Origin of the sequence: Pseudomonas sp. TWI628, assembly GCF_039673865.1 — a bacterium.
In the GTDB taxonomy this organism is placed as follows: Bacteria; Pseudomonadota; Gammaproteobacteria; order Pseudomonadales; family Pseudomonadaceae; genus Aquipseudomonas.
Genome location: NZ_JBDJMM010000006.1, coordinates 57,672 through 171,064 on the forward strand (window position 1 = coordinate 57,672; position 113,393 = coordinate 171,064).

107 protein-coding genes, 1 other RNA gene and 2 pseudogenes (2 of these 110 cut by a window edge) are annotated in these 113,393 nt (G+C 63.4%); 51 read left to right on the forward strand and 59 right to left on the reverse strand.

What is annotated here, in order from left to right:
- The 6 genes from carB to grpE form a co-directional block, all read right to left on the reverse strand.
- Nucleotides 1-943 carry the start of a carbamoyl-phosphate synthase large subunit gene (carB, locus tag ABE528_RS06255; protein ID WP_152955899.1) on the reverse strand. Its footprint begins 2,279 nt before the window's first position, so only the first 943 of its 3,222 coding nucleotides appear in the window; its start codon is at nt 941-943; its stop codon lies beyond the left edge, outside the window.
- A 106-nt stretch (nt 944-1,049) separates the two neighbouring features.
- Nucleotides 1,050-2,186, reverse strand: a complete 1,137-nt coding sequence (gene carA, locus ABE528_RS06260) for a glutamine-hydrolyzing carbamoyl-phosphate synthase small subunit (protein ID WP_003249935.1) — start codon at nt 2,184-2,186, stop codon at nt 1,050-1,052.
- A 223-nt stretch (nt 2,187-2,409) separates the two neighbouring features.
- Nucleotides 2,410-3,213 carry a 4-hydroxy-tetrahydrodipicolinate reductase gene (gene dapB, locus ABE528_RS06265; RefSeq protein WP_152955900.1) on the reverse strand — a complete coding sequence of 268 codons (804 nt, stop codon included), beginning with the start codon at nt 3,211-3,213 and terminating at the stop codon, nt 2,410-2,412.
- A 14-nt stretch (nt 3,214-3,227) separates the two neighbouring features.
- A complete protein-coding gene (gene dnaJ, locus ABE528_RS06270) occupies nt 3,228-4,346 on the reverse strand; it encodes a molecular chaperone DnaJ (RefSeq protein WP_152955901.1) in 1,119 nt (372 codons plus the stop codon).
- Nucleotides 4,347-4,543: 197 nt separating this feature from the next.
- Nucleotides 4,544-6,472, reverse strand: coding sequence for a molecular chaperone DnaK (dnaK, locus tag ABE528_RS06275; protein ID WP_152955902.1), 1,929 nt, complete (start codon nt 6,470-6,472; stop codon nt 4,544-4,546).
- A 104-nt stretch (nt 6,473-6,576) separates the two neighbouring features.
- Nucleotides 6,577-7,131, reverse strand: a complete 555-nt coding sequence (gene grpE, locus ABE528_RS06280) for a nucleotide exchange factor GrpE (RefSeq protein ID WP_152955903.1) — start codon at nt 7,129-7,131, stop codon at nt 6,577-6,579.
- Nucleotides 7,132-7,322: 191 nt separating this feature from the next.
- Here grpE and recN point away from each other — a divergent pair, with 191 nt between their 5' ends.
- Entirely contained in the window at nt 7,323-8,996 is a 1,674-nt protein-coding gene (gene recN, locus ABE528_RS06285) for a DNA repair protein RecN (RefSeq protein ID WP_346652461.1), read from the forward strand.
- A 66-nt stretch (nt 8,997-9,062) separates the two neighbouring features.
- On the opposite strand, the gene fur is transcribed toward recN, so the two are convergent.
- Nucleotides 9,063-9,467, reverse strand: coding sequence for a ferric iron uptake transcriptional regulator (fur, locus tag ABE528_RS06290; RefSeq protein WP_008096237.1), 405 nt, complete (start codon nt 9,465-9,467; stop codon nt 9,063-9,065).
- Between the two features lie 97 nt (nt 9,468-9,564).
- Between fur and ABE528_RS06295 the strand changes: the two genes are divergently transcribed.
- Nucleotides 9,565-10,098 (forward strand): outer membrane protein assembly factor BamE, encoded by a 534-nt coding sequence (locus tag ABE528_RS06295; protein WP_152955905.1) that lies wholly within the window; start codon nt 9,565-9,567, stop codon nt 10,096-10,098.
- A gap of 61 nt (nt 10,099-10,159) precedes the next feature.
- Here the strand turns inward: ABE528_RS06295 and ABE528_RS06300 are convergent, their stop codons facing one another.
- Nucleotides 10,160-10,450 (reverse strand): RnfH family protein, encoded by a 291-nt coding sequence (locus tag ABE528_RS06300; protein ID WP_152955906.1) that lies wholly within the window; start codon nt 10,448-10,450, stop codon nt 10,160-10,162.
- Nucleotides 10,443-10,877 (reverse strand): type II toxin-antitoxin system RatA family toxin, encoded by a 435-nt coding sequence (locus ABE528_RS06305; protein WP_346652462.1) that lies wholly within the window; start codon nt 10,875-10,877, stop codon nt 10,443-10,445. Before ABE528_RS06305 ends, ABE528_RS06300 begins: the two co-directional genes overlap by 8 nt.
- A 163-nt stretch (nt 10,878-11,040) precedes the next feature.
- On the opposite strand from ABE528_RS06305, the gene smpB reads away from it, so the two are divergent.
- Nucleotides 11,041-11,523 carry an SsrA-binding protein SmpB gene (gene smpB / locus ABE528_RS06310; RefSeq protein WP_152955908.1) on the forward strand — a complete coding sequence of 161 codons (483 nt, stop codon included), beginning with the start codon at nt 11,041-11,043 and terminating at the stop codon, nt 11,521-11,523.
- Between the two features lie 60 nt (nt 11,524-11,583).
- Here smpB and ABE528_RS06315 read toward each other — a convergent pair whose 3' ends face one another.
- Nucleotides 11,584-12,351: an FCD domain-containing protein gene (locus tag ABE528_RS06315; RefSeq protein WP_346652463.1), complete on the reverse strand. Its 768-nt coding sequence runs from the start codon at nt 12,349-12,351 to the stop codon at nt 11,584-11,586.
- A 256-nt stretch (nt 12,352-12,607) separates the two neighbouring features.
- Between ABE528_RS06315 and ABE528_RS06320 the strand changes: the two genes are divergently transcribed.
- The 11 genes and pseudogenes from ABE528_RS06320 (at nt 12,608) to ABE528_RS06370 (ending at nt 24,901) form a co-directional block, all read left to right on the forward strand.
- Complete coding sequence (locus ABE528_RS06320; protein ID WP_152955910.1) at nt 12,608-14,278, forward strand: lactate permease LctP family transporter; 1,671 nt, start codon at nt 12,608-12,610, stop codon at nt 14,276-14,278.
- A 63-nt stretch (nt 14,279-14,341) separates the two neighbouring features.
- Entirely contained in the window at nt 14,342-15,487 is a 1,146-nt protein-coding gene (lldD, locus tag ABE528_RS06325) for an FMN-dependent L-lactate dehydrogenase LldD (protein WP_346652464.1), read from the forward strand.
- Nucleotides 15,488-15,562: 75 nt separating this feature from the next.
- A pseudogene (locus ABE528_RS06330) lies at nt 15,563-18,349 on the forward strand (FAD-binding and (Fe-S)-binding domain-containing protein); the annotation flags it as partial.
- 181 nt (nt 18,350-18,530) lie between these two features.
- On the forward strand, nt 18,531-18,824 hold the full coding sequence (locus tag ABE528_RS06335; RefSeq protein WP_110639677.1) for a hypothetical protein: 294 nt from the start codon (nt 18,531-18,533) through the stop codon (nt 18,822-18,824).
- Nucleotides 18,825-18,926: 102 nt separating this feature from the next.
- Nucleotides 18,927-19,318: a transfer-messenger RNA gene (gene ssrA, locus ABE528_RS06340) on the forward strand.
- A gap of 393 nt (nt 19,319-19,711) precedes the next feature.
- Complete coding sequence (locus tag ABE528_RS06345) at nt 19,712-19,954, forward strand: hypothetical protein (RefSeq protein ID WP_346652465.1); 243 nt, start codon at nt 19,712-19,714, stop codon at nt 19,952-19,954.
- Nucleotides 19,955-20,016: 62 nt separating this feature from the next.
- Nucleotides 20,017-20,286: a DUF3077 domain-containing protein gene (locus ABE528_RS06350; RefSeq protein ID WP_346652466.1), complete on the forward strand. Its 270-nt coding sequence runs from the start codon at nt 20,017-20,019 to the stop codon at nt 20,284-20,286.
- 493 nt (nt 20,287-20,779) lie between these two features.
- Complete coding sequence (locus ABE528_RS06355) at nt 20,780-21,817, forward strand: WYL domain-containing protein (protein WP_346652467.1); 1,038 nt, start codon at nt 20,780-20,782, stop codon at nt 21,815-21,817.
- A gap of 25 nt (nt 21,818-21,842) precedes the next feature.
- Nucleotides 21,843-22,943 (forward strand): hypothetical protein, encoded by a 1,101-nt coding sequence (locus tag ABE528_RS06360; protein WP_346652468.1) that lies wholly within the window; start codon nt 21,843-21,845, stop codon nt 22,941-22,943.
- Between the two features lie 66 nt (nt 22,944-23,009).
- Entirely contained in the window at nt 23,010-24,632 is a 1,623-nt protein-coding gene (locus ABE528_RS06365; RefSeq protein ID WP_346652469.1) for a hypothetical protein, read from the forward strand.
- Complete coding sequence (locus tag ABE528_RS06370; RefSeq protein WP_346652470.1) at nt 24,629-24,901, forward strand: YkgJ family cysteine cluster protein; 273 nt, start codon at nt 24,629-24,631, stop codon at nt 24,899-24,901. The genes ABE528_RS06365 and ABE528_RS06370 overlap by 4 nt, the downstream gene beginning before the upstream one ends.
- 31 nt (nt 24,902-24,932) lie before the next feature.
- On the opposite strand, the gene ABE528_RS06375 is transcribed toward ABE528_RS06370, so the two are convergent.
- A complete protein-coding gene (locus ABE528_RS06375) occupies nt 24,933-26,459 on the reverse strand; it encodes an MFS transporter (RefSeq protein ID WP_346652471.1) in 1,527 nt (508 codons plus the stop codon).
- Nucleotides 26,460-26,702: 243 nt separating this feature from the next.
- Here ABE528_RS06375 and ABE528_RS06380 point away from each other — a divergent pair, with 243 nt between their 5' ends.
- The gene (locus ABE528_RS06380; RefSeq protein ID WP_346652472.1) at nt 26,703-27,572 is read left to right on the forward strand and encodes a LysR family transcriptional regulator; all 870 of its coding nucleotides are present in this window, start codon (nt 26,703-26,705) and stop codon (nt 27,570-27,572) included.
- A 16-nt stretch (nt 27,573-27,588) separates the two neighbouring features.
- Here ABE528_RS06380 and ABE528_RS06385 read toward each other — a convergent pair whose 3' ends face one another.
- The 4 genes from ABE528_RS06385 to ABE528_RS06400 all read right to left on the reverse strand — a co-directional run bounded on the left by ABE528_RS06385 (nt 27,589) and on the right by ABE528_RS06400 (nt 32,975).
- A complete protein-coding gene (locus tag ABE528_RS06385) occupies nt 27,589-28,623 on the reverse strand; it encodes a PDDEXK nuclease domain-containing protein (protein ID WP_346652473.1) in 1,035 nt (344 codons plus the stop codon).
- A 143-nt stretch (nt 28,624-28,766) separates the two neighbouring features.
- Nucleotides 28,767-30,158, reverse strand: a complete 1,392-nt coding sequence (gene gabP / locus ABE528_RS06390; RefSeq protein WP_346652474.1) for a GABA permease — start codon at nt 30,156-30,158, stop codon at nt 28,767-28,769.
- A 366-nt stretch (nt 30,159-30,524) separates the two neighbouring features.
- A complete protein-coding gene (locus ABE528_RS06395) occupies nt 30,525-31,868 on the reverse strand; it encodes an MFS transporter (RefSeq protein ID WP_346652475.1) in 1,344 nt (447 codons plus the stop codon).
- Between the two features lie 156 nt (nt 31,869-32,024).
- Nucleotides 32,025-32,975 carry a 2-hydroxyacid dehydrogenase gene (locus ABE528_RS06400; RefSeq protein ID WP_152956187.1) on the reverse strand — a complete coding sequence of 317 codons (951 nt, stop codon included), beginning with the start codon at nt 32,973-32,975 and terminating at the stop codon, nt 32,025-32,027.
- Between the two features lie 99 nt (nt 32,976-33,074).
- On the opposite strand from ABE528_RS06400, the gene ABE528_RS06405 reads away from it, so the two are divergent.
- The gene (locus ABE528_RS06405) at nt 33,075-33,962 is read left to right on the forward strand and encodes a LysR substrate-binding domain-containing protein (RefSeq protein ID WP_346652476.1); all 888 of its coding nucleotides are present in this window, start codon (nt 33,075-33,077) and stop codon (nt 33,960-33,962) included.
- A gap of 47 nt (nt 33,963-34,009) precedes the next feature.
- On the opposite strand, the gene gudD is transcribed toward ABE528_RS06405, so the two are convergent.
- Together gudD and ABE528_RS06415 are read right to left on the reverse strand one after the other, a co-directional pair.
- Entirely contained in the window at nt 34,010-35,365 is a 1,356-nt protein-coding gene (gene gudD, locus ABE528_RS06410; RefSeq protein ID WP_346652477.1) for a glucarate dehydratase, read from the reverse strand.
- A gap of 19 nt (nt 35,366-35,384) precedes the next feature.
- Entirely contained in the window at nt 35,385-36,737 is a 1,353-nt protein-coding gene (locus ABE528_RS06415) for an MFS transporter (RefSeq protein ID WP_346652478.1), read from the reverse strand.
- A gap of 261 nt (nt 36,738-36,998) precedes the next feature.
- Here ABE528_RS06415 and ABE528_RS06420 point away from each other — a divergent pair, with 261 nt between their 5' ends.
- Entirely contained in the window at nt 36,999-37,697 is a 699-nt protein-coding gene (locus tag ABE528_RS06420) for a FadR/GntR family transcriptional regulator (RefSeq protein ID WP_346652479.1), read from the forward strand.
- Nucleotides 37,698-37,748: 51 nt separating this feature from the next.
- Here ABE528_RS06420 and ABE528_RS06425 read toward each other — a convergent pair whose 3' ends face one another.
- The 7 genes from ABE528_RS06425 to ABE528_RS06455 all read right to left on the reverse strand — a co-directional run bounded on the left by ABE528_RS06425 (nt 37,749) and on the right by ABE528_RS06455 (nt 44,051).
- Complete coding sequence (locus ABE528_RS06425) at nt 37,749-38,510, reverse strand: ABC transporter ATP-binding protein (RefSeq protein WP_346652480.1); 762 nt, start codon at nt 38,508-38,510, stop codon at nt 37,749-37,751.
- Nucleotides 38,507-39,568 (reverse strand): iron ABC transporter permease, encoded by a 1,062-nt coding sequence (locus tag ABE528_RS06430; RefSeq protein ID WP_346652481.1) that lies wholly within the window; start codon nt 39,566-39,568, stop codon nt 38,507-38,509. The genes ABE528_RS06425 and ABE528_RS06430 overlap by 4 nt, the downstream gene beginning before the upstream one ends.
- Nucleotides 39,565-40,680, reverse strand: coding sequence for an ABC transporter substrate-binding protein (locus ABE528_RS06435; protein ID WP_346652482.1), 1,116 nt, complete (start codon nt 40,678-40,680; stop codon nt 39,565-39,567). Before ABE528_RS06435 ends, ABE528_RS06430 begins: the two co-directional genes overlap by 4 nt.
- 113 nt (nt 40,681-40,793) lie before the next feature.
- The gene (locus ABE528_RS06440) at nt 40,794-41,804 is read right to left on the reverse strand and encodes an NAD(P)-dependent alcohol dehydrogenase (protein ID WP_346652483.1); all 1,011 of its coding nucleotides are present in this window, start codon (nt 41,802-41,804) and stop codon (nt 40,794-40,796) included.
- 70 nt (nt 41,805-41,874) lie between these two features.
- Nucleotides 41,875-42,465, reverse strand: a complete 591-nt coding sequence (locus ABE528_RS06445) for an HAD family hydrolase (RefSeq protein WP_152956192.1) — start codon at nt 42,463-42,465, stop codon at nt 41,875-41,877.
- Nucleotides 42,462-43,331 carry an acyl-CoA thioesterase II gene (gene tesB, locus ABE528_RS06450; protein WP_060509448.1) on the reverse strand — a complete coding sequence of 290 codons (870 nt, stop codon included), beginning with the start codon at nt 43,329-43,331 and terminating at the stop codon, nt 42,462-42,464. The genes ABE528_RS06445 and tesB overlap by 4 nt, the downstream gene beginning before the upstream one ends.
- Before the next feature lie 147 nt (nt 43,332-43,478).
- Nucleotides 43,479-44,051 (reverse strand): GNAT family N-acetyltransferase, encoded by a 573-nt coding sequence (locus ABE528_RS06455; RefSeq protein ID WP_152956193.1) that lies wholly within the window; start codon nt 44,049-44,051, stop codon nt 43,479-43,481.
- A 169-nt stretch (nt 44,052-44,220) separates the two neighbouring features.
- On the opposite strand from ABE528_RS06455, the gene ABE528_RS06460 reads away from it, so the two are divergent.
- From ABE528_RS06460 to ABE528_RS06470, 3 genes are all read left to right on the forward strand, one after another.
- Entirely contained in the window at nt 44,221-44,907 is a 687-nt protein-coding gene (locus ABE528_RS06460) for a histidine phosphatase family protein (protein ID WP_152956194.1), read from the forward strand.
- A gap of 38 nt (nt 44,908-44,945) precedes the next feature.
- Complete coding sequence (locus ABE528_RS06465) at nt 44,946-45,860, forward strand: histone deacetylase (protein ID WP_152956195.1); 915 nt, start codon at nt 44,946-44,948, stop codon at nt 45,858-45,860.
- 149 nt (nt 45,861-46,009) lie between these two features.
- Nucleotides 46,010-47,251 carry a TIGR03862 family flavoprotein gene (locus ABE528_RS06470; RefSeq protein WP_346652484.1) on the forward strand — a complete coding sequence of 414 codons (1,242 nt, stop codon included), beginning with the start codon at nt 46,010-46,012 and terminating at the stop codon, nt 47,249-47,251.
- Between the two features lie 69 nt (nt 47,252-47,320).
- Here the strand turns inward: ABE528_RS06470 and ABE528_RS06475 are convergent, their stop codons facing one another.
- The 5 genes from ABE528_RS06475 to ABE528_RS06495 all read right to left on the reverse strand — a co-directional run bounded on the left by ABE528_RS06475 (nt 47,321) and on the right by ABE528_RS06495 (nt 51,661).
- Nucleotides 47,321-48,652: a DEAD/DEAH box helicase gene (locus ABE528_RS06475; protein WP_346652485.1), complete on the reverse strand. Its 1,332-nt coding sequence runs from the start codon at nt 48,650-48,652 to the stop codon at nt 47,321-47,323.
- A gap of 55 nt (nt 48,653-48,707) precedes the next feature.
- A complete protein-coding gene (gene yedA, locus ABE528_RS06480; protein ID WP_346652486.1) occupies nt 48,708-49,622 on the reverse strand; it encodes a drug/metabolite exporter YedA in 915 nt (304 codons plus the stop codon).
- Between the two features lie 109 nt (nt 49,623-49,731).
- Nucleotides 49,732-50,337 (reverse strand): 3'-5' exonuclease, encoded by a 606-nt coding sequence (locus ABE528_RS06485; RefSeq protein ID WP_346652487.1) that lies wholly within the window; start codon nt 50,335-50,337, stop codon nt 49,732-49,734.
- 8 nt (nt 50,338-50,345) lie between these two features.
- Nucleotides 50,346-50,825 (reverse strand): NYN domain-containing protein, encoded by a 480-nt coding sequence (locus ABE528_RS06490; RefSeq protein ID WP_346652488.1) that lies wholly within the window; start codon nt 50,823-50,825, stop codon nt 50,346-50,348.
- A gap of 68 nt (nt 50,826-50,893) precedes the next feature.
- Nucleotides 50,894-51,661, reverse strand: a complete 768-nt coding sequence (locus ABE528_RS06495) for a DUF2076 domain-containing protein (protein WP_346652489.1) — start codon at nt 51,659-51,661, stop codon at nt 50,894-50,896.
- Nucleotides 51,662-51,816: 155 nt separating this feature from the next.
- Here ABE528_RS06495 and ABE528_RS06500 point away from each other — a divergent pair, with 155 nt between their 5' ends.
- Both ABE528_RS06500 and ABE528_RS06505 read left to right on the forward strand, forming a co-directional pair.
- The gene (locus ABE528_RS06500) at nt 51,817-52,473 is read left to right on the forward strand and encodes a YciC family protein (protein WP_346652490.1); all 657 of its coding nucleotides are present in this window, start codon (nt 51,817-51,819) and stop codon (nt 52,471-52,473) included.
- Nucleotides 52,474-52,569: 96 nt separating this feature from the next.
- Nucleotides 52,570-53,064 (forward strand): hypothetical protein, encoded by a 495-nt coding sequence (locus ABE528_RS06505; RefSeq protein ID WP_152956203.1) that lies wholly within the window; start codon nt 52,570-52,572, stop codon nt 53,062-53,064.
- A 10-nt stretch (nt 53,065-53,074) separates the two neighbouring features.
- Here ABE528_RS06505 and hrpB read toward each other — a convergent pair whose 3' ends face one another.
- A complete protein-coding gene (gene hrpB, locus ABE528_RS06510) occupies nt 53,075-55,603 on the reverse strand; it encodes an ATP-dependent helicase HrpB (protein ID WP_346652491.1) in 2,529 nt (842 codons plus the stop codon).
- A gap of 115 nt (nt 55,604-55,718) precedes the next feature.
- Here hrpB and ABE528_RS06515 point away from each other — a divergent pair, with 115 nt between their 5' ends.
- Both ABE528_RS06515 and ABE528_RS06520 read left to right on the forward strand, forming a co-directional pair.
- Entirely contained in the window at nt 55,719-56,138 is a 420-nt protein-coding gene (locus ABE528_RS06515; protein WP_152956205.1) for a polyribonucleotide nucleotidyltransferase, read from the forward strand.
- A 25-nt stretch (nt 56,139-56,163) separates the two neighbouring features.
- A complete protein-coding gene (locus ABE528_RS06520; protein WP_346652492.1) occupies nt 56,164-57,033 on the forward strand; it encodes a cation diffusion facilitator family transporter in 870 nt (289 codons plus the stop codon).
- Nucleotide 57,034: 1 nt separating this feature from the next.
- Here the strand turns inward: ABE528_RS06520 and ABE528_RS06525 are convergent, their stop codons facing one another.
- Nucleotides 57,035-57,853 (reverse strand): DUF6515 family protein, encoded by an 819-nt coding sequence (locus ABE528_RS06525; protein WP_152956207.1) that lies wholly within the window; start codon nt 57,851-57,853, stop codon nt 57,035-57,037.
- 391 nt (nt 57,854-58,244) lie between these two features.
- Between ABE528_RS06525 and ABE528_RS06530 the strand changes: the two genes are divergently transcribed.
- Both ABE528_RS06530 and ABE528_RS06535 read left to right on the forward strand, forming a co-directional pair.
- Entirely contained in the window at nt 58,245-58,721 is a 477-nt protein-coding gene (locus ABE528_RS06530; RefSeq protein WP_003249795.1) for an Lrp/AsnC family transcriptional regulator, read from the forward strand.
- A gap of 52 nt (nt 58,722-58,773) precedes the next feature.
- Complete coding sequence (locus tag ABE528_RS06535; protein WP_027917747.1) at nt 58,774-58,977, forward strand: DUF2788 domain-containing protein; 204 nt, start codon at nt 58,774-58,776, stop codon at nt 58,975-58,977.
- Between the two features lie 4 nt (nt 58,978-58,981).
- On the opposite strand, the gene ABE528_RS06540 is transcribed toward ABE528_RS06535, so the two are convergent.
- From ABE528_RS06540 to ABE528_RS06555, 4 genes are all read right to left on the reverse strand, one after another.
- Entirely contained in the window at nt 58,982-59,617 is a 636-nt protein-coding gene (locus tag ABE528_RS06540) for a pseudouridine synthase (RefSeq protein ID WP_110637725.1), read from the reverse strand.
- 6 nt (nt 59,618-59,623) lie between these two features.
- A complete protein-coding gene (amn, locus tag ABE528_RS06545; protein WP_346652493.1) occupies nt 59,624-61,087 on the reverse strand; it encodes an AMP nucleosidase in 1,464 nt (487 codons plus the stop codon).
- An 84-nt stretch (nt 61,088-61,171) separates the two neighbouring features.
- On the reverse strand, nt 61,172-62,824 hold the full coding sequence (locus tag ABE528_RS06550; RefSeq protein WP_346652494.1) for an acyl-CoA dehydrogenase family protein: 1,653 nt from the start codon (nt 62,822-62,824) through the stop codon (nt 61,172-61,174).
- A 124-nt stretch (nt 62,825-62,948) separates the two neighbouring features.
- Nucleotides 62,949-64,937: a 7TM diverse intracellular signaling domain-containing protein gene (locus ABE528_RS06555; protein ID WP_346652495.1), complete on the reverse strand. Its 1,989-nt coding sequence runs from the start codon at nt 64,935-64,937 to the stop codon at nt 62,949-62,951.
- 265 nt (nt 64,938-65,202) lie between these two features.
- Here ABE528_RS06555 and ABE528_RS06560 point away from each other — a divergent pair, with 265 nt between their 5' ends.
- The 4 genes from ABE528_RS06560 (at nt 65,203) to ABE528_RS06575 (ending at nt 68,683) form a co-directional block, all read left to right on the forward strand.
- Entirely contained in the window at nt 65,203-66,000 is a 798-nt protein-coding gene (locus ABE528_RS06560; protein WP_152956294.1) for a hydroxymethylpyrimidine/phosphomethylpyrimidine kinase, read from the forward strand.
- A 13-nt stretch (nt 66,001-66,013) separates the two neighbouring features.
- A complete protein-coding gene (gene thiE / locus ABE528_RS06565) occupies nt 66,014-66,637 on the forward strand; it encodes a thiamine phosphate synthase (protein WP_346652496.1) in 624 nt (207 codons plus the stop codon).
- A 17-nt stretch (nt 66,638-66,654) separates the two neighbouring features.
- A complete protein-coding gene (gene hemL / locus ABE528_RS06570; protein WP_346652497.1) occupies nt 66,655-67,938 on the forward strand; it encodes a glutamate-1-semialdehyde 2,1-aminomutase in 1,284 nt (427 codons plus the stop codon).
- A gap of 199 nt (nt 67,939-68,137) precedes the next feature.
- The gene (locus ABE528_RS06575; protein WP_152956212.1) at nt 68,138-68,683 is read left to right on the forward strand and encodes a tetratricopeptide repeat protein; all 546 of its coding nucleotides are present in this window, start codon (nt 68,138-68,140) and stop codon (nt 68,681-68,683) included.
- A gap of 3 nt (nt 68,684-68,686) precedes the next feature.
- Here the strand turns inward: ABE528_RS06575 and ABE528_RS06580 are convergent, their stop codons facing one another.
- Complete coding sequence (locus ABE528_RS06580) at nt 68,687-69,013, reverse strand: DUF1820 family protein (protein ID WP_085677149.1); 327 nt, start codon at nt 69,011-69,013, stop codon at nt 68,687-68,689.
- Nucleotides 69,014-69,187: 174 nt separating this feature from the next.
- Between ABE528_RS06580 and ABE528_RS06585 the strand changes: the two genes are divergently transcribed.
- From ABE528_RS06585 to lnt, 4 genes are read left to right on the forward strand one after another with little or no spacing between them, the layout of a single operon-like run.
- On the forward strand, nt 69,188-70,186 hold the full coding sequence (locus tag ABE528_RS06585; RefSeq protein WP_346652498.1) for a PhoH family protein: 999 nt from the start codon (nt 69,188-69,190) through the stop codon (nt 70,184-70,186).
- Nucleotides 70,179-70,652, forward strand: a complete 474-nt coding sequence (gene ybeY / locus ABE528_RS06590) for an rRNA maturation RNase YbeY (protein ID WP_346652499.1) — start codon at nt 70,179-70,181, stop codon at nt 70,650-70,652. Before ABE528_RS06585 ends, ybeY begins: the two co-directional genes overlap by 8 nt.
- A gap of 25 nt (nt 70,653-70,677) precedes the next feature.
- Entirely contained in the window at nt 70,678-71,517 is an 840-nt protein-coding gene (locus tag ABE528_RS06595; protein WP_027917759.1) for an HlyC/CorC family transporter, read from the forward strand.
- 8 nt (nt 71,518-71,525) lie between these two features.
- Nucleotides 71,526-73,043 (forward strand): apolipoprotein N-acyltransferase, encoded by a 1,518-nt coding sequence (lnt, locus tag ABE528_RS06600; protein WP_346652500.1) that lies wholly within the window; start codon nt 71,526-71,528, stop codon nt 73,041-73,043.
- A 67-nt stretch (nt 73,044-73,110) separates the two neighbouring features.
- Here the strand turns inward: lnt and ABE528_RS06605 are convergent.
- Both ABE528_RS06605 and ABE528_RS06610 read right to left on the reverse strand, forming a co-directional pair.
- A pseudogene (locus ABE528_RS06605) lies at nt 73,111-73,869 on the reverse strand (YdcF family protein); the annotation flags it as partial.
- 129 nt (nt 73,870-73,998) lie between these two features.
- A complete protein-coding gene (locus ABE528_RS06610; RefSeq protein ID WP_152956218.1) occupies nt 73,999-74,313 on the reverse strand; it encodes a hypothetical protein in 315 nt (104 codons plus the stop codon).
- Between the two features lie 229 nt (nt 74,314-74,542).
- On the opposite strand from ABE528_RS06610, the gene leuS reads away from it, so the two are divergent.
- From leuS to ABE528_RS06635, 5 genes are all read left to right on the forward strand, one after another.
- Nucleotides 74,543-77,149, forward strand: a complete 2,607-nt coding sequence (gene leuS, locus ABE528_RS06615) for a leucine--tRNA ligase (RefSeq protein ID WP_346652501.1) — start codon at nt 74,543-74,545, stop codon at nt 77,147-77,149.
- Nucleotides 77,150-77,210: 61 nt separating this feature from the next.
- Nucleotides 77,211-77,816, forward strand: coding sequence for an LPS assembly lipoprotein LptE (gene lptE, locus ABE528_RS06620; protein WP_152956220.1), 606 nt, complete (start codon nt 77,211-77,213; stop codon nt 77,814-77,816).
- Nucleotides 77,817-77,853: 37 nt separating this feature from the next.
- Nucleotides 77,854-78,891 carry a DNA polymerase III subunit delta gene (holA, locus tag ABE528_RS06625; RefSeq protein WP_346652502.1) on the forward strand — a complete coding sequence of 346 codons (1,038 nt, stop codon included), beginning with the start codon at nt 77,854-77,856 and terminating at the stop codon, nt 78,889-78,891.
- A 111-nt stretch (nt 78,892-79,002) separates the two neighbouring features.
- Nucleotides 79,003-79,167 carry an alternative ribosome rescue factor ArfA gene (gene arfA / locus ABE528_RS06630; protein WP_009685838.1) on the forward strand — a complete coding sequence of 55 codons (165 nt, stop codon included), beginning with the start codon at nt 79,003-79,005 and terminating at the stop codon, nt 79,165-79,167.
- A 60-nt stretch (nt 79,168-79,227) separates the two neighbouring features.
- Nucleotides 79,228-80,544, forward strand: a complete 1,317-nt coding sequence (locus ABE528_RS06635; protein WP_152956222.1) for a lytic murein transglycosylase — start codon at nt 79,228-79,230, stop codon at nt 80,542-80,544.
- Nucleotides 80,545-80,577: 33 nt separating this feature from the next.
- Here ABE528_RS06635 and ABE528_RS06640 read toward each other — a convergent pair whose 3' ends face one another.
- The 14 genes from ABE528_RS06640 to ABE528_RS06705 all read right to left on the reverse strand — a co-directional run bounded on the left by ABE528_RS06640 (nt 80,578) and on the right by ABE528_RS06705 (nt 94,588).
- Nucleotides 80,578-81,516 carry an LD-carboxypeptidase gene (locus ABE528_RS06640; protein ID WP_346652503.1) on the reverse strand — a complete coding sequence of 313 codons (939 nt, stop codon included), beginning with the start codon at nt 81,514-81,516 and terminating at the stop codon, nt 80,578-80,580.
- Between the two features lie 82 nt (nt 81,517-81,598).
- Complete coding sequence (gene lipA, locus ABE528_RS06645) at nt 81,599-82,615, reverse strand: lipoyl synthase (RefSeq protein ID WP_060479209.1); 1,017 nt, start codon at nt 82,613-82,615, stop codon at nt 81,599-81,601.
- A 2-nt stretch (nt 82,616-82,617) separates the two neighbouring features.
- A complete protein-coding gene (lipB, locus tag ABE528_RS06650; protein ID WP_152956224.1) occupies nt 82,618-83,265 on the reverse strand; it encodes a lipoyl(octanoyl) transferase LipB in 648 nt (215 codons plus the stop codon).
- Nucleotides 83,265-83,540 (reverse strand): DUF493 domain-containing protein, encoded by a 276-nt coding sequence (locus tag ABE528_RS06655; RefSeq protein WP_003249736.1) that lies wholly within the window; start codon nt 83,538-83,540, stop codon nt 83,265-83,267. The genes lipB and ABE528_RS06655 overlap by 1 nt, the downstream gene beginning before the upstream one ends.
- 73 nt (nt 83,541-83,613) lie before the next feature.
- Nucleotides 83,614-84,774: a D-alanyl-D-alanine carboxypeptidase family protein gene (locus tag ABE528_RS06660; RefSeq protein ID WP_152956225.1), complete on the reverse strand. Its 1,161-nt coding sequence runs from the start codon at nt 84,772-84,774 to the stop codon at nt 83,614-83,616.
- Nucleotides 84,775-84,983: 209 nt separating this feature from the next.
- Nucleotides 84,984-85,985 (reverse strand): septal ring lytic transglycosylase RlpA family protein, encoded by a 1,002-nt coding sequence (locus tag ABE528_RS06665; protein ID WP_346652504.1) that lies wholly within the window; start codon nt 85,983-85,985, stop codon nt 84,984-84,986.
- The gene (mltB, locus tag ABE528_RS06670) at nt 85,985-86,995 is read right to left on the reverse strand and encodes a lytic murein transglycosylase B (protein ID WP_346652505.1); all 1,011 of its coding nucleotides are present in this window, start codon (nt 86,993-86,995) and stop codon (nt 85,985-85,987) included. Before mltB ends, ABE528_RS06665 begins: the two co-directional genes overlap by 1 nt.
- Nucleotides 86,996-87,012: 17 nt before the next feature.
- Nucleotides 87,013-88,116: a rod shape-determining protein RodA gene (gene rodA / locus ABE528_RS06675; protein WP_177408561.1), complete on the reverse strand. Its 1,104-nt coding sequence runs from the start codon at nt 88,114-88,116 to the stop codon at nt 87,013-87,015.
- 38 nt (nt 88,117-88,154) lie between these two features.
- Nucleotides 88,155-90,044 (reverse strand): penicillin-binding protein 2, encoded by a 1,890-nt coding sequence (gene mrdA, locus ABE528_RS06680; RefSeq protein WP_346652506.1) that lies wholly within the window; start codon nt 90,042-90,044, stop codon nt 88,155-88,157.
- Nucleotides 90,045-90,060: 16 nt separating this feature from the next.
- Nucleotides 90,061-90,528: a 23S rRNA (pseudouridine(1915)-N(3))-methyltransferase RlmH gene (rlmH, locus tag ABE528_RS06685; RefSeq protein WP_060479215.1), complete on the reverse strand. Its 468-nt coding sequence runs from the start codon at nt 90,526-90,528 to the stop codon at nt 90,061-90,063.
- A gap of 9 nt (nt 90,529-90,537) precedes the next feature.
- Nucleotides 90,538-90,960 carry a ribosome silencing factor gene (gene rsfS, locus ABE528_RS06690; RefSeq protein WP_152956229.1) on the reverse strand — a complete coding sequence of 141 codons (423 nt, stop codon included), beginning with the start codon at nt 90,958-90,960 and terminating at the stop codon, nt 90,538-90,540.
- 44 nt (nt 90,961-91,004) lie between these two features.
- Nucleotides 91,005-91,664 carry a nicotinate-nucleotide adenylyltransferase gene (gene nadD, locus ABE528_RS06695; protein WP_152956230.1) on the reverse strand — a complete coding sequence of 220 codons (660 nt, stop codon included), beginning with the start codon at nt 91,662-91,664 and terminating at the stop codon, nt 91,005-91,007.
- Between the two features lies 1 nt (nt 91,665).
- Complete coding sequence (locus ABE528_RS06700; protein ID WP_346652507.1) at nt 91,666-92,937, reverse strand: glutamate-5-semialdehyde dehydrogenase; 1,272 nt, start codon at nt 92,935-92,937, stop codon at nt 91,666-91,668.
- 175 nt (nt 92,938-93,112) lie between these two features.
- Nucleotides 93,113-94,588: a hypothetical protein gene (locus ABE528_RS06705; RefSeq protein ID WP_346652508.1), complete on the reverse strand. Its 1,476-nt coding sequence runs from the start codon at nt 94,586-94,588 to the stop codon at nt 93,113-93,115.
- A gap of 226 nt (nt 94,589-94,814) precedes the next feature.
- On the opposite strand from ABE528_RS06705, the gene ABE528_RS06710 reads away from it, so the two are divergent.
- Nucleotides 94,815-95,504, forward strand: a complete 690-nt coding sequence (locus ABE528_RS06710; RefSeq protein WP_346652509.1) for a DNA-3-methyladenine glycosylase — start codon at nt 94,815-94,817, stop codon at nt 95,502-95,504.
- Nucleotides 95,505-95,507: 3 nt separating this feature from the next.
- Nucleotides 95,508-96,824, forward strand: a complete 1,317-nt coding sequence (locus tag ABE528_RS06715; RefSeq protein WP_346652510.1) for a bifunctional DedA family/phosphatase PAP2 family protein — start codon at nt 95,508-95,510, stop codon at nt 96,822-96,824.
- Nucleotides 96,825-96,891: 67 nt separating this feature from the next.
- Here ABE528_RS06715 and ABE528_RS06720 read toward each other — a convergent pair whose 3' ends face one another.
- From ABE528_RS06720 to ABE528_RS06730, 3 genes are read right to left on the reverse strand one after another with little or no spacing between them, the layout of a single operon-like run.
- On the reverse strand, nt 96,892-97,482 hold the full coding sequence (locus tag ABE528_RS06720; protein ID WP_152956235.1) for an LON peptidase substrate-binding domain-containing protein: 591 nt from the start codon (nt 97,480-97,482) through the stop codon (nt 96,892-96,894).
- A gap of 9 nt (nt 97,483-97,491) precedes the next feature.
- Nucleotides 97,492-98,202, reverse strand: coding sequence for an LrgB family protein (locus tag ABE528_RS06725; RefSeq protein ID WP_178120070.1), 711 nt, complete (start codon nt 98,200-98,202; stop codon nt 97,492-97,494).
- 2 nt (nt 98,203-98,204) lie between these two features.
- Nucleotides 98,205-98,570 (reverse strand): CidA/LrgA family protein, encoded by a 366-nt coding sequence (locus ABE528_RS06730; protein WP_346652511.1) that lies wholly within the window; start codon nt 98,568-98,570, stop codon nt 98,205-98,207.
- Between the two features lie 142 nt (nt 98,571-98,712).
- Between ABE528_RS06730 and ABE528_RS06735 the strand changes: the two genes are divergently transcribed.
- The 3 genes from ABE528_RS06735 (at nt 98,713) to ABE528_RS06745 (ending at nt 101,694) form a co-directional block, all read left to right on the forward strand.
- Nucleotides 98,713-99,168: a MaoC family dehydratase gene (locus ABE528_RS06735; protein WP_152956237.1), complete on the forward strand. Its 456-nt coding sequence runs from the start codon at nt 98,713-98,715 to the stop codon at nt 99,166-99,168.
- Nucleotides 99,169-99,288: 120 nt separating this feature from the next.
- Complete coding sequence (locus ABE528_RS06740; protein WP_152956238.1) at nt 99,289-101,022, forward strand: C13 family peptidase; 1,734 nt, start codon at nt 99,289-99,291, stop codon at nt 101,020-101,022.
- A gap of 27 nt (nt 101,023-101,049) precedes the next feature.
- Entirely contained in the window at nt 101,050-101,694 is a 645-nt protein-coding gene (locus ABE528_RS06745) for an oxidoreductase (RefSeq protein ID WP_152956239.1), read from the forward strand.
- Nucleotides 101,695-101,697: 3 nt separating this feature from the next.
- Here ABE528_RS06745 and ABE528_RS06750 read toward each other — a convergent pair whose 3' ends face one another.
- The 4 genes from ABE528_RS06750 to ABE528_RS06765 form a co-directional block, all read right to left on the reverse strand.
- Complete coding sequence (locus ABE528_RS06750; RefSeq protein WP_152956240.1) at nt 101,698-101,985, reverse strand: YceK/YidQ family lipoprotein; 288 nt, start codon at nt 101,983-101,985, stop codon at nt 101,698-101,700.
- Complete coding sequence (gene ubiX / locus ABE528_RS06755; protein ID WP_346652512.1) at nt 101,982-102,611, reverse strand: flavin prenyltransferase UbiX; 630 nt, start codon at nt 102,609-102,611, stop codon at nt 101,982-101,984. The genes ABE528_RS06750 and ubiX overlap by 4 nt, the downstream gene beginning before the upstream one ends.
- The gene (mpl, locus tag ABE528_RS06760) at nt 102,608-103,957 is read right to left on the reverse strand and encodes a UDP-N-acetylmuramate:L-alanyl-gamma-D-glutamyl-meso-diaminopimelate ligase (RefSeq protein ID WP_346652513.1); all 1,350 of its coding nucleotides are present in this window, start codon (nt 103,955-103,957) and stop codon (nt 102,608-102,610) included. Before mpl ends, ubiX begins: the two co-directional genes overlap by 4 nt.
- Nucleotides 103,958-104,026: 69 nt before the next feature.
- Nucleotides 104,027-105,922: a sigma-54-dependent Fis family transcriptional regulator gene (locus tag ABE528_RS06765; protein ID WP_346652514.1), complete on the reverse strand. Its 1,896-nt coding sequence runs from the start codon at nt 105,920-105,922 to the stop codon at nt 104,027-104,029.
- 255 nt (nt 105,923-106,177) lie between these two features.
- Between ABE528_RS06765 and ABE528_RS06770 the strand changes: the two genes are divergently transcribed.
- The 7 genes from ABE528_RS06770 to ABE528_RS06800 form a co-directional block, all read left to right on the forward strand.
- Entirely contained in the window at nt 106,178-107,698 is a 1,521-nt protein-coding gene (locus ABE528_RS06770) for an aldehyde dehydrogenase family protein (RefSeq protein WP_346652515.1), read from the forward strand.
- A gap of 117 nt (nt 107,699-107,815) precedes the next feature.
- Complete coding sequence (gene eat / locus ABE528_RS06775) at nt 107,816-109,264, forward strand: ethanolamine permease (protein WP_152956244.1); 1,449 nt, start codon at nt 107,816-107,818, stop codon at nt 109,262-109,264.
- Between the two features lie 46 nt (nt 109,265-109,310).
- Nucleotides 109,311-110,705, forward strand: coding sequence for an ethanolamine ammonia-lyase subunit EutB (locus tag ABE528_RS06780; RefSeq protein ID WP_152956245.1), 1,395 nt, complete (start codon nt 109,311-109,313; stop codon nt 110,703-110,705).
- Between the two features lie 8 nt (nt 110,706-110,713).
- A complete protein-coding gene (gene eutC / locus ABE528_RS06785; protein WP_152956246.1) occupies nt 110,714-111,532 on the forward strand; it encodes an ethanolamine ammonia-lyase subunit EutC in 819 nt (272 codons plus the stop codon).
- A 109-nt stretch (nt 111,533-111,641) separates the two neighbouring features.
- A complete protein-coding gene (locus ABE528_RS06790; RefSeq protein ID WP_152956247.1) occupies nt 111,642-112,100 on the forward strand; it encodes a GNAT family N-acetyltransferase in 459 nt (152 codons plus the stop codon).
- Between the two features lie 222 nt (nt 112,101-112,322).
- On the forward strand, nt 112,323-112,970 hold the full coding sequence (locus tag ABE528_RS06795; RefSeq protein ID WP_152956248.1) for a DedA family protein: 648 nt from the start codon (nt 112,323-112,325) through the stop codon (nt 112,968-112,970).
- Nucleotides 112,971-112,978: 8 nt separating this feature from the next.
- Nucleotides 112,979-113,393, forward strand: the 5' portion of a protein-coding gene (locus tag ABE528_RS06800; RefSeq protein ID WP_152956249.1) for a M90 family metallopeptidase. Its footprint extends 401 nt past the window's final position; only the first 415 of its 816 coding nucleotides appear in the window; the start codon lies at nt 112,979-112,981; the stop codon falls past the right edge of the window.

Sequence of the window (113,393 nt, forward strand, 5' to 3'; positions counted from 1 at the left end):
TGGCCTTGGAAGCCAGGGCGGACGAACGCGAAACGCGCGGGTTCATCTCGATCACGACCATGCGGCCGGTGTTCGGGCAGATGCCGAACTGCACGTTGGAACCGCCGGTTTCGACACCGATTTCACGCAGCACCGCCAGCGAGGCGTTGCGCATGATCTGGTATTCCTTGTCGGTCAGGGTTTGTGCCGGCGCCACGGTGATCGAGTCACCGGTGTGCACGCCCATCGGGTCGAAGTTCTCGATGGAGCAGACGATGATGCAGTTGTCCTTCTTGTCACGGACCACCTCCATCTCGTATTCCTTCCAGCCGATCAGCGATTCGTCGATCAGCAGTTCCTTGGTCGGCGACAGGTCCAGACCACGGGTGCAGATTTCTTCGAATTCTTCACGGTTGTAGGCGATACCGCCGCCAGTGCCGCCCATGGTGAACGACGGACGGATGATGCATGGGAAGCCGAGCTTCTCGAGGACCGCATTGGCCTCTTCCATGCTGTGGGCGATACCGGAGCGCGGGCACTCCAGGCCGATGTCCTTCATGGCCTTGTCGAAGCGCGAACGGTCTTCGGCCTTGTCGATGGTGTCGGCGTTGGCACCGATCATCTCTACGCCGAACTTTTCCAGAACGCCGTGGCGCTCCAGGTCCAGGGCGCAGTTCAGTGCAGTCTGGCCACCCATGGTCGGCAGCACCGCGTCCGGGCGCTCTTTTTCAATGATCTTGGCCACCGACTGCCACTTGATCGGCTCGATGTAGGTGGCGTCGGCCATGGCCGGGTCGGTCATGATGGTGGCCGGGTTGGAGTTCACCAGGATGACGCGGAAACCTTCCTCACGCAGGGCTTTACAGGCCTGGGCGCCGGAGTAGTCGAATTCGCAGGCCTGGCCGATCACGATCGGGCCAGCGCCGAGAATCAGGATGCTTTTGATGTCTGTACGTTTTGGCATGGTTGTCACTCAAATCCGCGGGTCAGTCGGCAAGCCGTCTTGAACAATCTGGGTCAGGCGCGTCCGGGCGCGGCACAAGCCGCCCCGGGGCCTTGATGCAGGATGCTCAGCGGCGCTTGGCCATGGCATCGGTGAAACGATCGAACAGTGGCGCGACGTCGGTCGGGCCTGGGCTCGCTTCAGGGTGACCCTGGAAGCTGAACGCGCTCTTGTCGGTGCGCTCGATACCCTGCAGGGTGCCGTCGAACAGCGACTTGTGGATGGCGCGGACGTTGCCCGGCAGGGTGGCTTCGTCAACGGCGAAACCGTGGTTCTGGCTGGTGATCATGACCACGCCGGTGTCCAGATCCTGGACCGGGTGGTTGGCACCGTGGTGGCCATGACCCATCTTCACGGTCTTGGCGCCGGAGGCCAGGGCCAGCAGCTGGTGGCCGAGGCAGATGCCGAATACCGGGATCTCGGTTTCGAGGATTTCCTTGATCGCCTGGATCGCGTAGTCGCATGGCTCCGGATCACCAGGGCCGTTGGACAGGAACACGCCGTCCGGATTCAGTGCCAGCACTTCGCTGGCCGGGGTCTGGGCAGGCACCACGGTCACGCGGCAGCCGCGGGCAACCAGCATGCGCAGGATGTTCAGCTTGACGCCGTAGTCGAAGGCGACCACGTGGTACGGCAGGTCGGCAGCATCGATGGTTGGGTGGCTGTCGGTTTTCAGCTCCCACACGCTGGAGCGCCACTCGTAGCGCTCCTTGGTGGAGACGACCTTGGCCAGGTCCATGCCCTTCAGGCCTGGGAAGCCGCGGGCGGCAGCGATGGCGGCTTCTTCGCTGATGTTGTCACCGGCCAGGATGCAGCCGTTCTGAGCGCCTTTTTCGCGCAGGATACGGGTCAGGCGACGGGTGTCGATGCCGGCGATGGCGACGACGTTGTTGGCCTTGAGGTACTCAGGCAGCGACTGGGTGTTACGCCAGTTGCTGGCCAGCAGCGGCAGGTCACGGATGACCAGGCCAGCGGACCAGACACGGTTCGACTCGGCGTCTTCCGGCGTGGTGCCGGTGTTGCCGATGTGCGGGTAGGTCAGGGTTACGATTTGCTGCGCATAGGAAGGGTCTGTAAGGATTTCCTGGTAGCCGGTCATAGCGGTGTTGAATACCACCTCACCAACGGTCTGACCGTCGGCACCGATAGCTTCACCGCGGAAAATACTGCCGTCGGCAAGGGCGAGTATGGCTGGCTTTGTCAAGAAGACCTCCCGTAAATCAAGCATGAAAGGGCGATCGCAGGTTGCAAAAAAGCGGAGTGACGTATGGACACGTCACCCCGCTTTCATGTGCTGAATTCAATTCGCTGCGCGCTTTTAGTGGACACACTAAAGCTGTAGCTTACAGAAAAGTGCGTTTTCGGTCTACCGCATATGTGTCTCTAAAACACATGATTGCGACAGAGGGCGCAGCGGCCCGAACTGATCAGCGCAGCTCGAGCACGTCCTGCATGTCGTACAGGCCCGGCTCGCGCCCATCCAGCCACAGCGCCGCACGCACCGCGCCCTTGGCGAAGGTCATGCGGCTGGAGGCCTTGTGGGTGATTTCCAGGCGCTCACCTTCAGCGGCGAACAGCACGGTGTGGTCACCGACCACATCGCCGGCACGCACGGTGGCGAAGCCGATGGTCTTGCGATCACGCGCGCCGGTCTGGCCTTCACGGCCATACACCGCCACTTCCTGCAAGTCGCGCCCCAGCGCATTGGCAACCACTTCACCCATGCGCAGCGCGGTACCCGACGGCGCATCGACCTTGTGCCGGTGGTGCGCCTCGATGATCTCGATGTCGACATCATCACCCAAAACCCGCGCCGCCATGTCCAGCAGCTTGAGGCTGAGATTGACACCGACGCTGAAGTTGGCAGCGAACACGATCGGAATGTCCTTGCCCGCCTCGGCGAGCAATTGCTTCTCCTCAACGGAGAAACCGGTAGTACCGATGATCATCGCCTTGCCGTGCTTGCGGCAGAACGCCAGGTTCTTCAGCGTCACCGAAGGGTGGGTGAAGTCGATCAGCACGTCGAATTCGTCGACAACCTTGGCCAGGTCATCGGACAGCAGTACGCCGATCCGACCAAGCGCTGCCAGTTCACCGGCATCCGCCCCGACCAGCGAGCTGTCCGGACGATCGATCGCCGCTGTCAGCCCCGCACCCGGGGTTTGCTGAACGGCTTCGATGAGGGTCTTGCCCATCCGCCCCGCCGCGCCCATCACTGCAATACGTCGCATAGCCTTGTTCCTTGTCAGAGATCACCGAAGAAGCGCTTCACGCCATCGAACCAGCCACTGGCCTTGGGCGAGTTGTCGCCTTCCAGCGAGCTGCGCAGCTCTTCGAGCAGTTCGCGCTGGCGACGGGTCAGGTTGACCGGGGTCTCTACCGCCACGCGGCACAGCAGGTCACCGGCACCACCACCGCGCACCGGAGCAACACCCTTGCCGCGCAGACGGAACTGCTTGCCAGTCTGGGTGCCTTCCGGAATCTTCAGCTTCACGCGACCATCAAGGGTCGGCACTTCCAGCTCGCCACCGAGGGCGGCGTCGGTGTAGCTGATCGGCACTTCGCAATACAGGTGCTTGCCATCACGCTGGAAGATCTCGTGCTCGCGCACATTGATCACAACGTACAGATCGCCGGTCGGCCCACCATGGGTGCCCGCCTCGCCCTCGCCGGACAGGCGGATGCGGTCGCCGGTATCGACACCAGCCGGTACCTTGACCGACAGGGTCTTGTATTCCTCGACACGGCCTTCACCATGGCACGAGGTGCATGGGTCGGTGATGATCTTGCCTTGGCCATGGCAGCGCGGGCAGGTCTGCTGCACCGAGAAGAAGCCTTGCTGCATGCGCACCTGGCCGATGCCGCCGCAGGTCGGACAGGTCGACGGGGTCGAACCCTTCTTGGCACCGGAACCGTCACACGGCTGGCAGTTGACCAGCGTCGGCACACGGATGCTGACCGTGGTACCACGCACCGCTTCTTCCAGGTTCAGTTCCAGGGTGTAACGCAGGTCGCTACCGCGCTGGGCACCGCCGCGTCCACCGCCGCGACCGCCACCGAAGAAGTCGCTGAAGACGTCGCCGAAGATATCGGAGAAGTTGGCGCCGCCGAAGCCGGCACCGCCGCCACCCATGCTCGGGTCGACGCCAGCGTGGCCGTACTGGTCGAACGCCGCACGCTTGCTGGCATCAGACAGCACTTCATAGGCCTCGTTGGCCTCCTTGAACTTGTCTTCCGACTCTTTATCGCCCGGGTTGCGGTCCGGGTGGTACTTCATCGCCAGGCGGCGATAGGCCTTCTTGAGGTCAGCTTCGCTGGCGCCGCGCTCGACACCCAGGACCTCATAAAAATCACGCTTGGACATAGGTCATTTGCACCTTTTGGGGCGTCAGGCATCTGCGCCGCGCCATCAGCACCTGCCTGCACACCACGAATGGCCCGGACAAATGCTGTAAAAAATCTCGAATTCCAGATACGCCAACGCGGGAGCAAGCCCCCGCGCGGCGACATCCTACCAGTTCACCGGCACAAGCCGGTGAACGGGTCGACAGCATGCAACGATTACTTCTTGTCGTCGCCTTTGACTTCTTCGAACTCGGCGTCAACCACGTCATCGTGCTTGGCTTCCGGCTCGGCGTGCTGCTGAGCGCCACCCTGAGGCTGTTCGGCCTGCTGCTCGGCGTACATCTTCTGAGCAACTGGAGCCGAAACCTTGGACAGCTCTTCGACCTTGGCGTCGATGGCAGCCTTGTCGTCGCCTTTGACAGCGGCTTCCAGGGCAACCACGGCAGCTTCGATCGCGGCCTTCTCTTCAGCTGTGACCTTGTCACCGGCGTCAACGACCATCTTGCGAGTCGAGTGCACCAGCGCATCACCCTGGTTACGGGCAGCGGCCAGCTCTTCGAACTTGCGGTCTTCCTCGGCGTTGGCCTCGGCGTCACGCACCATGCGCTCGATTTCTTCGTCGGACAGGCCGGAGTTGGCCTTGATCACGATCGACTGAGCCTTGCCGGTGGCCTTGTCTTTGGCGCCGACGTGCAGGATGCCGTTGGCGTCGATGTCAAAGGTCACTTCGATCTGCGGTACGCCACGTGGCGCTGGCGGAATGTCAGCCAGGTCGAACTTGCCCAGCGACTTGTTCTGCGCAGCCTGCTTACGCTCGCCCTGCAGCACGTGAATGGTCACGGCGCCCTGGTTGTCGTCGGCAGTCGAGAACACCTGCGACTTCTTGGTCGGGATGGTGGTGTTCTTCTCGATCAGCGGGGTCATCACGCCACCCATGGTTTCGATACCCAGGGTCAGCGGGCTGACGTCCAGCAGCAGTACGTCTTTCACGTCACCGGCCAGCACGGCGCCCTGGATGGCAGCACCCATGGCCACGGCTTCGTCCGGGTTGACGTCCTTGCGCGCTTCTTTACCGAAGAAGTCGGAAACGGCCTTCTGCACCATCGGCATACGGGTCTGGCCACCGACCAGGATCACGTCGTCGATCTTGCTGGCGTCGATGCCGGCATCTTTCAGGGCGATGCGGCAAGGCTCGATGGTACGGTTGACCAGGTCTTCTACCAGCGACTCCAGCTTGGCGCGGGAGATCTTCACGTTCAGGTGCTTCGGACCGGTAGCGTCTGCAGTGATGTACGGCAGGTTGACGTCGGTCGACTGAGCCGAGGACAGCTCGATCTTGGCCTTTTCAGCGGCTTCTTTCAGGCGCTGCAGGGCCAGCGGATCGTTCTTCAGGTCCATGCCGGACTCTTTCTTGAACTCGTCGACGAGGTAGTCGATCAGGCGCATGTCGAAGTCTTCGCCACCCAGGAAGGTGTCGCCGTTGGTGGCCAGTACTTCGAACTGGTGCTCACCGTCGACTTCGGCGATTTCGATGACCGAAACGTCGAAGGTACCACCACCCAGGTCATAAACGATGACGGTGTGGTCGCCCTTGGCCTTGTCCATGCCGTAGGCCAGTGCAGCAGCGGTCGGCTCGTTGATGATACGTTTTACGTCCAGACCGGCGATGCGGCCGGCATCCTTGGTGGCCTGACGCTGGCTGTCGTTGAAGTAGGCCGGAACGGTGATGACCGCTTCGGTCACGGCCTCGCCGAGGTAGTCTTCGGCGGTCTTCTTCATTTTCTTCAGCACTTCGGCGCTGATCTGTGGTGGCGCCATGTCTTTGCCGCTGGCCTGAACCCAGGCGTCACCGTTGCTGCCCTTGACGATCTTGTACGGCACCAGCTTGATGTCTTTCTGTACGACGTCTTCTTCGAAGCGACGACCGATCAGGCGCTTCACGGCGAACAGGGTGTTATGCGGGTTGGTGACAGCCTGGCGCTTGGCCGACTGGCCCACCAGGATTTCGCCATCGTTGGCGTAGGCCACGATCGAAGGGGTAGTACGCGCGCCTTCGGCGTTTTCGATGACCTTGACGTTACCGTTTTCCAGAATGGAGACGCACGAGTTGGTGGTCCCCAGGTCGATACCGATGATTTTGCCCATGTTTACTCTCCTGAAACTTGAATTTGGCGGCAGCGGCTACTGTCGTGGCCAACTGCGGTAATACTTGAACGCTTGACACCTAGATGGGGATGCCCCGGAGGATTTCAAGCCTTCTCATCGATAGAAGGTTGCGCTGCCGCTGGTGCCTTGCTGACCACCACCATGGCGGGGCGCAGCAGGCGACCGTTGAGCAGGTAGCCCTTCTGGAACACGTTGAGCACGCTGTTTGGCTCGACCTCGGCGTTTTCCTGCATGGCCATGGCCTGATGGTGCTCAGGGTTGAACGGCTGGCCGTGCGGGTCGATGGCTTCAAGGTTGTAGCGCTTGAGGGTGTCCTGGAACATCTTCACGGTCAGCTCGACGCCTTCACGCGTGTTCTTGACCTGTTCGTCCTCGGGATTGAGGTGCGACAGGGCCATTTCCAGGCTGTCGATCACCGGCAGCAGGTCGCCAGCGAACTTCTCGAGGGCGAACTTGCGGGCCTTGTCGACCTCCTGCTCGGCGCGGCGAATGCTGTTCTGCGCTTCTGCAGCGACACGCAGGGACTGATCCTTGGCGGCGGCCAGCTGCTCCTCGAGCTCCTGAACGCGGGCGCCGTTATCCACTGCACCAGCCTCTTCGGCGTTAAGGTCTTTTTCATTCAGCTGTTCGTCAGCCATGGGTTCTCTCCTCCGCAATTTCTGTTGTACGAGCAAAGCTCGCCGTGTCTGCCGGCTATATGGGGCCGGAAAAACCAGCTTCAAGGGGCAAGTGGGTTTTGCAGGCCACAACAGAATCCGCCAGAGGGCATTGGCAGGGGCGAAAAAACTACTGTATAAATAACCAGACCTGAACTTCGGGAGCCGCCCCCATGCTGGTGCACCTGTCCATTCACAACTACGCCATCGTCGAGCACCTCGACCTCGAAATCGCCCGCGGCATGTCGGTCATCACCGGCGAGACCGGTGCGGGCAAGTCGATCATGCTCGACGCCCTCGGCCTGGCCCTGGGCGACCGTGCCGACAGTGGCGTGGTGCGCCCCGGCACCGACAAGGCGGACATCCTTGCCACGTTCGACCTGGTGGACATTCCCGAAGCCCATGCCTGGCTGGCCGAACGCGACCTGAACAACGACGGGCTGTGCATCCTGCGCCGCGTCATCACCGCCGAAGGCCGCAGCCGCGGCTACATCAACGGCACGCCCTGCACGCTCGGCGACCTCAAGGCGCTGGGCGAGCTGTTGATCGACATCCACAGCCAGCATGAACACCAGTCGCTGCTCAAGACCGACACCCACCGCCGCCTGGTGGACGAATACGCCGGCGCCATCGACCTGGCCCGCCAGGTGCAGCTTGCTGCCAAGCGCTGGAACCAGACCCGCCTTGAGCTCGAGCGGCTGAGCAATTCCGGCGACGAGCAACGCGCCCGTCATCAACTGCTCAGCTACCAGCTTGAAGAGCTCGACAACCTTGGCCTGGGCGAAAACGAACTGGAGCAACTGGAGCAGGAGCACAAGAACCTGACCAATGCCGAAGCCCTGTTCGGCATCTGCCGCCAGGTCATCGACCAGTGCAGCGAAAGCGATTCGGGCAACGTGCTCAGCGCCCTCACTTCCAGCCTCAACCGCCTCGGCGCCGCAGCGAACGCCCCGCGCGCACTGGGCGAGGCCGCAAACATGATCGCCAGCGCACAGATTCAGGTAGAAGAAGCGATGGGCGAGCTCAACCGCTTTCTCGACAACTTCGATGCCGACCCCATGCGCCTGCAGGCCCTGGAAGAGCGCCTGGACACGATCTACACCCTGGCGCGCAAACACCGCGTGCACCCCACCGAACTGCCGAACTTGCAGCAACAGCTGATGGATGAACTCGAAGGCCTGAACGCCAGCGACGAGTCGATCGAACGCCTGGGCGAAGAGCTTGGCGCCTTTGCCCAGCACTATAAGGAGAAGGCGCTGGAGCTGAGCGCCCTGCGCCAGCAGGCAGCCAAGCAGTTGGCCGTCGCTGTGGAACAGGAGATTCAGCGCCTGGGCATGCCGGGCGGCCGGTTCTGCATTGAGCTCACAGCCAACGAAGGCAACGACCTGTCGCCCCACGGCCTGGAGCAGATCGAACTGCTGGTCAGCGCCAACCCCGGGCAACCGCTCAAGGGCCTGGCCAAGGTGGCGTCCGGGGGCGAGCTGTCACGCATCAGCCTGGCGATCCAGGTGATCACGGCGCAGACCTCGCGCATTCCGACCCTGGTGTTCGACGAAGTGGACGTCGGCATCGGCGGCCCGACGGCCGAAATCGTCGGCCAGTTGCTGCGACGCCTGGGCGAGCGTGGCCAGGTGCTGACCGTGACCCACCTGCCCCAGGTGGCCGCGCAAGGGCACCATCACCTGTTCGTGCACAAGGTGCGCAACAGCGACACCACTCACACCGCAGTGGCCAGCCTGGGCAAGCGCGAGCGGGTCGAGGAAGTGGCTCGGATGCTTGGCGGCATTGACCTGACCAAGGAATCCCTTGCCCATGCGCGCAAGATGGTGGTTTCTGGCAAGGCCTGAGGCCCACTCCAGAAAGCACAAAGGCGACCCGAAGGTCGCCTTTGTCATTCATAACGCGCTAAATCGTTACTTTTTCTTACGCACATAGAGGACCAGATTGTGGTCCACGAGCTCGTAGCCATGCTCCGCCACGATCTCTTTCTGGCGGCGCTCGATTTCAGCATCCATGAACTCGATAACTTCACTGGTCTCCACGTTGACCATATGGTCGTGGTGACCGCCGTCAGCCAGCTCGAACACCGCATGGCCACCATCGAAGTTGTGGCGCACCACCAAACCAGCCGCTTCGAACTGGGTCAGTACGCGATACACGGTTGCCAGACCGACGTCCTCGCCAGCCTCCATCAGCGCCTTGTAGACATCCTCGGCGCTCATGTGACGTTGCTCGGTCGAGTCGAGCATCTGAAGGATCTTGACTCGAGGCAGTGTCACCTTGAGACCGGCTTTGCGCAATTCGCTATTTTCAACCATGGTCAGCTTTCTCGCCGATGCTGCTTCGCAGCTTCTCTTAATACGGGTATGATCGGGGTTTACGTTGTCCAGCCAAGATAGTGGAAGTCGCCCACCGATGCAAAACACCAAGCTCTTGCTAAACAGCCTCGCCCTCGCGGGACTGCTCGCACTCGCCGGTTGCTCGTTTCCCGGGGTTTACAAAATCGACATCCAGCAGGGCAATGTCGTCACGCAAGACATGATAGACCAATTACGCCCCGGAATGACCCGTCGGCAAGTAAGGTTTATCATGGGCAACCCGCTGCTGCAGGACACCTTCAACACCAACCGTTGGGACTACCTGTACAGCCTGCAACCTGGTGGCGGCAAACGTCAGCAGGAGCGCATGAGCATCTTCTTCAACGACAGCGACCAGTTGGTAAGCCTGTCCGGCGACTTCATGCCAGGCGTGAGCCGCGACCAGGAAATCCTCGGTGGCAGCAATACCACCACGGTCAGCCCGGCCACCCAGCCTGAGCAGGCCAAGCCGCAGCAGGAAGAAAAACCCGCCAAGCCAGGCTCGACGGAAGAGTCCATCCAGCGCGAGATCGACACCATCGAGACCACCCCAGTGCCGACGCCGGCACCGCTGGAAACCTCGCCGCAGTAATTCACGGCCAGATGAAAAAGCCCGGACCAAGGTCCGGGCTTTTTATTGCCTGCCAGTTCAGCTAGCGCTTGGCCTTGGCCTGTGCGGCACGCCGCCTGCGCGCATCGATCGGGTCGAGCAGCAGAGGCCGGTAAATTTCCAGGCGATCCCCCTCCTCGACCAGGCGTTCGTGCGCATCCGCGACCACCTTGCCGAAAATGCCCACCGGGCACTGCTCGATATCCAGCCCACTCACTTGCCCGGCAATCCCGGACAGGCGCAACGCTTCACGCACTGTCACCCCATCTGGCACTTCACAGGCCAACAGCCACTGGCGCTCGGCCGTGGCGTAGGCCACTTCGACCTTAACCATTGAGCTGCTTGGCACGCTGGCAGAATGCATCCACCAGGGTATTGGCTGCCTGGTTGAACAGCGGCCCCAGCGTGGCACGCACGATCGCGCCAGCGTAGTCGAAGGTCAGGTCCAGGCTGATCTTGCAGGCTTTTTCACCAAGCGGCTTGAACACCCACAGGCCATGCAACTGGGTGAATGGCCCCTCTTCCAGGTTCATCTCGATGGACTGCCCCGGCACCAGCACATTGCGGGTAACGAACTGCTGGCTCATGCCGCCCTTGGCCACCTCCAGCTTCGCCCGCATGTGCGTGTCGCTGGCCTCGATCACTGTCGACGCCGAGCACCAAGGCAGGAATTCAGGGTAGCTGGCCACGTCGTTGACCAGATCGTAGAGCGCCTGGGCAGGGTACGGCAGCAGGGCGGAACGTTGAATATGGGTAGTCATCCAGGCGTCACTTCCAAGGCTGGTTGGCGGCGCTTCGCAGCGCGCCGAAAACAGGTTCTGTGCATAGAACAGGCCTTGTATTGTCCGGTATTCATTGCAGTGGCTCAAGCACACCGAAATCCCATAGCCGACCGCGTGATGACTTGCCTATAATGCCGCCCCTATGGCTAAACAAAAGAAACATCCGACCGGGACCATCGCGCAAAACAAAAAGGCGCGACACGATTACTTCATCGAACACAAGTTCGAGGCCGGGCTGGTCCTGTCCGGTTGGGAAGTAAAAAGCCTGCGGGCCGGCAAGGCGCACCTGACCGACAGCTACGTGCTGCTCAAGGATGGCGAAGCCTGGCTGTTCGGCAGCCACATCACCCCGCTGACCGCCGCCAGCACCCACGTCATCGCCGACCCCATGCGCACCCGCAAGCTGCTGCTGAACAAGCGCGAGCTCGAGCGCGTGGAAGCCGCCGTGGCGCAGAAAGGTTACACCTGTGTGGCCTTGGCGCTGTACTGGAGCAAGCACCTGATCAAGTGCGAGATCGCGCTTGGCAAGGGCAAGAAGGAGTTCGACAAGCGCGACACCATGCGCGAACGCGACTCCAACCGCGAGCTGCAGCGTGCGGTGCGCAACAAGGGCAAGGAAGAGTAATCACTCTTTAGCCTGTGACGGCCTCTTCGCGGGTTTACCCGCGAAGAGGCCGGCCCCATCTCAACGCCCGCTGCGCCGCTCCGCCCGCGCCACCCGTTGGGCCTCGTCCTGCGCCTCTTCCAGCACCTCCTGCACATACAGAATGTGCCGGCTGGACACCTCCCGCGCATCCTCCGCCCTGCCCTCGACAATCGCCAGGTACAACTCGCGGTGCTGACTGATCAGCATGTCGCGTGTTTCCGTGCGCTGCTGGTACATGCCACCAATGTTGGTCACCACATTGCGCTTGAGCAGGTCGAACAAGCCTCGAATCGTGTGCAGCAACACCGCGTTATGGCTGGCCTCGGCAATCGCCAGGTGGAAGCGCGCATCGGCCGCGCCCTCTTCCGCCCGCGTCACCTCGTCAGCCCGGGCATAGCAATCCTGCAGGGCGTCGAACGCCGCTTTGAGCCGCGCACGATCAGGCTCGGTGGCGCGCTGGGCCGCGTAATAGGCGCATGACGCCTCCAGGGTATGGCGAAACTCGAGCAGGTCGCGCTGTGCTTCAGCGCTGTGTTCAAGCAATTGCAGCAACGGGTCGCTGAAGGTCGAGCCGAGCGATTCGGCCACGTAATTGCCGCCCCCCTGGCGGCTCACCAGCAGCCCCTTGGCCACCAGCTTCTGGATCGCCTCACGCAGTGACGGGCGCGATACACCGAACTGCTCGGCCAGGACGCGCTCGGCCGGCAGCCGCTGCCCCGAGGTCAGCGTGCCTTCCAGAATCATCCCTTCCAACCGATCGACGATGTCGTCGGACAGGCGCCGTTGGCGGACCTGATCAAAAACCATCACATGCTCTCCACAAACCCCGGCCAATTTCACGGGGTTGCCTATTCTCGCCGATCCACGCCGCGCCAGCACGCATCAGGCGACGGTTTTCGCCAGCAAGCAGCTGCCCGTTCATCGACCCGCGACCAAAGTTTTGCACGAGACAAATTGACACACCCACAACAGCGCTTTTAACCTAGCGACCAGCCATTGTAAATTGGTCTTACCAATTATCCAATGCCAGTGCCTGACCAACAACAATTAGGGGCCACCCCATATGCAAACCTGGCAACAACTCTATACCCCGCTTGGTAGTCTCGGCCTGTCCGCACTGGCGGCGGTCATCCCTATCGTGTTCTTCTTCCTGGCCCTGGCCGTGTTCCGCCTCAAAGGGCACGTGGCCGGCAGCATCACCCTTGGCCTGTCGATCCTGGTGGCGATCTTCGCCTTCCAGATGCCTGTCGACATGGCCTTGGCTGCCGCAGGCTATGGCTTCCTCTACGGCCTCTGGCCGATTGCCTGGATCATCGTTGCCGCGGTGTTCCTGTACAAACTCACGGTCAAGAGCGGCCAGTTCGAAGTGATCCGCAGCTCGGTGCTGTCGATCACCGACGACCAGCGCCTGCAGGTACTGCTGATCGGTTTCTGCTTCGGTGCCTTCCTCGAAGGTGCGGCCGGCTTCGGCGCCCCGGTGGCAATCACTGCCGCGCTGCTGGTGGGCCTGGGCTTCAACCCGCTGTACGCCGCTGGCCTGTGCCTGATCGCCAACACCGCACCGGTGGCCTTCGGCGCCCTGGGTATCCCGATCATCGTGGCCGGCCAGGTCACCGGCATCGACGCCTTCCACATCGGCGCCATGACTGGCCGCCAGCTGCCACTGCTGTCGCTGTTCGTACCGTTCTGGCTGGTGTTCATGATGGACGGCCTGCGCGGCGTGAAGGAAACCTGGCCTGCCGCCCTGGTCGCCGGCCTGAGCTTCGCCGTGACCCAGTACTTCACTTCGAACTTCATCGGCCCTGAACTGCCAGACATCACCTCGGCCCTGGCCAGCCTGATCTGCCTGACCTTGTTCCTGAAAGTCTGGCAGCCGAAGCGCGCGTTCGCCGAAGCCAAAGGCAGCGTCGGCGCCGCCGTGGTACAGCCAAGCGGCAGCCAGCCGACCCCGTACAGCTTCGGCGAGATCTTCAAGGCCTGGTCGCCGTTCCTGATCCTCACCGTGCTGGTCACCATCTGGACCCTGAAGCCGTTCAAAGCGGCCTTCGCCCCAGGCGGCGCGATGTACAACTTCGTGTTCAACTTCGCCATCCCGCACCTCGACCAGCTGGTGATCAAGACCGCACCGATCGTTACCGCGCCAACCGCCATGCCAGCGGTGTTCAAGCTCGACCCGATCTCCGCCACCGGCACCGCGATCTTCCTCTCGGCGCTGATCTCCATGGCGGTGCTGAAGATCAACTTCAAAACTGGTCTGACCACTTTTAAAGAGACCTTCTGGGAACTGCGCTGGCCGATCCTGTCGATTGGCATGGTGCTGGCCTTCGCCTTCGTCACCAACTACTCGGGCATGTCCTCGACCATGGCCCTGGTCCTGGCCGGCACCGGCGCCGCGTTCCCGTTCTTCTCGCCGTTCCTCGGCTGGCTGGGCGTGTTCCTGACCGGTTCCGACACCTCGTCCAACGCCCTGTTCAGCTCGCTACAAGCCACCACGGCGCACCAGATCGGGGTCAACGACACCCTGCTGGTCGCGGCCAACACCAGCGGTGGCGTGACCGGCAAGATGATCTCGCCGCAGTCGATCGCCGTGGCCTGCGCCGCCACCGGCCTGGTCGGCAAGGAATCCGACCTGTTCCGTTTCACCGTCAAGCACAGCCTGTTCTTCGCCACCATCGTCGGCCTGATCACCTTGATCCAGGCCTATTGGCTGACCGGCATGCTGGTTCATCACTAAAGTGAAAGGGGCCGGGCGCCATCACGCGCCCGGCATCGCCTTCAACCCACGCTGCGAGAATCCATGATCATTTCCGCCTCCACCGACTATCGCGCCGCGGCCCAACGCAAGCTGCCCCCCTTCCTCTTCCACTACGCCGACGGCGGCGCCTACGCCGAGCACACCCTGCGCCACAACGTCTCGGACCTGGCCAGCATCGCCCTGCGCCAGCGCGTGCTGAAGAACATGTCCGAGCTGAGCCTCGAAACCAAGCTGTTCGACGAGACCCTGAGCATGCCCGTGGCCCTGGCCCCGGTCGGCCTCACCGGCATGTACGCCCGCCGCGGCGAAGTGCAGGCAGCGCGAGCAGCGGCGGCCCACGGTATTCCGTTCACCATGTCGACGGTGTCGGTGTGCCCGATCGAAGAAGTGGCGCCGGCCATCGACCGGCCCATGTGGTTCCAGCTGTACGTGCTCAAGGACCGCGGCTTCATGCGCAACGCCCTGGAGCGGGCCAAGGCTGCCGGCGTGAAAACCCTGGTGTTCACCGTCGACATGCCGGTGCCCGGAGCCCGCTACCGCGATGCCCACTCCGGCATGAGCGGCGCGAACGGCCCGATGCGCCGCGTGCTGCAAGCCATGACCCACCCCGAATGGGCGTGGGACGTTGGCGTGATGGGCCGCCCGCACGACCTGGGCAACATCTCCAAGTACCGTGGCAACCCCACCGGCCTTGCCGACTACATCGGCTGGCTGGGCAGCAACTTCGACCCGTCGATCTCGTGGAAGGACCTGGAGTGGATCCGCGAATTCTGGGACGGCCCGATGATCATCAAGGGCATCCTCGACGCCGACGACGCCCGTGACGCGGTCAAGTTCGGCGCCGACGGCATCGTCGTCTCCAACCATGGCGGCCGCCAGCTCGATGGCGTGCTGTCCAGTGCCCGCGCCCTGCCGGCGATTGCCGATGCGGTCAAAGGCGACCTGAAGATCCTCGCCGACTCCGGCATCCGCAGCGGCCTCGACGTGGTGCGCATGATCGCCCTCGGCGCCGACACCGTGCTGATTGGCCGCGCCTTCCTCTGGGCCCTGGCGGTGCGTGGGCAGGCCGGGGTGAAGAACCTGCTCGAACTGTTCGAGAAGGAAATGCGCGTGGCCATGGTGCTGACCGGCGCCAAGTCGATCAGCGAGATCACCCGCGACTCGCTGGTCCGCGAACTGGGCGCCTGAGCGCCCCTCCACAGTACCGCCTGAATGACCGGGGTACGCCGCGCGCCAGACGCCGCGGCCCCGCGAGGAGATTGCATGAGCCTGCCCGCTGCGTTCCTGCGTGATGCCGAGCGCCTGATCCCTGCCGAACGCCGTTTCGACGACCCGACCTCTACCCTGGCCTTCGGCACCGACGCCAGCTTCTACCGGCTGATCCCCAAGCTGGTGGTGCGCGTCGAGTCCGAGGACGAAGTGGTCGGGCTGCTTCAACTGGCCCAGCGCGATCGCGTGCCGGTGACCTTCCGCGCCGCCGGCACCAGCCTGTCCGGCCAGACCATCAGCGACTCGGTGCTGATCGTGCTCGGAGATAACTGGAATGGCCGTGAAATCCGCGGCCAGGGCGAGCAAATTCGCCTGCAACCCGGCGTCATCGGCGCCCAGGCCAACGCCTGGCTGGCCCCTTATGGGCGCAAGATCGGCCCCGACCCGGCCTCGATCAACGCCTGCAAGATCGGCGGCATCGTCGCCAACAACGCCAGCGGCATGTGCTGCGGTACCGCGCAGAACACCTATCACACCCTCGCCGGCCTGCGCCTGGTGCTGGCCGACGGCACCCGCCTGGACAGCGAAGACCCAGCCAGTGTCGCGGCCTTTGAAAACAGCCACGCCGAACTGCTCGAAGCGCTGGCACGCCTGGGCCGCGAAACCCGCGCCAACACCGCACTGGCCGACCGCATCCGGCACAAGTACCGGCTGAAGAACACCACCGGCCTGTCACTCAACGCGCTGGTGGACTACGACCAGCCGCTGGATATCCTGCAGCACCTGCTGGTCGGGTCCGAAGGCACTTTGGGCTTCATCAGCGCCGTCACCTACGACACCGTGCCCGACCACCCGCACAAGGCCAGCGCCCTGCTGGTGTTCCCCAGCGTGGAAAGCTGCTGCCGCGCCGTCACCGTGCTCAAGCGCCAGCCGGTGTCGGCCGTCGAACTGCTCGACCGCCGCAGCCTGCGCTCGGTGCAGAACATGCCGGGCATGCCGCTGTGGGTCAAAGGCCTGTCGGACAACGCCTGCGCCCTGCTGATCGAGTCCCGCGCCGCCAGCCAGAGCCTGCTGCACGAACAACTGCACTTGGTGATGGCCTCGATCGCCGACTACCCGCTGGAGCAGAAGGTCGACTTCAGCGAAGACCCTGCCGTGTACAACCAGCTGTGGAAGATCCGCAAGGACACCTTCCCCGCCGTCGGCGCGGTGCGCCAGACCGGCACCACGGTGATCATCGAAGACGTCACCTTCCCCGTCGAGCAACTGGCCGAAGGCGTCAACCGCCTGATCCAGCTGTTCGACAAGCACCACTACGACGAGGCGATCATCTTCGGCCACGCGCTGGAAGGTAACCTGCACTTCGTCTTTACCCAAGGTTTCAACAGTGCCGAAGAAGTCGCGCGCTACCAGGCCTTCATGGACGACGTCGCGCAACTGGTCGCCGTTGAATTCGGCGGCTCGCTCAAGGCCGAGCACGGCACCGGCCGCAACATGGCGCCATTTGTGGAGCTGGAATGGGGCGCTGATGCCTACCAGCTGATGTGGAAGCTCAAGCGCCTGCTCGACCCCAACGGCATCCTCAACCCCGACGTCGTGCTGAGCGAAGACCCAGACATCCACCTGAAAAACCTCAAGCCACTGCCCGCCGCTGACGAGATCGTCGACAAGTGCATCGAGTGTGGCTTCTGCGAACCGGTCTGCCCCTCCAAGGGCCTTACCCTCAGCCCACGCCAGCGTATCGTCATGTGGCGCGACATCCAGGCGAAGCAACGCGCCGGCGTCGACACCCGCGAACTGCTGCAGACCTACCAGTACCAAGGCATCGACACCTGCGCCGCCACCGGCCTGTGCGCCCAGCGCTGCCCGGTCGGCATCAACACCGGCGAGCTGGTGAAGAAACTGCGCAGCCAGGCCGCCGACCACGCCAAGACTGCCGACTGGCTGGCCGACCATTTCCCCACCGCCCTGGCCGGCGCCCGCTTCACCCTGACCGCCGCCAACACCGCCCGCAAGCTGCTCGGCGCCCCACGCCTCGGTCGCCTCAGCGCATCACTGAGCAAGGCCAGCAAGGGCCGCCTGCCACAGTGGACCCCGGCCATGCCACAGCCGCTGCGCACGATGGACTTCGGCCCGGCGAGCAATGATGCCCGGCCGCGCGTGGTCTACCTCGCCGCCTGTGTTTCAAGGGTGATGGGCCCCGCCTACGCCGACCGCGAGCAAAGCTCGCTGCTCGACAAGACCCGCGCCCTGCTGGAAAAGGCCGGTTACCAGGTGGTGTTCCCGGACAATAACGACAGCCTCTGCTGCGGCCAGCCGTTCGCCTCCAAGGGCTACCCTGAGCAGGCCGAACACAAGCGCCAGGAACTGATCAACGCCCTGCTTCACGCCAGCCGCGGCGGCCTCGACCCGATCTACTGTGACACCAGCCCCTGCACCCTGCGCCTGGTGCAAGACCTGGGCGAAACCCGGCTGGACCTGTACGACCCGGTGCGTTTCATCCGCACTCACCTGGTCGACAAACTGGAGTTCACCCCGCAGGACGAGCCGGTGGCCGTGCATGTGACCTGCAGCACCCAGCATCTGGGTGAAAGCCAGGCGCTGATCGACCTGGCGCGCCGTTGCAGCAAGCAGGTGGTGATTCCGGAAGGCATCCACTGCTGCGGCTTTGCAGGCGACAAGGGCTTCACCACACCCGAGCTCAACGCCCACTCGCTGCGTAGCCTGAAGGATGCGGTGCAGTATTGCAGCGAGGGGATCTCCACTAGCCGCACCTGTGAGATTGGGCTGTCCAGCCATAGCGGGATCGACTATCACGGGTTGGTGTATCTGGTGGACCGGTTTAGCGGGCCCCGCTTTGTGGCGTTTTTTTTTGGGCGCCGGGGAGATCGCGCGCGGGGCTACCGGGGTTGTTTCTCCCCGGCGCCAAAACCCTCAAGCATCACCCCGATTGAACCCTCGCCAAATCACAGCAGTCCACCCTTACAAGGCCCACCTACAGCGGCCATAAAAGGAGACACCCATGAAAGGTACCGCGCTTTCGGCCCTCTTCGCGGCCGCTACCCTCCTGGCATCCCCGGCCTTCGCTGCCGAAGACCTGTGCACCGCCAACCTGCAGAAGATCGACGACAGCATGGCCACCGCCGGTGCTACCTCAGAGGGCCTGGACAAAGCCCTGACCGAGCAAGTCGACAAAGCCAAGGCCGCCCAGGCTTCGGGCGACACCAAAGGCTGCATCGCCATCACCAGCAAAGTGCTGGAGCGCCTGGAGAAGACCGAGAAAGGCAGCGGTTCGGCTGGCGGCAGCGGCGCTTGAGCCCTCGCAGCGCGGGCGACAGGACCGGCTGTCGACGTCGCCCGCGCAATGGCGTATACTCCGTCTCACGTGCCGTAAGGTGCGTTAGCCAAGAGCTAGTGTGGGGCCGATCAGGATTCGACGCCGGTAGCGAAACTCTAGGTGCATGCCGAGTTGGTAACAGAACTCGTAAATCCACTGTTGCAACTTTCTATAGTTGCCAATGACGAAAACTACGAGGGTTACGCTCTCGCTGCGTAAGCAGCTGAGCCCGCTCTCCTGGTAGCTTCGGCTCCAGCAATCATCAGGGGATGCCTGTAAACCCGAAATGATTGTCATACAGAACAGGATCGTCGTGTAGCACGTTGGGGGCAAAGCGACTAAAACTTACCCAACTCATCCAAAGCACCCTGCCCGTCGGGCGGCTGCGGATTAAATCAGTAGACACGGCTAAGCATGTAGTACCGACAGCGGAGTACTGGCGGACGGGGGTTCAAATCCCCCCGGCTCCACCAAATCCAAAAAAGAAGACGCCCTTGGGCGTCTTTTTTTGTGCCTGGAACAATCTGATCCACCTGCTTAGGCGTAACAGATTGTTTCGAAATGCAGCGAAAAAATCAGATTTAACCCCTTTCTTGTAGGGCATTTCCCAAAGATACTCTCCGCCCCTGTTTTCCGTTGCGGTCGCTTTTTCAGGGTTTTAGTCTCGGTGGGTCGTTGCACATCAACGGCATGACTTTGACAGGTCGCGACGGTAAACAACAAAACGGTTCGTCGTTATGGCGGCTGTACGTGCGGGCACGCTTGCGTGCGCCGGAACTTGTTGTTTCCGCCGGTCTGTCAACCCGCGTACAGCTGCCACCCTTTGTTTGACAGCAGATGGTGACGGCCCTGAAATGGAAGCAATCATGTTGAAGATAGTCCCCGATCCACCCCACCTCCTCCACTCCCTGGAAGACACCCTGATTATGGCCGCCGACTACGCGCTATGCGCCGAAGCCGTCGCCCAGCAGGCGATGCTGATGCAGCCCAAGTCACCCGTGTCGCTACTGATCATGACGTCAATGCACGAGCTCGACAGCTTGCGCAGATTGCTCGAAACGGCGCTGGCCCAGATCCAGAAGCCCGCCGATCCGCAAACGCTGCACTGATCCACATCATGATTCGCCTGGCCGGCCAGGCCAGGCATCTACGACTTCAGGGAGATCAAACAATGGCTACCGAAGAAACCAGATTCACCGTAGGCAAAACCACCTTCTTTCAAGGTGAAAACGAGACCCACCCATTGTTCCGAATCGAACCCGGCATCCCTTGCCAGGCTGCCCGCGAACAGGCCTCGGAGCTGATGGGATACGTTCGCGACCTGTCCATCGACGGCCTGATGGAAGATAAACCGCAACTGCTCTGGGCCTCGCACTACCTTTGCGCCATGGCCAAGGCCCTGTTGGATGACGCCGAGTTGGGCATGACAAAAACGCTCTGATATCCCCGCAGCCCCTCTTTTTTGAGAGCGGCCTTGCTGGGGCGCCGGACCAGTCGGAAAGGGCCGCAATGCGGCCCCAGCAATTCCGAAGCATCTCAGCAAGCACGACATAGACTGTCGCCCTCCACTGCCATCTTGTCTGCACTTGGTAATTACTAGGTGCAGCCATCCCATCTGCCCCTCTTCCGTCAGTAAAGGTCATCAAAGACGACCTCCTCCCTCACACCATCAAAAGGCCTGACAATGAAAAACCTGCTCGCCACCATCGGACTCTTCGTGGTGCTGACCAAAGGCTACGAGTTCTACCGCGAATACAACGAAATGAAGCGCGAACGCGAAGCGCAGCGGTCTGCAGCGGACTGAAACCAAGGGCATTCTTGATCACACATCCTCTAAACAATTGATGGCACAAAGCCACTCCATTGAGTAGGATTCACGCCAACTTGACGCCAGTCCGCTGGCGCTCGGTAAAGACATAGAACAGGTAGTTACCATGTCCCAAGCGAAGGATACGCTGCTCAGGCTGTTCGCCTTACTACGCCTGATCCCTACCGAACCTCAGCGTATCGCAACCCCGACGCTGCTCGAAAAGCTCCGTGACAGAGGCTTTTCGGTCACCCTGCGCTCGATCCAGCGTGATTTGAACCGCTTGTCGATCCCGTTCTCCCTGCAGTGTAACGACAGCGAGATACCCTTCCGCTGGAGCTTCACCCGCGAAGCACCACTCAAGCTTGAAGACATGGACGCGCCCACCGCGCTGGCACTGTTCCTCTCGGAAAGCCACTTGAACCCTATCCTGCCGCAAAGCGTTCTGGACCAGTTGGGCCCGCAATTCCGCCGGGCCCGTAATTTCCTCAATGGCCTGGGTGGCAACGGCCTGGCCGATTGGGCAAAGCGGGTTCGCTCATTACCCAACGGCAAGACCCTGCTTCCGGCGCAAGTCAGCGCACACACGTGGGCCCGAGTTTCGGCCGGCCTACTGGAGCGCAAACAACTGGAAGTGGCCTACCGCAGCCGCAGCAAGGGAGAGCTCAAGCGTTTTCGCCTGCACCCGGCTGGCTTGGTGTCCCGCCATGCGGTGAGCTACCTGCTGGCCTCTGTGGATGGCTACAGCGACCTGCGCCAATTCGCCCTGCACCGGATTACCGAAGTGGTCTTGCTCGAAGAAGCGGGCCAAGAACATGAGAGCTTCGACGTGGATGCCTACATCGCCAGCGGCGTTTTCAGCTATCGAGAGGCCGAGGCCCAAGTCGAGTTGATCGCCGATGTGCGCCCGCAGATCGCAGCCCTGCTCAACGAAACACCACTGAGCCAGCAGCAGACCTTGAGCAATGTCTGCGAACAGGGCTGGCACCGCCTGCATGCCACCGTTCCGCTAGACCGCGAAACGCTCTGGTGGATCTTTGCACTGAACGAAAACATTCGCCTTCATGCGCCCCAAGTTTGGGTGGATGAAGTGCGCGAACGACTGAATTCGATGTTGTCGCTGTACCAGAACACTCACACAACCCAGCAACTGCAAACTGCCTGAACTTCACAATCAAAAGGACATTGCCATGCCACTTCCCCTGATCCTCGGCGCTGCTGCGCTGGTAAGCGCAGCCTACGGTGCCAAGAAAGGCTATGACGGCTACCAGAAGCACTCCGAAGCCGATGACATCGTCAACGCTGCCAAAGCGCGTTATGCCGACAAAAAGGAAGCGTTCGACGTACAGGAAAAAGCCACCAACGCGGCACTTGAGATGCTGGGCCGGGAAGAACTGGAGATCGGCAAGAAGTTCGACGAATTCAAGACCCTCGCCAACGATCTGCTGGACAAGCTCAACGCAGACCGCCAGGACAAGCTAAAGATCAATATTCCAAAGCATAAACTGCAAAGCATCGAGAGCTACAGCTACACCGCTGTTGGCGTGCTGGGCGCCACCGCAGGAGCAGGCATTGCCGGCGCTGCAGCCGGGTTTGCCGTATATGGCGGCGTCATGGCGTTGGGCGCGGCCTCCACCGGCACCGCCATCTCCTCGCTGGCCGGAGTGGCCGCGACTAACGCTACGCTCGCTGCAATCGGCGGTGGCTCGCTCGCCACGGGCGGCCTGGGCATGGCTGGCGGTACCGCAATCCTGGGCGCTGCCGTGGCTGGCCCGGTACTGGCTATCGCAGGCTGGGCTTACGACAGCCATGGCGATGAAGCGCTGAAGAACGCCCACAAGGCTGACCGCGAAGTGGACAATGCGATCACCAAGCTGCACAAAGCCAAGCAGCAGCTGAGCAAGGCTGAAGACTACGCGTTCGATATCAATGACGTCTTGAAGTCGGTTTATGGGCAGTTCGACAAGTACTTCGAACACCTCAAGTACGTAGCCCGCCGTATCGAAGACCTCCGCTCCCGCAAGATTGACCCGCAAGCTGAAATGGCCAGCATGAGTGAAACCATCCTGCGCGCGATCAACAACGGCTATGCCTTGGCCGCCATCCTGGTCGACCTGATCACTACCCCGCTGTTCAAGGTCAAGGAAGTGAACGGAAATGTGGTCAAGGACAAGAACGACGTTCCGGTCATGGCGACCGATGCCGATGGTTCGATGATCCTCAACAGCGACAAACTGGACGAGCAGATCAACCAGACCAAGGGCAAGGCGCAAGGCGTCGAACCAGCCTGACGCCCCATGCGGGGCCAAAAGGCCCCGCCTGCGCTTCACCTTCACTCATTCGTCATGGATGCCCTTATGCACGCTGCAGCGCAAGACTTCCCCTGGGCTGAAGAGCTCGAGAAAACCGTAATTACCAGCCTGACCACCAGCTTCGGCCTGGACTTCCTGCTGTTCAAGGACAAGCTCGGCGGCGAAGTGGATACCATCCACAACGTGCGCAACGGCGTATGGGCGACCGAGGCAGAAAAGCAGCGTCACGAGCAGCGTGGCGAGTACGATTCCACGCCTTACCATCAACATGCGAATTACATCGCCACCGGCCAGAAAGACAAGGCAAGCCAGGCGGCAGGCACGCTGAAGGACCCTTACCGCAACACGGTGATGGCAGCCCATGAACAGCGCAACCTGGACCACGTGATCAGCGCCAAGGAGATCCACGATGATGCCGGTCGCGTGCTGGCCGGGCTCAGTGGTGTGGCGCTGGCCAACCAGAGCAGCAACCTGCAGACCACCCACGAGACGGTCAACAAGTCGAAGAAGCAGACACCGATCAATGAGTATCTGGACAAGCTGCCAGGCCTGATCTCCAACCATGAGAAGTCGCTGGCAGGCGACCGCGCACGCCTGACGAAAATGCCGCGCGAAACGCCACAGCAGCAACATGAAGCCCGCGCGCTGGAAGACAAGATCCGTAAAACCGAAAGCAAGATCAATGAGCTGAAGGCCGTGGACCCTGAAGGCATGCGCAAGCGCGATGCCGAGGCTCGTGCGCCTTACGATCAGCAGATCAACAAGGCTTATTACACCAGCAGCAAATTCCTCCACCAGACAGCCCATGCCGCCGGCTCCGCAGGCCTGGCCATGGGTACTCGGCAGATGCTTGGGCTGGTGATGGCAGAGGTGTGGTTCGAACTGCGCGAACAACTGCCGGTCCTGCTGGAAAAACTCAAACACAAGTTCACCCTGGACGCCTTCGTCGACAGCATCAGCGCGTCGCTCAAGGGCATCTGGGCACGGGTGCAGAAGCGTTTCAACGACTTCCTGATAGCGTTCAAGGATGGCGTGTTTGCCGGTGTGCTCGGGAGCCTGACCACCACCGTATTCAACATCCTTGCAACCACCCAGGCGATGGCGATCAAGATCATCCGGGAGCTGTGGGGCCAGTTGGTCAAAGCCATCAAGCTGATGGTGTTCAACCCTGACCAACTAAGCTTCGTGGAACAGTGCCAGGCGGTAACCTCGTTGCTGTCGGTGAGCGTTGCCACAGTGGTGGGCACCATGGCCTACACCCAGCTGGTGCCATTCCTCAGCTTCCCGTTCGGCACCGAACTCGCCGCGTTTGCAGGCGCGCTGGTTACGGGCCTGGTAACCCTGGGCCTGAACTACTTCCTGCTGCACAGCGCGATGGCGCACAAACTTTGGGCCTTCATCGAATCGCTGACGCCTCACGCCGGCACGGTGCGTGAGTTCCAGGCAATCAACGCGGAGTTGGACCGTTATCTGCTGGAGCTGAGCCGCCTGGAGTTCAACCTGGACGTGGAAGAGTTGCAGGCCTTTACCCAGGAGCTTGAGGCGTGCAATGACGAGATCCGGCGCAGCGCGATACTGCAGCAGGCTGTGGTGGCTCGCGGGATCGAGTTGCCGTTCGAAATGGGTAATACCGCCAGCACGCGCAACTGGCTGGCTTCGCTGGTATGACACTACCAGCGTTTCCCTGCACGCAGTGCGGGTTGTGTTGCCGCAATGTGCATCTGGCGGAACAGACGCAGTATCTGGATCGAGGGGATGGGGCTTGCCGGCATTACAGTGATGCCGACAAGCACTGCCTGATCTACGAGACCCGGCCAGATATCTGCCGGGTCGACCGGCAATACCAGATGCATTATGCGCAGCACCTCGGCTGGGAGGCGTTTGTAGAGGCGAATGTGGAGGTTTGCAAGCTGCTGCAGCTTCAGGCGCTGGAGTGAGCAATGCCGGCCTCCCCATCATCCAGTTCCCCTAGCGCGCAGATTGCAGCACCAATGCAGGCATCGGGCGGCTGAGCAGCAGCCCGACCAGCACCGCAAATACCAATGCCGCACCGCCTGCGCAGACCAGCATCGCCTGGAACCCGCCCATGAACGCCTGCAACGCCAAGGGTGCCACAGCATCGCGCAAGTTCGGCTCGACCATCGCCAGCGCCGCCGGCACGTCACCAGCAGCCACGCGTGTCGCCATGGCTCCAACGTTAGCCAACTGCTCAGGCGCCACCTGCTGCAGCGACTGACGCAACAACTGCTCACCCCGTGTAGCCAACACCCCGCCAAAGGCGCCAATCGCCAACACAATCGCCCCAAACCGCGTAGTCGTACTCAACCCCGAAGCCATCCCCGTCCGCTCCCGCGGCACACACGCCATGATGTTCTTCTGCGTATCCCCATTAAGCAGCCCAGCCCCCGCCCCCAACACCAGGCTCGCCAAGGCAAACGCCACATACCCCCCAACCCCGACCGCCCAGGCACACAGCAGATTCCCCACCCCCACCAACACCAGCCCCAATGCAAACACCTGCGCCGGGCTCAAACGCCCGGCCAACCGCATCCCCCACCTGGGCATCAGCAACATCGCCAGCGCAAACGGCAACATCCCCGCCCCCGCCGCCAGCGCCGACAGCTGCAGTCCGTTCTGCAGATACAACGGCAACAACGTCATCATCACTTGCGCACAGGCGGCATACGCGAACATCCCCAGCAAGGCCCCGATGAAGCGCCCGCTGCGCATCAGTTGCAGGTCGATCATCGGCCGTTCCTGGCTGCGTTCAACCATGATGAACAGCCCTAACAGAAACGCACTGATCACCAGCCGCCCGAGCGTATCGACACTGGTCCAACCCACCTGATTGGCCTCGATCATCGCCCAGATCAGGCAGCCCAAACTGCCCGCGAAGGTCAGGCTGCCCATCGGGTCGAGCCGTGCGGCATCGCTGTCGCGAGACTCTTCGATACTGCGCAGCACCATCAGCGCCAGCACCGCCACCAATGGCAGGTTGATGTAGAAGATCCAGCGCCAGCCGAGGGTGCTGGCGATCACGCCGCCGAGCAGTGGCGCGAAGGTGATGGTCGCGCCCATGCAAGCGCCCCAGAAGGCCCAGGCGCGCATACGTTCCTGCGGTTCATGGAAGCGGTGGCCGATGGCGGCCAGGGCCGAGGTCAGCAGCATTGCCGCGCCTACACCCTTGGCTGCACGGGCCAGGTCGAGGAACAGCAGGCTGGGGGCGGCGCCGCAGGCGAGCGAGGCGATGCCGAACACGGCCAGGCCGATCAGCAGCATGCGTTGGCGGCCGAAGCGGTCGGCCAGGCTGCCGGCGGGCAGCAGGCAGGCGGCGAAGGCCAGGAGGTAGGCACTGACTACCCATTCGATATCGGCGAACGAGCCGGACAAGTCGCGGGCGATGCTGGGCAGGCTGACGGCGACGATGTTGGTGTCGAGGATGATCAGGGCGCAGACCAGTGAGGCGGTGAGCAGGGTGAAGCGTGCTGAGGGCATGGATGGGCTCCGGGGAGTGGCTGGCCTGTGAGAGCGCCGGGGCTGCTTTGCAGCCCATCGCCGGCAAGCCAGCTCCCACAGGTACAGTGCAAGGCTCAATGGCGGCGTTGTACCTGTGGGAGCCGCGCTTGCCGGCAATGGACCGCATAGCGGTCCCCTGCAGGTTGGACTCACCTTAATGCCTTAGGCCCCGAAGCTTGTTAGCCTCAAGGGACCGCGTCATTAGCCTGCAGGTAACACCGCATGGAAATCCGTCACTTTCGCTACTTCCTCTGCGTCGCCCGCCACGGTCACTTCACCCGTGCCGCCGAGCAGCTGGGTATCGCCCCGCCCACCCTCAGCCGGCAGATCCAGGACATGGAGCGCGAGCTGGGCGTGCGGCTGTTCGAGCGCAATCAGCGCGAAGTGAACCTCACCGCCGCGGGCCAGGCGCTGCTGATCGAAGCCGAGCAGGCGGTGCGCCAGTTCGATGCCGCGCAGGTGGGCGCGCAGCGTGCCGGGCGGGGTGACAGCGGGCGTATCGAGTTGGGCTATGTGGCGTCGGCGGCGTATTCGGGCATGCTGCAGCGGCAGGTGATCAGCTTCAGTGATGCCCACCCCGGCGTGCGCCTGAACATCCGTGAACTGCCCATGGCCGAGCTGCCGGGCATGGTGCGTGATGGCTTGCTCGACCTGGCTTATGTGCGCTCGCCGATGGAGCTGCCGGAAGAACTCGAAGCCATCGCCCTGCATCAGGAAGGCTTCGTGCTCGCCCTGCCCGCCAGTTCGCGGATCAACGAACTGGCGCAGATTCCGGCTGCGCGCCTGGCCAACGAGACCTTCATCCTGCCCGAACAGATTTCCGGCACGCTGGAGGCGGCAGCGCAGGGTGGCTTCGTCCCACGGCTGGGGCCGCAACCGGGCAGCCTGGTGGCGGTGATTACCTTGGTGTCGCTGGGGCAAGGGATCGCCGTGGTGCCGGAGTCGGTGGTGCAGCGCATCAGCTTGCCGCAGGTGAATTACCGGCGGATTGCCGATTACCAGGCCAGCTCGTGGTTGAGCCTGGTCCACCGGCGCTTCGAGAAGGCGCCGGCGGTTGTGCGTTACATCGATGGCGTGAAACCTGACATTTGACCTGAATTCAAGCGCCCTATTCAGGCGTACCCCCCAAGGCGTAAAACTCGTGCAACTTGGCCTGCAGTAGTGCCTTGTCTGGCAGGCGTGTCTGGTATTCCGCAATCAAAGCAGGAGACAAGCTGCGGTTGAGCGCGTATTCGACCACTTCATCGTCCTTGCTGGCACACAGCAACACACCGATGGCCGGGTTTTCATGAGGCTTGCGCTCATTTCGATCCAGGGCTTCCAGATAGAAATCGAGCTTGCCCAGGTATTCCGGCTCAAAGCGACCGACCTTTAGCTCGATCGCCACCAGGCAATTGAGACCACGGTGGAAGAACAGCAAGTCCAGTGCGAAGTCGCGGCCGCCGACCTGTAACGGGTATTGGGAGCCAACGAAGCAGAAGTCCCGGCCCAGCTCGATGAGGAACTCTTTCAGACGATCCATCAATGCACAATGTAGATCAGCTTCGGCATGGCCTCCGGGCAGACCAAGGAATTCAACCATGTAAGCATCCCGGAATATTTCTATGGCTGCAGGGCAATGCTGTCGCAGAGCCGCCGACGCCTTGGTCGGAGTCGCAATACTGCGCTCAAAGAGCGAGGCTTTGACTTGCCGCTCCAATTCTCGACTTGACCACTTTTCCTGGATTGCCATGCGCAGGTAGAACTCACGCTCCTGTGGCAGCTTGCTCTGGCTGAGGATCGTCAGGTTATGGGTCCACGGTAATTGTCTCAGCAGTGCTGAGACTTTCTCGTCGTGACGATAAGCCTCATAGAATTGGCGCATACGGAACAGATTGGGTCGTGTAAAACCCCGTAGCCCGGGCTGCGTTCGAGCAAGATGTGCGGCCAGCTGACTGACCACCGAATCGCCCCACTCCGCTTGCTCCAGCTTGCGACTGATATAGCCCCCCACCTGCCAGTACAAATCGATCAACTGACTGTTAACCGCCTGCACCGCCCGCTGCCGGGCCCCGTGAATCAACGCCAGCACTTCCTCGAAACGGTCATCCTTTACCGACGGAGAAGCCACTGGCGCATTGGCGTCTTGTTGTTTCGCGCTCATGCCTCGACTCCCTGTATGAATTGCGCAGGAAGTCTACCCCCACCAGCCCACCCTCCAGCGGCCAGCAGCACCGATCAAGTGTTTCAAAAAGCAAAGGGCACCCATCCACTGGTGCCCTTTGCCTTACCACAAGGTGAACCCAATCACCCCATCGACCGCGCCCCCACCGTTTGCGCATGGCCCCGCGAGGTGACGATCCCCAGGAAGGAAATCACGATCGCCAGGCCCAAGGTCGAACTCACTTCCGCCCGGTGCTCAGGCGTGTACATCATCACCGCCAGCGCACCGGCGATGAAGATGATCACCGCCCAGGTCAGGTACGGGAACAGCCACATGCGGAACTTCAACTCGGTATTTTCGCGCTCCAGGCGGCGGCGCATGCGCAGCTGGGAGATGGCGATGACCATGTACACCAGCAGTGCGATGGCGCCGGAGCTGGCCAGCAGGAACTCGAACACGCCCTTCGGTGCAAAGTAGTTGAGGACGGCGATGGCTGCGCCAATCAGGGTGCTGCCGAATACCGCGGCACGTGGTACGCCAACCTTGGAGGTCTTGTTGAGGAACGCCGGGGCGTCGCCGCGCTTGGCCAACGAGTACATCATCCGCGAGGCGATGTAGATCGACGAGTTCATGCAGCTGGTCACAGCCACCAGCACCACCAGGTCGACCATGAAGGCGGCATTGGGGATGTTCATGATTTCCAGCGCACGCTGGTACGAACCCACCACTGCCAGCTGTGGATCGTTCCACGGCACCACCGAAATGATCACGAAGATCGACAGGATGTAGAAGGTGCTGATCCGCCAGATCACCGAGCGGGTGGCCTTGGCAATGTTGCGCGACGGGTCGCTGGATTCGGACGCGGCGATGGTCACGGCCTCGGTGCCAATGAAGCTGAACATCACAGTGATGAACGCGCCGATCACCGCCGACCAGCCTTTGGGCACGAAGCCGCCATGTTCGGCCATCAGCCCGCTCAGGCCGCTGACTTCACGGTTGGGCAGCCAGCCCAACAGCGCGGCGAAGCCAAGGCCAATGAAGCCGAGAATCGCGGTGACCTTGAGGATGGCGAACCAGAACTCGAACTCGCCGTACTTGGCCACGCTGAACAGGTTGGTGCCTGCCAGCAGCAGCACCGAGGCGAGGGCGAAGATCCAGCTGGGGATATCGGGGAACCAGGCGTTGAGCACATGCCCTGCCGCCAATGCTTCGATCGGGATCACCAGCACCCAGAACCACCAGTACAACCAGCCGATGGTATAGCCGGCCCAGCGGCCGATGGCCTGGTCAGCGTAGGTGGAGAACGATCCGGTGTCCGGGTGTGCCACGGCCATTTCGCCGAGCATGCGCATGACCAGTACCACCAGGGTTCCGGCCACGAAATACGAAAGAATGGTGGCTGGCCCGGCCGCCGCGATGGCGTGCCCGGAGCCGACGAAAAGTCCGGCACCGATAATGCCCGCAATGGACAGCATCGTTACATGACGTGGCTTGAAACCTTGTGCAAGGTTGCCATCAGATCCCACGGTGTTCATTGATCTTGTTCTCTTTTTGCTGACACAAGGAAGGACGGGGCAGGTGTAGGCGAAAATATCTCCTTTCAAATCAGGAAGTCGACACGTTGCTGGTGCTCTGTTGTTGATCTTTGGCACGCGTCACAGAGCAAGATGCCGGTGTGGTTCGGGCTTCATTTAAGCCCCGTGAGGCTGTGGGAAATTACACGAGAACGCCTCGGAACTGTTCGATCACGACAGGGCATTTCCCTAAACGCCAGATGTCGCGAATGGCATGTCCGATCACGCCAGCGGGCCGTCTGACGCTTTCGTTTTTCATTTGGATGTGTTTTGACCGCACACAAAAAAGCCCCGGTCTCCCGGGGCCTCTGTTGCTCAGGCGTCTGCCTACGCCTGCCCAGTGCGCTCGAAGCGCTTGGCCAGCAACAGGTAAGCGAAGATCCCCAGCACGCCATGGGCGGCCACGAACCAGAGTGCGTTGTGGAACGAGCCGGTGCTGGCGACCACGTAACCGATCACCAGCGGGGTGATGATGCCGGCGATGTTGCCGATGCCGTTGAACACGCCACCACACAGGCCGACCATCTTCTTCGGCGCCACATCCGACAGCACCGCCCAGCCCACCGCCGCCAGGCCCTTGCCAAAGAACGCCAGGGTCATCAGGGCGATCACCGCCGCGTTGCCCTCCACATAGTTGGCCAGCACCAGGCTGGTGGACAGCGCCATGCCGATCACGAACGGGGTCTTGCGCGCCTTGGACGGGTGCACGCCGCGGCGGATCAGGCAGTCCGAAACGAAGCCGCCGAGGATGCCGCCGGTGAAGCCGCAGATGGCTGGCAGCGCAGCGACCCACCCGGCTTCCATGATGGTCATGCCACGGCCCTTGATCAGGTAGATCGGGAACCAGGTGATGAAGAAGTAGGTGAGCGAGGTAATGCAGTACTGCCCCAGGTACACCGCCCACAGGTTGCGGCTGGTGAACAACTGCGCGATCTCGGCGCGGGTCGGTTTGCTTTTGGCCGTCTTGCGTTCCTTTTCCAGGTCGACCAGGGCGCCGCCTTCACGCATGTAGTCCAGTTCTTCGCGGCTCAGCCCCGGCGCGCTGTGCGGTTCGTGATAAAGGCGGAACCACACCACGCTCAGTACCAGCCCCAGCACGCCCATCCAGATGAACACCTGCTCCCAGCTCAGGCTGTGGGTCATCCATGCCATCAGCGGGGCGAACACCACCACGGCCATGTACTGCGCCGAGTTGAACAAGGCAGAGGCCGTGCCGCGTTCACGGGTGGGGAACCAGCAGCTGACGATGCGCGAGTTGGCCGGGAACGCTGGCGACTCCACCAGGCCGAGCATGAAGCGCATGGAGAACAGCGCCACCGCCGCCGACACCCCGGCCAGGCCCAGCCAGCCGACGGTGCCTTGCAGCAGGGTGAACAGTGACCAGAGGATCAGGCTGACGCCATACACCCGGCGCGCGCCGAAGCGGTCGAGCAGCCAGCCACCGGGGACCTGGCCCAGGGCATAGGCCCAGGCGAAGGCCGAGAAGATCATGCCCAGCATTACCGGGTCCAGGCCCAGGTCTTTCAGGACTTCGGTGCCGGTGATCGACAAGGTGGCGCGGTCGGCGTAGTTGATGACGGTGATGACGAAGATCAGCGCCAGGACCAGGAAGCGATGGCGGCCGACCCCGGCCACGGCCTGCGGTGCGGCGACGGCGGATTTGCTGTTCATGTGGACCCTCTTGCTTCTCGGTGGAAGCGATTGTTTTTGTACAGAGAAGGTGTGGCCCTTGGGCCTTGTGTTGCCTGTGCCGGCCCTTCGCGGCTAAAGCCGCTCCTACACAGACGGCGGTGTACTTGTAGGAGCGGCTTTAGCCGCGAAAGGGCCCTAAAGGTCGATCACCCGATTCGGCGGCACCTCGCCCCTGAAACAGGCTTCAAGGTTGTTCAACACCATGCGCCCCATCTCCAACCGGGTCTGCAGCGTGGCGCTACCTCGATGCGGCTGCAGGCTGACCTGGTTCAGGTCACGCAACGCCGGCGGCACATACGGCTCGTCGACAAACACATCCAGCCCGGCCCCGGCGATGCGCTGTTCCCGCAACGCCTCGACCAGCGCGTCCTCGTCAACCAACTTGCCGCGCGCCACATTGACCAGGTACCCCTCCGGCCCCAGAGCATCGAGCACCTCGGCCGTCACCAGCACCTGGCCGCCATCGGCAGAAGCCGCCACCACCAGTACATCCACCGAGCGCGCCAGCTCGACCAGGTCGGCCTCGTAGCGATAACCCGTTTCTGGCTGCTCGCGCCGCCCGTTGTAGGCAATGCGCATGTCGAATGCAGCGGCGCGCCGGGCGATGGCCTTGCCCACCTCGCCGAGCCCGACGATGCCCAGTTCGATGCCGCTGACCTTACGTGCCAATGGCAGGTTGACCGTGCCCCACAAACCGTCGCGCACCAGCCGCTCACCCTCGCCCAGGCGGCGCAGGGTACTGATGATCAGGCCCATCGCCAGGTCGGCCACATCCGCGGTGAGCACGCCCGGTGTGGTGGTGACATGGATACCGCGGCTGGCCGCGTGGCGCAGGTCCACGGCGTCGGTGCCGATACCGCTGATGGCGATGATCTCAAGGCTGGGCAACTGGTCCATCAGCGCGTTCGACAAGCCCTTGGCACCGCCGGTGACTACAGCGCGAATGCGCGGGCCAACCTCGGCGAGCAGCTGTTGCGGGTGGTCATGCTGATACAGCCGATGCACCTGGTAGGCACTGACCAGCTGGGCATCGATGGCCTCGGGGACAGGCTGGGTCAGCAGCACGTCGATGGCGTTGTTGTTCATCCTGGGCATCCGGCAGTTCGAAGACATGACTCGATGCTAGGCCCGCATTTGATACAGGTCTAATATAGATACTGGATCGAATAATTCAGGAATTGAATCATGGAGCTGCACCAGCTGCGCTGCTTCGTCGCCGTCGCCGAAGAGCTGCATTTCGGCCGCGCCGCTACCCGCTTGCACATGACCCAGCCGCCGCTGAGCCGGCAGATCCAGCTGCTGGAACATGCCCTCGGGGTGCTGTTGCTGGAGCGCAACAACCGCCAGGCGCGCCTGACCCTGGCCGGGCAAAGCTTTCTTGAAGATGCCCGGCGTATCCTGCAAGTCGCCGAATCGGCCAGCCAGTCGGCGCGGCGTATCGCCCATGGCGAAGCCGGCCGCCTGACCCTGGGCTTCACCGCCGTGGGTGCCTACAGCATGATCCCGCGCTTGCTGGTGCACGCCGGGCAGAGCTTGCCGGATATCGAGCTGGTGCTCAGTGAACGGGTCTCGTCCACCCAGGTGCACGACCTGGAAGCCGGCCTGATCGATGTCGGCCTGGTGCGCCAGGTGCTGCCCAGCGCGCGCGTGGAATACCTGCCGATCCACCGCGAACCTTTCGTCGCCGCCCTCCCCGCCGGGCATGCGCTGGCGGCACGCGAGCGGCTCAAGCCGAGCGATTTCGATGGGCAGCCGTTCGTGATGTACAGCGCCAATGAAGGGCGCTATTTCCATGACCGCATCGCCAACCTGTTCGCCCGGCATGAGGTGCAGCCGCGCTACCTGCATCAGCTGGGGCAGACCCATTCGATCCTGGGCCTGGTCAATGTGGGATTAGGCTGTGCGGTGGTGCCGGCTTCGGCGCAGGCGTTGCGCCTGGAGCAGGTGGTGTTCAAGCCGTTGGTGGGGATGGAACAGCAGGCGGAGATATTCCTGGCGTTCTGCCGGGATAACCCGAACCCGGTGCTGGGGAGCTTTGTGGCGATGGCGCGGGCATTCTTTGAAGCAGGATAAATGGTGTTGGCCTCTTCGCGGGCGTGCCCGCGAAGAGGCCCGATGCCTTAACGCACCAGGCAAGGCCGCTTGTTGTCGAAGCTCCAACCGGGAATCAGGAACTGCATCGCCACGCTGTCATCCCGCGCCCCCAGCCCCATGTTGCGGTAGCACTCATGGGCCTTGGCCAGCTGGTCTTCATCCAGCTCCACACCCAGCCCCGGACGCTCCGGCACCCGCACATGGCCGTCGACGATACGCAGCGGCTCACGGGTCAGGCGCTGGCCGTCCTGCCAGATCCAGTGGGTATCGATGGCGGTGATTTCACCCGGCGCCGCCGCCGCCACCTGGGTGAACATCGCCAGCGAAATGTCGAAGTGGTTGTTCGAGTGCGAGCCCCAGGTCAGGCCCCAGTCGTGGCACATCTGCGCCACCCGCACCGACCCCTGCAAGGTCCAGAAATGCGGGTCGGCCAAGGGGATGTCCACCGACTGCAACTGGATCGCATGGCCCATCTGCCGCCAATCGGTGGCGATCATGTTGGTGGCGGTCGGCAGGCCGGTGGCACGGCGGAACTCAGCCATCACTTCACGGCCCGAGTAGCCGTTCTCGGCACCGCACGGGTCTTCGGCGTAGGCCAGCACATTGTGCTTGTCGCGGCACAGGGCGATGGCCTCTTTCAACGACCAGGCGCCATTCGGGTCAAGGGTGATGCGCGCTTGCGGGAAGCGTTCGGCCAGCGCCGTCACCGCGTCCATTTCCTCTTCCCCCCGCAGCACGCCGCCCTTGAGCTTGAAGTCGCTGAAGCCATAACGCTGCTTGGCCGCTTCGGCCAGGCGCACTACCGCTTCCGGGGTCAGGGCCTTTTCGTGGCGCAGGCGGAACCAGTCGTCATCGGCATCGGCTTCGTTGCGGTAGGCCAGGTCGGTCTGCTGGCGGTCGCCGATGTAGAACAGGTAGCCGAGCATTTTCACCGCTTCACGCTGCTGGCCCTCACCCAGCAGTGCCGCCATCGGCACGTTGAGGTGCTGGCCGAGCAGGTCGAGCAGCGCCGCCTCGATGGCCGTCACCGCGTGCACGGTGATGCGCAGGTCGAAGGTCTGCAGGCCACGGCCGGCGGAATCACGGTTGGCAAAGGTCTGGCGCATGGCGTTGAGCACGCGCTGGTAGTGGCCGATCGGCTGGCCGACCACCAGGCTGCGGGCGTCTTCCAGGGTCTGGCGGATCTTCTCGCCACCAGGCACTTCGCCCAGGCCGGTGTTGCCGGCACTGTCGCGCAGCACCACGACGTTGCGGGTGAAGTACGGGCCATGGGCACCACTGAGGTTGAGCAGCATGCTGTCGTGGCCAGCCACGGGGATCACGCGCAGGTCAGTGACAACCGGGGTGCTGGAGTGAACGGCGGGATTGGTCTGCATGTTCATGGTTGTTGTCTCGCAGTCATCAGTGGGTCTGGCCCAAGGCCGAAGGCGCCTTGTGGTCGTCAGAGGGAACGCCCTTGGGGCGAATGCGTACGAAGAAGATGGCGATGGCCGCCAGCACCGAGGTCACCGCCAGGCCATACAGCCCGCCCTGGATCGACCCGGTCTGCTGTTCGAGCAGGCCGAAGGTGGTGGGGGCGACGAAGCCGCCGAGGTTGCCGACCGAGTTGATCAGCGCGATCACAGCCGCGGCGATACGGGCGTCCAGGTAGCCTTGCGGAATCGGCCAGAACAGCGAAGAGGCCGACTTGAAACCGATGGCGGCAAAACACACGGCGACAAAGGCGAACACCGGGCCGCCGGTGGTGGACATGAACATGCCGATGGCGGCGACTATCAAGGCACCGGCAACCCAGGCCTGCTGGAACTTCCAGCGCGTTGAGCCGGCAGCGAAGGCGTACATGGCGATGATCGAGATCAGCCACGGGATCGAGTTGAAGAAGCCGACCTGCAGGTCGCTGAGGTCGCCCATGCGCTTGATGATGCTCGGCAGCCAGAAGGTGGCGGCGTAGATGGTCAGCTGGATGCAGAAGTAGATCAGGCAGAACAGCACGATCTGGCGGTCCTTGAGCAGACTCCAGGCCGAAGGCTTCACCGCGCCGACCGCTTCACGCTCACGCTGCTCGCGGTCGATGGTCGCCACCAGCGCGTCCTGTTCAGCCTGGCTCAGCCACTTGGCATCGTGCGGCTTGGAGTCGAGCCAGAAGAACACGAAGAAGCACAGGGTCACCGAGGCCATGCCTTCGATGAACAGCATCCACTGCCAGCCATGCAGGCCCAGGCCCTGGATCTGCATCAGCGCACCGGCCAGCGGCCCGGAAATCAGCGACGCCAAGGCCGAACCGCTGAGGAAGATGGCAATCGCCTTGCCGCGCTCGGCAGCCGGCAGCCAACGGGTGAAGTAGTAGATCACGCCGGGGAAGAAGCCCGCCTCGGCAACGCCCAACAGGAAGCGCAGCACGTAGAACTGGGTTTCGCTCTGGACGAAGGCCATGGCGGTGGCCACCAGGCCCCAGGTGAACATGATGCGGGTCAGCCACAGCCGCGCACCGATCTTTTGCAGCAGCATGTTCGAGGGCACTTCGAACAGCGCGTAGCCGATAAAGAACAGCCCGGCACCGAAACCGAAGGCCGCGGCACTGATGCCCAGGTCGCTTTCCAGGTGCGGGCGGACGAAGCCGATGTTGACGCGGTCGAGGTAGTTGACGATGAACATGATGACGAACAGCGGCAGGACGTGGCGCTTGACCTTGGCCACGGCACTGGCCAAAGCGTCGCCTTCATTCCGGGCAGACGGAGCGAGGGTGTCGTTCACGGGTTGGATCTCCCACTAATTGTTTTTGTGCGGGTCGAAGTTGTCTGGCATGACAGTGGGATGGAGCATATGCGCAGCGAGGTTGTACGACAAGATGTCGAATGTCGCCTAAATAGCAAAATACAAGCTGATAAATAGGAATTTTGCGCCGAACATGCTGATAAATCGATTAACAGCTCTGTACCATGCAGAGAAAAACCAGGCAAAAAATTTTTTGATTGGTTAACTTGTCGTACAAGTTACCCTTATTCGGAACCCGCTATGGATACTTCCCCGGCCAAACGCAGCCACAGCCGCGCCCATGACCTGGTGTCGAGCCTGACCCAGCAGATCCTGTTGGGCACCTTCAAGCCGGGGGACAAGCTGCCATCGGAGAACACCCTGGTGCGCGAACATGGCGTCAGCCGCACCGTGGTCCGCGAAGCGTTGTCGAAATTGCAGGCCTCAGGCCTGGTGGAGCCACGCCACGGCATCGGCACCTTCGTGATGGAGCGCCAGGGCCAGGCGGGTTTGCGCGTGGGGGCGGAGAATGCTGCGAGCGTGCGCGACCTGCTGGAGCTGCGCATCGGCCTGGAGGGCCAGGCAGCCGCCCTGGCTGCCGTGCGCCGCAGTGACGAGCAGGTAGCACGCATGCGCAAGGCGCTGGACGACTATCAGGACCTGGCGGCAGCCGGGGACAGCTGCATTGAGGCGGACCGGCGCTTTCACCTGTTGATCGCCGAGGCCACCGGCAACCTGTACTTCAGCGAGATGATGGCGCAGCTGGGCAACGGGCTGATCCCGCGTAACCGCATGGCCCTGGCCGAACGCAGCGGAGCCAAGCTGGCGCGGCATGCGTATTTGGCCAATCTTGAGCATGAGGCGATCCTCAATGCCATTCGCCGGCAGGACCCGGATGCGGCGCGGGCAGCGATCTGCCTGCACCTGTCCAACAGCCGCGATCGCCTGCTGCCGGACTAGGGGCTGTGGTGCTTGGCACGACCACTGTGGGAGCCGCGCCAACCTTGAAAATTAAGCCAGCGCCCGATCCACCAACACCTGCAGGCGCCCTTGCGAACACCGCTCGACCCGCGCCTCGACGCCATACACCTCAGCCAGCAATTCAGGCTGCAGAACCTCCCCCGGCGCCCCACACGCCACCACCCTGCCCTCGCGCAACACCACCAGCCAATCGGCATGGCTGGCCGCCAGGTTGATGTCGTGCAACACCGCCACCGCCAGCAACCGATGCGTCACCACCCGCTCGCGCACCGCGCCCATCACCCGCAACTGGTAATGCAGGTCCAGCGCACTGGTCGGCTCATCGAGCAACAGCACCTGCGGATTGCGCGCCATCAACTGAGCCAGCGCCACCAGTTGCCGCTGACCACCGGAAAGGCTGTCGAGCGAGCGCTCGGCCAGCGCTTCGATACCCAACTGGCGCAACGCCTCATAGGCGCTGCCAAGCAGGTCATCCGCACCGCTCACGCGCAACGCCGCGACAATGCTTTCCAACACGCCGAGGGCAATCCCCGGCGGCAGTTGCTGGGGCATGTAGGCCAGCCGCCGCGAGCGCTCGGCAAAGCTCAACCGGGTCACGTCCTGGCCATCCAGGCTCAAGCCGCCCTTCATCCGTTCCAGCCCCGCCAGCGCCCGCAGCAAGGTCGACTTGCCCGCGCCATTGGGCCCGACCAACGCTACCAGGCTGCCGGCCGGCACCTCGGGCAAACTCACCCCATGCAGGATCTGCCGCGCGCCATAGGCGACCGCTACATCATCGATCAACAGGCTCACAGTTTTCTCCCCCGGCGGAACACCAGCAGCACGAACACCGGCACCCCGACCAACGCCGTGACGATGCCCACCGGCACGATCACCCCAGGCAGGATCAGCTTGCTGGCAAGCGACGACAACGACAGCATCAATGCCCCCACCAGCGCACTGGCCGGCAGCAGAAAGCGCTGGTCCTCGCCGACCAGCAAGCGGGCGATATGCGGCCCGACCAGGCCGACGAAACCGATGGTGCCGACAAATGCAACGGCCGTCGCCGACAACAGGCTGATGCGCAGCAGCGAGGCAAAGCGCAGGCGCCGGGTGTCCACGCCAAAACTGCGTGCGCGGTCCTCGCCCATGCGCAACAGGGTCATGGCCGGCGCGGCGCGCAGCGAGAACGGCAACAGCAGCGCCAGCACCGCGGCGAGGATCCCGAGCTTCTGCCAGTCGGCCCGGGCCAGGCTACCCAGGGTCCAGAACACCAGTTGCTGCAACACGTCCTCGGTGGCCAGCAACTGCAGCAGCGAAACCAGCGCATTGCAGCTGAACACCAGGGCGATACCGAACAGCACCAGGCTCTGCACCCCCGCGCCACGCAAACGTGACATGGCCTGCAGCAGCACCACCGACAGGCAGGCGAAGACGAAGGCCATCACTGTCACCTGTGCGCTCGGCGCCAGCCAGGCGACACCCAGTGGATAGGCAATCGCCAGCGATGCACCGAGCGCCGCCGATGACGACACGCCGAGGGTGAACGGGCTGGCCAACGGGTTGTCGAGGATCGCCTGCATCTCGGCCCCCGCCAGCGCCAGCGCCGCGCCCACCAGCACCGCCATCAGCGAGTACGGCAGGCGCACGTTCCAGATGATCACCCGCTCGGTGGCGCTAAGCGTCGTCGGGTCGAAGAGGCCATGCAGCAGTTGCCCCAGGCCCATGCCCGAGGCACCGCAGGCCAAGTCACCGAGTACCGACAGCAGCAACAACAGCGCCAGCGCCAATACCAGCAAGGCTCGCCGCCAGAGCAGGCGGCGGTAATGCCAGGCTGCGAGCGCCGCGCCTTGGTGGGCCAGCGCGGTCACTTGGCGTCGACCCAGTACTGGCCGTCCAGGCCTACCTTCAGCATCCGGTTGATTTCAGCCATGGTCGCCTGCGGGTCGACATCCTGGAAGCGCTCGGGATGTACCCAACGGGCCATGGCCTCGACCGCGAGGATGTTGAACGGCGAGTTGTAGAAGTCATGCCACAGGCCGTGGGCCTGCCCGGCCTGGATCGGCCGCAGCGGTGCGAACTCAGGGCGGGCGGTGATCTTCGCCAGGCTCTGGCGGGCAGTCTCGGTGGATACACCCGCGCCCAGCAGCACGCCCGGTGCACGGTTGCCGGTGGCGATGTACACGTCCGGGTCGGCCTGCAGCACGTATTCGACGCTGACGTCGCCCAGCGCGCCCGGCACCACGTCGGCACCGATGTTGTGCCCGCCGACCGCCTCGACCAGGCTGCCCAGGCCGCTCTTGCCGGTGGTGTGCCCCGGTGCCTGCCACACGCCCGCCAGCAGTTCGAGAAACACTCTCGGCCGCTCACTGGCCTTGAGCGTGGCCACGCTGTCGGTGATGTGCTTGAGGTGGCGGTCGTACAGACTCAGGTATTCCTGGGCCTGCTGTTCACGCCTGAGCAGAGTGCCCAGCGCCTGCATGCTGACATGAGTGTTGCGAATCGGGTGCACGCGGAAGTCGACGAACAGCACCGGCACCCCGGCCTTTTCCAGCAGGTCGGCCACCGGGCTGTGCTGGGTCGGGCCTTCGCCGGCGATGCTGAAGATCGCCAGGTCCGGCTTGAGCGCGAGGATCTGCTCGGCACTGACGCTCTGCTCGGAGGCCTGGCCGATCAAGGGCAGCTTGGCGACCTGCGGGTACAGCTTGGCGTACACCTCAAAGGTGTGCGGATCGAGCAGGCGCATGTCGTTCTGCCAGCCGACTACGCGCTGGAACGGGTTGTCGCGGTCGAGCAGCGCCAGGGCAAAGAACAGCCGCCCTTCACCAAGCACGATGCGCTGTGGCGGGTGATCGACTTCCACCTTGCGCCCGAGCACGTCGGTCACTTGCAGGGCGCTGGCGGTTTGCGCAAAGCCAGCTGTGGTCGCCAAGACAACGAGGGCAAGCAGCAGGCGCTGCCGAATACAACGAAGAAAGCACATCGGGGAATCCTCTTGAAGAGAATCAGTCGCATCTGAAGCGGGGCATTCTAGCCAGCCGCCTTCCCCTGCCGATGTGCGCAAATGTATTGGCTTGTCGTGCGTTCGTTACAGTTTCACCAGGTCAGGCAGATCTTGCCGAAATGCCGGTTGCTCTCCTGATAGCGGAACGCCTCGACGATCTGCTCCAGCTCGAAATGCTTGTCCACCACCGGCCGCAAGCCATTGGCATCGATCGCCCGCACCATCGCCTGCTGCTGCGCGCGGCTGCCCACCAGCACACCTTGCAGGCGGATCTGCCGCACCAGTGCCTGCACCAGCGGCAACTGCCCGGCCACGCCAGTGAGAATGCCGATCAGCGACACATGCCCACCAATGCGTGCGGCAATCATCGACTGCTCCAGGGTCGCCGGCCCACCCACTTCGATCACATGGTCGACGCCGCGATTGCCCGTGAGCTCACGGGCCTTCTCACCCCAGGCCGGGGTGCTCTTGTAGTTGATCAGGTGGTCGGCGCCCAGGGCTTTCAGGCGTTCGAGCTTGGCGTCGCTGGATGACGTGGCGATGACCGTGGCCCCCGCCAGCTTGGCGAACTGCAAGGCGAAGATCGACACCCCGCCGGTGCCCTGCACCAGCACCGTGTCGCCGGGCTTGAGGTGATCATCGCTCATCAAGCTGCGCCAGGCAGTGAGGCCTGCCGTGGTCAGGGTTGCAGCCTCGGCGTGGCTGAAGCCTTGGGGAGCCAGGGTGAAGGCGGTAACGGGAGCGGTCACCTGTTCGCGCGCGTAGCCGTCGATGCCGTCGCCGGGCACCCGGCCAAAGCCTTCGACGTTGGCCTGGCCGTCAAGCCAATCCGGGAAGAAGGTGCTGACGACGTTGTCGCCGACCTTGAATTCACTTACGCCCGCACCGACCGCGACCACTTCGCCGGCGCCGTCGGCCATGGGAATGCGCCGCTCGCTCGGGCCCCACATGCCGCTGACCACGGCGAAGTCGTGATAGTTGAGGGAGCTGGCATGCAGCTGCACGGTGATCTCGCCGGCCTTGGGCGCTGGGGCCTCGCTGGTGCCGACTTCGACCTTGTCGTAGCCGCCGCCGGGTTGCACATAGATGGCCTTGCTGGTCATGACTGGGGCTCCATTCAGAGAAAGACTGCGGTTCAGCATAGCCATTTCCGGCCTCTTCGCGGCGCAAGGGTCAGCCCAACAACCCCCGCAGTGCCCGGCAATCCGCCGCATGCCAGTCCACCAGTTCTGGCCATGGATTATCCGGCAAATTCACCAGCACCGTGCGCGCACCCGCAGCCCGCCCACAGTCCAGGTCAAAGCGATAATCCCCGACCATCACCAGCTCACTGGGCGCCACACCCCAGACGCTGGCAATCTTCAACAGCCCATCCGGGCTCGGCTTGGGCTCTGCCTCATCGCGCCCGAGAATGTGCTCGACCGGGAAGCAATCCGCCAGGCCGATCGCTTCCAGCGTCACATGCGCCAGCTCCCGGGCATTGCGGGTGAGGATGCCCAGGCGGCAACCACGCTGAGCCAGCTCACGCACCAGCTCCACGGCCCCGGTGGCCGCTGTCGAGGCAATCGCCAGGTCGCGTTCATGCTCCAGCAGCCAGGCATGCTTGGCCGCCGCTTCCGCTGCCGGCAGCGCCGCCAGGTGGGTGAGAATGTCGTGCTCGGCCGGGATGTCCAGGGCGACGCGGATAGCGGCGAAATCGTGCACCGCCACCGTCAGGGTGCCGTCCATGTCGAACACCCAGTTGCGGATTTCGGCCAGGCTCATGCCCAGTCCTTGCGGTGGCGAATCAGGCCTTCCTGGGTCGACGATGCCACCAGCTGGCCAGCGCGGTTGAAGATGCTGCCGCGGCAGAAACCACGGGCATTGCCGGCCCACGGGCTGTCGGTGGCGTACAGCAGCCACTCATCGGCGCGCAGGTTACGGTGGAACCACAGCGAATGGTCGAGGCTGGCGATCTGCATGTCGCGCTGCCACACCGACTTGCCATGAGGCAGCAGCGAAGTGGTCAGCAGGCCGAAGTCGGAGGCGTAGGCCAGCAGGTACTTGTGCAGTGCAGGTACGTCAGGGAGTGTGCCGTCGGCGCGGAACCAGGCGTACTTCACCGGGTCGCCGGGTTGCGGGTTGAACGGGTCGCGCTCGGTCACCGGGCGGATCTCGATCGGCTTGGCGCACAGCACCTTGTCGCGGATGCGTTCGGGCAGCTTGTCGGCGTGGGCGCTGGCCAGCTCGACTTCGGTCGCCAGGTTTTCCGGGCCGACCACGTCAGGCATCTGCACCTGGTGCTCGAAGCCTTCCTCGTCGTACTGGAACGACGCGCTGCAGGTGAAGATCGGCTGGCCCTTCTGAATCGCCGTCACCCGCCGGGTGCTGAAGCTGCCGCCGTCACGCACACGGTCGACCGAATACACCACTGGCAAGCTGGCATCGCCCGGGCGCAGGAAGTAACCGTGCAGCGAATGCACGTGGCGCGCATCCTCGACCGTCTGGCTGGCAGCCGACAGCGACTGGCCCAGCACCTGGCCACCGTACAGCTGACGGAAGCCCAGGTCCTGGCTGCGGCCACGGAACAGGTTCTCCTCGATCGACTCGAGGCTCAACAGGTCGACCAGGTCGTCCAACACATGACTCATCGGGGGTTCTCCTTGTAGGAGCGAGCTTGCTCGCGATGCGCCGCGTCAACGGCGCTCGGTTTCACAGGCGCTGAACATCTTTCGGCGAGCACCTTGCAGGGGTAAGGAAATGATACAGGGTTTGTCATTGACGCCGTGCATGGCGGCTCATTCAGTGCGCAGGGTCTGCTCCCAATGTGCGCGGTCAATGCGATATAGCACGTGAGGGCGCAGCGGGTGGCCGATGGGCAGGCGGGGGTGATCGAAGCTGCCATTGGCGTCCTGGAGCATGCCGATGGCCTGCATGACTTTCTGCGACGGCAAATTGCTCTCGCTAGTGAACGACACCACCTCTTCCACGCGCAATTGGGCGAAAGCACAACGCAGGCAGGTCCATGCCGCCTCGCTGGCAAAACCCAGGCCCCAATGGCGCCGGGCCAGGCGCCAGCCGATCTCCACTGCCGGGGCGAACGGCGCGTCGAAATTGACATTGAGCAAGCCCGTCATGCCGATGAACGCCCCGCTATCCTTGCGCTCCAGCGCCCACAGGCCGAAGCCGTACTCGTTGAAGTGGCCGCGGATCCTGCCGATCAGCGCCGCCGCTTCCAGCCGCGTCATCGGCGCCGGGAAATAACGCATCACCTGCGGGTCGGCACACATTGCGGCGAACTCGCGCAGGTCGTCATCGTGCCATTGGCGCAGCACCAGGCGTGCGCTTTCCAGGTGGAGGATGGGGGTCATGGGAGGTGCTCCGGTTTTACGTTGTGGCATTTAACAGCGTAGGCGCGGCCAGGTTTTTCACGCAACCGGCGGCGCCCAGAATGCAATTTTCACAACCCCTTCACCCGTCCCCGACAGACGGCTGAGCACAATGCCCCCCCAAACCACCGCCGCGCCATTGGAGTGACGCATGCAGCCAAGCAACACCTTGGGCCACCCCGCCAACCACGCCCGTCGCAAGCGACGCATGTCACGCAAAGCCCTTGGTGCCGCTCTCGGCCTGTGCCTGGTCATCGCGGCGGTGACCACCTGGCTGGCGACGAGGACCCATATCGTGGACCTTGGCAACGAGCGACAGTTGAACGAAAGCGGCCTGCTGAAGGACTGGGCCGACGGTGCGGTGATCGTGATGATCCGCCATGCCGAACGTTGCGACAGCGCGCCCGGCCCGTGCCTGAACGACCCCACCGGCATTACCGTGGCCGGCAGCGAGGCCGCCACGCGTGTAGGCCAAGGCTTGAAGCAACTGGGCCTGAGCAATGCCGATGTGCTCGCCAGCCCCAAGGTGCGCACCCAGCAGACTGCGCACTTCATCCTTGGCCAGGCCGTAGCGAGCGAAGCCTGGCTGGAAAGCTGCGACAACCAGTTCGCCAGTGAAGCGCTGGCGCGCAAGCGTGCGGGGCACAACCTGGTACTGGTGACCCACAATGGCTGCATCGACCATTTCGCCCGCCAGCAGCATGTGGCCGGTGGTGAGCGCGAGAGCAACTACGCCAGCGCGCTGTTCGTCTCGGTCAATGCCAACGGCAAGGCGCGAATCCTTGGGCGCTTGAACGAGCCAGACTGGCAACGCGTATTGGCCAGCGTAGGGAAATAACTGGCAAGATCAGCGCTGGCCCCGATTGCGAACTTCCCATGCCGTTGCCGCTGATCTACCACGAAGACTACAGCCCGGAATTCCCCGCCGAGCACCGCTTTCCCATGGACAAGTTCCGCCTGCTGCGCGACCACCTGGTGGCCAGCGGGCTGACCACCGACCAGGCCCTGCTGCGCCCGGACATCTGCCCCAACGATATCCTCGCCCTGGCCCATGACCGCAGCTACATCGAGCGCTACATGAATGGCGAACTGTCCCGCGAGGACCAGCGTCGCCTCGGCCTGCCCTGGAGCGAAGCCCTGGCCCGGCGTACCGTGCGCGCGGTGGGTGGCTCGCTGCTGACCGCCGAAATGGCGCTGCAGCACGGCATCGCCTGCCACCTGGCCGGCGGCACCCACCACGCCCACTACGACCACCCGGCCGGCTTCTGTATCTTCAATGACCTCGCCGTGATCAGCCGCTACTTGCTCGCAGCCGGCCGCGTGCACCGGGTGCTGATCTTCGACTGCGATGTGCACCAGGGCGACGGCACCGCACGCATCCTCCACGACACCCCGGACGCCATCACCGTGTCCCTGCACTGCGAGCAGAACTTCCCCGCACGCAAGGCTCACAGCGACTGGGACATTCCCCTGCCACGCGGCATGGGCGACACGGCTTACCTGAAGGTGGTGGAAGATGCGCTGAACTACCTGCTGCCGCTGTATCAACCCGACCTGGTGCTGTACGACGCTGGCGTCGATGTGCACAAGGACGATGCCCTGGGCTACCTGCAACTCACCGACCAGGGCCTGGCCGCGCGTGACGAGCTGGTGATGCGCCACTGCCTGGGCCGTGACATCCCGGTGGTCGGGGTGATCGGTGGCGGCTACAGCAAGGACCGCGAAGCCTTGGCCAGGCGCCACGGCATTCTTCACCACAGCGCGGCACGCGTCCTGGGTTGTTCACAATGACTGTGGAACCGCTTGTGGATAACCTGCGGGAAAGACGCTGCAGCCCTTTACCAGCCTGGCCTGTAGAACACTGATCATTTTTTGTTCAGTGCTTAGCTTGGCCAGGCTGCGCTAGAATGTGCCGTCTTTTCCACAGCCTGCTGCCTACCATGTCAGATAAATCCCCCGCTTCCTCTCCCCTGGCCGTCGTGATTGGCGGCGGCCCTGCCGGCCTGATGGCCGCAGAAGCCATGGCCCAGGCGGGCCTGGCGGTGGAAGTGTTCGACGCCATGCCATCGGTGGGCCGCAAGTTCCTGCTGGCCGGCGTCGGCGGCATGAACATCACTCATTCGGAAGCTTATCCACAGTTCGTTTCGCGCTACGCCGAGCGACAGAGCGAGATTGACGGGTTGTTGCGCGACTTCGATGCCGATGCGCTGCGCCAGTGGATTCACGGGCTGGGTATTGAAACCTTCGTCGGCACGTCGGGCCGGGTTTTCCCGACCGACATGAAGGCTGCCCCGCTGCTGCGCGCCTGGCTGAAGCGCCTGCGTGACAACAATGTAGTTATCCACACCCGCCATCGCTGGCTGGGCTGGAATGCCGACGGGAGCTTGCGCCTCGCTTATCCACAGGGTGAATTGCAGGTCAAGGCCGACGCCGTGGTACTCGCCCTCGGTGGCGCCAGCTGGGCAAGGCTGGGCTCCGACGGTGCCTGGCAGCCACTGCTGGCCGAACGCACTGTGGATATCTCGCCGCTGCGGCCGAGCAACTGCGGTTTCGAGGTCGAAGCCTGGAGCTCAGTGCTTGTGGACAAGTTTGCGGGGGCGCCGCTGAAGAACATTGCCCTGAGTGTGCCAGGCATGGCGCCGCGCAAAGGCGAGTTCATCCTCACCGCACAGGGCGTCGAGGGCAGCCTGGTGTACGCATGGTCGGCGCAGCTGCGCCAGGCCATCGAGCATGAGGGGCAAGCCAGGCTATTGCTTGATCTGCTGCCGGACAGGCCTGTGGACAAGATTGCCCAGGCGCTGGCCAAGCCACGCGGGTCGCGGTCGATGGCCAAGCACCTGCATAGCCAGTTGGGGATCGACGGGGCCAAGGCGGGGTTGCTGCGGGAGCTGACGGATCAGGCGACGTTTGCTGATCCTCAGGCGTTGGCGCGGGCGATCAAGGCTTTGCCGATCACGCTGGTACGGACGCGCCCGCTGGATGAAGCGATCAGCAGCGCCGGTGGCGTGCGTTTCGAAGGGCTGGATGAAGGGTTGATGGTTCGCCGGATGCCGGGGGTGTTCTGTGCTGGCGAGATGCTGGACTGGGAGGCGCCGACCGGGGGGTATCTGCTGACGGCGTGCTTTGCCAGTGGGCTTCGTGCGGGGCGAGCTGCTGCAGACTGGCTCAAATCTCAAGGGTGACCCCGCTCCCACAGAGGTCCCACCAGCCTTTCGAGAATCGAGCAAGCCAGTGGGACCCACAGGGCCAGCTTACGGTTTGCGCTTGCGCGGCCCGCCGTTGAAGCTCGGCACCTTGCGCACGGCCTTCACCGATGGCTCGGAGGCTCCCGCCTCGGCACTGTCCATCCAGCGCCCTAAACCACGCTTGGCGCTGTTCTCTTTCGGCTTCTTGGGCTTCTTCGGCTTCTTGATCACCTGGCCACTGGCATCGGTCATCGGTACCCGGTGCTCGGGGATGAAGTCCGGTTCCTCATGACGCGGCAGGGTCTGCCGGGTCAGCACTTCAATCGCCGACAGCATCTGCACTTCATCAGCACACACCAGCGAAATCGCCTCGCCCTTGTTGCCGGCCCGGCCGGTGCGGCCAATGCGGTGCACGTAATCTTCGGCCACGATCGGCAGGTCGAGGTTGACCACCAGCGGCAGGTCGTCGATATCAAGGCCACGGGCCGCAACATCCGTCGCCACCAGCACCTGAATCTCCCGCGCCTTGAAACTGTCCAGCGCGCGTTGACGGGTGGCCTGCGGGCGATCACCGTGAATGCCATCGGCATTTACACCGTCAGCCAGCAGGCGCTCGACCAGCTGATCGACGCCATTGCGGGTCTTGGCGAACACCAGCACCTGCTTCCAGCGCTGCTTGCGCAGCAGGTGCATGAACAACTCGGTCTTGCGCTTCTTGTCCACAGGCACCAGCCACTGCTTGACCGTGGTCGCCGCAGCGTTGCGCGGGCTGACTTCAATGCTCAACGGATCATTCAGCGCCAGGCCGGCGAGCATGCGGATCTGCTCGGAGAAGGTGGCGGAGAACAACAGCGTCTGGCGCTTGCGCGGCAAGGCGGCATACACCGACTGCAGCTCTTCGGCAAAGCCCAGGTCAAGCATGCGGTCGGCTTCATCGAGCACCAGGGTCTGTACCTGGTTGAACTTCACCGCGTTCTGACGGAACAGGTCGAGCAAGCGGCCGGGCGTAGCCACCAGCAGGTCGACGCCACGGCGCAGGCGCATCATCTGCGGGTTGATGCTGACCCCGCCGTACACCGCGTAGGTGCTCAGCGGCAGGTTCTCGGCATACTCGCGCACGTTGTTGTGCACCTGCTCGGCCAGCTCGCGGGTCGGCACCAGCACCAGCGCACGGATCGAGTTGCTGGCAACCTTCTCACCTTCCAGGGCCAGGCGCTGCAGCACCGGCAGGGTGAAACCGGCAGTCTTGCCGGTGCCGGTCTGGGCTGCGGCCATCAGGTCGCGGCCGGCCAGCACGGCAGGGATGGCCTTGGCCTGGACCGGGGTCGGGGTGGTGTAGTCCAGCTGCTGCAAGGTGCGCAGCAGCGGTTCGATCAGGCCGAGTTGGGCGAAATTCATGGCAATACCGTCAGGGGGTTCAGCGAAGGCGGCAAGTTTACCGCATCGCCCCTGGCTACTTGCAGATTTCGCCCTTCAACGGCTGTTCGGGCGCCTTGCGCCACTGCGGCAGGCCGATCAGCACCACGGCACCGATGATCACCGCCATGGCCAGGCATTCCTCCGCGCCAATCTCTTCGCCGGCGAAGACGATGCCCAGCAGCACCGCCACCGCCGGGTTGACGTAGGCATAGCTGGTGGCCGCGGCCGGGCGCACGTTCTTGAGCAGGTACATGTAGGCACTGAAGGCGAGGATCGAACCGAACAGCACCAGGTAGGCCAGCGCGCCCCAGCCTGCTGCGGTCGGCATCTGCGTCATGCGCTCACCGGACAGCACACTGCCCAGCAGCAACACCGCACCGCCGACCAGCATCTCGGCGGCACTGGCCATCGGCCCCTGGGGCAGCGGCAGGCTTTTGCTCCACACCGAACCGAATGCCCACGAAGCCGCCGCGAACAGGATCAACGCCGCGCCGATGGGGCTGGCCTGCAAGTTCGAGCCGAGGTTGAGCAAACCGATGCCGAGCAGGCCGAGGAAGATCCCGGCCCATTCCAGGCGCGAGTTGCGGTGGCCGAACAGCAAACCAAAGACCAGGGTGAACAGCGGCACCGTGGCCACCGCCAACGCCGCCACACCCGATGCCACACCGGCATGCTCGGCCACGGTCACACCACCGTTGCCGCAACTGAGCAGCAGAAAGCCGATGGCACCTGCCGCACGCCATTGCGGCCAGGTCGGTGCCGGCACCCCGCGCCAGCGCAGGAAGCCGTACAGCAGTCCGCCCGCAATCAGGAAGCGCACCCCCGCCATCAGCATCGGCGGCCATGACTCGACGCCGATGCGAATGAACAGGTAAGTGGAACCCCAGACCAGGTACAAGGCCAGGAAGGCGCCGACGAGCAACAGCGGAAAGCGACGGGAGGCAGGCATGGCAGACAACTCAGAAATCCGTTTTCGGGTGACCGAGTTTAGGGCTGTGTGCAAGTAAAGATAAGTTACAAAACAGCACGAAATGAGCGGCACACTTTTGGTGCGCTCATCAGGCGAACTTGGCCAAGGTTTCGCGAACTTTCGCGGCAGGCGTTTTCTGCAGGCGGCAAAGCAGCTCATGGGAGAGTTGCTGGATGCCGTGGCTCTGGCGTAGCACACCGGCCAAATGTTGCAGCAGGTTGGCGGCCATCTCCGCATCGGCCATCGCCCGGTGCGCGGTACCGGTATCCGGCAGCCCGGCCCAACGGGTCAAGGTACCCAGCTTGTGGTTCGGTGCCGCCGGCAGCAGGCGCCGTGACAGCAGCAGGGAACAGGCGAAGGCCTGGCGACGGCTGCGGCCGATGCGGCTCAATTCGTAATCCCAGAACTTCTGGTCGAAGGCGGCGTTGTGCGCCAGTAACGGGGTATCACCGACGAACTCGGCCACTTCGTTCATCACCCTGTCCACCGGCGGCGCAGTGCGCACCATGGCGGTGGTAATGCCGGTCAGCCCGGCGACGAAGGCAGGCACCGGCACACCGGCATTCATCAGGCTCTGATAGCGCTCGACGATACGCCCGCGTTCCAGCAACACCACCGCAACCTCGGTGGCGCGGCAGCCGGTACCGGGGGAAATACCGGTGGTTTCAAAGTCGATGACAGCAATACGTTCCATGAAAAACCTTAGTGCTTGAGCAACAGCGTGCCCTCGATGGGCACATAACGGGTGGCAGCACGAATCAGCGACAACGCGGTCAGGCCGGGGACGCCATAAACCACCGCCTCGGTGCCGTGGCGTTGGATGACCCGTTCCAGCAGCAGGTCGAAGTCACCATCACCAGAAGCCAGCACCACTTGGTCGACCCGGCTGGCCGCATCGATCACATCGAGGGTGATGCCCACATCCCAGTCGCCCTTGGCCGAACCGTCGCTGCGCTGGATGAACGGTTTCAGGCGCACGTCGAAACCGAGGTTGCGCAAGATCTGCTGGAATTGCTGCTGCTTGCTGTCGCCACGGTCGATGGCATAGGCCACGGCCTCGACGATCTCGCCTTCACGGCTGACGTCCTTCCACAGTGCGGTGTAGTTGAAGTGGCAGCCGTGGGCCTGGCGCACGGTGTAGTAGAGGTTCTGCACATCGGCGAACAGCGCGATCTTTTTCACCACATACCCTCGACATGAAAAGGGGCGCAAAGCGCCCCTTCGGAAATGCCAGCAGTATGCCAGACCGGTCAGACGAACGTATCGTCATCCGAGAAGAAGCCACCACCATCGTTACCGTAATCGGTATCGGCCCAGCCACCCTGGTCATTGCCCCAGCCGCCGTTGTCGGCGACCTGCTGCTGTGCGCCCTGGTCATTCCAGCCGCCGTTGTCACTGGCCGGTGCCGGCTCTTCCTTGATCACCTCGACCACCTCTTCAGGCTGCGAGTGGTGGTTGAACAGGCTGCTGATGCCTTGCGCCAGCAACACACCACCGGCCACACCCGCAGCGGTCTGCATCGCGCCACCGAGGAAGCTGCTGGCACCGCTGCGCGCCGGCGCGGCGCCAAACCCGGCCTGTTGCGGTTGCGCTTGTGCCTGCATTTGCGGCTGCGGCTGGGAGAAGCCCGGCGCACTCGGCTCGCGCCAACCGCCACCCGATGCCACCGGCGCACTTGGGCGCTGCGGCTGAACCGGCTGCGGATTGCGCGCACCGGCACCGAAAATGCTGGAGAGGAAGCCACCGCCGCCATTGCTGCTGCTGGCACGGGTTGCCTCAAGCTGGGCCCGGGCTTGCTTCAGCTCGGCCTCCAGCTGCTTGTTCTGCTCGTCCAGGCGCTTGATCGCGGCTTCCTGAACCAGGATCGCCTGGGCCATGTAGTACGGCGCCGCCGGCTGCTGGCGGACATGCTCCTCGATCCGTGCCTGCGCCTGCGCATCACGCGGCTGGCTCGGGTCTTCGGCTTGCTTGATGCGGCCGAACAGGCCGTCGATCAGGGTTTGTTCATCAGTGTTCATGGGGCTACCTCATGGGCTAGCAGGACATCGGACATGGCAAAGATGGGGCGCTCGGGCGAAGGATTCAATCACCGCACGGGTGAAACTTTTTTCAGCAAGTGACAGCTCTGGGCTAAAGTTAGGCCCCTGTTTTTACTGTCTTGCGATGTTGACTGATGAATCCGCTGAGCGTTCTGCGCGACTCCCTGTACTTCTTCCGCCGCCACCTGGCCAGCATCATCCCGCTGTGCCTGCCGCTGGTGGTGCTCGAAGCCCTCACCACCCAGCTGCTGTACCGGCAGCTGGGCGACCAGGCCTCGCCGGCCTACGGCATGCTGGTCAGCCTGTTGTTCTACCCGCTGTACAGCGCGGCGCTGATCCTCTACCTGGACACCCGCAGCAACGGCCAGGAGATCCGCAAACGCGACCTGTTCGCCCGCGCCGTGCAGCTGTGGCCGCAACTGGCCCTGCTGATCACGATCAGCTCGCTGCTGATCATGGCCGGCCTGGCGCTGCTGGTGTTCCCGGGCGTGTGGATCATGATCAACCTGGTGTTCGCTGAGTACCTGCTGGTGCTGCGTGGCCTGCCAGTGGTGCAATCGATGCGCGAAAGTGCGCGGATGACCACCGGGCACTTCATGCGCATCATGATCTGCGTGCTCGGCGTGCTGGCACCGATCTGGCTGATCGACGGCCTGCTGCTGATGGCCTTCCCCGAGCCCGCGCCGGGCGTTGAACTGGCCCTGGACAGCCTGAGTGGCTTCCTGCAGCTGTTCAGCACCGTAGTGCTGTATCGCCTGTTCATGCTGCTGGAAGGTGAAGCTGGCGCCTGACGCTGTATATCCACGAGGCGCTGAAGGAAGCCATTCAGCCTCCCATGTGGCATGCCCGATCCATACGGTGGAGTCCCAATCACCTGGAGACTTCCCATGGATTCGCAAATACAAGACGCTTACGCCCGCTCGTTCAGCGGCCAACTGTATGCAATCGCCACCAACAGGTATGTGCCTCTGCGGCTAAGCAGCAGCCGCGACAAATGGAGTTGGGGTATCACGCCTCAGAACGACTGGCTCATGGCAGGCGGCAAGCAGAACTCCATACGCCTGGATTTTGCCTTCGACTCCCAGACACACGACCGACTGCATTACCACATCAGCCTCTCCGGCAGCGCGCATCCCCCCAAGAAACTGGGGCTCAGCCTGAACGGTTACCTGGGTTTCTACCAGCGATTGGAAGTGACCGATTACTGGAAGATCGAACCGCTGGAGCTGACAGAGCACGGCCTGATCTGTCACCTGCGTGATCATCAGGGCCACCGTGCGGGCGCCATCATGGACACCCCGCATTACAACGGTCAAACACAGTACCTGCTGAATACGAAAGAAGGCGAAACACTCACCTTCCTGCTTCGGCAAGACAGCTGAACACCGCCCCTCAAGTGCCGCGCGGCTTGGCCCGCGCGGTAGCTTCAGCGACCAAGGGATCATCTGGCCAATAGTGCTTGGGGTACCTGCCCTTCAGGTCCTTCTTCACCTCGGCATAGGTCGTGCGCCAGAAGTTGGCCAGGTCCTGGGTCACCTGCACCGGACGCCGCGCCGGCGACAACAGATGCAGTTTCACCTGCTGGCGGCCCTGGGCAATGCGCGGGGTATCGGCCAGGCCGAACAACTCTTGCAGGCGCACGGCGAGAATGGGCGGGCTCTCACTGTAGTCCAGGCGGATGTTCGAGCCGGACGGTACCGCCAGATGAGCCGGCGCCCATTCGTCCAGACGCTGCGGCAATGGCCAGGGCAGCAGGTTGCGCATGATCGAGGACAGGTCCAGGGCGGCGAAGTGGCTCAGGCGCGAGACCTTGCCCAGGTAAGGCTGCAGCCAGTCTTCCATATTCGCCAGCAAAGCCTCGTCACTCAGGTCGGGCCATTCGCTCTGCCCCTCCTTGTCTAGATCCAGCTGACGCAACAGCGCGACCCGCGCTTGCCATTGGCGCAGCTCCGGGGTCCAGTTCAGCAGGTTCAGGCCTTTGCGCCGCACCAGGCCAAGCAACGCCTTGGCGCGGGCTTCGTCATCCAGGCCAGGCAACGGTTCGCGGCCCAACACCAGTTCGCCGACCTTGGTCTGGCGTTCGGCGCGCAGCACCTGCTCGCGCTCGTCCCAATCGAGGATATCGACGCGCTCGACCTGTTCGGCCAGCACATCATCGAGCAGCGCCGGGTCGAACTCGGCCGCCAGGTAGATGCGCTCTTCCCGCTGACCCTGACGGCTGCCCAGATCGGCGATTACCAGCCACGGGCATTTCATCAACGCGTCGACCTCGGCGAACAAGGCGGCACGGCCATTGGCCAGACGATACTCGGCGCCCCCCTCGCGCCGCTGCTGGGCGACCCGATCGGGATAGGCCAGCGCCAGCAATGCGCCAAGCCAACGCGGATGGTCGGGGTCGGCAACCGCCGCCACGGCCTTGCCGCGCAACAGGCCACGGTATTGCCGAGCGAGCTGTCGGGCGCGCTGCACACCGCCCTGGCCACCCCGGCTGGCCTTGCTCTCACCGCTGACCAGCGCCAGGCGGCTGTGCAGGTCGGCACCACCCCCGCGCTGGATATCGCGCTCGCCAAGCAAGGCGGCGACATCGCAGGCCATCGTCGCCAGGCCGAGATCCTGGCCGCGCAGCAGCAGGTGGGCGATGCGTGGATGAGCCGGCAGTTCGGCCATGGCCTGACCGTGGTCGCTGAGGTTGTCGCGGCTGCCCGGCTTGAACGCGCCCAGCCGCGCCAGCAGGTCCTGGGCCTGGGAGAAGGCCGCGGCTGGCGGCTGGTCGAGCCAGCACAGCTGATCGGGGGTAACCCCCCAGCGCGCAAGCTGCAGGGCCAGGCCGGCGAGGTCGGCCTGGAGGATCTCGGCGCTGCCGTAGGCAGCCAGCTGGTCATGCTGGGCCTCGGACCACAGGCGGTAGCACACGCCAGGTTCCAGGCGCCCTGCCCGGCCGGCGCGCTGGGTGGCGCTGGCGCGGGAAATGCGCTGGGTGTCCAGGCGGGTCATGCCGCTGCCCGGATCGAAGCGCGGCACGCGCGCCAGGCCAGCATCGATGACAACGCGCACGCCGTCGATGGTCAGGCTGGTTTCGGCGATGTTGGTCGCCAGTACCACCTTGCGCAGGCCTTTGGCCGGCGGGTCGATGGCGGCGCGCTGGGCATTGAGGTCCAGTTCGCCGTGCAGCGGACACAGCAGCACATCTGGCCGCTCACCCAGGGCCTCCTGCAGGCTTTGATGCACGCGACGGATCTCGGCCTGGCCGGGCAGGAACACCAGCACGCTGCCGGGCTGCTCGGCCAGTGCCAGCAACACGTTGTCCACAACCCGCGGCTCGATGAACTCGCCCGGCTGGAACGGCCGGCCCCAGCGGATATCCACCGGGTGCATGCGGCCTTCGCTGCTCACCACTGGCGCGTCGCCCAGCAACCGCGACAGGCGCTCGCCTTCCAGGGTCGCGGACATCAGCAGGATTTTCAGCGCAGGGTCGTCACGCAGCAGTTCGCGGCCATTGAGGCTCAGCGCCAGAGCCAGGTCGGCATCCAGGCTGCGCTCATGAAATTCATCGAAGATCAGCAGGCCCACGCCATCGAGTGCCGGGTCGGCATGCAAACGGCGGGTGAGGATGCCTTCGGTGACCACCTCGATGCGCGTGTTCGGCCCGACCTTGCTGTCCAGGCGGATGCGGTAGCCCACGGTTTCGCCGACCTTTTCGCCCAGTTCACTGGCCAGACGCTCGGCCGCCGCCCGCGCAGCCAGGCGGCGCGGCTCGAGCATGAGGATGGTCTGCCCGGCCAGCCACGGCTCATTGAGCAGCGCCAGCGGCACGCGGGTGGTCTTGCCCGCACCGGGGGGCGCTTCGAGCACGGCTTCGTCGCGGTTTTCCAAGGCTTCGCGCAGGGCGGGCAAGACGGCATCGATCGGTAAAGAAATCATGGTGGTCCTCGAACAGTCTGGCGAGTATAACGGCGAACCCAGCCTGCTCTATCATGGTCTTAGCTTCAGGTGCTGGCGCTTCGCTTGCCCTGCTGAATACTTTTCGGAGATTTACATGCGCATCCCATCCCGCGTCATTGGTGGCGCCCTGATCGTCACCCTGCTGACCCAGCTGACGGCCTGCGGCACCATCTTGTATCCCGAGCGCCGTGGCCAGATCGGCGGCAAGATCGACCCCGTAGTAGCCGCAATGGACGCCATCGGCATCCTGTTCTACGTGATCCCGGGCCTGATCGCCTTTGGTATCGACTTCGCCACGGGTGCCATCTACTACAAGGGCGGGCGCACGGCCCAGGTCGATCCGGCAAAACTGCGTGACGCCGTCAGCCCGGATGGCAAGGTCGACAACCTCAAGCTGCAGGCCATTCTCGAAAGCGAACTGGGCCAGCGCCTGCCACTGGATGACCCACGGCTGATCCAGCACCGCGGCAGCGTCGAGCAACTGGCGACCCTGGGTCTGATTCCTGCAGCCTGACACTGACAAGGACAATGCCCTGAGCATGATCACCCCAGCCGAACACCAACGCCTGCTGCGCCTGGCCACCCGCGCATCACTGGCAGTGGCCAGCATTCTGGTCGTCAGCAAGGCCGTGGCCTGGTGGCTCAGTGGCTCGGTCAGCCTGCTGGCCGGGCTGACCGACTCGGCACTGGATGCCGTCGCCTCGTTCCTCAACCTGCTTGCCGTGCACTACGCCCTGCGCCCGGCCGATGACGATCATCGCTTCGGCCACGGCAAGGCCGAGGCCCTGGCTGGCATGGCCCAGGCGCTGTTCATCGGGGTCAGCGCGGTGCTGATCGGGATACAGGCCTATGAACGCCTGCAAGACCCGCAACCGCTGGGTGACACGGCCATCGGCATCGGCGTGATGCTGTTGTCGCTGGCGCTGACCGTCGCCTTGCTGGCGTTGCAGCGCAAGGTGATTCGCCTGACCGGCTCGACCGCAGTGCGCGCCGACTCGCTGCACTACCGTTCCGACCTGCTGCTCAATGGCAGCATCCTGCTCGCCCTGCTGCTGGCACGCCTGGGCTGGGCGCAGATGGATGCGCTGTTCGGCTTGGGCATCGCGCTGTACATCCTCTGGAGTGCATTGCAGATCGCCCGCGAGAGCACGGCGATCCTCATGGACAAGGAGCTGCCGGGTGACATTGGCGAGGGGATGGTCGAACTGGTGCTGGGCATTCCCGGCGTCGAAGGCGTGCATGACCTGCGCACGCGGGTGTCGGGCAACCAGTGGTTCGTGCAACTGCACCTGGAGTTACCCGGGCAGCTGCCGCTGAACGCGGCACACGACTTGTGCGTGCAGGCATCGGAAGTCATCCGCCAGCGTTATCCACAGGCGGATGTGATGGTGCATGCCGACCCGGTGTGAATCAGTTGACGCTGTAGCCTCGGCCACTGAAGCAGGCACTCAGCGCCCGTCGGTAGTTGCTCGCCACCTCGACGGGTGGCGCATAAGGTGCCGTTGCCGGGTCGAAGCCTGACTGGCTCACTGCCCAGCGGTGGCACTGGTAGCGGTCCTGGTCCTGCTGCTCCTGCCCTTGGCCATACATCGGGTAGGCAATCACGTCGTAGCTGTTGCCGGCCGGGGCTGCCGCCGGCATCGGTGCCGGGGCCATGGCGGGCGGGTTGACCACGACATACTCCTGGCTGTCGGCCAGGTACTGGTAGTAGGTGTCGGCCACCAGGAAGAACAGCGCGCCGCCCAGCCAGACTTCCCGTGCATAGGACGGCAGGTAGTTGACCCGCACGCCGTAGGGCGGGGTCACCACCACGTAGCTGCCACCATGCGGGCGGTACCAGTAACCACCGGAGTAGTAGTAGTCATTGCCGCGGTACGGCACCTTGGCATAGCGGTCCGGGAAATGATCGACGGTGTGCCCTGGGCGATACTGCGGCCCGGGGCCCCAGCCATTGCCGTGGCCGTCCGGGCGCCCCTGCCAGTCGCCGCCGGGCCGTTGGCCTGGGCCGCCGGCTTGCCAGTGGCGGTTGTCGCCGTTGTGCCGGGGGATATCCTGATAGTAGCCCTGCCGCGCGGGCTGGGTCTGCTGTACTTCGTCACGCGAGTTGAGTGGGCGGCCGGGGCTACCTTCGTTGCCATGCCCCTCGCCCGGCCCTTCGGCCATAACCCCAAGACTGATACTCAAACCCAGCAAACCAACACCTGCCAACTGCCAGATGCGCGACTTCATGTTGTTCCTCACGGTCAATAAAACGGCATGCAACCAGTCTACCGTGCTGGCACCACGGGCAGATGAAATCGCGGCCATGAAAAAAGGGAGGCCATTGGCCTCCCTTTGAGAATTGTCGTCCGTGCTCGGCACTTGTGGCGCCGGCTCACCTCACAGCGTCTTCTGGAAGCTGTGTAGCCCGGGGGCCTGCAGATCCTGTTGGATGGCTGGCCGCGACCGCCCGCCTAGGGCGCGTCGCCGTGGACTGATGTCCGGGCAGTGATTCTGGAGTTAACGATACGGGAGAGGCTGCGGCACAGGATTGCGAAGATTGCTCAGATAAATAGCACTTGCGCAATTTTTAACCCTGGATCGATAATTCACCGCAATCCGAACAGAAAAGGCCTTTTCCATGAGCAAACTTGACCGCTACGACCTGAGCATCCTCGCCGAATTGCAGCGCGACGCGCGCATCTCCAACCAGGAGCTGGCCGAACGCATCGGCCTGTCGCCATCGCCGTGCTCGCGTCGGGTCAAGCAACTGGAAGACGACGGCTATATCTCGCGCCAGGTCGCCCTGCTCGACCGCAAGAAGCTCGGCCTGAGCCTGACCGCCTACGTGCTGATCGGCATGGACCGGCACACCCCGGAGCGCTTCGAGACGTTTGAAGCCGCCATCCGCAACCTGCCGCAAGTGCTCGAATGCAGCCTGGTCACCGGGATGGATGCCGACTACCAGCTCAAGGTGGTGGTACCCGACATGGACCACTACCAGAAGCTGCTGCTAGGCAGCCTGACCCGGATCGAAGGCGTGACCAGCGTGCGTTCGAGCTTCGTGCTCAACCAGGTACTGGCAAGCACCGAGCTGCCATTGACCCATTTGCGCTAAACGCCCGCTCGCCCGCGTATAATCGCAAGCTCAGCCTGCCTGGAGAACACCGATGGATCCCGCCGTATTCGAAGAGTGGATGATGATCGTACTGGTCACCGTACTGATCGGTTTCATGGGCTTCATCGTCTGGGACCTGGCGAAAAAGTCCAAGGCCGGGCGCTTTGGCACGATGATCCTGTTCTTCGTGCTCGGGCTGGGGGTGTTGGCCTTCATCATCAAGAGCGTGGTGGTGGCGTTTCTCGAAGGGGTCTAGGCCCTCAACGCGTGAGTTTCGGGGCAACCTCACGCCAGCAACCCTGCTCCAGCCCATCCAGCGCCCAGTCGCCGATCCGCACCCGCACCAGGCGCAAGGTCGGCAAGCCGACTGCGGCAGTCATCCGCCGCACCTGGCGATTGCGCCCCTCGCGAATCACCAGCTCCAGCCAGCTGGTCGGCACGCTCTTGCGAAACCGCACTGGCGGATTGCGTGGCCATAGCTCGGGCTCGTCTAGGCGCCGGGCTTCGGCGGGCAGGGTTGGCCCATCATTGAGCTCCACGCCATCGCGCAAACGCTGGATCTGCTCGTCGCTCGGCTCGCCTTCCACCTGCACCCAGTAGGTCTTGGGCAACTTGTGCTTCGGGTCGGCAATACGCGCCTGCAGCCCGCCATCGTTGGTCAGCAGCAACAAGCCTTCGCTGTCACGGTCGAGCCGCCCAGCCGGGTATATGCCTGGGATGTCGATGAAATCCTTGAGGGTCGCGCGCCCCTCACCGTCACTGAACTGGGTCAGCACGTCGAATGGCTTGTTGAACAGGATCAAGCGTGGCTCGGCCGGTGGCGCCTTGGCCTGGCGACGGGGGCCGGCAGGCCGCGCCTGGGGGCGGCGCGGCTTGGAACGGGGTGGCAGTGGCATGGATCCTCAGCGGAACGGCGGCTCATCGAAGCTGCGCAGTTTACGCGAGTGCAACGAATTGAGCTCGGTGCGCAGCAGGTCGAGGGCAGCGATGCCGATCTTCAGGTGCTGGCTGACCGCACGGTTGTAGAAGGCGTTGGCCGAACCCGGCAGCTTGATTTCGCTGTGCAATGGTTTGTCGGACACGCACAGCAAGGTGCCATACGGTACCCGCAGGCGATAGCCCTGGGCTGCGATGGTGCCGCTTTCCATGTCCACTGCCACGGCACGCGACAGGTTGATCAACGGTCGCTCCTGGGCCCAGCGCAGCTCCCAGTTGCGGTCGTCGTAGGTCAGCACGGTGCCGGTGCGCAGGCGTTTCTTCAGCTCTTCGCCACGCTCGCCGGTCACCTGTGCCGCGGCTTCCTGCAGCGCCAGCTGCACCTCGGCCAGGGCCGGAATCGGAATGTTCGGCGGCACCACACGGTCAAGAATGCCGTCGCGGCGCATGTAGGCGTGGGCCAAGACATAGTCGCCGATGGTCTGCGACTGACGCAGGCCGCCGCAATGGCCGATCATCAGCCAGCAGTGCGGGCGCAGCACCGCCAGGTGGTCGGTGATGTTCTTGGCGTTGGATGGGCCGACACCGATGTTGACCAGGGTCACGCCATCACCGTCGCCAGCGATCAGGTGGTAGGCCGGCATCTGATAGCGGTGCCACACCACGCTGGCTACCAGGGCCTGGGCCTCGCCGTGGTCCATGCCCTTTTCGATCACCACGTTGCCCGGCAGCACCATGCGCACGAAGCGCGGGTCTTCACGCAGTTGTTCGAGGCCATGGCTGATGAACTGGTCGACATACCGGTGGTAGTTGGTCAGCAGGATCCACGGCTGCACATGACGCCAGTCGCTGCCGGTGTAGTGCACCAGACGGCGCAGCGAGAAATCCACGCGGGCGGCATCGAACAGCGCCAGCGGCAGGGTCTCGGCAGTGCCCCAGTCGCACAGGCCATCGGCAATGTTGTCGGTGGCTGCCGACAGGTCGGTGCTGGGGAACACCCGCGCCAGTTCGGCAGCTGTGATGCCGCTGCCGGCCAGTTCATCGCCCTGGTCGACCACATAGGGGTACGGGATGTTCTGTTCACTGACGCCGACTTCCACGGTCACCGTGTAGTCATGCATCAGCGGGCGCAGCTGCTCCAGCAGGTAACCACGGAATGCCGAGGGCTGGGTGACGGTGACGCTGTAGGTGCCCGCTACCTGGACCTTGGCGTAGGCGCGAGTGGTGGCAGCCACCTCGCCGTGGCTGTAGTAGGTCAGGCGCAGTGCCGGGTAGCGGTACAAGGCGCGCTCGTCGGCGCCCGGCTCGGTACGGTCCTTCAGGTAACGCTTGAGGGCCTGGCTCAGGGCCCCGGTGGCCTGTTCATGCAGGGCCGCCAGACGGTCGACGGCCTGTTCGGGGGTATCAACGACTACAAAAGCTTGGCTCACACTGGGCTTCCTGTCTGGACATGCATGTCAGCCATCTTGCCTGCCTTTGTTACTAAATACATCCCCAGTGGTGAGCCGCCGTCTTCAACTTGGCCAGGCCGGTGTCGCCCGCGCCACCAGCGCCGCGACATCGATGCCTCGCGGCAATGCGCCATACACGCGCCCGCCAGCGCTCAGCCGGCTATCGATAAAGGCATCGCTGACCAGCGCATTGCCCGCCTCCAGCAGCAGCTTGGCCTGCAATGCCAAGGCAATGTCCTCGGTCAACTGCCGTGCCCGGTACTGGATATCGCTGGTATCGGCGAACGCCCCCTTGAGGTTGCCGATGTGCGCGGCCAGGCGCGGGTCGCCATGCCCGTCGCCCAGCTCGGCGAACAGGGCATCGAGCACCCCTGGCTCCTTGGACAAGGCCCGCAACACGTCCAGGCATTGCACGTTGCCAGAACCTTCCCAGGTCGAGTTGACTGGCGCTTCGCGATACAGCCGCGGCAAGATGCTGTCTTCGACATAGCCTGCACCGCCCAGGCACTCGGCGGCCTCGTTGATCATGGCCGGCGCCCGTTTGCAGATCCAGTACTTGCCCACCGCCGTGACCAAACGCGCGAAATGCGCCTGCTGCGGGTCGTCGAGCTGCTCCAGGGCTTGCCCCATGCGCAGGCTCAAGGCCAGCGCGGCCTCGCTTTCCAGCGCCAGGTCGGCGAGCACGTTCTGCATCAGGGGTTGTTCGTTGAGCACCCGGCCGCCGACCTTGCGATGGGCGCAGTGGTGCGCCGCCTGAGTCAGCGCCTGACGCATCAGCGCGCTGGAGCCGACCATGCAGTCGAAGCGGGTCATGGCCACCATCTCGATGATGGTCGGCACGCCGCGCCCCTCCTCGCCCACCATCCACGCCAGGGCACCGCGAAACTCGACTTCGCTGGAGGCATTGGAGCTGTTGCCCAGCTTGTTCTTCAGGCGCTGGATGTAGAACTGGTTACGGCTGTCGTCGGGCCGGTGGCGCGGTAGCAGGAAGCAACTCAGGCCCTTGTCGGTCTGCGCCAGGGTCAGGAAGGCATCGCACATCGGTGCCGAGCAGAACCACTTGTGCCCCACCAGCTCGTAGGGCTGACCAGGGCCGGGGCTGCCAACCGGGTAAGCGCGGGTGGTGTTGGCGCGTACGTCGGTGCCACCCTGCTTCTCGGTCATGGCCATGCCAAGGGTGACGCCGGCCTTGTGGCGGTCACCGACATTGCGCGGGTCGTATTCGCGGGCAAGGATCTTCGGTAGCCAGTATTCGGCGAGCTCGGGTTGCAGTCGCAACGCAGGTACGGCGGCGAAGGTCATGGTCAGCGGGCAGCCAGTACCGGCTTCGGCCTGGCTGTGCAGGTAGGTCATCGAAGCCCGCGCCACGTGGGCACCGGGCCTGGGTTCGGCCCAGGGCAACGATGGCAGGCCATGTTCGACGGCAGTGCGCATCAACTCGTGGTAGGCGGGGTGGAACTCGACCAGGTCGATGCGGTGGCCATAGCGGTCATGGCTGCTGAATTCCGGCTTGTGCGCATTGGCCAGGAAGCCCGCGGCCATCAGCGGGCCGCCGGCCAAGGCACCATAAGCGTCGATCCGCGCTTCGGCCCAACCGGCCCCGAAACGCCGCGACCACTCCTGCAGCGGCAGGTCCAGGCGGTACAGGTTGGCCCCGTCGAGTGATGGTGGCTGGTTGGTGACTTCGTGGGTTTCAGCGTACTGGTGCAGGTTCATCGGGAGCTCCTGGATCCGGGCATGCCTGAAAGGCCCAGTGAAGCACTCCCTGCGAGTCAGTCAAAGTGACAATAATGACTAAACATGTGGCCCAGGGCTCGCCATAACAGTATCAGCGCCCCCCTCAAAGCGAACGCCGCGTCTGCAGGGTCGTCGGGGTCATCTGTACCTGCGAAACAGCCATGTTCACACTCAACTCAAAGCGGCTCCCCAACCCCCGCGTCGACTCATGGGACAGCTTGCCGCCAAGCAACTCGGCCAACTGCCGGCAGATCGACAAGCCAATACCCAACCCGCCATAACGCCGGGTCATCGAGCCATCGACCTGGAAGAAACGCTGATAGAGGATCGCCTGGTCCAAATCATCGAAACCGATGCCGCTGTCGCTGATGGTGAAGGTCAACGCCAGGTTGTCGGGGCCTAGGCGGCGACCGCGGACCTGCACCATCACCCCACCCTGATGGGTGAACTTCAAGCCGTTGTCCACCAGGCAGCCCAGGCAGCGGGTCAGTTTCTGCGCATCGCCCAGCAACTCGTCCGGCAGTTCGGCGGGGATGTCCAGGCTCAGGTACAAACCCTTGCCCAGGGCCGTTCCGGCATAGCCGGCACGCAAGTCCTGCAACGTGCGCCGCAGGCTGAATGGCAGCGCCTGCAGGCGCATGCGGCCGGCCTGCAATTCGGTCAAGGCGAGAATATCGTCCACCATGTCCATCATGTCCTGGGCCGAGCCGACCGCCGTGCGGTGGTACTGGGCCATCTCGGCACTCATGGGCAGTGTGTGCATCAGTTCCATCGAGCCGATCACGCCATTCATCGGCGTGCGCAGTTCGTGGGTAACGGTGGCGAGGAACTCGTCCTTCAGGTGATTGCTCCTGGCCAGTTGCTGGTTCATCTGCTCCAACGCCTCGCCGGTATCACGCAAGGTCTGCGCCTGCTGTTCGCGCATGCTGTTGATGCGGTCGGCCAGGGCCAGCGACAGCAACGCCACTTCCAGCGCCGACCCCAGCTGGCTGGAATACATGGTGATGAACAGGTTGGGCAGGTAACCCAGCACCATCAGGGTATTGATCAGCCCACCGACCAGGAACGCCGTCCAGGCGATGATGAACCAACGCGCCACGCGCAGGCCACGCACCCAGGCATACAACCCGGCGGCAAAGATGCTCACGGTAAACAGCAGGGCCAGCACCGTGGCCATGCGCAAGGCGATGCCGTAGCGCATGCTCACCGACAACACCATCACCAGCACGCCACCGAGCATCAATAGCTGCAAAAGCCGGTCAAAACTGCGGCTGATCCTGTCCAACTGCAGGAAGTGACGCGCGAACTGGCAACCGAACAGGCCCGCAGCGCCAATGAACAGCGGCGTCGCAGCGTTGGCCCACCAGGGGCTGTCCGGCCAGAAGTAAGCAACCCCGGCCCCGTTCACCGACACCTGATACAAGCCGAACGAGGCAATGTAGAGGATGTAGTAGAGGTAACTGACGTCTCGCACGCTGAGATAGATGAACAAGTTGTACACCGCCATCACCAGCAGCACGCCGTAGATCATGCCCAGCACATAGAGGCGGGTCGGCTGGTCTTCCAGATAGGCTTCGGCGGACCATAACGCCAGCGGCGCCTGCACCGACCCCTGACTGTGCAGGCGCAGGTAGGCGGTGGTCGACTGCCCGGGCCGCAGCGGCAGTTCAAACAGGTAATTGTTCTGGCGGATCTGCCGGCTGTCGTAGGGCAAGGCGTCGCCGGTGCGTTGGGCCAGGCGGAACCCGCCATCGCTGCCCGGCAGGTACAGTTCGATATGGTCCATGGGGGGATATGCCAGCTCCAGCAACCACTGGCGCGGCTGCGCATCGGCAGAGGCCACATAGTGCAGGTCGACCTTGAGCCAGAACACCGAAGTCGAGTAACCCGCGTTCAGCACATCCTGGTGGTGCGTGCGGAAACGGCTGGCAAAGATAGGCGCGCTGACCTGGGCAATGCTCGCGCTGCCATCACGGTCCTCGTAGACCTGCATGATCTTGCCCAACGGAAGGTGGCGGGTCGCTTCGTCGATTTCGACGGCTCCGGCCAGCACGGGCAACAAGCCCAGAAGCACAATCAGCAAATAGCGCATACAGCCCCAGCATGGCCTGTCCGGTCGCGTCGCGATGGCCTCCGATCCTTTTGAGACGACGAAATCCGGCAGAGCCCGTTTGTCGAGTTATCCGAGCACTCTAGCATAGCTTTCAACGCTGGCCACGGGCCACTCCAATTTTCGATTAAAAGGCTCTAAAACAATGCTTTCAGAGCAATCACCCAGGCAAACCTGACCGCTCGATCAACAAATCTCGTTTGTAGGACGATCCGCGCAAATGGGTTTGGTGGTAAGCTCGCCGACCATGAATACCTACAGCTCCCGCCCCGTTGTCCTCTGTCTCTCCGGCCACGACCCAAGTGGCGGCGCCGGCTTGCAGGCAGATATCGAAGCCCTGATCGCCCAAGGCTGTCACGCCGCACCGACCGTGACCGCCCTGACCGTGCAGGATACCGTCAACGTTTCCGACTTCCGCGTGCTCGACCGCGAGTGGGTCCTGGCCCAGGCCAATGCCGTGCTGGCCGACTCCACGGTCGCCGCCGTCAAGCTGGGCATGCTCGGCTCGATCGGCATGGTCGACACCGTCGCCGAACTGCTCAGTGCCCACCCGCACCTGCCGCTGGTCTGCGACCCGGTGCTGCGTGCCGGTGGCGGTGGCCGCCTGGGCAAGGACGAAGTCGGCTATGCCCTGCGCGAACGCCTGCTGCCGCTGGCAACCATCGCCACGCCAAACCTGCCAGAGGCGCGCATCCTGGCCGAACTCCCTGAAGGCACTGCCGACGAGTGTGCCGAAAAACTGTTGCCGTTCTGTAAAAACCTGCTGATTACCGGGGGGCACGGTGACGAGGACGAAATCCACAATCGCCTGTACAGCCGCGATGGCCTGAGCCACACCTGGACCTGCCAGCGTCTGCCGGGCAGCTACCACGGTTCCGGCTGCACCCTGGCCAGCGCCCTGGCCGGTCGCCTGGCCCTTGGCGAGCAACTGCAAAGCGCGGTGAAAAGTGCCCTGGATTACACCTGGCGCACCCTGCGCGACGCCGAACAGCTGGGCAAGGGCCAGTACGTCCCGCGCCGCCTGCCCCTGGATTACTGCTCCTGATACGAGGCTTTCAATGAAGCTACGCGGTCTGTACGCAATCACCGACAGCCAGCTGCTCGCCGGCCGTTTCCTGTCCCACGTCGAAGCCGCGCTGGAAGGCGGTGTGTGCCTGCTGCAGTACCGCGACAAGGGCGATGACGCTGCCCGCCGCCTGCGTGAGGCCGAGGCGCTGATGAAGCTTTGCGAGCGCTACGGCACCCAGCTGATCATCAACGACGACGCCGAACTGGCCGCACGCCTGGGCGTCGGCGTGCACCTGGGCCAGACCGACGGCCCGCTGACACCGGCGCGCGCCCTGCTCGGCCGCCAGGCGATCATCGGCTCCACCTGCCACGCCAGCCTCGAACTGGCCGCCCAGGCGGCCAGCGAAGGTGCCAGCTACGTGGCCTTTGGTCGCTTCTTCAATTCCGTCACCAAGCCCGGTGCGCCGGCTGCCAACGTCGAGCTGCTGGAGCAGGCCCGTGCCCAGGTGAAACTGCCGATCGCGGTGATCGGTGGCATCACCCTCGACAACGCTGCCCCGCTGATCGCCCATGGTGCCGACCTGCTGGCGGTGATCCACGGCCTGTTCGGTGCCGACAGCGCGCAGGAAGTCACCCGCCGCGCCCGCGCCTTCAATGCCCTGTTCGCTTCCTGATTTCGAGAGAAGATCCCATGTCCCGTTCCGAAGCCCTGTTCGCCCAAGCCCAGAAGCACATCCCTGGCGGCGTCAACTCGCCGGTCCGCGCTTTCAAGAGCGTCGGCGGCACCCCGCTGTTCTTCAAGCATGCCGAAGGCGCCTACGTCGTCGACGAAGATGACAAGCGCTACGTCGACTATGTCGGCTCGTGGGGCCCGATGATCCTCGGCCACGGCCACCCTGACGTGCTCGATGCGGTACGCCGCCAGCTGGAACACGGCCTGTCCTACGGCGCACCGACTGCGATGGAAACCGAGATGGCCGACCTGGTCTGCTCGCTGGTGCCGTCGATGGAAATGGTACGCATGGTCAGCTCCGGCACCGAAGCGACCATGAGCGCCATCCGCCTGGCCCGTGGCTACACCGGCCGCGACGCCATCATCAAGTTCGAAGGCTGCTACCACGGCCACTCCGACAGCCTGCTGGTCAAGGCCGGTTCCGGCCTGCTGACCCAAGGCGTGCCGAGTTCGGCAGGCGTACCGGCGGACTTCGCCAAGCACACCCTGACCCTGCCGTTCAACGACATCGCTGCGGTCGAGAAGACCCTCGCCGAAGTCGGCCAGACCGTGGCCTGCATCATCGTCGAGCCGGTGGCCGGCAACATGAACTGCGTACCGCCGGCGCCAGGCTTCCTCGAAGGCCTGCGCGAGCAGTGCGACAAGCACGGTGTGGTACTGATTTTCGACGAAGTGATGACCGGTTTCCGCGTCTCGCTCGGCGGCGCCCAGGGTTACTACGGCATCAAGCCAGACCTGTCGACCTTCGGCAAGATCGTCGGCGGCGGCATGCCGGTTGGCTGCTTCGGTGGCAAACGCGAAATCATGGGCTGCATCGCCCCGCTGGGCCCGGTCTACCAGGCCGGTACCCTGTCCGGTAACCCGCTGGCCATGGCTGCCGGGCTGACCACCCTGAAGCTGATCAGCCGCCCAGGCTTCCATGACGAACTGACCGCCTTCACCAGCCGCATGCTCGATGGCCTGCAGCAACGTGCCGATGCTGCGGGCGTGCCGTTCGTCACCACCCAGGCGGGTGCCATGTTCGGCCTGTACTTCAGCGGTGCCGACGACATCGTCACCTTCGAAGACGTGATGGCCAGCGATGCCGAACGCTTCAAGCGCTTCTTCCACCTGATGCTCGACGGTGGCGTGTACCTGGCGCCGAGTGCGTTCGAGGCCGGCTTCACTTCCATCGCCCACGGTGAAAAAGAGCTGCAGATCACCCTGGATGCGGCTGAGCGGGCGTTCGCTGCACTGAAGTAATGTGGCAACTGTGCCGGCCTCTTCGCGGCTTAAGCCGCTTCCACAGAGGCCGGCACAGGCAATAAAAGCCCCTGCACAATCAGTTATCTTCCCCACCCAGACAGTTTTTCGCGTAAAACTTTGTAAGGTTGGCGCTGCTTATCCCATAATGTGCCACCAGAGACATTGGCCGCAGCTTTGCAGAGGTAAGTCGATCCCCATGAACCGCACCGGCCGCGCCCTGACCTTGGGCTGCCTGTTGCTTCTTCAGCCCCTGCTGGCCCTGGCGGAGGGCGGTAACTCGTTGCTGATTCCGGCAACGGGGCGCTGCACGCTCAATGTTCAGCCAGAAGACCTGCAGAACGCGCTGAAAGCCTGCGAGGAAACGGCGGCGACCGGGGACGCCCAGGCACAATTCGAGCTGGGTGAGTACTACTACACGCTGACGCCAAAAAACCTGAAAAAGGCCCTGGACTGGTTCGAGAAGGCCTCGCTGCAAGGCCACGCCGAAGCCCAGTACCGCCTTGGCGCCATGTTCTTCCATGGCGAAGGGGTCAAGGCCAATAACGTGCAGGCCTACATCCTGCTGAAGATGGCCGCGGTCAACGGCGCTGAAGATGCGCTGGACATGGCCGACGAAGTGACCGAACAGATGCCTCGCGACGAGCTGGAGCACGCCACCCAGGTGCTCGGCCAGATCTTCCGCAAGTATCTGCTGGAACTGCAGAACGCCGAAGGGCGCACGCCGTTCTCACCACTCCCCTGACCCTTACTTCTCCGGCATCGGCATGGGGAACGGCATCACGTTGCCGCTGGCCCTGGCCTCGCTGATCTTGGCCGTGCCCAGGCGCTCCACCTCATCGATGCGCACGATCGAATGCATCGGCACGAAGCTGCGGATCACCCCTTCGAACTGATTCTTGAGCTTCTCCTCGCTCGGGTCGACCACCACCTGCGTGCGCTCGCCGAAAACGAACTCCTCGATTTCCAGAAACCCCCACAGGTCGCTCTGGTAGATCTGCTTGGCATACATCTCGAAGACCTGCCCCTGGTTGAGGAAGATCACTTTATAGATGGCGGGTTCGCGTTTGCTCATGTTCGGCGGGATAACACATGCGTAAGAAAAGGCGCGCATCATAGCAGAGCGGGCCCTGGCCCGCGCAGGTACACAGCTTGTACCAACCCTTGATCGTTTCAGTGCTTTCGCCACTGCCCTTCAAGGGTTATTCTTGAGTTCACATTCATTGCCGTCGAGCGGCTAAAAACGACCTTGAACGCACCCATACAACCCCATCGTTTCATCCTCGAACCTTTCGAGGCCCACCGTTTCGCCAACTTGTGCGGCCAGTTCGACGAGCACCTGCGCCTGATCGAACAACGCCTGGCCATCGAAATCCGCAACCGCGGCAACCAATTCGAGCTGATCGGCGAACCCAAGACCACTTCCGCTGCCGAGCAACTGCTGCGCCGCCTCTACCGCGAGGCCAAGGCCACAGACCTGTCGCCGGAAACCGTGCATCTGTACCTGCAGGAGTCGACGGTGGAGAACATCGACAACCCGGCGGTCAATGAGGTCAGCGTCTCGTTGCGCACGCGCAAGGGCAATATCCGCCCGCGCGGCGTCAATCAGCAGCGCTACGTCAAGGAAATCCTGGCCAACGACATCAACTTCGGCATCGGCCCGGCCGGTACCGGCAAGACCTACCTTGCCGTCGCCTGCGCCGTCGACGCCCTGGAGCGCGAGCAGGTGCGCCGCATCCTGCTGGTGCGCCCGGCAGTCGAGGCGGGCGAAAAGCTCGGCTTCCTGCCTGGCGACCTGGCCCAGAAGATCGACCCGTACCTGCGCCCGCTGTACGACGCGTTGTACGAAATGCTCGGTTTCGAGCATGTGGCCAAGCTGATCGAGCGCCAGGTGATCGAGATCGCCCCGCTGGCCTACATGCGCGGCCGTACCCTGAACAACAGCTTCATCATCCTCGACGAGAGCCAGAACACCACGCTCGAACAGATGAAGATGTTCCTCACCCGTATCGGCTTCGGCTCGACTGCGGTGATCACCGGTGACATCACCCAGGTCGACCTGCCACGCGGCACCAAGTCGGGCCTGACGCATGTGATCGACGTGCTCAAGGACGTACCGGGGATCAGTTTTACCCATTTCCAACCCAAAGATGTGGTTCGTCACCCACTGGTGCAGCGTATCGTCGAGGCCTACGACCGCTTCGAAGCGCGCCAGGCCAAGCCCGAGGTCCCCGGCAAAGATGCTTGAACTTGACCTGCAACGGGCCACGGTTGCTGCCGCCCCGGATGACGCTGCCTTCCGCCGCTGGTGCGAGCTGGCCCTGCGCCAGCGCACAGCCGATTCGGAAATGACCATTCGTCTGGTCGACGAAGCCGAAGGCCGCGAACTCAACCACACCTACCGGCACAAGGACTACGCGACCAATGTGCTGTCGTTCCCGGCCGACGTGCCCGATGACCTGCTCGACATCCCGCTGCTGGGCGACCTGGTGATCTGCGTGCCGGTGGTCGAGCGCGAGGCCGCCGAACAAGGCAAATCGCTGGAAGCGCACTGGGCGCACCTGGTCATCCACGGCTGCCTTCACTTGCTCGGCTACGACCACATCGAAGACGATGAGGCCGAGGAAATGGAAGCGCTGGAACGGGAATTGCTGGCAGAACTGGGTCACCCTGACCCGTACGCCGACGATGAAAACGAACCTCTCACACACTGATACACGAAGGATCACGAGAACCGCCATGAGCGAAGATCGATCGAGCAACGGGCAGAAGTCCTGGCTGGGTAAACTGACCCAGGCTTTTGCCCATGAGCCGAAAAACCGCCAGGAGCTCCTTGAGCTGCTGCGCGAAGCCCATCAGAACAAGCTGCTCGACAGCGAAGCGCTGACCATCGTCGAAGGCGCCATCCAGGTCGCCGACCTGCAGGTACGCGACATCATGGTCCCGCGTTCGCAGATGATCAGCATCAAGGCGACCCAATCGCCGCGCGAGTTCCTCCCGGCCGTCATCGACGCCGCCCACTCGCGCTACCCGGTGATCGGCGAAAGCCATGACGATGTGCTCGGGATCCTGCTGGCCAAGGACCTGCTGCCGCTGATCCTCAAGGAGAACGGCGACAGCTTCAACATCAAGGACCTGCTGCGCCCGGCCACCTTCGTGCCGGAGTCCAAGCGCCTGAACGTGCTGCTGCGCGAGTTCCGCGCCAACCACAACCACATGGCCATCGTCATCGACGAGTACGGCGGCGTGGCGGGCCTGGTGACCATCGAGGATGTGCTGGAACAGATCGTCGGTGACATCGAGGACGAGCACGACGTCGAAGAAGACAGCTACATCAAGCCGCTGCCCAGCGGCGACTTCCTGGTCAAGGCGCTGACCCCGATCGACAACTTCAACGAGTTCTTCGACAGCGAATTCTCGGATGATGAGTTCGACACCGTCGGCGGCCTGGTGATGAGTGCCTTCGGCCACCTGCCCAAGCGCAACGAGACCACCGAGATCGGCGCCTACAAGTTCCGCATTCTCAATGCCGACAGCCGGCGGATACACCTGCTGCGCCTGACCCCGATCACCCGCTAAGGACAAACATGCGTTGGATCACCCGCCCCGGCTGGCCCGGTAACCTGCTGGCCCTGGCGGCCGGCGCATCGACCCTCCTGGCCCTGGCGCCGTTCGACATCTGGCCGCTGGCGCTGCTGTCCATCGCCTTGCTCTACCTTGGCCTGCGTGAGCTCAGCCCGCGTCAGGCCATGTGGCGTGGCTGGTGGTTCGGCTTTGGCCTGTACGGCGCAGGCACCTGGTGGATCTACGTCAGCATGAATACCTACGGCGGCGCCTCGCCGTTGCTGGCGATCGTGTTGCTGCTGGCGTTCTTCGCCGCTCTCGCCTGGTTCTTTGCCCTCCCCACCTGGCTATGGGCACGCTGGTTCCGGCGCAATGAGGCGCCCCTGGCCGACGCCCTGTGCTTCGCCGCCCTGTGGCTGCTGCAGGAAGCTTTCCGTGGCTGGTTCCTCACTGGTTTCCCCTGGCTGTACGCCGGTTACAGCCAACTCGATGGCCCGCTGGCGGGCCTTGCGCCGTTGGGTGGCGTGTGGCTGATTTCCTTCGTCCTGGCACTGAGCGCCGCGCTGCTGTGCAACCTGCACCGCCTGCGCGAACGCCGCTCGTTCCTGGCCATCGGCGTGGTACTGCTGCTGGCGCCATGGGTGACAGGCATGGCCCTCAAGGACCACGCTTGGACCACGCCCGCCGGCGACCCGCTCAAGGTTGCAGCCTTGCAAGGCAACGTCGAGCAAGACCTGAAATGGGACCCGGCCCACATCGACGCGCAGCTGGCGCTGTACCGCGACATGAGCTTCAGCTCCAGGCCGGTTGACCTGCTGGTGTGGCCGGAAACCGCCGTGCCGGTGCTCAAGGACCAGGCTCAAGGCTATATCGATGTGATGGGCCGCTTTGCTGCCGATCGGCATTCGGCGCTGATCACCGGCGTACCCGTACGTGAAGTGGTGCATCATCAGCGCCGCTACTACAACGGCGTCACCGTGACCGGCGAAGGCGACGGTACCTACCTCAAGCAGAAACTGGTGCCGTTTGGCGAGTATGTGCCCTTGCAGGACATGCTTCGCGGCGCGATCGAGTTCTTCAACCTGCCGATGTCGGACTTTGCCCGCGGCCCCGCGGACCAGCCACTGCTGCAGGCCAAGGGCTACCAGATTGCGCCGTTCATCTGCTACGAAGTGGTCTACCCCGAGTTCGCTGCAGGCCTGGCGGCACGCAGCGACCTGCTGCTGACCATCAGCAACGATACCTGGTTCGGTACCTCGATCGGCCCGCTGCAACACCTGCAGATGGCCCAGATGCGTGCGCTGGAGGCCGGCCGCTGGATGATCCGCGCCACCAACAACGGCGTGACCGCGCTGATCGACCCGTTTGGCCGGATCACCGCAGAAGTGCCGCAGTTCCAGCGGGCGGTGCTGTATGGCGAAGTGGTGCCGATGCAGCAGCTGACGCCTTACCTGCAGTGGCGGTCCTGGCCGCTGGCGATTCTGTGTGTGCTGTTGCTGGGCTGGGCGTTGCTGGCGGGGCGTATTGCCAAGACTGTTTAAGTCTTCCTGCGCCGGGCGCTTCGCGGGCCGCCGCGCGAAGAGGCCGGCACTGGCGACGCCAGGGTACGTAGAACAACCGATACCCCACCAACCCCACCGCTTCATTGAGCAACTGCCCGCTCTGCCACATGGCCCGGTTCTCCGGCAGCAAGCCAGCGAACGGCCGTGCATGATCGCGCCCCAGGAACCCTACCGGCGCCGGTACCACCTCGAACCCGGCCCGTTCGAAACTCCAGCGTGAACGCTGCATATGCCACGCCTGAGTCACCACCACCACCCGGTGAATTCCCAGCGGCTGCAACACCTTGGCGCTCAGCTGGGCGTTCTCCCAGGTGGTCCGACTGGTCTCTTCCTTCCATTTCACCTCGACGGCGAAATCCTCACGCAGGCGGTCCGCCATCAACTGCGCTTCGCTCGGTGGTGTCCCGTAATGCAAGCCGCCGCTGGTCAGCACCGGCAACCCGGAGGCTTTCGCCAGCCGAGCAGCAAAACGCATGCGCTCAAGCGCCGTTGCCGTAGGCTGGTCATCACCGCCCCAGGCCGGGTCACCGCGCTCGCGCCCGGCGCCAAGCACGACGATGGCGTCAGCCCTGCTCGCCAGACCGGCCCAATCACCTGGTGCCAGCGGCGGCTCGGTCTCCAGCAGGCTTGCGGACTCCTGCACCACCAACGGCAAGCTCATCAACCACAGGCCTCCCAGCCCCACCGCAAAACACAGCGTCGCCAGCCGCGGTCGCCGCCTGCGCAACCACCAGGCCGCGAGCAGCAGCAGGAACAGGACGCCAGGCGGCATCAGCCATTGCTTGATGAAAAAACGAATCGGCATCGACACACCTCCATGGAAGGCGTGCAGCCTATAGAGGATCGACGCCGGTCAACAAGTCCAGGCCGGCGTCGATCTTGGGAAGTGTATTGTAGAACCGGCGCGCAAGCCCGCGCCTGGCGTCCTGAACGGCTAGCGATGCGGCAGCGTCCTGGATCTCGCCGAGTTGGCGGGGCGTTTCTTGTCCTTGAGCCAGATAATCTTGGCCGTTGCCGGTTCCGCTTGCGGGAATGTACCGGCGCAGGCATTGCGGCGTTCCGGGAGGGAATCCAGGTAAGCCTTGATCACTTCGAACTCTGCATGGCTCAAGCCACGCAACTCCAGCTCGGCTGGCATCTCGTCGCGTAATCTTACCGAGGTTCTGGCGACTTCCAGTGCCAGGCCAAGACGGTCGATCAGGCGTTCGTAAAGCTCCGGTTTGATTGCGGGTAGCTGCGTCTCTCCCATCCGTTCACCTCATTGAAGATAAAGAATATCTCCCCCCACACCTGAGCTTAGCGGCGCTGCAAAAAGCAGCCGGATGCCGCGACCAGCGGGCATTCGCAATCAAGGTTTCCCACGATGCGCGGCGCTGCTGTATGCTACGGCGTTCACTCTAAAACGACACCGGAGTGCCGGACGCAGCGAGGTTCCGCTGCCTGGAACAAGGTCTCTTCTCTCTCAGCAAAAAGTAGCCATGCACGAACAATACACGCCCCGTGATATCGAAGCCGCCGCCCAGAACTTCTGGGACGAGCAACAATCGTTCGCTGTTACCGAACAGCCAGGCAAGGATACGTACTACTGCCTGTCGATGTTCCCGTACCCGAGCGGCAAGCTACACATGGGCCACGTGCGCAACTACACCATCGGTGACGTGATTGCCCGCTACCAGCGCATGCTGGGCAAGAACGTCCTGCAGCCAATGGGCTGGGACGCTTTCGGCATGCCCGCGGAAAACGCGGCGATGAAAAACAACGTCGCCCCGGCCAAGTGGACGTACGAAAACATCGACTACATGAAGACCCAGCTCAAGAGCCTGGGCCTGGCCATCGACTGGGCGCGTGAAGTCACCACCTGCAAGCCGGACTACTACCGCTGGGAACAGTGGCTGTTCACCCGCCTGTTCGAGAAAGGCATCATCTACCGCAAGAACGGGACCGTGAACTGGGACCCGGCCGACCAGACCGTACTGGCCAACGAGCAGGTCATCGACGGCCGCGGCTGGCGTTCGGGCGCGCTGATCGAGAAGCGCGAAATCCCGATGTACTACTTCCGCATCACCGACTACGCCGACGAGCTGCTGGAAAGCCTCGACGAGCTGCCGGGCTGGCCTGAGCAGGTCAAGACCATGCAGCGCAACTGGATCGGCAAGTCGCGCGGCATGGAAGTGCAGTTCCCGTTCGACCAGGCCAGCATTGGCCATGAAGGCACGCTGAAAGTCTTCACCACCCGTCCGGACACCCTGATGGGTGCCACTTATGTTGCCGTTGCCGCCGAGCACCCGCTGGCCACCCAGGCCGCCCAGGGCAACCCGGCGCTGCAGGCATTCATCGACGAATGCAAGAGCGGCAGCGTCGCCGAGGCCGACATGGCCACCCAGGAGAAGAAGGGCATGCCCACTTCCCTGTTCGTCGAGCACCCGCTGACCGGCGAGAAGCTGCCGGTGTGGGTCGCCAACTACGTGCTGATGCACTACGGCGATGGCGCCGTAATGGCAGTGCCGGCCCACGACGAGCGCGACTTCGAGTTCGCCCACAAGTACAACCTGCCGGTCAAGGCCGTGGTGCGCACCAGCGCGGGCGATGACGTCGGCAGCGAATGGCTGGCTGCCTATGGCGAGCATGGCCAGCTGATCAACTCCGCCGAGTTCGACGGCCTGGACTTCGCTGGCGCCTTCGACGCCATCGAAGCGGCCCTGATCCGCAAGGAACTGGGCAAATCGCGCACCCAGTTCCGCCTGCGCGACTGGGGCATCAGCCGCCAGCGTTACTGGGGCTGCCCGATCCCGATCATCCACTGCCCGTCGTGCGGCGACGTGCCAGTGCCAGAAGACCAGCTGCCGGTTACCCTGCCGGAAAACGTGGTGCCGGACGGCGCCGGTTCGCCGCTGGCACGCATGCCTGAGTTCTATGAGTGCAGCTGCCCGAAATGCGGTGCCGCGGCCAAGCGCGAAACCGACACCATGGACACCTTCGTCGAGTCGTCCTGGTACTTCGCCCGCTACGCTTCGCCGAACTACGAAGGTGGCATGGTCGACCCGAAAGCGGCCAACCACTGGCTGCCGGTCGACCAGTACATCGGCGGTATCGAGCACGCGATCCTGCACCTGCTGTACGCGCGCTTCTTCCACAAGCTGATGCGTGACGAAGGCCTGGTCACCTCCAACGAGCCATTCAAGAACCTGCTGACCCAGGGCATGGTGGTCGCCGAGACCTACTACCGCGTGGCCAGCAACGGCGGCAAGGACTGGTTCAACCCGGCCGACGTCGAGATCGAGCGCGATGCCAAGGCCAAGATCATCGGTGCCCGCCTGAAGACCGACGGCCTGCCGGTGGAAATTGGCGGCACCGAGAAGATGTCGAAGTCGAAGAACAACGGCGTCGACCCGCAATCGATGATCGACCAGTACGGCGCCGACACCTGCCGCCTGTTCATGATGTTCGCCTCGCCGCCTGACGCGAGCTTGGAGTGGTCCGACTCCGGCGTCGAAGGTGCCAGCCGCTTCCTGCGCCGTGTCTGGCGCCTGGCCCAGGCCCATGTCGCACAAGGCCTGCCGGGCAAGCTGGATGTCGCCGCCCTGGACGACGCGCAGAAGGTCATCCGCCGCGCCATCCACGCCGCGATCAAGCAGGCCAGCACCGACGTCGGCCAGTACCACAAATTCAATACCGCCATCGCCCAGGTGATGACCGTGATGAACGTGCTGGAAAAGGCCCCGCAGGCCAGCGAACAGGACCGTGCCCTGCTGCAGGAAGGCCTGGAGGCCGTGACCCTGCTGCTGGCGCCGATCACCCCGCACATCTCCCACGAGCTGTGGAAGCAGCTGGGCCACGACCAGGCTGTCATCGACGCTGGCTGGCCGGCGGTCGACGAGAGCGCCCTGGTGCAGGACAGCATCACCCTGGTGGTGCAGGTCAACGGCAAGCTGCGCGGCCAGGTGGAAATGCCCGCCGCCGCCAGCCGCGAGGAAGTCGAAGCCGCTGCCCGCAGCAACGAAAACGTCCTGCGCTTCATCGATGGCCTGACCATCCGCAAGGTCATCGTGGTACCGGGCAAACTGGTCAACATCGTCGCCAACTGATGGCAACGCCCACCTGCACCCGGTGCGGGTGGGCGGTATCGGCCCACAAGGGAGCAACAACATGATCAAACGCAATCTGCTGGTAATGGGCCTGGCTGTCCTGCTCAGCGCCTGCGGTTTCCAGCTGCGCGGCACCGGCACCAATGCCCTGAGCGTCAAGGAGATGGACGTCAGCGCGCGCAACGCCTACGGCCAGACCGTGGTGCAATTGCGCCAGGTACTTGAGCGCAGTGGCGTCAATGTGCACGCCGGCGCACCTTATCGCCTGGTACTGACCAACGAGCAGGAAAACTCGCGCTCGGCCAGCTATACCGGTGGTAACCGCACTGCCGAGTATGAACTCACCACCACGCTCAACTACAGCATCCTGGGCCTGAACAACCTCGAACTGCTGAGCGACAAGGTAGAAGTACGCAAGGTCTACGTGCGTGACGGCTCCAACATCAACGGCTCCGATCAGGAAGCCCAGCGCTCGCGCGAAGAGATGCGTCGCGACCTGGTGCAGTCGATGGTCGCGCGCCTGCAACTGCTGAGCCCTGCGCAGCTTGATGAGCTGCAACGCAAGGCAGACGCACGTGCCAAGGCCGAAGCCGATGCACTGGAGGCAGCGCGCCGCCAGCAGGCGGAAACGCCGCAGCAGTCGCCTCTGGAAGTCCCGGGCAACTAAGCCCGAGCGGGGCACTTCGGTGCCCCGCCTGCTCCCCATGAAGCTCGCCCCCGCCCAACTCAACAAGCACCTGCAAGGCAGCCTGGCCCCGGTCTACGTGGTCAGCGGCGACGACCCACTGCTGTGCCAGGAAGCCGCCGACGCCATTCGCAATGCGGCGCGCCAGCAGGGTTTTGACGAACGCCAGGTGTTCAGCGCCGACGCCAACTTCGACTGGGGCACCTTGCTGCAAGCGGGCGCCAGCTTGTCGCTGTTCGCCCAGCGGCGCCTGCTGGAGCTGCGCTTGCCTTCGGGCAAGCCCGGTGACAAGGGCGCTGCGGCGCTCATGGAGTACTGCGCCAGGCCCGCCGAAGACACCCTGCTGCTGATCAGCTTGCCCAAGCTCGATGGCAGCGCGCAGAAGACCAAGTGGGGCAAGGCCCTGATCGAAGGTGCCCACTGCCAGTTCATCCAGATCTGGCCGGTCGATGCCCAGCAATTGCCCCAGTGGATCAACCAGCGCCTGTCCCAGGCCGGGCTGTCGGCCCAACGCGATGCCGTCGACCTGATCGCCGCGCGGGTCGAAGGCAACTTGCTGGCTGCTGCCCAAGAGATCGAAAAGCTCAAGCTGCTGGCAGACGGCAACCAGATCACCGTCGAAACGGTGCAGGCGGCAGTTGCCGACAGTGCGCGCTTCGATGTCTTCGGGCTGGTGGATGCCATCCTCAATGGCGAAGCCGCGCATGCCCTGCGCATGCTCGAAGGCCTGCGCGCAGAAGGTGTGGAGCCGCCGGTGATTCTTTGGGCGCTGGCCCGTGAACTGCGCCTGCTGGCCGGGCTTGCGCAACAGTTCAGCCAAGGTGTGCCGCTGGACAAGGCTTTCAGCCAGGCGCGCCCACCAGTGTGGGACAAACGCCGACCACTGGTCAGCAAGGCCCTGCAGCGCCTCTCGGCGCAGCGTTGGGCGCAACTGCTGCAGGATGCCCAGCGTATCGATGCGCAGATCAAGGGGCAGGCCGAAGGCTCGCCCTGGACCGGCTTGTCGCGATTGGCGCTGTTGATGGCCGGCCAGCGATTGGTACTTCCTTCGCAATAGCTGGGGCCGCTTGGCGCCCCAGGACCTCAGCCATATATACAATCAATTGGCCCCACCCTGCCTCAAGCCCTAAAGTCCGCCCCGAAAGCCATCCAAGCAGGGAACCCCGCCATGAGCAAAAAGCCGAAAAAACACGGCCCCAACAAGGCCAAGTCGATCATCGCCCAACCACTGTTCCGCTGCCGCCAGGAACAACCAGAGAAGGGCAAAGGCAGCTACCGCCGCGAAGCCTTCCAATCGAGAGATTGGGAGGCTTCTTACTTTTTAGCCGCATGAAAGCATCGCAAGCGCAGGCATGGTATGGTCGGCACCTGACCTGCAATTCTGGATCTGTGCATGCTCTTGAGTCTTCTCCCCCGTTGGAATTCCCGCCAGGTACTCGCGGCCTCCAGCTTCATCCTGCTCGTCGCCTGCGCGGAAAAACCTACCGCCGCCGACGCCCTGCCGCTGGCCCCTGCCCAGCCCGCCCCGGTCGTTACCCTGCCTGGCGCCACGCCCGACGTCAGCACTGAAATCCAGCCCCTGCAAACCTTCGCCCAATGGCAAGCCGGTTTCCGCCAGCAGGCACTGCAGGCCGGCATCGCGTCGAACACCTTCGACCGTGCGTTTCTCGGCGTCACGCCAGACATGGACGTGATCAAGGCCGACCGCAGTCAGCCCGAATTCACCCGCCCGGTGTGGGAATACCTTGATGGCGCGCTGTCGCCCCTGCGCGTGCGCAACGGCAAAAAGTTGCTGGAACAGAACACCGAACTGCTGGCCCGCATCGAGCAGCGCTATGGCGTCGACCGCCAGGCGCTGGTCGCGGTGTGGGGCATGGAAAGCAACTTCGGCCAGTTCCAGGGCAGCAAGTCAGTGATCCGCTCGCTGGCTACCCTGGCCTATGAAGGGCGCCGTCCACAGTTCGCCCAGGACCAGCTGATCGCCGCCCTGCAGATCATCCAGCATGGCGATATCCAGCCTGAGTCCATGCGTGGTTCGTGGGCCGGCGCCATGGGCCAGACCCAGTTCATCCCGACCACCTACAACACTTATGCGGTGGACTTCGACGGTGACGGCCGCCGTGATATCTGGAACAGCACACCCGATGCCCTGGCCTCGACAGCCAACTACCTGCAAAGCTCGGGCTGGAAGCATGGCCAGCCGTGGGGCTTCGAAGTGCAGGTGCCAGCAGGCTTCGACTATTGGCAGGCCGATGGCGCGCTGCGCAAGCCGGTCTACGAATGGTTGCAGATGGGCGTGAAACTGCCGGCAGGTACCCAGCTGCCAGCGGGCAGCAATGAGCTGTCGGCGGCCCTGCTGTTGCCGGCTGGCGCCCGTGGGCCGGCGTTCCTGGTGCTGGACAACTTCCGCGCGATCCTCAAGTACAACAACTCGTCGTCCTATGCCTTGGCAGTGAGCCTGCTGGGTGATCGCTTCTCGGGCTGGGGCTTCATCAGCGGCAGCTGGCCGAAGGAAGACCTGCCATTGAGCCGCAGCGAGCGGATGGAGTTGCAGAACTTGTTGAATGCCAAGGGGCATGAGGCGGGCAACCCGGATGGCATCATCGGGGCCAATACCCGCAAGGCCATCCGTAATGCCCAGCAGGGGCTGGGATGGCCGGCGGATGGCTATCCGACCCACAAGCTGCTCGATAGCCTGCGTCAGCGCTGAGGTCATTGGGGCCGCTTGGCGGCCCCGGCGGTCTCAAAGCTTGAACAGGTCCTGGCCCAACACCAGTGTCTGCCGCTCACTGTCCAGCCTCACCCAGGCCCCCAGCGGCAAGCACACATTCGGGTCACAATGCCCGCTGCGCCACCCGGCCAGCACCGGCACGCACAGCGGCCCAAAAGTCTCTTCCAGCAGCGGCGCCAACGCTGCTACGGTAATCCCGGCAAAATCCCCCACCAGCACGCCCTTGATGCCCTCCAGCTTGCCTGCCAGGCGCAAGTGGGTCAGCAACCGGTCCACCCGATAAAGCGGCTCGTTGACGTCTTCGATGAACAGGATGCAGCCCTGCGTATCAATCTCCGCTACCGTCCCAAGGGTCGCGCTCAGCATCGACAGATTGCCACCGAGCAGGCGCCCGCTGGCAGCCCCAGGCACAACGCAGTTCAAGGCGAAATCAGCCGGATGGACAATTTCATCCCCCTCCCCCAACAGCCCGCCCAGTTGCGCCAGCAGCGATGACTCGGTCGGCTGCAACTTGGCGCCCAACAGGTCGGCATTGAGCATCGCGCCGTGGAAAGTGAGCAGCCCGGTACGCTGGTATATCGCCGTGTGCAGCGCGGTGATGTCGCTGTAGCCGATCAGCGGCTTGGGGTTGCGGCGGATCAGCTCGAAATCGAGCCGATCGAGCAGGCGCATGCTGCCATAACCACCGCGCATGCACAGGATCGCGTCGACCTCGGGATCGGCAAATGCCGCATGCAGGTCGTGCAGGCGCTGCTCATCGCTACCGGCCAGGTATCCCTTAGCCTCATGAACGCCCGGGTAGATCCGGCAGCGGTAGCCACGCTCGGCGAACCACTGGCCAGCCTTCTGCGCATCCAGTCGTGCCGGCCCGGCCGGAGCGACGATGGCGAAGCAGGCATTCTCCGCCAGTGCCCTGGGCAAACGGGATTCCGTGGTTTCAGCGCAATTCATCGCAGCTCCTGTCTAGACAGCAAAAACAAAAATGCCGATGCCGCCTCTCAGCGTGCATCGGCATGTTCAACTCAAGCTCGGATCAGAGCTTGATCTTGGCTTCGTGAGCCTGCTGGTCGGCATGGTACGACGAACGTACCAACGGGCCGGAAGCGACGTTCTTGAAGCCCATCTTGTAGCCTTCCTCGGCGAACCAGGCGAAGGTGTCCGGGTGGACAAAACGCTGTACCGGCAGGTGGCTGCGCGACGGCTGCAGGTACTGGCCGAGGGTCAGCATGTCGATGTCGTGCTCGCGCATGCGGTGCATCACCTCGATCACTTCCTCGTCGGTCTCGCCCAGGCCGAGCATCAGGCCCGACTTGGTCGGTACATGCGGAACCATCTGCTTGAACTTCTGCAGCAGGTCCAGCGACCAGTCGTAGTCCGAACCGGGACGCGCGGCCTTGTACAGGCGCGGTACGGTTTCCAGGTTGTGGTTGAACACATCTGGCGGCGTCTGTGCGGTGATTTCCAGGGCGACGTCCATGCGGCCGCGGTAGTCGGGGACCAGCGTCTCCAGCTGCACGCCAGGCGACAATGCACGGATTTCGCGAATGCAGTCGGCGAAGTGCTGGGCACCGCCGTCACGCAGGTCATCGCGGTCAACCGAGGTGATCACCACGTACTTCAGGCGCAGGTCGGCGATGGCCACGGCCAGGTTCTTCGGCTCGTCCAGGTCCAGCGGCTTCGGCCGACCGTGGCCGACGTCGCAGAACGGGCAGCGACGGGTGCAGATGTCGCCCATGATCATGAAGGTCGCGGTGCCACCGGAGAAGCACTCGCCCAGGTTCGGGCAGGACGCCTCTTCGCACACGCTGTGCAGCTTGTGCTTGCGCAGCAGCTGCTTGATGCGGTCGACTTCCGGGGATACCGGGATGCGCACGCGGATCCAGTCAGGCTTTTTCGGCAGTTCGTCGGTGGGGATGATCTTCACCGGGATACGCGCAACCTTTTCGGCGCCACGCAGTTTTACCCCGGCTTCCACTTTCTTCGGCGCTGGGCGCGCGGTGGCATCCTGGGTAGGTGTCAGGTTCGGCACGGCTTCTTGCACAGTTGTCATATTCAGTCGATTCCGCCCGTAAGGGTCGTCTGCTCAGCATAGTCGAGGTGCCTGACCAGCTGTCCGCGCAGCCTTGTCCTGACCTCGTCGAGTTCGATCGGACCTGCCAGGTCGCGCAACTGGGTCATGGCCAGCCCCGCATACCCACAGGGGTTGATTCGGCGGAATGGAGCCAGGTCCATGTCCACGTTCAGAGCAAGGCCGTGGAAGGAACGGCCGTTGCGGATTCGCAGGCCGAGGGAGGCGATTTTCGCTCCGTCGACATAGACACCCGGCGCATCGGGCTTGGCCACGGCGTTGACACCGTAGCTGGCGAGCAAGTCGATCAGGGTCTGCTCGATACGGCTGACCAGCTCGCGCACGCCAAAGCCCAGGCGGCGCACGTCCAGCAGCAGGTAGGCCACCAGCTGCCCGGGGCCATGGTAGGTCACCTGGCCGCCGCGGTCGGTCTGCACCACCGGAATATCGCCTGGCACCAGCAGGTGCTCGGCCTTGCCGGCCTGGCCCTGGGTGAAGACCGCGGGGTGCTCGACCAGCCAGATTTCGTCCTGGCTGTCCGGGCTTCGCTGCTCGGTGAAGCGCCGCATGGCCTCCAGCACCGGTTCATAGGGCTGCAGGCCAAGCTCGCGAATACCGAGGCAACGCGACATCAGAGCACCATTTTCACGATGCCGGTGGCACGCAGGGCACTGTTGATGTCGTGCAGCTGGTTCTCGCTTTCAGCGACGATGTGCAATTGCACGGTGGTGTATTTGCCTTCCTTGCTCTGGCGCTCGGCCAGGGTGGAAAGGTCGACCTTCGCGTGCTTGCTCAGGATCTCGATTACCGTGTCCTTGAAGCCGACAACGGTGTCGCCGATTACCTTGATCGGGTAATCGTCGCAGGGGAATTCGATTTTGTGCGACTTGACGTCAGGTTCGCTCATGGCGGAAACGGCCTCGTAAGCCGTGGCAACAACAACGCCCCCGCAGGATGCGCGGGGGCTTGCAGGTCACGTATCAGTTGAACAACCCGTAGAAGAATAGACGGATGCTATCCCACATACGGCGGAAGAAACCACCTTCCTCGACGCCATCGAGGGCGATCAGGTCGGCGCTGTGAACCACGTTCTCGTCCAGTTTGACTTCCACTTTGCCGATCACGTCACCTTTGGCGATCGGTGCGGTGAGCTGCGGGTTCATGGTCATCGAAGCCTGCAGGCGCTTCAATTGGCCTTTAGGCATAGTCATGGTCAGGTCGTTGGCCAGGCCAGCCTTGACTTGACTGGTAGCGCCCTTCCAGACCGGAGCCTGGGTCAGCTCGGTGCCCTTCTGGTAGAAGGTCTGGGTTTCGAAGAAGCGGAAACCGTAGGTCAGCAGCTTCTGGGTCTCGGCAGCACGGGCTTGCTCGCTGTTGGTGCCGAACACCACGGCGATCAGGCGCTGGCCATCACGAACGGCCGAAGCCACCATGCAGTAGCCGGCTTCTTCGGTGTGGCCGGTTTTCAGACCGTCGACGGTCTTGTCACGCCACAGCAGCAGGTTGCGGTTCGGCTGCTTGATGTTGTTCCAGAAGAACTCTTTCTGCGAGTAGATGGCGTAGTGGGCCGGGTCGATGGTGATGATCGCGCGGGCCAGCAGGGCCATGTCGTGAGCCGAGGAGTAGTGCTCCGGGTTCGGCAGGCCGGTCGGGTTCATGAAGTGGCTGTTGGACATGCCCAGTTCGGCAGCGGTCTTGTTCATCATGTCGGCGAAGGCGTCTTCGCTGCCGGCGATGTGCTCGGACAGGGCGACCGAGGCATCGTTGCCCGACTGGATGATGATGCCATGCAGCAGGTCGCTGACGGTGACCTGGCTACCGACCTTGATGAACATGCGCGAACCGCCGGTACGCCAGGCGTTTTCGCTGACGGTGACCGGGTCGTTCTCGCCGATCTGGCCACGACGGATGTCGACGGTGGCGATGTAGGCGGTCATCAGCTTGGTCAGGCTGGCTGGTGGCAGGCGCTCGTCACCGTTGTTCTCGACCAGCACGTTGCCGCTGGACGCGTCCATGAGTACGTAGGACTTGGCTGCCAGTTGCGGTGGCGCCGGCATCATCTGCTCTGCTGCGAAGGCAGCAGGCGTGAGCATCAGCAGTACGGGCAGGCAAAGTCGTTTGGCAAGGTTGGTGATGTTCATCCGTCTCTCGAAAATCGCTAATGGTCTGATGTTCCCTGGGCCACATCGTGTGCCCAGCGCCAGTCAGTCTAGTTTTTGTGGCCGTCGGCCTGGCCCACGAACTGCGGCTTTATGTCGCTGCGGGCAAAAGCCGACATTGTACATGGCCGGGGCCGGCAATTCATGACAAAACCGACAGTTTGTGGGGGGCAAGGCCCCCACAAGAACTGTCAGTCAGCTGTGACCAGCTTGGCCTGGCCAAGGTTCGCCAGGCGAATGCTGTCCTGTGCCTGCTGGATCTCGCCCTGGCTGCTGAACGGCCCCAGGCGCACACGATGCAGGGTTTGCTGGTTACGCACGATGGAGCTGATGAACACCGGCGCGCTGACCATGGTACTGAGCTTGGAACGCAGCAGTTCGGCGGCATCCGGGTTGGCGAAGGCGCCCACCTGGAGAACGTTGCCAGCACCGCCGGCCGCTACGTTGTTGCCAGCCACCTGCACCGGCACCACCGGCGCCGCGTGTTGCTGCGGTGGCGGGGTCCATTGCTCGACGCGACCAGTACTGGCCGGGATCGCCTGGGTCTGGGCAACCTGCGGCTCCTTGAGCATCAACGGCGGCTGCTGGCCTTTCTGCGCCCACCATTGCTGCGGGTCGATGCCTTCAACGCGCACGTGAGCGGTACCGATCTCGGCGTAACCGAGCTTCTTCGCCGCCGCGTAGGACAGGTCGATGATGCGGTCGGAGTAGAACGGGCCACGGTCGTTGACGCGCAGGATCACGCTGCGGCCGTTGGCCAGGTTGGTCACCCGCACGTAGGCCGGCAGTGGCAGGGTCTTGTGCGCCGCGCTCATGCCGTACAGGTCATAGAGCTCGCCGTTGGCGGTGTTCTGCCCGTGGAACTTGGTGCCATACCACGATGCGGTGCCCTCGGCGCGGTAGTTGCGCGCGTCCTGCATCGGGTAGTAGGTCTTGCCCAGCACGGTATAGGGGTTGGCCTTGTAGGCACCGGTGTGCACGGTTGGCGTGGCGTCAGGGATCTTGTTGACGTCCACGTCCCACCACGGCGCGCCGTCCTTGTGTGCCCGGTTGATATCCAGGCCAGGCTGCGAGCGGACTACGTTGCCGCCGCCCTGGGGGGTCGGGCGGCTGGAGGAACAGCTGACCAGCAGCACGCCAACGGTCATGCAGGTCAGCAGTTTGAAGGTGTTGGCAGAGAAGATTGCACGCATTACTTGACACCCCGTACCTGGACCAGCTGCTCGGCAAGCTGATGCACCGCCATGGCATACATCACGCTGCGGTTGTAGCGAGTGATCGCGTAGAAATTCTTCAGGCCCATCCAGTACTCGGGGCCGTTGTCGCCTTCCAGGCGGAAAGCAGTCACCGGCAGATCATCGCGCAGCGCATCATGGCTCGACCAGCCCAGCGCCCGCAACTCCCCGACTGTCTTGACCGGCTCGATTCCAGTGGTGACGCCCTCGTCAACCCGCGTCCCACTGACCTGGGCGCGGCTGACCACGCCCTCGCCGGCCACCCAGCCATGGCGCTTGAAGTAGCTGGCCACGCTGCCGATGGCATCGTCGGGGTTGTTCCAGATATTGATGTGGCCGTCACCGTCGAAGTCCACCGCGTAGTTGCGGAAGCTGCTCGGCATGAACTGCGGCAGGCCCATGGCGCCGGCGTAGGAACCCTTGAGGTTGAGCGGGTCGATCTGCTCGTCACGGGCCAGCAGGAGGAATTCGCGCAGCTCCTTGCGGAAGAATTCGGCACGCGGCGGGTAATCGAAGGCCAGGGTCGACAAGGCATCGATCACCCGGTAGTTGCCGGTGTTGCGACCGAAGAAGGTCTCCACGCCGATGATCGCGACGATGTACTGCGCCGGCACGCCATATTCTTGCTCGGCTCGGGCCAGCACCGCCTCGTGCTGGCGCCAGAAATCCACACCACGGGCAATGCGCGCGTCAGTGATGAACATCGGCCGGTATTCCTTCCACGGCTTGACCCGTTCGGCCGGGCGCGAGATGGCGTCGAGGATCGACTGCTTGCGCTGCACCTCACGGAATACACCGTTCAATTGCTCGGGGGCAAAGCCGTAGTCGCGGCTCATCTGGAGAACGAACTCGGTCACCTGCGGCGAGCCGTCGTAGTCGCCGGCCTGGGCCAGCTGTACAGCGCCGAACAGGCCCACCGCGCCGATCCACGGCGCACAACGGGCAGCCCAGTTACGCACTGCTTGCATGAAATTCTTCACCTTATTCAAACCTGCGCGATCCATTTGCGGTGCGTGTGGATCGACATCAGAACGCCAAACGCTGACAGCAGCGTCACCAACGAAGTTCCGCCATAGCTAATGAAGGGCAGCGGCACACCCACCACAGGCAACAGGCCGCTGACCATACCAATATTGACGAACACATAAACAAAGAAGGTCATGGTCAGGCTGCCCGCCAGCAGCTTGCCGAACAGGGTCTGCGCCTGCGCGGTGATCATCAGGCCGCGGCCGATCAGCAGCAGGTAGACGATCAGCAGCAGGCAGATGCCGACCAGGCCGAACTCCTCGCCAAGCACCGCAATGATGAAGTCGGTGTGGCTCTCGGGCAGGAAGTCCAGGTGCGACTGGGTACCCAGCAGCCAGCCCTTGCCGAACACGCCACCGGAGCCGATGGCGGCCTTCGACTGGATGATGTTCCAGCCGGTACCCAGCGGGTCGCTTTCCGGGTCGAGGAAGGTCAGTACCCGCTGCTTCTGGTAGTCGTGCATCACGAAAAACCACATCGCCACCGCTACCGGCACGGCCGCCGCCAGCACGCTGAGGATCCAGCGCCAGCGCAGGCCACCCATGAACAGCACGAATGCACCGGAGGCAAGAATCAGCAGCGCCGTGCCCAGGTCAGGCTGACGGACGATAAGAATGAACGGCACGCCGATCAACACCAGGCTTATTGCCACGTGTTTCAGGTGCGGCGGCAAGGTGCGCTTGGACAGGTACCAGGCGATGGTCGCCGGCATGATGATCTTGAGGAATTCCGAGGGCTGGAAGCGGATCACCCCGGGGATGTTGATCCAGCGTGTGGCGCCCATCGCGTTGTGGCCCATGACGTCCACCACCACCAGCAGGAACACCCCGACCAGATACGCCAGCGGCACCCAGCGGGCCATGAAGCGCGGCTCCAGCTGGGCGATGACGAACATCGAGACCAGGCCGATGCCGAACGAGGTGGCCTGCTTGAGCAGCAGGTCCCAGTTCTTGCCACTGGCCGAATAGAGGACGAACAGGCTGCCGGCCGCGAGGGTCAGCAGGATGATCAGCAAGGGGCCGTCGATGTGGATGCGCTGCAGGAAGCTGGCGCGTCGACGCATCACGTCCTCGCTGGAGAGCATGCGATCGAAATTGTTCTTCACTGGGCCGTTTCCTGGGCGACGGTGGCGGGCGCGAATTCGCTTTTCAGCCGGCCGCTCTCGTCGAGCAGCCAGGCATCCATGATCTGCCGCACCACTGGCGCAGCGACGCCAGAGCCGGACTCACCGTTCTCGACCATCACCGAGACCACGATCTTCGGATCGTCGGCCGGGGCAAAGGCCACGAACAGCGCGTGGTCGCGGTGGCGCTCCTGGAGTTTGTTGCGGTCGTACTTCTCGCCTTGCTTGATCGCCACCACCTGGGCGGTACCGCTCTTGCCGGCGATGCGGTACTGGGCACCGGTTGCCGCCTTGCGCGCGGTGCCGCGGGCGTTGTGCATCACCTGCTCCATGCCGTGGGTAACCTTGGCCCAGTCGGACTTGTCGCGCAGGACGATGTCCTCCATGGGGTTGGGGTCCACCGGCGGCTGGCCCTCGATGGTCTTGGCCAGGTGCGGACGGTTCCACACGCCCTTGTTGGCGATCAGTGCAGTGGCCTGGGCCAGCTGCAGCGGCGTGGCCTGCATGTAGCCCTGGCCGATGCCGAGAATCAGCGTTTCACCCGGGAACCAGGCCTGGCGACGGGTGGCGCGCTTCCACTCGCGCGACGGCATCAGCCCGGGCGACTCCTCGAACATGTCGAGGGCAACCTTCTGGCCGATGCCGAACTTGTTCATGTAACTGGACAGCCGATCAATACCCATCTTGTGGGCAAGGTCGTAGAAGTAGGTGTCGTTGGAGCGCATGATCGCGGTGTCCAGGTCGACCCAGCCGTCACCGGTGCGGTTCCAGTTACGGTATTTGTGGTCGTAGTTGGGCAACTGGTAGTAGCCCGGGTCAAATACCCGGCTGCTGGCGCTGACCACCCCGCTGTCGAGGCCGGCAATGGCCACCGCCGGCTTGATGGTCGAACCCGGCGGGTACAGGCCGCGCAGCACGCGGTTGAACAGTGGCCGGTCGATCGAGTCGCGCAGCTCGGCATAGGCCTTGAAGCTGATGCCGGTGACGAACAGGTTGGGGTCGAAGCTCGGCTGGCTGACCATTGCCAGCACCTCACCGGTACGCGGGTCGAGCGCCACCACCGCGCCGCGCCGGCCACCCAGGGCGGCCTCGGCGGCTTCCTGCAGCTTGATGTCGAGGCTCAGCACGATGTCCTTGCCCGGCTTCGGGTCGGTGCGCTTGAGCACCCGCAGCACACGGCCCCGGGCGTTGGTCTCGACTTCCTCGTAACCGACCTGACCGTGCAACTCGGGCTCGTAGAAGCGTTCGATGCCGGTCTTGCCAATATGGTGGGTGCCGCTGTAGTTCACCGGATCGAGGGTTTTCAGCTCTTTTTCGTTGATCCGCCCAACATAACCGACCGAATGAGCGAAGTGCGCACCCTGTGGGTAGTGGCGCACCAACTGGGCGACCACTTCAACCCCCGGCAGGCGGAACTGGTTGACCGCCACGCGGGCGATCTGCTCTTCGTTCAGCTCGAACAGGATCGGCACCGGCTCGAACGGCCGACGCCCCTGCTTCATGCGCTTTTCGAACAGTGCCCGGTCATCGGGCGTGAGCTCCAGCACTTCGACGATGGTATCCAGCACTTCCTGCCAGTTACCCGCACGTTCGCGGGTCATTGACAGACTGAAGCTAGGCCGGTTGTCGGCGACGATCACCCCGTTGCGGTCGAAGATCAGCCCGCGAGTCGGCGGAATCGGCTGCACATGCACCCGGTTGTTCTCCGACAGCGTCGAGTGATAGTCGTACTGGATGATCTGCAGGTAGTACAGCCGCGCGACCAGCACGCAGATGAGCAGCATGACCGCCACCGCGCCGACCACGACGCGGTTACGCACCAGGCGGGCGTCTTTCTCGTGGTCCTTGAGACGGATCGGCTGCGACATCGGACTGCTTACAGGCTCATTTGTGGTAAGGGTGCCCGGACAATACCGTCCAGGCGCGGTAGATCTGCTCGCCGATGAGTATCCTTACCAACGGGTGCGGCAGGGTCAGCGGCGACAGCGACCAGCGTTGCTCGGCGCGCGCGCAGACCTCAGGCGCCAGCCCCTCCGGGCCGCCCACCATCAAATTCACCGTGCGCGAGTCCAGGCGCCAGCGGTCCAGCTCGCTCGCCAGCTGCTCGGTACTCCAAGGCTTGCCATGGACCTCGAGGGTGACGATGCGTTCCCCAGGCTGAACCTTGCTCAGCATGGCCTCGCCCTCCTGACGGATCAGGCGGGCGACGTCGGCATTCTTGCCACGGGTGTTCAGCGGGATTTCCACCAGCTCGAGCGACAGCTCCTGGGGCAGGCGCTTGGCATATTCATGCCAGCCTTCCTCGACCCACTTGGGCATGCGCGAGCCGACCGCGATCAGGCGCAGACGCACGACGCTTCCTTACTCTCGGTCTTTGAGTTTGTCGGTGAAGTAGTCGCTGGCGTTTTCCGGGCTGTGGTGCTTGGCATCGGCCGCACGGCTCTGTTCGGCGCCCAGCCACAGGCGCTCCAGGTCGTAGAACTGACGGGCAGCAGCGGTCATCATGTGCACGATGACGTCGTTCAGGTCCAGCAGCACCCAGTCGCTGTCGCCCTTGCCTTCTTCACCCAGAGGCTGCGCGCCCTCTTTCTTGACCGTTTCACGGACCTTTTCCAGCATCGCGTTGATCTGGCGGTTGGAGGTACCGGTGGCAATGATCATGTAGTCGGTCAGGCTGTGCTTCTCGCGCACGTCGATGACCTGGATGTCCTGGGCCTTGACGTCTTCCAGGGCGCTGATGGTCAATTTGACCAGTGCTTCGCCATTGATTTTCTGCTTGCTCATATAAAACTCTTCAACTCGTTTGGATGAGGCGCCCTGGGGCACCGTCAGTTAGGGGCACGATACAGTTCGTGCGCCTCGATGTAGGCCAGTACGGCGTCCGGCACCAGGAACCTCACCGATTTGCCGCTGGCCAGCAGCTGTCGGATCTGTGTAGCCGACACCGCGAGCGGCGTCTGCCAGACGAACGAAATATTCCCCGCCGGGCCGGACATGGCGGTGGGATCGCTCTCCGAGCGCGCAGCCAGGAGGTTGCGCAACTCGTCAGGGGGTTCAACGTCGGCATCCGGGCGTTGCAGCACCAGGATGTGACAGTGTTGCAGCAGTTCTTCCCAGCGGTGCCAGGTGGGCAGGCCGCAAAAGGCATCCCAACCCAGTACCAGGAACAGCTGGTCGTCGGCACCCAACTCGGCGCGAATCGACTCCAGCGTGTCGATGGTGTACGACGGTTTGTCGCGTTCAAGCTCGCGGGCATCGACGCTCAGGCAATCGACACCCTGCACCGCTTCACGGACCATGGCCAGGCGGTCATGCGCCGCCACCTGCGGGGTATCGCGGTGTGGCGGGCGGGCGTTGGGCAACAGGCGCAGCTCATCGAGCGCCATGAACTCGGCCACTTCCAGCGCGCTGCGCAGGTGACCGATGTGCACGGGGTCGAAGGTACCGCCAAGAATGCCGATGCGCCGGACTGCCTGGGCCTTGCTCAACTCAGCAGGACTCCTGGCCACGCAGCTGGCCGTCACCGATCACCACGTACTTCTCGCAGGTCAGGCCTTCCAGGCCGACCGGGCCGCGGGCGTGCAGCTTGTCGGTGGAAATGCCGATCTCCGCGCCCAGGCCATATTCGAAGCCATCGGCGAAGCAGGTCGGGGTGTTGAGCATCACCGATGCCGAATCGACCTCGGCCATGAACTGGCGGGCCTGACCCTGGTGCTCGGTGATGATCGAGTCGGTGTGGTGCGAGCCGTACTGGTTGATGTGCTCGATGGCCTGGTCCAGGCCTTCAACGACGCGAATCGACAGGATCGCGTCGAGGTACTCGGTGTGCCAGTCGTCTTCAGTGGCCGGCTTGGCCTCGATCAGCGCACGGGTACGCTCGCAGCCACGCAGTTCGACGCCCTTCTCCTGGAAGCGGCGGGCCATTTCCGGCAGGAAGCCTTCGGCCACACGCTGGTCGACCAGCAGGGTTTCCATCGCGCCGCAGATGCCGTAGCGGTAGGTCTTGGCGTTGAATGCCACGCGCCAGGCCTTGTCCAGATCGGCGTGCTCGGCCACATAGACGTGGCAGATGCCGTCCAGGTGCTTGATGACCGGCACGCGGGCATCGCGGCTGATGCGCTCGATCAGGCCACGGCCGCCGCGCGGCACGATGACATCGACGAACTCGGGCATGCTGATCAGCGCGCCAACGGCCTCGCGGTCAGTGGTCTCGACCACCTGCACCACGGCAGCCGGCAGGCCGGCTTCGGCCAGGCCACGCTGGATGCAGATGGCGATGGCGCGATTGGAGTGGATGGCCTCGGAGCCGCCGCGAAGAATAGTGGCGTTGCCCGACTTCAGGCACAAGCTCGCGGCATCGATAGTCACGTTCGGGCGCGACTCATAGATGATCCCGATCACCCCCAGTGGCACGCGCATCTTGCCGACCTGGATGCCCGACGGGCGGTAGCTCATGTCGCGGATGGCACCGACCGGGTCAGGCAGGCTTGCAACCTGACGCAGCCCGGTGATCATGCCGTCGATGCGCGCCGGGGTCAGCGCCAGGCGATCGAGCAGCGCTGGCTCCAGGCCATTGGCACGGCCGGTGGCCAGGTCCAGTTCGTTGGCTGCGGCAAGCTCGGCGCGCGCAGCATCCAGCGCATCGGCAGCGGCCTGCAGGGCGCGGTTCTTCTGCGCGGTGCTGGCACGTGCGATGACGCGGGAAGCCTGGCGCGCGGCGTGACCCAGGCGGGTCATGTAGTCAAGAACGGACTCAGTCATGGGTTCGGTGTCTTGGCGAAGGGGAAATCGGCTGATTATAACTGCCGCGCAGCTATACGCCCAGCAGTGGGGGAGGGATGGTATAGGAAGATTGAGAAAAGGTATTACGAGTTAACGCCAAACGCTTGCTGCAGACCACCTCCAATTTAAGCGCGGGCGGTCTGCCGTATTCGTTTCAGGCCGAAAACATGTCGAGCAGCTGATCGACCGAAACCATCGGCAAAGGAATCGTGATGCAGGCCCAATACCAGCGCCTGTCGTCATGCTCGATAGCCAGGAGGGTCGTGAATGCGGAAGGTGCCAACAGGGCGGGAACGAATGTCCCATTCTGTGAGACGTGACCATTACCGCTGACAACGCGCCATTCGATATCAGCATCCGGAACGAGAACTTCTTTCGAGTGTTGGTCCTTGTAATACAGCGCAAGCTTCAGGCGGCCAGCTTCCTTCGACATTCGAAAGTAGTGAGTCTGCTTTATGTTGTGGACGAGGAAGGCAGCATCAGCACCTTCACCGCCCGACAACGAGGCAGTGACAGTATCAACGACAAGGGGATCGCTGACCGCACTCTTCCTCACGCTCAGCCCTTCCAACTTCTCATCCTCTTCGTAAGCGATCGCAGCGTCCAGGTCCTTGGGCGGTACGTACCAATGCCTGCCGCCTGCAGAGTCGAGCTCACCCAGTGCCCCCTCGTTCATATGCCATTGCACGGACGTGCCACCGGTCGCCTCGAAAAGCTCTATTTTCGCGTCCCCCCTCGAAATGACATGGAGCACTGGATTCAAGCCTGGCACTGTGCTGTCCGGCACTTCAGGGGTATTGGCTTCGTTCACTGACGCCAGCGTGGCTACTTCAGCCCAGATATCGATCCCCGCGACAGCGGATCTCAATTTCTCCACGCGTGAACGCGGCGCCAATAGCGCCAGCACGCCGGCCATATCGCCTCGTGGCGGCAACGGTAGCAGCAAGTCGATGCTGTAGTAGGCCAGCAGAAACTCATTCCAACCAACATAAGGCGGGCTGAACATGCCGCCTGTTGCATCAGCACCAGCGTTCAGCGATAGCTTGCCAGCCGGCTTCCCCTCTCGATGAAGGAACAGGGTGACATTGACGGCATCCACACGGCGGAAATACCCAGTCAGGGTTTCAGCCAACCCCGATTTTTCACGTGCCAGGCTCAACGTGCGCCAGCCTTTGCCATCCCCTTTGAGATAGGGTAGAAACATCTCCGCCTCACGCGGATATCGGGTCGCATCGCCCGACCTCACTACATAATGGGTCGGCTGGGTATTGGACAAGCGATAATAACCGCCCGAAAAGCCTATTCGTGCCCCTTCCAGCGGAAACGCCTGGCACAGCGTGCGCTGAACTGTCGAACTGGACTCGATGGTAAGTATTTCCCTGAAAGCACCTTGCCGCTCATTCACACTCAGCGTGATATTTGTTTCATTGCTGATATCCCGACCCACCACCAGCTCGAATCTGCCATCCTCGTAAAATGAATACCAAGGGGACGATATTTCTCCGACAAACCACCTCCACGTTTTCCCTGGCGTCACCACCGACTCCAGCGCCACCACGTCCGCCGCATGCTGTGGCGCCCTGCGTTGAGCCGCCCACAATCTGTTGAGCAGCTTGAAATCGATGTCCATACGCGCCTGCCAGCCTTTGAGATCTGGGAGTGCGGTTACTGGCGAAGACTTACCCCTATCTGCAGGTCCACTCATTGCTTGGTGCTTCCGGTCCGTTGCGAGTGATGCCCAGCGTCCCAGTCTTCGCGCCCGCGTGAAACTGGCAAAAATATCAGGTTACCCGACGGGACTCGCCCCGCTTGCCCGCCGATTGTTATGATCGGGCGAAACTGATTTCGAAGCCCCCATGTCGACCACGACCCGCTCGTCTGGCGCTCTGAGCGCTGCTTTCTTCAACCGCGATGCCCAGCAATTGGCCAGGGATCTGCTGGGCAAGATCATTCGCCACCGTCATGGCAATCTTTGGCTCGCCGCACGCATCATCGAGACCGAGGCCTATTACCTGACCGACAAAGGTAGCCACGCCTCACTCGGCTACACGGAGAAGCGCAAGGCACTGTTCCTCGATGGCGGCCATATCTACATGTATTACGCCCGCGGTGGCGACTCGCTCAACTTCAGCGCCCAGGGCCCGGGTAACGCGGTACTGATCAAGTCGGCCTACCCGTGGGTCGATGCCATCTCTGATGCCAACAGCCTGGCGCAGATGCAACTGAACAACCCCGATGCCAGCGGCAACCTGCGCCCGCCCGAGCGCCTGTGCGCCGGGCAGACCTTGCTGTGCAAGGCCATGGGCCTGAAAGTGCCGCACTGGGACGCACAACGCTTCGACCCCGAACGCCTGTACGTCGAAGACTGCGGCATTGCCGTGCCACGGGTGATCCAGGCGGCACGCCTGGGCATCCCCCACGGGCGCGACGAGCACCTGCCGTACCGCTTCGTCGATGCCGAATTCGCCCGCTTCTGCACCCGGAACCCGCTGCGACGGGGCCAAGTCGAAGGGCAAGACTTTTTCATCCTCGAACAAGGAAGCTGAAACATGGGCCAATGGCTCGACAGCCTGACCGGCTGGCTCAGCGCCAACCCCCAGTGGCTTGGCCTGGCGATTTTCCTGGTGGCTTGCGTGGAATGCCTGGCCATCGCCGGCATTATCGTGCCAGGCACGGTGCTGCTGTTCGCGGTTGCCGTGCTGGCTGGTAGTGGTGCATTTACCTTGGGAGAAACCCTGCTGCTGGGGTTCCTCGGTGGCCTGCTCGGTGACGCGTTGTCGTACACCATCGGCAAGTATTTCCACCAGAACATCCGCCGCTTGCCGCTGCTGCGCCACCACCCGGAATGGATCGGCAGCGCCGAGGCCTACTTCCAGCGCTACGGCATCGCCAGCCTGCTGGTCGGCCGCTTCATCGGCCCGCTGCGGCCGATGCTGCCGATGGTCGCCGGGATGTTCGACATGCCGCTGCCGCGCTTCATCGCCGTCAGCCTGGTGGCCGGTGCTGGCTGGTCAGTGGCTTACCTGCTGCCAGGCTGGGCCACCGGTGCGGCCATGCGCCTGCCCTTGCCGGAAGGTTTCTGGCTGGATGCCGGGATCATTGTCGGCACCCTGGCGGTGCTGATTGGCCTGAGCCTGAACAGCAGTATCCGTGACCAGCGTCACGGCACCCGGCTGATCGCCGGCCTGAGTTTCATCGCCCTGACAGGCCTGTTTCTCGGCTGGCCCTACCTGCACGAGTTTGACCAAGGGATCATGACACTGGTCCAGGAACACCGCAGCCAGGCCATTGATGGCACCGTGGTGCTGGTGACACGGCTTGGCGACTTCAAGACGCAGTTCTTCCTCGGCGGCTTGCTGACCGGTTTGCTACTGCTGGCCCGTCAGTGGCGCCATGCCGTGTTTGCCGGCGGTGCATTGATGGGCACCGCGCTGGCCAACGGCTCACTGAAATGGTTGTTCGCCCGGGCAAGGCCAGAAGTGCTGACCGACCCACTGACCAGCTACAGCATGCCCAGCGGGCATAGCTCGGCATCGTTTGCATTCTTCCTGACCTTGGCGGTACTGGCAGGTCGCGGCATGCCGCCGCGCATGCGCCTGACCTGGGTGATGCTGGGCTGCATTCCGGCACTGGCGATCGCCTTGTCGCGGGTGTATCTGGGCGCGCATTGGCCGACCGACATCATGGCCGGGGCCTTGCTGGCCTGTTGCGTGTGTGCGCTGAGCCTGACGCTGGTGCAGCATCGACAGCCGCTGACGGCACTGCCGCAGAAAGTTTGGTGGCTGGTGTTGCCGGCGTGTATCGCGTTGCTGGCGTTCTTTGCCATGCATGCATTGCCCGACGCGCTGCTTCGCTACCAGTATTGATTTAGCCTGCACCGGCCTCTTCGCGGCGGTTCGGCGCGAAGAGGCCAGTGCAGGCCATTGAGTTCAATCAGGCAAACAACTCACCCTGAATCCGCTCCAGCAGCTTCTGGATCTCTTCCAGCCGCTGCGCCGGCGAGTCGATTGCCAGCAAGTCCAGCTTGTCCTCTTCCATGAACGGCAGCAGATAGGCCAGCTGGTTGGCCAGAGCCTGGCGCCCGTCGACCTCCCGCGGCATGTCCAGTGCCTCGACCATCGGGTGCTCGCCCAGGGCCACCAGCAGCGCCAGGAGGTCATCGTCATGCTCGGTGAGCGGGCTGTCCGGCTGCTCCGCCAGCCAATGCACCTCGCCCACCAGTAACTGGTCCTTCTGCACCTCGGTCTGGCTCAGCTCGAAGCGACGGACACCTTCCACACGAATGCCCAGCAAACCGTTGTCTTGCTGAACGAAGTCACGGATCACCGCCTCGCAGCCAATCGAGGCCACCACCGGCGGCGCCTTGCCGACCTGCTCGCCTTCGACGATGCACACCACGCCAAAGCCAGTGCCCTGCTTCATGCAGCGGCCAATCATGTCCAGGTAGCGCGCCTCGAAGATCTGCAGATCCAGCAGGCAACCGGGAAACAACACGGTATTGAGGGGAAACAGCGGTAGCGTCATCACAACTCCTCAAGCCACCAGGCTGACCGCCAACGGCAGGAACACCGCCGTGGCCACCCCCATCAGGCTCATCGCCAGCGCGGCAAAAGCGCCGCACTCGTCACTTTCCTGCAAGGCCACCGAAGTGCCCACGGCGTGAGCCGTCACACCCAGCGACATACCCCGCGCCTCCGGGCTGTGCACACCCAAGCGGGTCAGCAGCGCCGGGCCAAAGATCGCCCCGATCACGCCAGTAATCAATACGAATACGGCCGCCAACGCCGCCACGCCACCAATCTGTTCAGCCACCAGCATGGCGATCGGCGAAGTGACCGATTTCGGCGCCATGGTCATCAGGATCATGTGTTCGGCACCGAACCACCAGCCCAGCAGCAGGCAGCAGACCGTTGCGAACAGGCCTCCGATTACCAGCGTAGTAAATGTCGGCCAGAACAGTTGCCGGATACGCCGCAGGTTGAGGTAGAGCGGCACTGCCAGGGCCACGGTGGCGGGGCCGAGGAGGATGTTCATGATCTCGGTGCTCTTGCGGTATTCGGCGTAGCTGATGCCGCAGGTCAGCAGCACGCCAATCACCAGCAGCATCGATACCAATACCGGCTGCAGGAAGATCCAGCGGGTCTTTTCATAGGCTGCCAGCACGATCTGGTAAGCGCCCAGGGTGATACCGATGCCGAACAACGGGTGGTGGATGACGGCGTCGAGCGCTCCTTGCCAGTCCAGGATCATGGCTGCTCCTCGCGCTTGCCATGTTGACGGTCGATGAGCTTCTGCATCAGCAGGCCGACGAACACCAGGGTCACCAGGCAGGAAATCAGCAACGCACCGGCAATCGCCCAGAAGTCTGCGGCAATGTCCTTGGCATAGACCATCACCCCCACCGCCGGAGGCACCAGCAGCAGTGGCAAGTAGCGCAGCAGGCTACCGGCGGCCTCACTCAGCGGCTTGCCGACTTCGCCACGGGCCATGAGGAAAAACAGCAGCAGCAACAGGCCGATGATCGGCCCCGGCAGAATCGGCACGTACAAGTGATTGAGCGCCGTACCCAGCAGTTGAAACAGCACCAGCCAGGTCAAACCACGCAACAGCATAAGGATCTCCTTCAGGTGGCGGCCATTATAAGCACGCGCTGCCCATAAGCCGATATTCGCCTAAAAGCGGGCATCTTGACTGAAACGGTTCGCCGTGCTGATCTTGCACTCTCGTACCAAATGACAACCTTGGAGAGTCGCCATGCCCTATGTACCGGTTAACGAGCTGTCGCAGTACGTTGGAAAGGAGCTGGGACGTTCCGACTGGCTGAAGATCGACCAGCAGCGCATCAACCTGTTCGCCGAAGCCACCGGCGATTTCCAGTTCATCCATGTCGACCCGGAAAAGGCGGCGAAAACCCCGTTCGGCACCACCATCGCCCATGGTTTCCTGACCTTGTCGCTGATCCCCATGCTGATGCTGGATATCCTGGTGCTGCCTGAGGGTGTGAAGATGGTGGTCAATTACGGGCTGGACAGCGTGCGCTTCATTCAGCCGGTGAAAGTCGACAGCCAGGTGCGCCTGAAGGTCGACCTGACTGAGGTAATCGAGAAGAAGCCGGGGCAATGGCTGCTCAAGGCCACCGCTACTCTGGAGATCGAAGGCGAAGAGAAGCCGGCCTACATCGCCGAACCCCTCTCGCTCTGCTTCGTCTGATGACCAGGCCTCTTCGCCGGCAAGCCTGCGAAGAGGCACACACCGATTTCGATTGGATCACAGATACCTCCGCCCCCTATTCTGCGGCATACTCGGGAGACTTTTTGCCCGGATTCCGCCATGCGTGCACTGCTCCCCCTCGCACTGACCCTGATGCTCGCTGCCTGTGGCGATGGCGAGTCGTTGTCCCCGCCCGACGCGCGCCTGCCCGACGGTGGCCGCTACCGGGGCCAGGTGGTCGATGGGTTGCTGCAGGGCGAGGGACGCATCGACTACCCCAACGGCAGTTGGTACGCCGGCAGCTTCAAGGACGGCCAGTGGCACGGCCAGGGCGAGTGGCACGGCAGCAATGGCGAGATCTACCGTGGCCAGTTCGACAAAGGGCTGTTTCACGGCCTGGGCGACCTGACCACCCCGGGCAGCCACTATGCCGGCACGTTCAGCCACGGTCGGCGGGACGGTGAAGGTAGCCTCAAGCAGGCCGACCAGACCTACCGCGGCCAGTTCAAGGACGACCAGTACGAAGGTGCAGGCGAGCTGGAAATGGCCGACGGCAGCCGCTACCAAGGCTTGTTCGCCAAAGGCAAACCCAATGGCGCCGGCGTGCGCAGCGATGCCAGCGGCAACCAGTTCAGCGGCCGTTTCGTCGATGGCCAGCTGCAAGGCAGCGGCACCTACGACAGCGTCGATGGCGAGCAATACATCGGCGAGTTCAAGGACAACCGCCTGGAAGGCCGCGGCCGCTACGAAAATGCCGACGGCGACGTGTGGATCGGCAACTTCAAGGACGGTTCGCTGATCGGCGAAGGTGAAATGCTCGGCAGCGATGGCAGCCACTACAAAGGCACCTTCCTCGACTGGCACCTGTCCGGCCAAGGCAGCCTGCAGCTGCCTGACGGCAGCAGGTACGTCGGCGGTTTCGACAACGATGCCTACCACGGCCATGGCACGCTGACCCTGGCCAATGGCAAGGTCGAAAGCGGCACCTGGGCCAATGGCGTGCGCGTACGTGACCAGAAGGGCAAACTGCTGCCCGACCCGCTGGACCTGGCCCTGCTCAACCAGGGCCGCCTGCTCGATGACGCACTGGCCCGGATACCGCGCTCGGCGTCGCCCATCCAGTTGTACAGCCTGGTACTGGCCGGCGATGGCCAGCAAAGCGTGTTCCTGCGCGAAGCCGATTATGTCAGCAACATGCTCAAGGTACGTTTCGGTGCCCGCGGCCAGGTCACCCTGGTCAACCACCGCGACCAGATGGCCACCCGCCCCATGGCCACCCGCGAGAACCTCACGCGCGCCGCCCGCACCCTGGCCGAGCGCAGCGGCCCGGAAGACCTGATCTTCATCTATCTGACCAGCCACGGCAGCCAGGACCACCAACTGGTGCTCGACCAGCCACGCCTGCAACTGGCCGACCTGTCCGCCGACGAACTGGCCAGTGCCCTGGCGCCACTCAAGGACCGCGACAAGGTCATTGTCATCTCAGCCTGCTATTCCGGCGGCTACATCGCCCCGCTCAAGGATGATCGCACGGTGATCATGACCGCGGCACGTGCCGACCGGGTATCGTTCGGTTGCTCGGAAGAAGCTGACTTTACCTACTTCGGCGACGCCCTGTTCGCCGAGGCCCTGAACCAGACCGACGACCTGAAACAAGCGTTTGAACTGGCGCGTACCAGCGTTGCCGAAAGAGAACGAAGGGAAGGTTTCGAAGCCTCCGAGCCGCAAATCTGGGCGCCGCCCGCAGTACTGGCACATTGGCAGCAACTGCGTCGGCAACAGGCCGAAGAAGCCTTGCGTAATGCAGCACAGGCCAAGGCCGAGGAACAGGCAAAAACGCCTGCCAGCCGCTAAGCTTGTGTGTAACAAGGGAGAGACATCATGTACTTGACGCCTCAGCATGTCCTGCTTGCCGGAGCCACCGGCCTTACCGGCGAGCACTTGCTCGACCGCCTGCTCAACGAACCCACCATCAGTCGCGTACTGGCACCGACCCGTCGGCCACTGGCCGAACACCCTCACCTGGAGAACCCGGTGGGCGACCCGGCGGTGTTTCTCCCGCAACTGGCCGGTCGGGTCGATATTGCCTACTGCTGCCTGGGTACCACCCTCAAGCAGGCGGGCTCGGAGCAGGCGTTTCGCGCCGTCGACCTGGACATGGTCGTCGCCTTCAGCAAGCGTGCACGGGAAATGGGGGCGCGGCATCTGTTGGTGGTCAGCGCGATTGGGGCCGACCCCAAGTCACCGATTTTCTACAACCGGGTCAAGGGCGAGATGGAAGAAGCGCTCAAGGCTCAGGACTGGCCACAACTGACCATCGTGCGGCCGTCGCTGCTGCTGGGTGAACGGATACAACCGCGGCTCGGCGAGAAGCTGGCATCGCCATTTTCGAAGTTGATGCCCGGTAAATACCGCGGGATCGAAGCCTGCACCCTGGCTCGGGCACTGTGGCGCCTGGCGCTGGAGGAAGAGGACGGCATTCGGGTCATCGAGTCCGACGAGTTGCGCAAACTCGGCAAGAAATAGCCCCTACAAGCCGCCTGTAGCCTGAAACCCTATGCCTGCCGCGGTCAGCAACGACAGCGGCAGGAACAGCGTATCCAGCAGCATGCTGCCCGGCAGGTCCAGGTGCGGATAAGCCGGCGCCTCAGCCCCGTAGCGATCCTTGGGGCAGCACCCGCCGTTGATCACATACAGGTCCAGCCGGGTTCCGGCATACACCACCGGCGCCCCTGGTTTGTTGGCATCCAGCGTGCGCACCGTGGCGCAGCCGCCGAGCAGGCTTGCCGCCAGCAAGCCGGCCAGCAAACGCCTCAATCGTCAGCCCCGAAATGATGCTCGCCCCAGCGCGGCAACATGTCCTGCGGAATGTTCAGCAGGTTGAGAATGCGCGCCACGACGAAGTCGATCAGGTCATCGATGGTCTGCGGCTGGTGATAAAACCCCGGTGCCGCCGGCAGGATCACTGCGCCCATCTGCGACAACTTGAGCATGTTCTCCAGGTGAATGGTCGAGAACGGTGCCTCGCGCGGCACCAGGATCAACTGCCGACGCTCCTTGAGGGTAACGTCGGCGGCCCGCTCGATCAGGTTGTTGCAGGCACCGGTGGCGATTGCCGACAAGGTACCGGTCGAACACGGCACTACCACCATCGCGGCTGGCGCACCGGAGCCCGAGGCCACCGGTGACATCCAGTCTTCCTTGCCGTACACACGGATCTGCCCATCGGCCGCTCCGGTGTATTCGGTGAGAAACGCCTGCATGGCCTGCGGCTTGGCCGGCAGCAGCACGTCGGTCTCGGTGGCCATCACCAGTTGCGCGGCCTTGGAGATGAGGAAATGCACCTCACGGTCTTCGCGCACCAGGCAATCGAGCAGACGCAGGCCATAGTGCACGCCGGAGGCGCCGGTCATGGCCAGGGTGATACGCTCCGGTCCGCTCACTTCAAGGCCTCGGCCAGCTTGCCGTGCAGGCCGCCGAAGCCGCCGTTGCTCATGATCACCACATGGGTGCCCGGGCGTGCCTGGCCTTTGACCCGCTCGATGATCGCGTCGAGGCTGTCGGCAACCACGCTTGGCACCTTGCATTGCGCCGCCGTGGCAGCCAGGTCCCAACCCAGGTTGGCGGGTGCGTACCAGACCACCTGGTCGGCGTCGTTGACGCTCTCCGGCAGACCGTCACGATGGGCCCCCAGCTTCATGGAGTTGGAGCGCGGCTCGATGATGGCGATCACCGGTGCTTCGCCAACACGCTTGCGCAGGCCGTCGAGGGTGGTGGCAATGGCGGTCGGGTGGTGGGCGAAATCGTCGTAGATGGTCACGCCCTGGACTTCGGCGACCTTCTCCATACGCCGTTTGACGCTCTTGAACGCGCTCAGGCCATCGATGCCCATGGCTGGCACCACGCCTACATGACGGGCAGCGGCCAGCGTGGCGAGGGCGTTGGCGACGTTGTGCTGGCCGGTCAGGGCCCAGTCCACCACACCCTGCACTTCACCTTCGAACAGCACCTCGAAACGCGAGCCGTCGGCGCTGAGCAGGCGCGCTTGCCACTGGCCACCTTCACCGGTGGTCTGCACCGGGGTCCAGCAGCCCATCCCGATCACGCGCTCCAGCGCCTGCTCGGTGGTCGGGTGAATCACCAGGCCTTCGCTCGGAATGGTCCGCACCAGGTGGTGGAACTGCCGCTCGATGGACGCCAGGTCAGGGAAGATGTCCGCGTGATCGAACTCGAGGTTGTTGAGGATCGCGGTGCGCGGGTGGTAATGCACGAACTTCGAACGCTTGTCGAAGAAGGCGCTGTCGTATTCGTCGGCCTCGACCACGAAGAACGGCGTGCCGCCCAGGCGCGCCGACACCGAGAAGTTCTGCGGCACGCCGCCGATCAGGAAGCCCGGGCTCATGCCGGCATGCTCCAGCACCCAGGCCAGCATGCTGCTGGTGGTGGTCTTGCCGTGGGTGCCCGCCACGGCCAGGACCCAGCGGCCCTGCAGCACGTGGTCGGCCAGCCACTGCGGGCCAGACACATAAGGCAGGCCCTTGTTCAGCACATACTCCACCGCCGGGTTGCCCCGCGACATGGCGTTGCCGATCACCACCAGATCAGGTGCAGGGTCCAATTGAGCAGGGTCGTAGCCCTGGGTCAGCTCGATGCCCTGGGCTTCGAGCTGGGTGCTCATCGGCGGATAGACGTTGGCGTCGGAACCGGTGACGCGGTGGCCGAGCTCTTTGGCCAGTACGGCCAGCGAGCCCATGAAAGTGCCGCAAATACCGAGAATATGAATATGCATGGTCGACCTCGCAAAACTTCGAGGCAGGGTAGCCTAGGGCGAGAAAAATCGCACACGCTGTTTCGGTTATTACACGCGGCTAATGCCGTGTTTTCGCAATTTTCGATATAAGGTATTGCGGCTGATGCCCAAGTGCTCGGCGACCCGGGTCAGGTGCCAGTGTTTTGCCTCCAGGATTTCCGTCAGCGCCTGACGCTCTGCGTTCAGGAGCGGCCTTGTGTCGCCAAAGGGCTGCGCAGCAGCTCCAGCGTCACTTCGAATGATTGCGGGGAGATCCGAGAGCCTTATAAGGGTGTCCTCGCACAGTGCCACCAAGGTCCGCAGCACATTGCGCATCTGCCGCACGTTCCCCGGCCAGGCAAAGGCCAGCAACGCCTGCCGTGCCTCGGGCGCCAAATGCACAACCTGCCCCTGCGCCTCCTGGCCTAACAGGAAGTCCAGCAACGCTTCCTTGTCACTACGCTCGCGCACCGCAGGCAGCGCCACCTCCAGGCCATTGAGCCGGTAGTACAGGTCCTCGCGGAAACTGCCCTGCTCCACCCGCTCGAGCAAATCGCGGTGGGTGGCACTGACGATGCGTACATCCACCGCCTGCGGCTCACCGCCAATCGGCACCACCTGGCGCTCTTCCAGCACCCGCAACAGACGGGTCTGCAAAGCCAGCGGCATGTCGCCGATCTCGTCCAGCAACAAGGTTCCACCCTCGGCCTGCAGCAACTTGCCGCGCATGCCTTCCTTGCGCGCCCCGGTAAAACTGCCGCCGCGATAACCGAACAGCTCGCTCTCGATCAGGCTCTCGGGAATCGACGCACAGTTCACCGCCACAAATGGCTTGCCACGGCGCTGGCTAGCCTGGTGCACGGCCTGGGCGAAGGCCTCTTTGCCGCAACCGGTCTCACCGCGCAGCAGCAGCGGCACGTCGCGCTCGAACACGCGCACGGCACGATGAAAATCGTGTTGCAAGGCCGGGTCCAGCAAGCAAATGCCCGGCTCCGTGGCAGGCTTGGGCTGGGGCAGGCTGGCCGGCACCGTCCACAACGGCGCCCTCGCCTGCCCGCGCAGGCTGGCGAACACCTGGCGACCATCACGGGTGCGCAACGGCCAGACCGTGCTGCCGCCTGGCGTGGCACGGCTGAACAGCTCGTCATGGCTGCAGGCGAAGAACATTTCCAGCGGTTTGCCCAGCACGCCACCGCGAAGGGTGCCCAACAGGTTCAGGGCACTCTGATTGGCGGCGCAGATGCGGCCATCGCCATCGAACGCCAGCAACCCTTCGCTGAACTGGCCGACCGACTCAGCCTGCACGTGGATGCGCAGCAACCACTGCTGCTCGAAATGACGCAGGAAATAACAGCTCTCGATCATCTTCGCCGAGAGGTTGACAAGCGCCATGGTGTGGAACTGGCTCTGGCGCGATACGTCCGGCCGTGCCGAGGACACATCGAGCACCGCCAGCAGCTCACCGTGCGGGTCGAACACCGGGCTCGCCGAGCAGGTCAGCCCGGTATGGCGGCCGCGAAAGTGCTCATTCTGATGAATGGTCAGGGCCTGGCGCTCGACCAGGCAGGTGCCGATGCCGTTGGTGCCCTCGCGGGCCTCACTCCAGTCCGCCCCCAGCCATAGCCCGGCACGCTCGAAGTTGCGCCGCTCGCTGGGCGCGGTGACACAGTTGAGGATCACCCCACGGGCATCGGTCAGCAGCACCGCATGGCCGGCGCCGGACAGCTGCTGGTGCAGGCTGTTCATTTCGCTGTCGGCGATTTTCAGCACCTGGCGCAGGCGCTCGCGGCTCTCCAGCAGGCGGCCGTGCTCAAGCACCACCGGTGCCTCGATCACTGACGGATCGAGGTGGTAATCGTCGAGGCAGCGCAGCCAGGAGCGGGCAATCGAAGGATCGCTGCCCGCTTCACCACGGGCAACCGTGTGCACTTGCTGGGCATGGCGACTGAATGAATTGCTCTGCATTTGTTGTTGTTCTCCGCAGATAGAGATTCACGCCAGCATCCTCCACCCGCGCAGGCTTTGCAACGTGCCCGCCGGCCGCGTGTCGCAAACGGCACAAAGTGTCACCCCGGCCGTGCCAGGCCTGGCACAGGGCATCTTCCCGCCGCGCCGAAACATGACCCAAGTCATTGATTTCACTGGGGCGCACCACGCTGGCCCAACCTTTGCTCTACGCTTTTCAACTCCTCAACAAACATAACAGCCAGGAGACACACCATGCGTTACGCACATCCCGGTACCGAGGGCGCGAAGGTTTCCTTCAAGAGCCGCTACGGCAACTTCATCGGCGGTGAGTTCGTGGCCCCCGTCAAAGGCCAGTACTTCGACAACACTTCCCCGGTGAACGGCCAGCTGATCGCCGAGTTCCCTCGCTCCACTGCCGAAGACATCGATAAAGCCCTGGATGCCGCCCATGCCGCTGCCGATGCCTGGGGCCGCACCTCGGTCCAGGACCGCTCCAACGTCCTGCTGAAGATTGCCGACCGTATCGAACAGAACCTGGAACTCCTGGCCATTACCGAAACCTGGGACAACGGCAAGCCGATCCGCGAAACCCTCAACGCCGACATCCCGCTGGCCGTCGACCACTTCCGCTACTTCGCCGGCTGCATCCGCGCCCAGGAAGGCGGCGCTGCCGAAATCAACGAAAACACCGTGGCCTATCACATCCACGAGCCACTGGGTGTGGTCGGGCAGATCATCCCGTGGAACTTCCCGATCCTGATGGCCGCCTGGAAGCTCGCTCCGGCGCTGGCTGCCGGCAACTGCGTGGTACTCAAGCCGGCCGAGCAGACTCCGCTGGGCATCACCGTGCTGGTCGAGCTGATTGGCGACCTGCTGCCCAAGGGCGTGCTCAACGTGGTGCAAGGCTATGGCCGCGAGGCCGGTGAAGCACTGGCCACCAGCAAGCGCATCGCCAAGATCGCCTTCACCGGCTCCACCCCGGTCGGTTCGCACATCATGAAATGCGCCGCCGAGAACATCATCCCATCCACTGTCGAGCTGGGCGGCAAGTCGCCGAACGTGTACTTCGAAGACATCATGCAGGCCGAGCCGAGCTTCATCGACAAGGCCGCCGAAGGCATGGTGCTGGCGTTCTTCAACCAGGGCGAGGTGTGCACCTGCCCATCGCGTGCCCTGGTGCAGGAGTCGATCTACCCGCAGTTCATGGAAGTGGTGATGAAGAAGGTGCTGCAGATCAAGCGCGGCGACCCACTCGACACCGACACCATGGTCGGCGCCCAGGCCTCGCAGCAGCAGTTCGAGAAGATTCTCTCGTACCTCGAAATCGCCCAGCAGGAAGGCGCCGAGCTGCTGACCGGCGGCAAGGTGGAAAAACTCGAAGGCGCGCTGGCCAGCGGTTATTACATCCAGCCGACCCTGCTCAAGGGCAACAACCAAATGCGCGTGTTCCAGGAAGAAATCTTCGGCCCGGTGGTCAGCGTCACCACCTTCAAGGACGAAGCTGAAGCCCTGGCCATTGCCAACGACACCGAGTTCGGCCTCGGCGCCGGCGTGTGGACCCGCGACATCAACCGCGCCTACCGCATGGGCCGCGGCATCAAGGCAGGCCGCGTGTGGACCAACTGCTACCACCTGTACCCGGCGCATGCCGCGTTCGGTGGCTACAAGAAGTCCGGCGTTGGCCGTGAAACCCACAAGATGATGCTCGACCACTACCAGCAGACCAAGAACCTGCTGGTGAGCTACGACATCAACCCGCTGGGCTTCTTCTAAAACAGCGCACTGGGGCCGCCGACTGGCGGCCCCAACCGCTCTGGCTCGCTTCCTGCAGTATCCATCACCATCGGCCCGGAGCCCTTCCGGCCATCAAGAAAAAGAACAGGTGAAACTATGCCAAGCGATCATTCCGCCGGTGTGCCGGCAGGGTCTTCCGTCGACTTCGAAAAAGTCGGCTCGGACTATTTCCAGCAACGTGAACTGAAAAAAGGCGCCGCCGGGTGGGTACTGCTGGTGGGCCTGGGCGTTGCCTATGTGATTTCCGGCGACTACGCCGGCTGGAACTTCGGCCTGGCCCAGGGCGGCTGGGGCGGCATGTTCCTCGCCACCTTGCTGATGGCCACCATGTACCTGTGCATGTGCTTCTCGTTGGCCGAACTTTCCTCGATGATCCCCACCGCTGGCGGCGGCTACGGCTTTGCCCGCAGCGCCTTCGGCCCGTGGGGCGGCTTTTTGACCGGCACGGCGATCCTCATCGAATACGCCATCGCCCCCGCCGCCATTGCCACGTTCATCGGCGCCTATTGCCAGTCACTGTTCGGCATTGGTGGCTGGATGATCTACCTGGCGTTCTACGTGGTCTTCATCGGTATTCACATCTTCGGCGTGGGTGAAGCGCTGAAACTGATGTTCATCATCACCGCCATCGCGGCCATCGCCCTGGCCGTGTTCCTGGTGGCCATGGTGCCCCATTTTGATGCAGCCAACCTGTTCGACATCGCCAAAACGGACGCCGTTGGCGCCAGCAGCTTCCTGCCGTTCGGCTACGTTGGCGTGTGGGCCGCGATCCCCTATGCCATCTGGTTCTTCCTCGCCGTCGAAGGTGTGCCTCTGGCCGCCGAAGAAACCAAAAACCCCAAGCGTGACCTGCCACGCGGCCTGATCGGTGCGATGCTGGTGCTGCTGGCCTTCGCCCTGCTGATCCTGGTGGTTGGCCCAGGCGGTGCGGGCTCCGAAGCCCTGAAAGCCTCCGGCAACCCGCTGGTCGAGGCGCTGGCCAAAGCCTACGGCGGCTCCACCTGGATGGGCAGCTTCGTCAACCTGGTGGGCCTGGCCGGCCTGATCGCCAGCTTCTTCTCGATCATCTATGCCTATTCGCGGCAGATCTTCGCCCTTTCCCGCGCCGGTTACCTGCCGCGCAAGCTGTCGGAAACCAACAAGAGCAAGGCCCCGGTCATGGCGCTGGTAATCCCCGGGATCATCGGTTTTGCCCTGTCGCTGACCGGCCAGGGCGACCTGCTGATCCTGGTGGCGGTATTCGGTGCCACACTGTCGTATGTACTGATGATGGCCGCGCACATCACCCTGCGTATCCGTCGGCCGAAAATGGAACGCCCTTACCGCACCCCGGGCGGCATTTTCACCTCGGGCCTGGCCTTGGTACTGGCCTGTATCGCCGTGGTCGCGGGCTTCCTGGTCGACCCACGGGTGGTGATTGGCGCTGCGGTGATCTATGCGGTATTCATTGCCTACTTCGCGTTCTACAGCCGCCACCACCTGGTTGCGGGCACACCGGAAGAGGAATTCGCCGCGATCCAGAAGGCCGAAGAGGCCCTGCACTGATCAAAGCCACCTGCCGCGGGCCAGCCCGCGGCTCTGGAGATTCTGTATGGCAAGTTTCGTACACACGGTAGGCCACCTGGTCTACCGCTTCGACAGCCTCAAGGACGTGATGGCCAAGGCCAGCCCGGCCCGTTCCGGGGACTTCCTGGCCGGAGTCGCCGCCAGCAACGACGGTGAACGGGTGGCCGCGCAGATGGCCCTGGCCAACATCCCGCTGACGCATTTTCTGAATGAAGCACTGATCCCCTACGAACAGGACGAAATCACCCGGCTGATCGTCGACACCCACGACGCCCAGGCCTTCGCCGCGGTCAGCCACCTGACCGTTGGCGGCCTGCGCGACTGGCTGCTCAGCGAAGAGGCCAACGAACAGAGCCTGCGCGCCCTCGCCCCGGGGCTGACCCCGGAAATGGCCGCCGCCGTTTCGAAGATCATGCGCGTGCAGGACCTGGTGCTGGTGGCGCAGAAGATCCGCGTGGTCACCCAGTTCCGCGGCACCATGGGCCTGCGCGGGCGCCTGTCGACCCGCCTGCAGCCCAACCACCCGACGGATGAGCCGGCCGGCATCGCCGCCAGCATCCTCGACGGCCTGCTCTACGGCAACGGCGACGCCATGATCGGCATCAACCCGGCCACCGACAGCATCGCCTCGATCTGCGCCCTGCTGGAAATGCTCGACGCCATCATCCAGCGCTACGACATCCCCACCCAGGCCTGCGTGCTGACCCACGTCACCACCTCGATCGAGGCGATCAACCGCGGCGTGCCGCTGGACCTGGTGTTCCAGTCGATCGCCGGCACCGAGGCGGCCAACGCCGGCTTCGGCATCAACCTCAACGTGTTGCAGGAAGGCTACGAGGCCGGCCTGTCGCTCAAGCGCGGCACGCTCGGGCAGAACCTGATGTACTTCGAGACCGGCCAGGGCAGCGCGCTGTCGGCCAACGCCCACCACGGTGTCGACCAGCAGACCTGCGAGACCCGCGCCTACGCCGTGGCCCGCCACTTCAAGCCGTTTCTGGTCAACACCGTGGTCGGCTTCATCGGCCCCGAGTACCTGTACAACGGCAAGCAGATCATCCGCGCCGGCCTCGAAGACCACTTCTGCGGCAAGCTGCTCGGCGTGCCGATGGGTTGCGACATCTGCTACACCAACCATGCCGAAGCCGACCAGGACGACATGGACACCCTGCTGACCCTGCTGGGCGTGGCCGGGATCAACTTCATCATGGGCATCCCAGGCTCCGACGACATCATGCTCAACTACCAGACCACGTCATTCCACGACGCGCTGTATGCGCGCCAGACCCTGGGCCTGAAGCCCGGGCCGGAATTCGAAGCCTGGCTGCAACGCACCGGCATCTTCACCCAGGCCGATGGCCGCGTGCGCTTTGGCGACAACCTGCCGCCGGCATTCCGCCAGGCCTTGGCACAGCTGGCTTAGAGGTGACCATGGCAGACCGATCCCCGACCCCTGAAAACCCTTGGCTGGCCCTGCGCAACCTGACCCCGGCACGCATCGCCCTGGGCCGTTGCGGCACCAGCCTGCCTACCGCTGCGCAACTGGACTTCCAGTTCGCCCACGCCCAGGCCCGCGACGCCGTGCACCTGGCCTTCGACCACGCCGCCCTGAGCGAGCAGCTCAAGGACCGCGGCCGCGACAGCCTGGTGCTGCACAGCGCTGCCAGCGACCGCCACCAGTACCTGCAACGCCCCGACCTGGGCCGGCGGCTGAACGACGATTCGGCCGAGCGCTTGCGCCAGCATGCCCAGGCCAACCCTGACGGCGTCGACCTGGCCATCGTGGTCGCCGACGGCCTCTCGGCCCTGGCCGTGCACCGCCATACCCTGCCATTCCTGGCCCGCTTCGAGGAGCAAGCCGCAGCCGATGGCTGGACCAGCGCCCCGGTGGTGCTGGTGGAGCAAGGCCGGGTTGCAGTGGCGGACGAAGTTGGCCAACTGCTCGGTGCGCGCATGACCGTGATGTTGATTGGCGAACGCCCGGGGCTGAGCTCGCCAGACAGCCTGGGCCTGTATTTCACCTACGCGCCCAAGGTCGGCCTTACCGATGCCTACCGCAACTGCATCTCCAACATTCGCCTGGAAGGCCTGAGTTACGGCATGGCTGCCCACCGCCTGCTATACCTGATGCGCGAAGCCTGCCGGCGGCAGCTTTCCGGTGTGAATCTGAAGGACGAAGCCGAGGTCCATAGCATCGACAGTGAAAATGCCCCCAACCAGCGCGGCAACTTCCTGCTTGGTGAAGGTTAAAGAACATGTAATGGAAGGCGGATTGCACTGATGGCCAGCATTGGGGCAGCATGCCCATGAAAGCTGCAGGCATTCCGCTGTTTCCCCAAATGGACTCTGAGGGCCGCACATGCGCATCATCAAGGCAACCCTGGACCACCTCGATCTGCTCACCCCACTGTTCGTCAGATACCGCGAGTTCTATGGGCAGCTCCCTTACCCCGACAGCTCGCGTGCCTTTCTGGAAAAGCGCCTCAAACGCGACGAATCGGTCATCTACCTGGCCTTGGCGGACGATGATGACGGTAAATTGCTCGGCTTTTGCCAGCTGTATCCGAGCTTTTCATCGCTTTCGCTGAAACGTGTATGGATCCTCAACGACATCTACGTCGCCGAAGACTCGCGGCGCATGCTGGTGGCCGACCATCTGATGCGCGAGGCCAAGAAAATGGCCAAGGACACCCAGGCCGTGCGCATGCGGGTATCGACCAGCGCCAACAACGAAGCGGCGCGCAAGACCTATGAATCGATCGGCTTTCGCAAGGACACCGAGTTCGAGAACTACATATTGCCGATCAATCAGGACTGACCCTACTGGCCTGTTCGCGGCGGTTCGCCGCGCACAGGCCAGCACAAGCTCACACAGTAACCCCCCGCTACAAACTCTACGGGCAGGTTTCCTGCTTCGCCGTATAATGCTTCGACCTGCCATGTGTGAAAATTTACCCATCCACAGGTAATCATGCCGACGCCCAGGGCATTGTCCGTCATCGCGTGCCCGTAAAGCGGGTCAAGAACACAGGTGCTGTACATGGAATTCAACCCGCTGGACTTAATCCTGCATCTCGATACCTACCTCGATCTGCTGGTGACCAACTACGGCCCCTGGATCTACGCGATCCTGTTTGCTGTGATCTTCTGCGAAACCGGCCTGGTGGTGATGCCGTTCCTGCCGGGCGACTCGTTGCTGTTCATCGCCGGCGCCGTGGCCGCAGGTGGCGGCATGGACCCTGTCCTGCTGGCAGGCCTGCTGATGGCCGCCGCCATCCTGGGCGACAGCACCAACTACATCATCGGCCGCACCACGGGCGAAAAACTGTTCAGCAACCCCAATTCGAAGATCTTCCGCCGCGACTACCTGCAGCGCACCCATGAGTTCTATGAACGCCATGGCGGCAAGACCGTGACCATGGCGCGCTTCCTGCCGATCCTGCGCACCTTCGCGCCGTTCGTGGCCGGCATCGCGCATATGCACTACCCGCGTTTCCTCGGTTTCAGCGTGGCAGGTTCGTTGCTGTGGGTCGGTGGCCTGGTGACCCTGGGCTACTTCTTCGGCAATGTGCCGTTCATCAAGCAGCACCTGTCGCTGATGGTGGTCGGCATCATCGTGCTGTCGCTGGTACCGATGATCCTTGGCCTGCTGCGCAGCCGCCTGGGCCGCACCGCCAAGGCCCACTGACAGCAGACATGTGGTCCTTCAGCGCCTGGCGGCGCAAGCGCACCCTCGCGCGCTACCCGATCGACCCACGGCAATGGCAGGTGATCCGTGATCGCCTGCCAATGCTCGATGGCATCAGCGAGGTGGAAGACCAGTGGCTGCGCGAAGCCTGCATCCTGTTCCTGCTCGACAAGCACCTGACGACCCTCCCCGGGGTCGAACTGGACGACCAGCAGCGCCTGTTTCTTGCTGCCCAAGCGCAGCTGCCGCTGCTGCACCTTGGCGAGCTGAACTGGTACCAGGGCTTCCACGAAATCATCCTCTACCCCGACGACTTCAAGAGCCCGCAGCGCCACCGCGATGCCAGTGGCGTGGAGCACGTGTGGGATGCCGAGCACAGCGGCGAAGCCTGGCAGCAGGGGCCGATCATCCTGGCCTGGGCCG

Bases quoted from the DNA above. Each gene is read 5' to 3' on its own strand.
- ABE528_RS06385 (WP_346652473.1), bottom strand. From the start codon at position 28,623: ATGAGCGCGAAACAACAAGACGCCAATGCGCCAGTGGCTTCTCCGTCG.
- ABE528_RS06475 (WP_346652485.1), bottom strand. From the start codon at position 48,652: ATGAATTTCGCCCAACTCGGCCTGATCGAACCGCTGCTGCGCACCTTG.
- ABE528_RS06790 (WP_152956247.1), top strand. From the start codon at position 111,642: ATGCGCATCATCAAGGCAACCCTGGACCACCTCGATCTGCTCACCCCA.
- lipA (WP_060479209.1), bottom strand. From the start codon at position 82,615: ATGACAACTGTGCAAGAAGCCGTGCCGAACCTGACACCTACCCAGGAT.
- ABE528_RS06660 (WP_152956225.1), bottom strand. From the start codon at position 84,774: ATGAACATCACCAACCTTGCCAAACGACTTTGCCTGCCCGTACTGCTG.
- ABE528_RS06580 (WP_085677149.1), bottom strand. From the start codon at position 69,013: ATGAGCAAACGCGAACCCGCCATCTATAAAGTGATCTTCCTCAACCAG.
- lipB (WP_152956224.1), bottom strand. From the start codon at position 83,265: ATGTCGCGTTGCCTCGGTATTCGCGAGCTTGGCCTGCAGCCCTATGAA.
- mpl (WP_346652513.1), bottom strand. From the start codon at position 103,957: ATGCATATTCATATTCTCGGTATTTGCGGCACTTTCATGGGCTCGCTG.
- ABE528_RS06655 (WP_003249736.1), bottom strand. From the start codon at position 83,540: ATGAGCGAACCTGACGTCAAGTCGCACAAAATCGAATTCCCCTGCGAC.
- ABE528_RS06300 (WP_152955906.1), bottom strand. From the start codon at position 10,450: ATGGTTAAGGTCGAAGTGGCCTACGCCACGGCCGAGCGCCAGTGGCTG.
- ABE528_RS06470 (WP_346652484.1), top strand. From the start codon at position 46,010: ATGTCAGATAAATCCCCCGCTTCCTCTCCCCTGGCCGTCGTGATTGGC.
- ybeY (WP_346652499.1), top strand. From the start codon at position 70,179: ATGCTTGAACTTGACCTGCAACGGGCCACGGTTGCTGCCGCCCCGGAT.
- dnaK (WP_152955902.1), bottom strand. From the start codon at position 6,472: ATGGGCAAAATCATCGGTATCGACCTGGGGACCACCAACTCGTGCGTC.
- mrdA (WP_346652506.1), bottom strand. From the start codon at position 90,044: ATGTCGCAGCCGATCCGTCTCAAGGACCACGAGAAAGACGCCCGCCTG.
- ABE528_RS06305 (WP_346652462.1), bottom strand. From the start codon at position 10,877: ATGACTACCCATATTCAACGTTCCGCCCTGCTGCCGTACCCTGCCCAG.
- ABE528_RS06710 (WP_346652509.1), top strand. From the start codon at position 94,815: ATGTCGACCACGACCCGCTCGTCTGGCGCTCTGAGCGCTGCTTTCTTC.
- ABE528_RS06485 (WP_346652487.1), bottom strand. From the start codon at position 50,337: ATGGAACGTATTGCTGTCATCGACTTTGAAACCACCGGTATTTCCCCC.
- gabP (WP_346652474.1), bottom strand. From the start codon at position 30,158: ATGAACACCGTGGGATCTGATGGCAACCTTGCACAAGGTTTCAAGCCA.
- ABE528_RS06315 (WP_346652463.1), bottom strand. From the start codon at position 12,351: ATGGTTTTTGATCAGGTCCGCCAACGGCGCCTGTCCGACGACATCGTC.
- ABE528_RS06350 (WP_346652466.1), top strand. From the start codon at position 20,017: ATGGCTACCGAAGAAACCAGATTCACCGTAGGCAAAACCACCTTCTTT.
- ABE528_RS06320 (WP_152955910.1), top strand. From the start codon at position 12,608: ATGCAAACCTGGCAACAACTCTATACCCCGCTTGGTAGTCTCGGCCTG.
- ABE528_RS06455 (WP_152956193.1), bottom strand. From the start codon at position 44,051: ATGACCCCCATCCTCCACCTGGAAAGCGCACGCCTGGTGCTGCGCCAA.
- ABE528_RS06365 (WP_346652469.1), top strand. From the start codon at position 23,010: ATGCACGCTGCAGCGCAAGACTTCCCCTGGGCTGAAGAGCTCGAGAAA.
- ABE528_RS06540 (WP_110637725.1), bottom strand. From the start codon at position 59,617: ATGCCACTGCCACCCCGTTCCAAGCCGCGCCGCCCCCAGGCGCGGCCT.
- dapB (WP_152955900.1), bottom strand. From the start codon at position 3,213: ATGCGACGTATTGCAGTGATGGGCGCGGCGGGGCGGATGGGCAAGACC.
- ABE528_RS06705 (WP_346652508.1), bottom strand. From the start codon at position 94,588: ATGGACATCGATTTCAAGCTGCTCAACAGATTGTGGGCGGCTCAACGC.
- hemL (WP_346652497.1), top strand. From the start codon at position 66,655: ATGTCCCGTTCCGAAGCCCTGTTCGCCCAAGCCCAGAAGCACATCCCT.
- eutC (WP_152956246.1), top strand. From the start codon at position 110,714: ATGGCAGACCGATCCCCGACCCCTGAAAACCCTTGGCTGGCCCTGCGC.
- grpE (WP_152955903.1), bottom strand. From the start codon at position 7,131: ATGGCTGACGAACAGCTGAATGAAAAAGACCTTAACGCCGAAGAGGCT.
- tesB (WP_060509448.1), bottom strand. From the start codon at position 43,331: ATGAGTCATGTGTTGGACGACCTGGTCGACCTGTTGAGCCTCGAGTCG.
- ABE528_RS06460 (WP_152956194.1), top strand. From the start codon at position 44,221: ATGCAGCCAAGCAACACCTTGGGCCACCCCGCCAACCACGCCCGTCGC.
- ABE528_RS06720 (WP_152956235.1), bottom strand. From the start codon at position 97,482: ATGACGCTACCGCTGTTTCCCCTCAATACCGTGTTGTTTCCCGGTTGC.
- ABE528_RS06440 (WP_346652483.1), bottom strand. From the start codon at position 41,804: ATGACCAGCAAGGCCATCTATGTGCAACCCGGCGGCGGCTACGACAAG.
- ABE528_RS06345 (WP_346652465.1), top strand. From the start codon at position 19,712: ATGTTGAAGATAGTCCCCGATCCACCCCACCTCCTCCACTCCCTGGAA.
- ABE528_RS06560 (WP_152956294.1), top strand. From the start codon at position 65,203: ATGAATACCTACAGCTCCCGCCCCGTTGTCCTCTGTCTCTCCGGCCAC.
- ABE528_RS06550 (WP_346652494.1), bottom strand. From the start codon at position 62,824: ATGAACCTGCACCAGTACGCTGAAACCCACGAAGTCACCAACCAGCCA.
- hrpB (WP_346652491.1), bottom strand. From the start codon at position 55,603: ATGATTTCTTTACCGATCGATGCCGTCTTGCCCGCCCTGCGCGAAGCC.
- ABE528_RS06530 (WP_003249795.1), top strand. From the start codon at position 58,245: ATGAGCAAACTTGACCGCTACGACCTGAGCATCCTCGCCGAATTGCAG.
- ABE528_RS06535 (WP_027917747.1), top strand. From the start codon at position 58,774: ATGGATCCCGCCGTATTCGAAGAGTGGATGATGATCGTACTGGTCACC.
- arfA (WP_009685838.1), top strand. From the start codon at position 79,003: ATGAGCAAAAAGCCGAAAAAACACGGCCCCAACAAGGCCAAGTCGATC.
- ABE528_RS06665 (WP_346652504.1), bottom strand. From the start codon at position 85,985: ATGCGTGCAATCTTCTCTGCCAACACCTTCAAACTGCTGACCTGCATG.
- ABE528_RS06395 (WP_346652475.1), bottom strand. From the start codon at position 31,868: ATGAACAGCAAATCCGCCGTCGCCGCACCGCAGGCCGTGGCCGGGGTC.
- ABE528_RS06700 (WP_346652507.1), bottom strand. From the start codon at position 92,937: ATGACTGAGTCCGTTCTTGACTACATGACCCGCCTGGGTCACGCCGCG.
- ABE528_RS06495 (WP_346652489.1), bottom strand. From the start codon at position 51,661: ATGAACACTGATGAACAAACCCTGATCGACGGCCTGTTCGGCCGCATC.
- ABE528_RS06715 (WP_346652510.1), top strand. From the start codon at position 95,508: ATGGGCCAATGGCTCGACAGCCTGACCGGCTGGCTCAGCGCCAACCCC.
- ABE528_RS06740 (WP_152956238.1), top strand. From the start codon at position 99,289: ATGCGTGCACTGCTCCCCCTCGCACTGACCCTGATGCTCGCTGCCTGT.
- ABE528_RS06505 (WP_152956203.1), top strand. From the start codon at position 52,570: ATGGATTCGCAAATACAAGACGCTTACGCCCGCTCGTTCAGCGGCCAA.
- lnt (WP_346652500.1), top strand. From the start codon at position 71,526: ATGCGTTGGATCACCCGCCCCGGCTGGCCCGGTAACCTGCTGGCCCTG.
- ABE528_RS06635 (WP_152956222.1), top strand. From the start codon at position 79,228: ATGCTCTTGAGTCTTCTCCCCCGTTGGAATTCCCGCCAGGTACTCGCG.
- recN (WP_346652461.1), top strand. From the start codon at position 7,323: ATGCTGGTGCACCTGTCCATTCACAACTACGCCATCGTCGAGCACCTC.
- smpB (WP_152955908.1), top strand. From the start codon at position 11,041: ATGGCTAAACAAAAGAAACATCCGACCGGGACCATCGCGCAAAACAAA.
- fur (WP_008096237.1), bottom strand. From the start codon at position 9,467: ATGGTTGAAAATAGCGAATTGCGCAAAGCCGGTCTCAAGGTGACACTG.
- ABE528_RS06520 (WP_346652492.1), top strand. From the start codon at position 56,164: ATGATCACCCCAGCCGAACACCAACGCCTGCTGCGCCTGGCCACCCGC.
- ABE528_RS06770 (WP_346652515.1), top strand. From the start codon at position 106,178: ATGCGTTACGCACATCCCGGTACCGAGGGCGCGAAGGTTTCCTTCAAG.
- ABE528_RS06370 (WP_346652470.1), top strand. From the start codon at position 24,629: ATGACACTACCAGCGTTTCCCTGCACGCAGTGCGGGTTGTGTTGCCGC.
- lptE (WP_152956220.1), top strand. From the start codon at position 77,211: ATGATCAAACGCAATCTGCTGGTAATGGGCCTGGCTGTCCTGCTCAGC.
- rsfS (WP_152956229.1), bottom strand. From the start codon at position 90,960: ATGAGCAAGCAGAAAATCAATGGCGAAGCACTGGTCAAATTGACCATC.
- ABE528_RS06730 (WP_346652511.1), bottom strand. From the start codon at position 98,570: ATGCTGTTGCGTGGTTTGACCTGGCTGGTGCTGTTTCAACTGCTGGGT.
- gudD (WP_346652477.1), bottom strand. From the start codon at position 35,365: ATGAACATGCAGACCAATCCCGCCGTTCACTCCAGCACCCCGGTTGTC.
- ABE528_RS06595 (WP_027917759.1), top strand. From the start codon at position 70,678: ATGAGCGAAGATCGATCGAGCAACGGGCAGAAGTCCTGGCTGGGTAAA.
- holA (WP_346652502.1), top strand. From the start codon at position 77,854: ATGAAGCTCGCCCCCGCCCAACTCAACAAGCACCTGCAAGGCAGCCTG.
- ABE528_RS06500 (WP_346652490.1), top strand. From the start codon at position 51,817: ATGAATCCGCTGAGCGTTCTGCGCGACTCCCTGTACTTCTTCCGCCGC.
- ABE528_RS06610 (WP_152956218.1), bottom strand. From the start codon at position 74,313: ATGGGAGAGACGCAGCTACCCGCAATCAAACCGGAGCTTTACGAACGC.
- rodA (WP_177408561.1), bottom strand. From the start codon at position 88,116: ATGCGTCGACGCGCCAGCTTCCTGCAGCGCATCCACATCGACGGCCCC.
- ABE528_RS06420 (WP_346652479.1), top strand. From the start codon at position 36,999: ATGGATACTTCCCCGGCCAAACGCAGCCACAGCCGCGCCCATGACCTG.
- lldD (WP_346652464.1), top strand. From the start codon at position 14,342: ATGATCATTTCCGCCTCCACCGACTATCGCGCCGCGGCCCAACGCAAG.
- ABE528_RS06640 (WP_346652503.1), bottom strand. From the start codon at position 81,516: ATGAATTGCGCTGAAACCACGGAATCCCGTTTGCCCAGGGCACTGGCG.
- leuS (WP_346652501.1), top strand. From the start codon at position 74,543: ATGCACGAACAATACACGCCCCGTGATATCGAAGCCGCCGCCCAGAAC.
- ABE528_RS06465 (WP_152956195.1), top strand. From the start codon at position 44,946: ATGCCGTTGCCGCTGATCTACCACGAAGACTACAGCCCGGAATTCCCC.
- ABE528_RS06295 (WP_152955905.1), top strand. From the start codon at position 9,565: ATGCAAAACACCAAGCTCTTGCTAAACAGCCTCGCCCTCGCGGGACTG.
- ABE528_RS06355 (WP_346652467.1), top strand. From the start codon at position 20,780: ATGTCCCAAGCGAAGGATACGCTGCTCAGGCTGTTCGCCTTACTACGC.
- ABE528_RS06575 (WP_152956212.1), top strand. From the start codon at position 68,138: ATGAACCGCACCGGCCGCGCCCTGACCTTGGGCTGCCTGTTGCTTCTT.
- ABE528_RS06405 (WP_346652476.1), top strand. From the start codon at position 33,075: ATGGAGCTGCACCAGCTGCGCTGCTTCGTCGCCGTCGCCGAAGAGCTG.
- thiE (WP_346652496.1), top strand. From the start codon at position 66,014: ATGAAGCTACGCGGTCTGTACGCAATCACCGACAGCCAGCTGCTCGCC.
- ABE528_RS06555 (WP_346652495.1), bottom strand. From the start codon at position 64,937: ATGCGCTATTTGCTGATTGTGCTTCTGGGCTTGTTGCCCGTGCTGGCC.
- eat (WP_152956244.1), top strand. From the start codon at position 107,816: ATGCCAAGCGATCATTCCGCCGGTGTGCCGGCAGGGTCTTCCGTCGAC.
- ABE528_RS06780 (WP_152956245.1), top strand. From the start codon at position 109,311: ATGGCAAGTTTCGTACACACGGTAGGCCACCTGGTCTACCGCTTCGAC.
- mltB (WP_346652505.1), bottom strand. From the start codon at position 86,995: ATGCAAGCAGTGCGTAACTGGGCTGCCCGTTGTGCGCCGTGGATCGGC.
- ABE528_RS06435 (WP_346652482.1), bottom strand. From the start codon at position 40,680: ATGTGCTTTCTTCGTTGTATTCGGCAGCGCCTGCTGCTTGCCCTCGTT.
- ABE528_RS06525 (WP_152956207.1), bottom strand. From the start codon at position 57,853: ATGAAGTCGCGCATCTGGCAGTTGGCAGGTGTTGGTTTGCTGGGTTTG.
- ABE528_RS06360 (WP_346652468.1), top strand. From the start codon at position 21,843: ATGCCACTTCCCCTGATCCTCGGCGCTGCTGCGCTGGTAAGCGCAGCC.
- ABE528_RS06795 (WP_152956248.1), top strand. From the start codon at position 112,323: ATGGAATTCAACCCGCTGGACTTAATCCTGCATCTCGATACCTACCTC.
- ABE528_RS06745 (WP_152956239.1), top strand. From the start codon at position 101,050: ATGTACTTGACGCCTCAGCATGTCCTGCTTGCCGGAGCCACCGGCCTT.
- ABE528_RS06400 (WP_152956187.1), bottom strand. From the start codon at position 32,975: ATGAACAACAACGCCATCGACGTGCTGCTGACCCAGCCTGTCCCCGAG.
- ABE528_RS06735 (WP_152956237.1), top strand. From the start codon at position 98,713: ATGCCCTATGTACCGGTTAACGAGCTGTCGCAGTACGTTGGAAAGGAG.
- ABE528_RS06765 (WP_346652514.1), bottom strand. From the start codon at position 105,922: ATGCAGAGCAATTCATTCAGTCGCCATGCCCAGCAAGTGCACACGGTT.
- yedA (WP_346652486.1), bottom strand. From the start codon at position 49,622: ATGCCTGCCTCCCGTCGCTTTCCGCTGTTGCTCGTCGGCGCCTTCCTG.
- ABE528_RS06380 (WP_346652472.1), top strand. From the start codon at position 26,703: ATGGAAATCCGTCACTTTCGCTACTTCCTCTGCGTCGCCCGCCACGGT.
- ABE528_RS06375 (WP_346652471.1), bottom strand. From the start codon at position 26,459: ATGCCCTCAGCACGCTTCACCCTGCTCACCGCCTCACTGGTCTGCGCC.
- ABE528_RS06515 (WP_152956205.1), top strand. From the start codon at position 55,719: ATGCGCATCCCATCCCGCGTCATTGGTGGCGCCCTGATCGTCACCCTG.
- ABE528_RS06335 (WP_110639677.1), top strand. From the start codon at position 18,531: ATGAAAGGTACCGCGCTTTCGGCCCTCTTCGCGGCCGCTACCCTCCTG.
- ABE528_RS06445 (WP_152956192.1), bottom strand. From the start codon at position 42,465: ATGAGCCTGGCCGAAATCCGCAACTGGGTGTTCGACATGGACGGCACC.
- dnaJ (WP_152955901.1), bottom strand. From the start codon at position 4,346: ATGTCCAAGCGTGATTTTTATGAGGTCCTGGGTGTCGAGCGCGGCGCC.